Here is an 81,094-nt window from a genome sequence, read left to right on the forward strand (position 1 = left end):
CTATACCAGTGTGAGAAAATCTGTTGATAGTTCAGGGGAGTCCATATAAGGGGCGAACTTTATGGTCGCCCGCATAAATGAACCCCGATCTAGCGATCTGTAGAACATTCAAATTTTTCGAACACAAACGACAAAACAATCCGCTATTGCTTCGATAAAAGAGCTGTTTTAATAGCTTTATCAACAGACTCTTCAACAGGTGAAGTGAAAATGACAGCACGTACTTTAAAACAATTGATCCCCGCTATGCAGGCCTCTGACGGTGCTGGCGTAAAAATTAAACGTAGCCTGGGCCAAAGTCAGGGCGTACGACTGGATCCTTTTTTAATGCTGGACGCTTTTGGCTCCGACAAAGCCGACGACTATATTGCCGGTTTCCCTGCCCACCCGCATCGTGGTTTTGAAACCGTCACTTATATGCTGGACGGCCATATGTTGCACGAAGATCACCTTGGTAATAAAGGCCATTTAACCAGTGGTGGAGTGCAGTGGATGACAGCGGGCCGAGGCATTATTCACTCTGAAATGCCGCAACAGGAATCTGGCCTGATGCGTGGTTTTCAACTGTGGATTAATTTACCAGCCGCAGAGAAAATGAAAGAAGCAGCCTATGTGGATATTCCGGCCGCAGATATTCCGCTTGTGCATTTAACAGCACAAAGTTTTGTCAAAGTGATAGCTGGCGAAACAGTGGTGAATGGCGATAGAGTAAGAGGCCCTATTTTCGGCCTATCCACTGAACCTCTGTATCTGGACGTGCAGTTAGAAGCAGGCCAAAGTCTGACCTTACCTGTCACCGCCGGTCATAACGCTTATGTGTATCCTTTTGAAGGAGAGGTGTTTGTTGAAGGTTTAAAAGTAGCGAATCATCACGGCGCAGTACTGAGCGATGGCGACAGTGTTACAGTTTCAGCCAAAGAAAAAGCCCGTTTTATTCTGCTCTCAGCTAAACCTATTAAAGAACCCGTGGTGCAATACGGTCCTTTTGTGATGAATAAGCCAGAAGAAATTGAGCAGGCGATCCGCGACTATCAGGCCGGAAAACTGACCAATAACCAGCAAGCCAAAACCATAGCTATTCATAAGTCGCTTTGAGCTTTCTGAGATCTCTTACCCTAAGTAATTGATGTTGCAGCGAGGCGACAAGCAAGTCAGACCCCAGGAGCATAGCAGCGCTATGTGACTGGGGCTGTGAAGCGCAGGCAACAAAGCTGCGGCTTCAAGTACGACGGGTATTCTTTATAAAGGGCAGATGTTATTATCTGCCCTTTATAATTTTGAGGATCGGCAGATGCAACTTGTGGGTATTATCGGCGCTATGGAGCCGGAAATTGCAATTTTAAAAGCTCAATTAAGCGATATGACCACGGTCAAACTGGCGGATTATGAGTTCTATCAAGGCCGTCTGGCCGATACCGACGTCGTGTTAGTACAATCTGGCATAGGTAAAGTCGCTTCAGCTGTAGCAACCACCTTATTAATTAGCCAGTTCAAACCAGACTGTGTCATCAACACAGGTTCAGCCGGTGGTTTTGACCCGGAATTAAATGTAGGCGATGTAGTGATTTCGTCCGAAGTAAGGCATCACGATGTGGATGTGACTGCTTTTGGTTATGAAATTGGCCAGGTACCACGTATGCCAGCAGGCTTTACCGCTCATCCGGCTTTAATCAGTGCAGCAGAACAAAGTATCGCTACCTTAGGCTTTTGCAAAACCAAAAAAGGTTTAATTACCACAGGTGATGTATTTATGTGCCAGCCCGAGCGTATTGCTCAAACCCGCGCACAATTCCCCACTATGCTGGCGGTAGAAATGGAAGGCGCGGCTATAGCTCAGGCATGTTATCAACTCAAGACTCCTTTTGTGGTGATCCGCAGTTTAAGTGATATAGCCGGTAAAGAATCGCCAACCTCTTTTGAAGCTTATTTAGAAATCGCCTCAAAAAACAGTTCGGCTATGGTGCTGGAACTTCTGAAAAACCTGAAAACGGTGCAGCTGAACTAAATGCCCTATTGGCTGGAAGATATCTCAGTCTATCCACTGGTGCTGCTAAGTATTTGGTTGCTTGGCAGCCTGGTGTTATTGCCGCAGGATTACCAGCCTTTAACCTTTTTCCGCATTTTTGCTAAACAGTTAGCGGTCAAAGTTCATCCGGATCCGCACAGAGCCACTAGCCAGCAGTTGATCTCCGGCAGTTTAGCTTTAGCTCTGGTGATGTTACCCACTCTTGCTTTGCTGGCACCTTTATACTGGCTGTCCGACTGGCCTTTGGTATTGGATGGCTTATTGCTGTATTTTTGTCTGGATTTTGTCTATTACCGCCAACAAAGCCATAAAACGGCGCTGGCTATCAGCCAAAAACAACACAGCAGAGCCAAAGACTTATTACAACCTTTGGTTCTGCGTCAGACTCAAAGTTTAAGCGGCACTGGCTTATGCAAAGCCACTATTGAGATGCTCTGGCTTCGCACCGCCAAACAATGGGTTGGGGTGAGTTTCTGGTTTTTAGCAGGAGGAGGATTAGCTGCCGTGGCTTATCGCTTATTGCTGCTGTGCAACCAAGAGTGGAACGACAAACAAAATAACTTTCGGTATTTCGGTAAACCTGCCTCGTTATTAACTCAATGGGCCAGCTTTCCTGCCAGCCTGCTCACCGCTTTGCTACTGGCTTTTTTAACGGATATCACAGCAGCTTTCCGGCAATGGCGTCAGGCCTTGTCATTACGACTTTGCCTGCCTCATTTGCTGATCCTTGGAGCTTTAGCCGCGGCCTTGCGGATTAATCTGGCCGGCCCTGTGATCTACCAGCAACAAAAAAACCAGCGCCAGCGTTTGGGTCCAACTCAATTACCTGAAGTCAGAGATGTGCTTAACGCACTCAGACTCAACAGACAATTTCAGTTGTACTCAGCCTTTATTGTATTTATTTTCAGTCTGTTACAAATACTTTGGCTACTTTATTAACAGCCTGCCAGTTTTTGTAAAATTCTTTGGAACTCTGCTGGACTTTGTGACGCCATTCACTGTATTTTCTAGACCTTCTACCAGCAGATAACAATAATAATCCGACCTACTGAGGAATAGTTTTGCCTGTTTTAGCCACACTGCGCTATCTTTGCGGCTTGTTGCTGCTTGTTTGCTGCTGCCAATCTGTTTTGGCTGAAACGCTATTGCAGCCACTGACTCCGGATCAAAACTTATCGCAAGGCTCTGTCAACGACTTATTACTCGATCGTCAGGGCTTTTTATGGATAGCAACAGACGCTGGTTTAAACCGCTTTGATGGCTACAAAAACTTGCTGATAGGCGCTGACTCGGCGCAATTACAAAGCCTGGCTTTTACCCAACTGTTACTGGATAAAAAACAACGTTTATGGGCTTTGGCACCACGCTCAGGTTTGTATGCTTTTGACCCAGCCAAAGCGCAGTTATATTTGCATGGCTCTTTACCAGGCGCTATGACACTGGAAAACCGTTTTATCAATTTAACTCACTCAGACAACGACGACCTGTTGCTCAGCAGCAGAACGGATCTTTACAACTATCAAACCGACACCAGCCAGGTAACGCTTTTAGCCAAATTAGCAGATATCAATTTGTCGGATGCTGTTATCCGTACTCTGCTCAATACCAAAGACTGGATTTTATTGGGTACCAGCCATGGTTTAGTGCTGTACGACAAAAGCACCAAGACACTGAGTCTGGTTCCGCATCTGCCACAGCAACAAAGCTCCGACTATCAACGCTATGTCAAAACCTTACAACTGAATAAAAACCAACTGCTGATTGGTACAGTAGAAGGATTGTATCAACTGGAGTTAGAGCAGATCACACAGTTCCTGCAAACAGGACAACCCCCTGTCAGTAAAGAACTGATTGCAGGCCCTAATGTCTGGCAAATTGAAATCCAGTCCGATCATCTGTTCATCGGAACAGAACGTGGCTTATTGCGTTACTCGCCTGAGTCAGGCGACACAGAACAGGTGCTGAAATTCAGCCAAAGCAACTTTAACTTATCCGACGATAATGTGGTGGCTTTGCAAGAAGATGATCAAGGCGGTTACTGGCTCGGCAGTCGTTATGATGGCGCTTATTACTGGCATCCACGGAGCAAGGCCATTCGTAATTTCAGTCAAATGGGTCCTGATGCCTTAAGTAATGACAAAATAATTTCTATTGTTGAAAAAAATCCAGATGAACTATGGCTTGGCACCCGCAATGGCTTAAATTTATTAAATCTGGACACTCGGCAGGTACAAAACTTTCTGGTCAACCCTGATCCAAAAGCGGTCTGGCACACCAGTACTATTATGAATCTGTCGATGAATACCAAGGGAGATTTATGGTTTATTTCCTCTAATGGTTTAAGTTTTTTCTCTGTTCAGAACAAAGAATTACAAGCTCCAGCTCTGCTTGACCCAAACCAGCAAGCCGTGTTGAAAGCTGCCAGACCAGGCAGTTGGCTCAATCAACAACAGCCCTTTTATTTACTGACCAACCAGAGTATTTATCGTTATCATCCTAACTCAGGTCAGGTGGATGAGATTGCGGAGTTAAAACAAAAACTCCCCGCTATTAATGTACGGGTTATTTTAGGAAAATGGCCTGATCAGCCCGACTGGCTGGTGCTATCGGCTTACGAAAAACTCTGGTTGTTTAATGAAAAAACAGCAGAGTTAAAGCTACTGTATCAGGCGGAGGTAAGCCCTGCTTTTAGTATGCGTTTTGCTGACAAGATGGCATTGGATAGAAATAACACACTCTGGTTTAGCGCCTCAGATATAGGTTTACTGGCGTTTGATGCCAAGACTATGCAACTGAAACATCATTTTCATAGCCAGAATAAACTCAATACCAATGTAGTTTATGCCGTCAGCAGCGATCAGTTGGGGCATATCTGGTTTTCCAGCCTGCATGGAGTCTCTTCGTTAAATGTCGATACGCTGCATATCGAACAGTTCAGCAAAAAAGATGGTTTAACCAGTAATGAGTTTATTAGTCAAAGCAGCAAAAGTTTAAGCAACGGCGAAATGGCCTTTGGCTCTATCCGGGGTGTGAATTTACTGTCACCTGTCGCTCTGACAGAGTCCAGACGTAAACCCCGCATTGTCATTACTCAGCTGGATTTGCTGTCATCTCCGATTAAAAGCCCGCTGACTGACTTATCAGGTCAGCATTTTACTTTACCTTATGACAGTCAGGGTTTAACGATCAGTTATTCCAGCCTGAATTTCCGCGACAGCGCAAAAATGCGTTACCGTTATTGGCTGGACGGCCCACAGCGCCTGGTGTTTCCGGAACAAAGCTCCAGTTCGGTGATGTTTCCACAGCTCACTCCGGGAGATTACCAGTTTAATGTAGTGGCCGTCTCTCCAGTCACTGGTCTTGAAAGTGAAGTGGCCACCTTACAACTTCAGGTCCAAGCTGCACCATGGCTCAGTCATTGGGCTTATATGCTTTATGCTTCTGTCAGCCTCGTCATCATGCTGTTTTACCTTAGAACCCGCCAAAAACAGCAACGCATGCTCAAAGTTGCTCATACCAAAGTAACCACCAGTGAACAGCGCTTAAAACAAGCGTTGGACTCGATAGACAGTGGAGCCTGGGAGTGGCATGCCCGTAAAAATATTATGTTTGCCTCCCGTATTTACAGCATGCTGGGGTATCAGGAAGCTTTAAATCCGCTGGCGATGACGCAACATTTGTCGTTAGTGCATCCGGAAGATAAAGACGCTTACCAGCAAGCCTGGCAAAAACTGATGCAAACGCCGGACAAAACCTTTGATCACACCTACCGGATGCAGCATAAAAACGGCAAATGGTTGTGGTTCCGCGATATAGGTAAAGTGGCAGAAGTTGATGACAAAAGCCAACCTGAACGGGTGATAGGCACCTTTAGCAACATCACTGAAACCAGAGCCAACCAGGAAAAAGCCCGGTTATTTGGCGAAGCTTTCCAGCAAACCCGGGATTGGGTAGTGATTTTAGATGCAAACCAGCGTGTGATTGCAGCGAACCAGTCTTTTGCGGATGTGTTTGGCTCAGTCGACGAGTATCTGGTCAGCCCTAAAACTCATCATTTAGGCATCAGTTTGCAACGCCGTCGTTTTTATACCTCATTATTACGAGGTTTAACTGTGAATCAACACTGGCAAGGCGAAGAGCTGGTGCATACACCGGATGGCAAAGAACGCCCTACCCTGATTAATATCAGCGCTATTGGTGATGCAGATAAAGTTGAGTTTTTTGTGCTGGTGTTTACCGACATCACAGCACAAAAAGTGGCGGAAGAAGAATTACGTTATTTAGCCAGCTATGACTCACTGACAGGCTTACCTAACCGCACTTTGCTGATGGACAGAATTCAACATGGTATTGAACAAGCCAAACGCGCGAAAAAAACTCTGGCCCTGTGTTTTATCGATTTAGATAAATTTAAACAAGTGAACGATTCATTAGGCCATGATGTCGGTGATCAATTACTGCAGGAAGTCGCCCGACGTTTGCGCGCCACCTTAAGAGAAACCGATACCATAGCGCGGCTGGGTGGTGATGAATTTGTGGTACTGCTGGAAAGCTATAAAAACGATGACAACATCAGCCATGTGGCGCGCAAAATGCTGCAATCCATTGGTGAACCTATGCAGCTGGGCACTCATACGGTCAGCGTCTCGCCTAGTATTGGCATAGCAGTTTACCCGGACGATGCACTCGATGCCAACGCACTACTGAAGCATGCGGACGTGGCCATGTACCACGCCAAAGATTTAGGCCGCAACAACTTCCAGTTTTTTATTGCCGAAATGAACGAAAAAGCCCATATGCAACTGGCGAAAGAAACTCAGTTGCGTCAGGCCTTTAAAGACGGCGAATTTATTAACTACTATCAGCCCATCGTCGATTGTCGCAGCCAGTCGGTGATAGGGGTTGAAGTGCTGATGCGCTGGAGCCATAAAAACACGCTGATCCCGCCCACAGAATTTATCCCTATGGCAGAAGATCTGCGTCTGATCATTCCCATGACCTTATCTTTGCTGGAACGGGCTCTGGTGGATTTACAGCAATGGCGCCAGGCTGGCTTAGATTTGTATTTGTCGGTAAATTTATCCACCAGTCATTTAGAGCAACTGTCGTTGGCAGAGCATACCGAAAAGCTGCTGAACAAATATCAGTTGCCGCCCTCCTGCCTGCGGTTTGAAGTGACAGAAAGCGCGCTGATGCGGGATCACGAAAAAGCCATTACCACTATGCTGGCGCTGAACCAGCTCGGCATACAATTGGCTCTGGACGACTTTGGTACCGGCTATTCGTCGCTGAAATACTTAAAAGAACTGCCGATAGACGCGATTAAAATTGACCGCAGTTTTGTCAAAGATATTGGCATAGACCCGGACGATGAGACCATAATCGAAGCAATTTTATCTATGGCAGGCAGCTTAGGCATGAGTTGTGTTGCCGAAGGGGTAGAAACCGAACAGCAACTGGCCTTTTTCAGCAGTCGCCAGTGTTATCTGATTCAGGGTTATTTATTCGCCAAGCCGATGCCTGCTGTTGAGCTGATTAATTGGCTGCATAGCGAACACCTGAATTAGGCGCTGCGCACTGAGCAATTAAAACCACAGCTTTGTTGGCTGCGCGCTTTCGCCCCAGTCGATGAAACGGATAGACGGGCGGCCATAAAGGTCGCGCCTGCAATTTTTACTCTGTTATACTGCGCGCCTTTTCTACCTGCAGTGATTGTTGATGCAACCCAATCTGCTTAAAGGCGCCTTATTGCTGTTACTGGCTGAAGCTTGTTTTGCCGGTATAGGGGCTTTGGTTAAACTAACCAGCGACAGCGCCAGTCATGCCCAGGTGGTATTTTTCCGAAACTTTTTTGCTTTGCTGGTGATGCTGCCCTGGCTGTGGCTGCAAGGCAAACAACTGCTGTATACCAAACGCTGGTATCTGCATTTAAGCCGCTCTGTGACCGGTATTATTTCGATGTACTGCTTCTTTTATGTGATCAGCCAGTTACCTTTGGCGCAGGCTATGGTGGTGCTTTTAATGTCGCCTTTTATAGTGCCGCTGATCGCCAAATTCTGGCTAAAAGAAACCGCCAGCCGCCTGACCTTATTTAGCATAGCGCTGGGTTTTGGTGGTGTATTGTTGGCCTTACCTATCGCTAGCGGCGGCGGTGCTTTTTATTTGTTTTTAATAGCCCTGTTGTCGGCCGTATTAGTAGCGGTGACGAAAACCACCATACGTTATATGTCGGACACTGAGCCTGCAGCCCGTATCGTGTTCTACTTTTCGTTGCTGACCGCCATTATTTCTTTTGTACCTGTGCCTTTTTACTGGCAGGAACTACCTGCTGTCGCCTGGTGGGCTTTTGGCTTTATGGGGGTATTAGCCGCCATAGGCCAAATGGCGATGACCAAAGCTTATGCTTTAGCACCAGCCTCTGATATTGGCATCTGGACTTATAGTTCGGTGATTTTTGCCGGCCTTTTTGGTTATTTATTCTGGTCTGAACCTGTGACTATGAGCTGGTTTGCCGGTGTGGCTATCATTTTTTATGCAGGTTATATCAGTACCAGACAACGTTTATGGTAATCGCCCTTTGTCCTTGAAGCTGCAGCTTTGTTGACTGCATTCTCTCGCCCCGGTCACATAGGTGAACTATGTTCCCGGGGACTCCATCATTTGTCGCCTCGCTGCAACTCCAATGACTTTGGGCGGCCCTTCGTACTTGATGCTGCAGCTTTGTTGACTTCATCCCTTCGCCCCTGCATTTTAACTTGCCCACATAGACGGGCGACCATAAAGGTCGTCCCTACGCCTTAACAATCAACAGTCCGGTTTTTAATCCGAAAAATTTATTTTTATTCCATTCAAACCTTTTTTCTGCTTGTTCCGACTCATTGGTAATCACAGCATTTTTTAATGCATCACCAAACACAGAGTGCAGGAAACACCATGAAAATAGCCGATACCAGCAACCAGGATGAAAAGCTGACACCAAAAAAAACTACTAAAAAAATCTGGGTCGCAGGCTCAACCAGCATGCTTCTGGTATTGCTGCTATGGCAAATTATTCCGGCTGCTCGTAGCTGGTCACAATCGGATATGTCGGTGTCTTTATCGCGCGTACGGCTGGATACAGTCAGAACAGCAGATTTTACCCGCGATATCTCAGCTCAGGGCCAGGTGGTGGCGGCGGTCAGCCCAAAACTTTATGCCACAGCCGAAGGCACCATCAGCTTATTGCTCGATGCTGGTACTGAAGTCAAACAAGGGGATGTGCTGGCCATTATCGACAGCCCTGAGCTAAACAACAGACTGCAACAAGAGCAAGCCACTTTTTACAGCTTACAAACCAGTCATGACCGGCAAAAAATCTTAGCGAAAAAGCAGCAATTAACCGACAAAAAAGCCGTGGATATAGCGCTGATGACACTGACCACAGCGGATAGAGAAAAACGCCGCGCCGATCAGGGTTTTGAAAAAGGTGTGATCAGCAAATTAGAACTGGAAAAAGCTCAGGACGATTTAGAAACTGCCAAAGTGCAGCATCAACACGCCGTTGAAGATGCCCGCCTGAATAAAGAAAACCTCGATTTTGAAGTGCAAAGCTTAGCCCAGCAGCTCGATCGTCAGCGTTTACTGGTGGAAGACTTCCAGCGTCAAGTCAATGGCCTGCAGGTACGCTCTCCGGTCAATGGCTTACTGGGTAATCTGGCGGTAGAAAACAAAAGCTATATCACCAAAAACCAGCTTATTTTATCTGTAGTGGATTTAAGCCAGTTTGAAGTGGAAATTGCAGTCCCAGAAAGTTATGCCAACGATTTAATCATTGGTTTGCCGGTAGAAATTACCGCTGAGCAGAAGCTGTATATGGGCAAACTGGTGACTATCTCTCCTGAAGTGTTTGAAAACCAGGTCAAAGGCCGGGTGCGTTTTACGAAAGAAGCACCGCCAGCCCTGCGTCAAAACCAACGCTTAAGCAGTCGTATTTTGCTGGAACACCGCGAAGGCGTAATGCAGGTAGCCCGAGGTCAATTCCTTGATAGCAGTAATGGCAAATTTGCTTACAAAGTCAGCAATGGCATGGCCATTAAAACCCCGATTGAACTGGGTGCCCGCAGTCTGAACTCAGTCGAAATTCTGGCCGGTTTACAACCGGGCGATCAAATCATCACCTCCGGCACCGATATTTTTAACGGCGCCAGCACAGTGCAACTGAACCAATAATGGCCATTCGGCTAGGGAACTACTTATGCTAACTATGAATAAAATCAGTAAATCATTTATCACGGACGATGTGGCCACTCATGCGCTACGGGATATTCAGCTGCATGTTAACGAAGGCGACTTTGTCAGTGTGACAGGCCCTTCAGGCTCAGGCAAAACCACCTTTTTAAATATTGCCGGTTTGCTGGAAACCAGCAGCAGCGGCGAATACCTGCTGGATGGTGAAGACATCACCAAGCTCAACGACAGCGGTCGCTCCCGCATGCGCAATCAGAAAATAGGTTTTATTTTCCAAAGCTTTAACCTTATTCCGGATTTAAACCTGTTCGACAATGTCGATGTGCCGTTACGTTACCGTGGTTTAAACGCCAGTGAGCGCAAAAAACGTATTGAATACCATCTGGATCAGGTCGGTTTAGCCTCACGGATGAAACACCTGCCAAGTCAGCTGTCCGGTGGTCAGCAGCAGCGTGTCGCTATAGCCCGGGCTTTAGCCACCTCACCACGCTTTCTATTAGCGGATGAGCCTACAGGTAACCTCGACAGCCAGATGGCACAAAGTGTGATGAGCCTTTTGGAAGACATCAATAAAGCAGGCACCACTATTTTAATGGTGACACACGATCCAAGCCTGGCCGCCCGCGCTAAACGTCAGATCTATATCAAAGACGGTCATGTCAGCGAGCTGACCAACCAAAACTCGAACCTGCATCTGGTTGGCGAAGCTTAAGGAGCTGCTATGTTTTCCTATTATCTGAAGCTGGCGTATTTAAGCTGCAAACGTACCTGGGGCATGACGCTGTTGATGGTCTGCGCCATAGGTTTAGGTATTGGTGCCTCTATGACCACCATTACCGTCAATTACCTGATGTCGGCCAACCCTATTCCACAAAAAAGTGAGCAGCTGTTTTTTGTGCAAATGGACAGCTGGCAGCCGAACGATCCCTACAGCGACGATGGCGATGCCCCCCCCCAATTAACCTATCGTGACGCCACCTACTTATGGCAGGCACAAAAGGCCAAACGCCAGACTATTCAAAGTGGTATGGCGGCGGTGATTGAACCGGCTGATAAAGAAGTTTTACCTTTTATGGTGCAGGGCCGCGCCAACAGCGCCGACTTTTTCCCTATGTTTGACGTGCCGTTTTTATATGGCAGTGGCTGGGACCATCAGGCTGATTTAAAAAAAGAACGGGTGATAGTGATTAACGCCGAACTGAATGAACGTTTGTTTGGCGGCAAAGACTCCACAGGCCAGACGGTACGGATGGCCGGTGAAGACTACAAAATTACCGGTGTGATGGACAGATGGAACCCCAAACCACGATTCTACGATATCAGTACAGGCTCTTTTAACGACGTGGAAGAAGTGTTTGTGCCTTTTAGCTTAATCACCGAACAAAAATTTGGCCGCTCAGGCAATACCAACTGCTGGAAACCTACTGAATCAGGCTTTCAGGCCTTTTTAGACTCGGAGTGTATCTGGGTGCAATTGTGGGTGGAATTACCCACAGCCCAGGATAAAGAAGCCTACTTCAGCTTTATGAATGCCTACGCCAAAGAACAAAATCAATACGGCCGCTTTGCCCGCACTGACAATAACAAACTGCGGGATGTGATGCAGTGGCTGGAATACGCCGAAGTGGTGTCAGACGATGCCAGCATGATGATGGCGATGTCGCTGATGTTTTTACTGGTGTGTTTACTCAATACAGTCGGTTTGTTGCTGGCGAAGTTTTTAGGTAAAGCCAGTGAGATTGGCGTACGCCAGGCCTTAGGTGCCAGCCGTAACGATTTGTTTATTCAGCATTTAATTGAATCAGGTTGTATAGGCTTGGCCGGTGGTTTATTGGGTTTAGTGCTGGCTATTTTGGGGCTTGAAGCCATCAAAGTGATGTATGGCGACTGGATCCGCGATTTAGCTCAGCTGGATTTCACTCTGGTGGCTATGGCGATAGGTCTGGCTATTGTCAGTGCTTTATTAGCCGGTTTGTATCCCACCTGGCGCGCCTGTCAGGTGCAGCCGTCCGTTCAGCTGAAAAGCCAATAAGGAGTTTGCCATGTCCACTTTTTTAACCCAATTAGAACTTGGCCCTATGTTCCGCGCTTTAATGCGCAATAAAATTGGAGCTTTGCTGATAGCTCTGCAAATCGCGCTGACCCTGACCATTATGGTCAATGCCATTTTTATGATGCAGGAACGCAGTCAGCAAATGGCCAGAGCCAGCGGTTTGGATGAAGCCAATACCTTTTATCTGAGCAACACTGTGTTTGCGCAAAACTACAATCTGAAAACCGCGCTGCAACAGGATTTGCAGCGTATCCGCCAGACTCCCGGTGTGGTGGATGCCACTCAAATTAATGCGATTCCTTTAAGTGGCGGCGGCTGGTCGATGAGCCTGCAAACCAAAGCCGGTGACGATATTGAAGGCACAGGCACAGCGGTTTATATGGTGGACGAACATGGCATTAATGCCATGGGGCTGGAGCTGATTGCCGGCGAGAATTTCCAAAACTCAGATATAGGCTGGCGCGAAGAAGGCAGCACCAAATGGCCACCTAAAGCCATTATCAGCAAAGCGCTGGCAGAAACCATGTTTGAAGGCGACTGGAAAAATGCTTTAGGTAAAACTGTTTATATCGACAACCATCAGCCAGTACAGGTGATAGGTATTATCAAAGCCCTGCAGGCGCCATGGAACGGCTGGAATGGTGTAGAACGCAGCATGCTGGTGCCGCAACAACTGGACAGCAAAGGCAGCCGCTTTTTTATCCGCACCGAACCGGGCCGTCGTGACGAGTTAATGCCAGTGATTGAAAAAATGCTGGCTGAAAGTGACAGAGGCCGCATTATCCGTAATGTCACCAGCATGGAACAAACCCGTGACGAAAGTTATCAGGAACATCAGGCCACCAATACCATTCTGCTGACGGTGATTATTGTGCTGACGCTGATCACAGGCTTTGGCATTGTCGGTCTGGCGATGTTCAGTATCAACAGACGTACCCGCCAAATCGGCACCCGCCGCGCTTTAGGCGCCAGCCAATGGCAAGTGATGCGCTACTTTATGCTGGAAAACCTGCTGATAAGCTTTGCTGGTGTGATCTTAGGTGCAGCAGGAGCAATAGGCTTAAATATCTGGCTGGTGGCGACTTTTGAGATGAGCCCGTTAAGCCCGGTGTTGCTGGTGATTGGTGTTGTGGCCTTACTGATAGTTGGCCAGTTAGCGGTCAGTTATCCAGCCTTAGTCGCCTCAAAAATTTCGCCTGCGGCTGCGACCAGAGGACGGGCTTAAACCTATTGTAACGACTCCCTGGTAAGTGAAAAGTTACCAACCTTTCCCTCAGCTTTTTTGTCCTTCGGCTGAGGGATTTTTGTTTTTAGCTCTGAAAGAAGCTACAGCAACAGAACTCTGAATATCCCCCGCTCGGATGCACCTTAGGTTGTTGTAAAGATTTTTTAGTCACAAGAGGAATTGTCAAAAGCCTTTAAGCCAAAGCCAATCTCACCGCACAGCCGGTAAATAACAGACCTAATAACAGATTGCCTGCCTGCCCTGCTTTGGGCTGGCCTTTGAAGAAACTGGCTATGGCGGCTCCAGCGTAAACTAAAGTGGTCAGGTAGAGCAGGCTGATGATTTCCAGCACCACCGCCAGCACCAGATAAGGCACCCAGCTGGGGGTGAAACCGGAGTCGATAAACTGGATAAAAAATGACAGGAAAAACAAAATAGCTTTTGGGTTAGTCAGGCTTAATAACAAGGACTTACGGAATACTGAAGCACAGGTCGCAGCAGCAACAACAGCTGGTGCTTGTGTGTCTGTGCTGGCTCTAGATTGGCGCAAACTTAATAAAATTTGTACCCCTATATACAGCAAATAGGCGGCGCCTAAATAACGTATCCAGCGGAATAACTCGGGTGAGGCTAATAACACAGAAGCCAGGCCAAGATAGGATAATAAAATCAGAGTCGCATCCCCAAGCAGCACTGCACAAAGCGCACACCAGGCGTGTTTTGGCCCTTGCACTATGCTGGTTTTCAGCACAAACAGACTATTTGGCCCCGGCATCAATATGATCACTACCACGCCAGCCAAAAAGGTCCAGAACTGAATTACACCCAAGCTTTCCATCATTATCCTCTGAGCTGTTGTTTATCTGTCGATATTATCAGAGCTGCGGCTGGTAAAAGTCACTGCAAATTATCTGATTTCTTTGGCCTGTATCCACTGCTGGCACTTCAGGCCCTACTAGGATAAAATGCGCGTCCTTTTTCTTGGCGTTAACTTTTTACGGGCTAGAACACAAATGGGCAAAAAGCTGCACATTAAGACCTGGGGCTGCCAGATGAACGAATACGATTCATCCAAAATGGCGGACCTGCTGGATGCAACTCATGGCTACACACTGACTGAAGAAGCAGAAGAAGCAGACGTGATCCTGCTAAATACCTGCTCTATTCGTGAGAAGGCTCAGGAGAAGGTATTCCATCAGTTAGGTCGCTGGCGTCCGCTGAAAAAGAAAAACCCGGATTTGATTATTGCCGTCGGTGGTTGTGTCGCTTCGCAGGAAGGCAAAGCCATCCGCGATCGCGCCCCTTATGTCGATATAGTCTTTGGGCCACAAACGCTGCACCGTCTGCCGGAAATGATTAATGCTGTGCGCGGCGATAAATCGCCTGTGGTGGATGTGTCCTTCCCGGAAATCGAGAAGTTCGACCGCCTGCCAGAACCTAAAGCCGATGGCCCAACAGCTTTTGTCTCTATTATGGAAGGCTGTTCTAAGTACTGTACTTTCTGTGTGGTGCCTTACACCCGGGGTGAGGAAGTCAGCCGTCCGCTGGATGATGTCTTACTGGAAATTGCCCAGCTGGCAGAACAAGGTGTACGTGAAGTCAACCTGTTAGGTCAGAACGTCAACGCCTATCGTGGTGCAACTTTTGATGGTGGTATTTGCCATTTCTCCGAGTTACTGCGTTTAGTAGCAGCCATAGACGGTATTGACCGTATTCGTTACACCACATCGCACCCTGTTGAATTTACTGACGATATTATCGAAGTGTACCGCGACGTGCCTGAGCTGGTCGATCACCTGCATTTGCCGGTGCAATCGGGTTCAGACCGTATTCTGGCGCTGATGAAACGTAACCACACCGCCATTGAGTACAAATCAAAAATTCGTGCCCTGAAAAAAGTACGGCCAAATTTATGTATGTCGTCTGACTTTATTATCGGCTTCCCCGGCGAAACCGCAGAAGACTTCGAAGCCACTATGGATTTAATCAAAGCGATGAACTTTGATATGAGTTTCAGCTTTGTCTACAGCGCGCGCCCTGGTACTCCAGCGGCAGACTTACCGGACGATGTGTCGGAAGAAGAGAAAAAACAACGTCTGTATATACTGCAGGACCGTATAAACCAGCAGTCATTACAAATTGCCCGTGCTATGCTCGGCACTGAACAACGTATTCTGGTCGAAGGCCCGTCGAAAAAAGACATTATGGAGCTGACTGGCCGCACCGAAAATAACCGCGTGGTGAACTTTGAAGGCTCGCCGGATATGATTGGTCAGTTTGTTGATGTGTTAGTCACAGATGTCTTTACCAACTCATTAAAAGGTAAAGTGATCCGTACTGAAAAAGACATGGATTTACGTCGTGACGTATCGCCTCAACAAATTATGGCAGCGAAAGCGGCAAAAACAGACGAATTGGGAGTGGCGACTTTTACTCCTTAGTTTCAGATCCTAAATATGCCAGCCAAAGTAATTGGCGTTGCAGCGCGACGACAAAGACGGCAGTCCCAGGGAGCATAGTTCACTATGTGACCTGGGCTGGCGTTCGAAGTCAACAAAGCTGCGGCGTCTAGTACGAAGGCTAAACAAAGAGATTGAGCATTGGATAACCCCATCACCAGTTTAGAATTTTCTCTCTCCCCTTTTGAACCTCAGCGTCTGGCTTTTTTATGGGGCCCTTTTGACGATAACTTACGTCAGATTGAACGCCGTTACCGTGTGCAGGTGTCCTACCGCGATAACCAGTTGCGTTTGGTGGGTCTCACTGACCAGCTAGAGCAAGTCAAACACATTATCGAAACTCTGTATGGCGAAACCGTCAATGCCCAGGGCAAAGCTGTGCCTTTAAGTCCGGAGCAAGTGCATCTGGTGATCCAGCAACAGCAGCAGGAATCAACAGAGCAGCAGTTTGACGAAGAACTGGTCAGCATCAAAACCAAAAAAGGTGCGGTCAAAGGCCGTAACGCCAATCAAAACGCTTATGTGCGCAATATTCAGCGTCACGACGTGACCTTTGGTATTGGTCCTGCCGGTACAGGCAAAACCTATTTAGCTGTGGCTTGTGCTGTGGATGCGCTGGAAAAGGGTGAAGTGCGCCGTATAGTTCTGACCCGCCCAGCGGTGGAAGCCGGTGAAAAGCTGGGCTTTTTACCCGGTGATCTGGCGCAGAAAGTTGATCCTTATTTACGGCCTTTGTACGACGCTTTATTTGAAATGTTAGGTTTTGAAAAAGTCGAAAAGTACTTAGAGCGTGGTGTGATTGAAATTGCCCCTCTGGCTTATATGCGTGGCCGTACGTTAAGCGGTGCGTTTATTATTCTGGATGAAAGCCAGAACACCACTGTAGAACAAATGAAGATGTTCCTGACCCGTATTGGTTTTAACGCCAAAGCCGTGATCACAGGCGATATCACCCAGGTCGATTTACCGCGAGGCCAGTACTCCGGCTTAAAACATGCGATGGATGTGTTATCTGCTGTACCGGAGCTTAGTTTTAACTTCTTTAAAGCCAAAGATGTGGTTCGCCATCCAGTGGTGCAAAAAATTGTTATGGCGTACGAAGCTTTTGAAGAGAAAAAACAACAAGAGCTGCAGGCGGCAAAACAAGCTGCGCTGGACTCAGCCAACACGAGTAAAGACTAAATTATGAGCATTACCCTGGATTTACAGCTGGCCAGCGAAGCGCCAAACCTGCCGACAGAAGCCCAATTTCAGCACTGGCTGGAAGCCGCTATTCTGCCATTTCAGGATGTCGCTGAAGTCACAGTGCGGATTGTCGATGAAGCAGAAAGTCAGCAATTAAATTTTGATTACCGTGAAAAAGATAAACCAACCAACGTACTGAGTTTCCCTTTTGAGCTGCCGCCTGGTGTGGAAGAATTGCCCTTGTTAGGTGACTTAGTCATTTGCGCTCAGGTGGTCGCCGCAGAAGCTGCCGAGCAAGGTAAAGAACTAACTCATCACTGGGCTCATATGGTGGTGCACGGTAGCTTGCATTTATTGGGCTTTGACCATATAAATGACGCAGATGCTGAAGAAATGGAAGCAGAAGAAATTCTGATTTTGCAGCAATTGGGCATAAAGAACCCTTATATTTTAGAAGATTAACTGGTATTTTAATTCTTTGCGTACCTGAAGCAGCAGTACTGACATTGATGTCTGGCTGCAACTCACATGACTTTAGGTATTTTCTTTTGTTTTATTTGGAGCTTAAGTTCACTCATGGGTGACGACCATTCCCACTCTAGTCGGGGTTCTGCCGCAAAATCGTGGCTGGATAGGATAGCAGCGATTTTTACTGCAGAACCACAGGATTTATCTGATCTGGTTGAAGTGATCAATGAAGCGGCGATGCGCAAGCTGATTGATAACGACACTCAAAGTATGTTGCAGGGGGTTTTGGATGTATCCAAAATGCGCGCCCGTGACATCATGGTGCCCCGCTCTCAGATGGCAACCATCAATGTTGACCAAAGTCTCGAACAAATGATGCCGCTGCTGTTGGAAAATAACCACAGCCGTTATCCTGTGGTCAATGAAGACAAAGACCATATCGAAGGCATTTTGCTGGTCAAAGATTTACTGCAACATGCGTTGCAAGGTAGCACCGAATGGAGCTTGCGCGACTTATTACGCCCTGCTGTCATTATTCCTGAAAGTAAAAGAGTGGATGCCTTACTCAAAGAGTTCCGCCAGAAACGTTACCATATGGCCATAGTGGTGGATGAATACGGTGGCGTGTCAGGTCTTGTGACTATTGAAGATATCCTCGAGCAAATTGTCGGTGAAATCGAAGACGAACACGATAGTGAAGAAGATGTCGATATCAAAAAAATGGCCAGCCATGTCTATCAGGTCAGCGCTTTAACTCCTGTCGATGAGTTCAACGAAAGTTTTGGTACAACCTTCGATGAAGAAGAAGCCGGCACTATAGGTGGCATTGTGCTACATGCTTTTGGTCATATGCCGGAAAAAGGCGAAACCATAGAACTGCAAAATCTGACCTTTAAAGTCAGCAAAGCCAATAACAGAAGGCTGGTGCAGTTGCAGGTGATCCGCGCCAAAACCGCTGCTGACACTTCAACGCTACAGAAGGACTAACTTTTGCTGTTGTCGAAAACCTCCTGGTTTCCAGCCCTGCTTTTAGCAGGGCTGGGTGCATTAAATACCTTAGCTTTTGCTCCTTTTGCTTACCATATGCTGCCGCTGCTGACCTTGTCTGTGCTGGCCTGGTTTCTGCTGCAAGCGCAAACCCCAAAACAGGCGGCCCTGTTTGGTTATGCCTATGGCCTCGGCTGGTTTGGTGTGGGTATTAGCTGGGTGCATGTCAGTATTGCGACTTTTGGTGGTATGCCACTGATTGCCAGCCTGGCTATTATGGCGCTGCTGGTGGGTTATCTGGCACTATTCCCTGCCCTTGCCATCTGGTTTAGCTGGCGTTTTCGGGGTAACTTTTGGTTTCCGCTGGTCTTAGCCTCCAGCTGGTTTATCACTGAAAATATCCGTTCCTGGTTCTTAACCGGTTTCCCCTGGTTGTCTGTAGGATACAGTCAGACCGATGGCTGGATGGCGCCCTGGGCACCAGTGCTTGGCGAAACCGGTATCAGCTTTTTAATCTTGTTCATAGCTGGCTCTGTTGCTGTTGCCGTGCGATCTAAACTTTGGGTTTGGCCTGCAATAGCCGCTATTGTCTTGATCGTCAGCCCAGCGCTCGACACCATCAAAGGCTGGCAAGAGACAGGCGAGCAGGTGAAAGTAGCTTTAGTACAAGGCAATATAGCGCAGGATTTACGCTGGGATCCGGATCAAGAAGCCATTACGATGCGCAAGTATATGGAGCTGAGCCGCCCACACTTGAATGCCGACATTATGATTTGGCCTGAAGCTGCAATTCCACAATTAGAGCCCTTAGCTTTGGCTTATTTGTTTAATCTAGATATGCTGGCGGCAGAAAACAATACGGCTGTAGTGACTGGTATTCTGGATTACAAAGAAAACGGTGACGCCTATAACGGCATGATAGTGCTGGGTAAATCAGGCAAAGAAGCCACGGGCGGCGATTACAGATACAGCACCCAAAATCGCTATCAAAAGCATCATTTGTTACCGATTGGCGAGTTTGTCCCCTTCCAGTCGATACTAAAACATGTGGCACCATTTTTTAATTTGCCGATGAGTTCATTTAGTCGTGGCGACTGGCTACAGCCTAATTTACAAGCCAATGGCTATGCGCTGCTAGCGGCTTTATGTTTTGAAATTGCGTTTCCGCGTCAGATGATTGCCAACTTTGATGACAACACTGACTTTCTGTTGACCGTTAGCAACGACGCCTGGTTTGGAGATTCAATTGGCCCGCATCAGCATTTGGAAATAGCCCGGATGCGTGCTTTGGAATTAGGCCGCCCTTTGCTGCGTGCCACCAATAACGGCATTACCGCCACAGTCACAGCAGATGGCAAAGAACAGGCGCGTTTACCTCAGTTTGAAGAAGGCGTATTAACGGCTGAAGTGCCACTGGTACAAGGCCGCACTTTATACAGCTTGTGGGGCGACTGGCCTTTGCTTGTCATCAGCTTATTATGTGTTGGACTGTTGAGTTTCAGACGTTATAGCTTCGTACTTGAAGCTGCAGCTTCGTTGACTGCATGATGTTAAAGCAAGAGTCTAGCCCCAGTCACATAGGTAACTATGCTCCTGGGGCCTAGCTGACTTGTCGCCTCCCTGCAACTCCAATTACTTTGGCTATCATTTTTAGTTTTGACGGCTAGAGTTTGTAGCTCTGCTGGTACCCCATTTTGGTCTGATACTGCGCTTTGGTGATGTCATCGACAAAAAACCACTGCGCATCGATTTGCTCTTTGCTAAAAGCCACCTGCAAATAACCACGCTGGTGTAAATTACAATACTCCAGCTCGTCAATCAGCGTTGGCAGCACGCTGGCTAACTGCTCCACTTGTGTGGTGTTCAGCTTCAGATAGGTTTCAATACCAGGCGAGCTGACCGAAGGTGTGGCGAGTTCTATCCCTACTTTATTGCCTTGCTGATCATGTAAAGTCGAAGCCCAGGCGTTATGGGTATCACCCGCCAGTACCACTAGTTGTTTATTCTGTTGCTGCGCTGTTTTATAAACCAGCTCACGCTCGTACGGATAACCATCCCAGGCGTCCAGATTGTAAGCAACAACAGACTCGATACGTTTTTTGTCTTCTGCACTCAGGCTGCTATCCCCTTTGGCGACTCGCTGCTTTAAGGCGGTTAACTGAGCTATTTTTTCTACTAACTCCGGGCCTGGTTTAGAAAAAGCTGACAACAGCTCAGACGGAAACATCATCTTCGCCATCAACACCTGCTGCCCCAGCACCTGATATTGAGCTTTAGAGCGTATCAACTGAGTTTGCAACCATTGCTGTTGCTTTTGGCCAAGCAAAGTACGGTTTGGATTGGTTAAATCAGTGATAAAACGCTGGGTATCAAAAGCACCAGTTTTTTCATCAGTGTAGTGCTTGTAGTCCAGTTGCAGGTTACGGCCTTCAATACGGGTGTCGAGCATGTGCAAATCGACGAGATCACCAAAGGCAAAACTGCGGCTTAAGCTTTGCTGCTGACCAGACACAACAGGCCGTATTGGCATCCACTCGTAATACGCCTGCAGCGCGTTCAGTTTACGCACCAGATAATCACCTTCATTCGGCTGATGGTTTTCAGCACCATCAGTCCAGGCATCATTGGTAATTTCATGGTCATCCCAGACACAAATAAAGCTATGGCTGGCATGAGCCTGCTGTAAATCTTTATCGCTACGGTACAAGGCGTAACGTTTGCGGTAGTCCTGCAAGCTTACCATTTCCGCCTGATTGTCTGCAGCTAAAGCGCGGCCTAATTCAACAGAGCGCTCTGTGGCATAACCCCCTTGCTCATATTCGTAAATGTAATCCCCTAAATGCAGCACAGCGTCCAGCTGTTGCTGCGCCACCTGTTGATAGACATGGAAATAACCGGCTGGATAATTGGAGCAAGACAAGACAGCAAAACGAACCTCTGACACGGAGCCAGTGGGTAGAGTTTTGCCATGACCCGCAGCAGATACCGTATTGCTGTCACTAAAACGGTAATAATAACTGCGTCCAGGCTTTAGACCTGTTAAATCCACTTTGCAGCAGTAATCTGCCTCCTTACGGGCCAAACAAAGCTGCTGGTGTTTTATCACGGAAAAATCTGCTGTCTCGCTCACTTCCAGCAATAATTGCACCAAGTCCAGTTGCTGCGCCGGAGTCACTTTAGTCCATAAAATCAGACTATCTGTTAAAGGGTCACCACAAGCCACGCCATGTAAAAACTCAATAGAGCTACTGTTTTTCGCTTGAGGAGCGCTACTACTGCAACCCAATACTGCGTGACTTAACCAGGCTGCTCCAGTTAAAAAGGCTGTGTTTTTAAGAAAATCTCGTCTGTTCAAGTTGGCCATAGTTCCTCCAAAAAGAAGCTATTCTGTCTGGCCTAGATGATTTTTTGATGACGAACGACTAAGACGGACTACACTTTGTCTGAATAAGGACTAGATTCAACTCAGATATTGATCCAGTACAGTAAATCGCCGTATACAAACAGCTAAATTAATACAAGTGTTGTGTCGTATCATTATCAACAGGTCGTTGCAGGATACAGTAGTAGTAAACGGCTATTGAAGTTGCCGGACTAAATGAGGTTTTTATGCATATCTATCCGTTCCGTCAACAAGCCTTTCGAATCATGAACAGCATCAATTTAGTGCTGATGTTGCTGGCTTTAGCTTTAGCCAGTTGGCACCAGACCTGGGGCGCAGCTTTACTGATTGGCCTGCCCGCTTTGATCGTACCTTTTGTCTTATACAAAACCTTAAGAGATCACCGTCTGTCGCGTGTTGCTTTTGGTGTATCTTTTATGCTGTTTTGCGCTTTGCATATTCATCAGTCCAACGGTGTAACTGAACTGCACTTTGGTATCTTTGTATTGCTCGCCGTGCTAAGCGCTTTTCGTGACTGGTTGGTTGTTGCAGTGGCAGCTGGCGCTATTGCTGTGCACCATTTGCTTTTCGCTTATCTGCAAACTCAGTATGGCAGCGTTTATTTAGTGCCAACAGAAGATGCAACGCTCAACATAGTGGTGGTCCATGCAGCTTATGTAGTTGTTGAATCAGCTGTACTGATTATCATCAGTTTGAATTCGTATAAAGAAGCCATGGTCGGTCTGGCTTTTTCTGAAACGACAAAAGAATTGGTTGCAGACCCTGCCCGTATTAATTTGACGGTACGTTGCCCTGATATTCGCTCTCGTGTGGTTCAACAATTTAACCAGGCATTGGGTGGCATTCAGCGCACAGTACACACTATCAACCAATCTGTTTCATTACTGCACAACGAAAGCGCACATTTGTCTGACGATGGCCAGCAACTAGTGTCAGGTATGCATCAGCAAAATACTCAGGTTAACCGCATAGCCGCAGCCTCTGAAGAAATGGCGCAAAGTATTCAGGCGCTTGGTGAACTGGCAGCCGCAGTGTTGAGCGCAGCAAAACAGGCTGAACTTAGTTCGGTGTCTGGTAAAGAGTCTGTCGATCAAACCATAGCGGCTATCTCGACTTTGGCGGTGACCTTGCAGGACGCCGGACAAAAAGTGGATAGCATGGCGTTATCCAGCAAAGCGATCACCTCTGTACTGGAAGTCATTAAAAGTATTGCCGAACAGACCAATCTGCTGGCATTAAATGCCGCTATTGAAGCAGCCCGTGCTGGAGAACAAGGCAGGGGTTTTGCTGTAGTAGCGGATGAGGTTCGTACTTTGGCTGGCAGAACCCAGCAATCTACAGAGCAAATTCAGCGTATGATCCAAACCTTAACTGAAGCCAGCCAAAGTTCAGTGAAATCAGTACAGCATTGTTTAAGTCAGGTTGACCATACCGTCAGTCTGGCAAAACGCAGCGATGAACTGCTCAATACCATTACAGGTGAAGCGCAGTCTGTAGCTCGCTCTGCGGATATTATGGCGGGCTCTTTAGAGCAACAACGTCATTCCAGTGCTGAGATGGCTCAGGGTGCACAGTATCTGAATGATAGCGCCGCCGCACAAATGCAGCGCTGCGAAAAAGTAAAACAAAGTACAGCTCAAATTGAACAGGTTGCCAACCAACTGGCGCTTGAAGCGAACAGATTCAGCTGTTGAAACCATCAGGTTCAACCAAGAAAGTAAAAGCTGCAGTTGTGTTGCTGGCAGTTTGGATTGCAGGCAGCGCTGCAGCTTTTTATTGGTTTTTTTAGGCCATTATGGTGTGTTTGATGAACAGGGTCTGTGGCAACAGCAACCACTTTTGCCAGCGCAAGTGCAAAACATATTGGATCAGCAGTTGCAGCCCGACCGTGTATGGCAAGCTGTGTTGATCACAGACTCTCGTTGCAGCTGCAGTTCTTTCGCGAAAGATCATCTGCGACGCACGCAGCAACGTCAGCCACATTTAGCTGTCAAGATGTTGGAATTGACAGAAGCAAAAGCGCTTGGCTTCGAGGTGATAGCCGCGCCACTCTTGCTACTGTTTCAAAATAAACAACTGATGTACGCAGGGCCTGTAGCCACTGATTTATTATGCAGCGACAATGCCAGTCTGCTCGACGGTATTGTCAGCGGCACCACCCTATTGCCCGGCTTTTGGCTCAATGGTGAAAGTACAGCCTGCCGATGCCAGGCTGAATAACAGTCTAGCGCCTTGACGGCCAATGATGTACGGCCACAGAGAGCAACACCAAAATCAGCAAAGCGCTGAATTCTGCACCGTTGCGGCCAGGCCCCACCACAAACCAGCCAACTTTGGCATGCAAAATAGCTATGCCTGTGGCGTAAATACCGACATAACCCAGACAGACCAAAGTGACATAACGGTTTAATGCCAGAAATAAAGGACCGATGATTTCAAAAGCAGTAATAGCCACAGCGATCAAAATACCCATAGGCCAGCCATTGTTATCCAACCACTGACCAAAAGGCTGCACGCCTCCGGTTAAAGCTCTGTGCCAGCCATGCGCACCTATCAATCCGGCTAATGCCAGCCGTAGGGTGCCCCAGCCAAAAATTTGTTGTAATGACATTCGCTATCCTTTTCTAGGTTTTGTTTTGCTTACTTTGTTGTAATTGCTTTAAGACCTGCATAGCCGCTTCAGCCTGATGCACAGGCACCAGCAGATGATCATGATAAGCCCCGGCAAATACATTACAACTTAAGCCTGCAGCAGCTAAAGCTGTGGCAAAAGCAGCAGTCAAACCTACAGCTTCTAAAGCTGAATGCACGCTCAGACAGATCCAGCGCGCCCTGAACAAAATATCCAGTTGATACTCTTGCGCCTGCTGCGCGGTCAATACTAAGGTCAATCCTTCTTTTTCTTTAAAAGTGGCCAATGGCAGAGGTCCATGCCAACACTTATCCAAAGGCCAGATACAATATACGTAAATGTCCGGCTGCAACTCGGGCTGCATAGTACTGATTAACTGATCCAGTGCTTTGATAGCCACTGTCATTTTTATCTCCTTTCAATCGACTTATCTTCTGTAGTCAGAGACACAGGCAGCTGACCCTGCGCCTGAACATTTCCGAGTAAAAATCCAATCACCGCATCATAAGCAGGACCAGAAAATGGCCGCTCTGCAGTCTGAGGCTTTTGGTTATAACTATAAGTTGCCAGTCGCACATCCGCACTATCGGCAAAGTCTGCCAGCTCATAAGGGGTGCGTAACGATACCATGACTGTCTTTTTGCCCAGCTTTTTCGCCTGTTGTACGAGCTGAACCAGTAGCTGTTTTTGTTCAGATACGGTCAGCTTCATCGCTGGTAAAGCCTGTAAGTCGGCCAAGACACCCAACTCAGCTGCACTTTGAGCTGGTGATATCAAAGATCCCAGTACCAAATCAGCCTGCTTGATCTGAGCCAATGCTTGATTTTGCTCTGAAGAGGTTAAATCACTGCAGGTCACAGCTAAGGGTTGAACACCCCAATGCTTCAACGCCTGCAACCAGCTTTGGCATTTCGTTTGATCGGGGGCGATCAGGTGCAGTTTTAAAGCGGCTAAATTAAGCGGTAACTTTAATTTATTTATGCCCACTACTGTCAGGCTGGCTTGAGCGAGTTGTTGCTCCAGTTGCAGATCCTGGGCTAAACGTTGCTGGTCTGGCAATACCAATGGTGGTGTTTGGGTTGATAGTTGCTGCCGTAAGCGGGTTATCCGCTGAGCCGACTCTGCGATCTCAGCGCTATTGAGCTTACCTTGTTGCACTGCGATTACCACCTGATCAATCAGGACCTGAAGCGCTGCTATATCAGAGGGCGTTTTGATTTCATAAGGCATTAAAGCTATATCAGCACCAGCTGCAAAGGTTTCAATCACCGCCTGTGCCGGGTCAAAAAACTGGCTGATCCCGGCCATATTTAATGCATCAGTAATAATGATGCCATCAAAACCCATATCTTCGCGCAATAAGTCGGTCAGGATAGCGCGGGATAACGTGGCAGGTTTGATTACTGCTTCACCGGATTTAGTGGTTAAACTACTGTTATCCAGTGCCGGATACTGAATATGTGCCGTCATCACCATAGCGGGTTGATGCTGTTTAATAAGCTGCCGGAACGGGTATAAATCAACCGCCTCTACCGTGGCTCTGTCGTGTTCGACCAAAGGTAAACCTGTGTGGCTATCGACATGAGTATCACCATGGCCAGGGAAATGCTTCACTGTGCCGAGTACACCGGCATTCTGCATAGCACTGAGCATAGCGCCGCCCGCCCAAGCCACTGCTGCAGCCTCATCGCCAAAAGAACGGGCGTTAATCACTGGATTCGCTGGGTTGTTGTTGACATCCACACTGGGCGCAAAGTTTAAGTTAATACCCAGCGACTTTAATTGCTGCGCTATAGCCTGACCAACTTCTGTGGCATAACGAGTGCCTGAAGATGCCAAAGTTGCACCTATGGCCATGTTGCCGGCAAAAGCCGGAAACTCTGATGTCGGCAAACGGGCCACACGACCGCCCTCCTGATCGATACCAATCAGCAAGGGCAACCCATCACTGCTGGCTTGCTGTAAATCAGCAGTCAGACGGCGGATTTGGTTGGTATCTTTTAAGTTATTGGCAAATAGAATGACACCACCTAAATGCAGTTGAGTGATAGCGCCGGAAAATTCTTTGGGTAACTCAGTCAGATCAGTTTTGCATTGCGCTGAGCTGCCTTGAGCGCAAAAGTGGCGTAAATCGATCATCAGTTTTTGCCCTATCTGACGGCGTAAATCCTGTTGATCCACTGATTTTTGTCCCATACATCCTCCTGCACTTAATGTCATCACAGCCAGCAGCAGTGCATATTGTTTCATCTGGTCACCACATTCTGAGTTTATGGCGCCACTATATCAGGGCGGAGGATCAGGGCAAAGGCTCAACTTTTTGTAGCTACCAGATAAAATCCGGCCCTCTAGCGGAGAAATCTGGCGTTCTGCCACAGAAAAACTGAGAAAAGTTTGCATTGATGCTGGTATGGACAGTTATAATCCCTGCAGTCTTTTGTTGTTATGCCGTATCAGGACAGGTTGTTATGTATAAGCCCACACCGTTGTTAAGCTATTTCTGGGGTTTGTTTAGTGGTTTGATTGTTTCCGCTTTTTTATTTAATTCTCTGACTCAAACAGAAGCGGAAACCGAAAAAACGCCAGTGAAAACAGAACAAACAACGACAAGCCCTGTCCGTGCTGCAGATGCTCCTGTTTTGACTTTAGCGGCCAGAGCCGAGTTATTACTGAAGTACTACACCATCAGAGATGGTGCTGAGGAAACCAACCTGGCGCCTTTATTGCAAAAGAATGGCCATTTGGAAATCTTTAAGCAGATGTTGCAGCAAAGCACTGCTGATGTCAGCGATCTGATCCAATCGACCCAGTCTTTTACTGCAGCACAGTTTTACGCTTCGTTAGTGCGTATTAAACAAAAAGACGAAGAGCAGCAAGCCAAAGCCCAATTGGAACTGTTAAAACCTGCTGGGACAGCGACCACTCTAAAACCACAACAAGCGCCGATCAACTAATCGGCGTTGTTTATCCGCGCAGTTATTCAGCCTGCATCTGAGCAATAAACTTGTTCGAATCAGCAATGGCCTTGTTCATTTCGCTAATCAGGCTGCTGACATCCTGCTGTAATCCAGCAAAATCAGTCTGAATAGAACCTATGGCTTTGGCATTTAAGTTATGTTTTAAAAACAAGACATTGTCATGCATGATTTTAAGCACTGGCTGCATTTTCTTTTCAGCAGAGCGCATTTTTTTTAGCAGCACATCAAACTGTTTTTCTGTCGTCACCAGCTTTTGTTTGCTTTGAGATTTTAAACTGGCACTTTGATACTGCTCCAGCTCATCCCGCCATTCGTTAAACAAAGCATCAGCCACTGATTCCACTTTGTTAATACGGTTGCTGACCAATTCGGCCGCTTTGACACTTTGCTGATACTCCGCATCCAGCTCTTCGTAGTTCCGCTGTAAATCGCCGCCGTGAAACTTCAACAGCTGACTGAGTTCATCCAATGCATCTTTAAACTGTTGTTGACCTTCGACCTGAGCATCCCGGGCATCTTTGACCCTATCAACCAGAATTTCGCGTTTTTCCACGCCAAATTTTTCCATAGTGGCATAGTAAGCTTGCTGGCAACCGCCCAGACAAAGACTAAGCAGCAGTAACACAGGGATTTGACGCATCCATCACTCCTTTATTTCACACCAACATCGGTGTTTAACTTTGGCCTTACATTCTCTGATAAAACACCGATAGTACAGAGCTTAACTGCAGAATGCACCCAAACTTGCAGACAGTGGTGCCGGCCAATAACGGGAAGGCAACACTTTGCCACTGCATTAAAGCTGGCCAAATAACCGTCGCGTCCAATAGCTGTTTTATCCATTTTGTTGAACAAAGATCTGTATTTACATACGTTAGCCAACCTTTCCTAACCCAACTTTACTCAGAACACACAGATCTAAACCAGTTTTGGTCGGCACTTTGCAGTTTATCCGGGCGATCAATTCCGGTCGCGTTTGATGGAGAGCCTGAATGAGCATTCAATTCTCTGGCCAAAGTGCGTACAACACCGGGTACGCTATAAGGCCACAACTTAGCAAGGAACAACTGACTGAAGCTGCGGGTAATTTATTCGGCAAATTAGACAGTCAAAATAAAGGCTATTTAGAGCAAAGCGATTTCTCAAGCCCGCTCAGTAGCTTGCAAAACGACAAAGCCAGTACAAAAAGTGAAGAGCTGTTTAGTGCGCTGGATTGTGATGGAGATGGCCAGCTGACCAGCTCTGAGTTCAGCGATAACTTCAGTAACCTTTTGTATAGCGCTCAGGGCACTATGGGGAACAGACCTGCTCCACCAGAAGACAGCGGCAAGTCAAAAGACGAGCTGACCGCTTTACTGGAAGAGCTGGAACAGGAGGATGACAAGTCCACCGAAGCTCTGCAATCTTTGCTGGCTAACTTTGACAGTGCAGATACAGACGGAGATGGCAAAGTGACGATGCAGGAAGCAAGAAGTTTCAGGGAAAGCCAGCACACTGAGTCTTCGTCTTTAGCCAACAAGGTAAGCCGCAGCTCTGATCAGAGTGAAAATATCAGCCAGCTGCTTCGCCATACTATGCAACAGCTCATGGATACTTATGGTGGTCAAACCAAAACACATGCTCAATCAGGCTCCGCTGTAAATATCACAGCCTGAACTAAAGCATCGAATAAAAGAGTGTAAAACTCAGGAGTATCGGGGTGTCTGGCACGGATGCTGCCCCCCATTTATCGGATCAACAAGGCTTCAAGCTGTGACAACGAATTGACCTCACAATCCGGTACTATGCCTGCGGGCAAGGTGGCATCAAAGCGATTTAACCAGCAGGTGTAAAAGCCTGCATCTTTGCCACCTTTGATGTCAGCGACAGGATTATCTCCCACCATCAGTACTTGCGACGGATCGGGGTTTCCCATCAGCTCTTTGGCGTGCGTAAAGATCTGCGGATGAGGTTTGGCCGCCCCCACCTGTTCAGAAATCACCAGAATGTCAAAGTGATTATGCAAACCAGTGCGCTCTAAACGAATTTGCTGCAAGTCGGTAAAACCATTAGTGATAATGCCAAGTTTGGCTTTACCTTGCAGCGCATTGAGTAAACTGACAGCACCAGGCAAAGGAGTACAAACTTCTGCCATGGCTTGTAAAAAGCCAGCATTAAGCACTGAAGGCGCAATATTTAACTGCTGCCCCCAATAGCTAAAACGCTGTTCCTGTAACTGTTTCGCAGTAATTTCACCGCTTTGATACTGCAGCCAGAGTGGCTGATTTAGTGCCTGATAGTCTTCATAATGCTGGGTGGTGAAATCCACGCCATAGCCTTTAAACAGCAACTGCAAACCAGCATAAGCGTCAAAATGAAATAAGGTTTCGTCGGCGTCGAATAAAATCCAATTAAAAGCTTTCACGTTTTTTCTCTTCACATCGTAGTCGAGGGACTATCTGAGTTGTGGATCAGAGCTGGTAGCTCTGATCTTCTGATCTAAGGCGTTAATCATCGGAGCCGTTGACTATAGCTGCAATGTCTTCCAGACGACGCAGTGCCAGGTAGTTGATAGTGCGTTTTGGATACTGGCCTTTGCTATTGCGTTCACCTGCCGGCATATCCATCAGCAGTTCCAGCGCTTCATCGACTCCTTTGACGACATAAATATGGAACTGGCCCTGTTCAACCGCTTTGATCACTTCTTCATTCAGCACCAGATTCAACTGATTGCTGGCCGGAATAATACAGCCTTGTTTGCCGGTTAAACCACGGGACTGACACAAACGGAAGAAACCTTCGATTTTTTCGTTCACGCCACCTATAGCCTGCACCTGACCATGCTGGTTAATAGAACCCGTCACCGCCAGACTTTGGGTAATAGGAATATCGGCAATAGCAGAAATCAGCGCACAAACCTCAGCCAAAGAGGCGCTATCGCCATCTATTAAGCCGTAAGATTGCTCCATCGCTATATTGGCCGATAAGGTCAGTGGAAAATGCTGAGCGTATTTAGCACCTAAATAACCTGTTAACAGCATGACCCCTTTGGAGTGAATGGATTTACCCAGCTCAACTTCACGTTCTATATCCACCACACCAGTGGAACCGGCAAAAACTGTGGTACTGATGCGAGCTGGCGTACCAAAAGCAGTATCGCCAATTTCCAGTACAGTTAAGCCGTTAATCTTGCCGACCGCCCAATCGTCTGTGTCTATTAAAATCTGGCCTTCCTGAATATCTTCCAAAAAGGATTCACTGATGCGGCCTGTACGGTATTGTTTGCCTTCCAGCGCCATTTGCACATGCTCAGCACGCAGCTCAGACGAGTCATGCTGAATGGCGTAAAAACAAGCTTCGCGCACCAGCTCCAGCACTTCAGCAAAACGGGCAGAAAGTTTGCGTTGATGTTCAGCCTGACGGAAACTGAAATTCAGCAACTGCTTTAAGCCGCAGGCTGACAAGGTTTCCATCTCCATTTGCTGAATTTGATCCTGAATTTGCAACGACATAAAACGCACTGTCTGTTCGTTAAACGGCAAATAATGCTCAAAGTCAGCTAAGACGCGGAACAGTTCATTAAACTCATCGTCCACGTCCTGCACCAGATAATACAAATCCCGTGACCCCAAAAGCACCACTTTGACACTCAGCGGTACAGCTTTGGGCGTGATAATAGTCGAGTTGGTGACCGCATGCTCGCTTAAGGTGTCTATTACTATTTCACCACTTTTTAGCGCCAGTTTCAGCGCATCCCAAACCGCAGGTTGAGATAACAAACGATCCGCATCCAGGATCAGATAACCGCCATTGGCTTTGTGCAAAGCACCGGGACGGATCATGCGGTAGTTGGTGTACAAAGAGCCTTGCATCGAGCTGTATTCCACCCGGCCAAATAAGTTGCCGTAGCTTGGATTCGGCTCAAAAATGATCGGAGCGCCGTCCATTAATTCATGATGCATCAACACATTAGGCACAAAGTCGCCAACAAAAATGCTGCGAATGTCCAGCTCCTCCAGCTTATCGCTTTCGGCCTCTTCCGGCAGTAGTTCCAGCATAGCTTTGACTAAAGCAGGCTTCATTTCACGTAGATAACGTAATACGCCCAGTTCGCCTGAATAGTCGTGTTCTAACTGTTTTAGCAACGGCTTAATGGCTTGTTCTATAGTGTCACGGCGCAATGCTCGCAGGTTTTCTGACAACTCACGTTTCCACTGCGGTAATTCCAGCAACTGCTCGTTTAATATAGTTTCAAGATCGGAGACTAAATCATAGAAAAACTGGCGTTTTTCTTCAGATAAGTTAGCAAACTCGCTGTCATCCAAGGCTTTTCCATCGACCACAGGCGAAAAGCTGACTGCACCATTTTCTTCATAGAGTACCACTTGCTGCTCTAAGGCCTTGCGTTCCACCAAAGCAATAGCGGCTTCGTATTTATCGTCAAAGGCTGATGTATGGCTTTTTTCTTGCGCTGATATCCTGGGTTATCAAAAGCTGCAGGGAAAGTATCGAGCAGCTCGTCTATTAAGGCTTCGACCTTTTTGACCAGCACCTTACCTTCACCCGGCACTAAACGTAAGGTACCCGGAATACGCTCATCGTCGAAATTATTGATGTAACACCAGTCATCCGGCGTGGCTTTTTCGCTGGCAGCTTGCTGCAGAATATCCTGCACTAAGGTGTAACGGCCTAAAGCAGGCTCACCCATGACATAAAGGTTGTAACCTGGCATATCCATGCCAATGGCAAAATTTAATGCCGCCTTTGCTCTGTCCTGACCAATAAAAGTGCTGGATAAACCCGTCACATCCAGCGCTTGCTGGATCAGTTTTTTATGCAATTGTGGGCCTAAATGTTCGGCGGTTAAAGCATACTTGTGGCTGTTGTGCGTCATGCAACCTGCTCAGTGTTGAAAGATGAAAACTACAATTTCCGTCATCTTAACAAATCATTGAATAAAATGAATGATGTAAACCTAAGTAACTTGGAGTTGCAGGGAGGCGACAAGCCTCTGAGACCCCAGGAGCATAGTTAACCTATGTGACTGGGGCGAGTGGCGCAGTCAACAAAGCTGCAGCTTCAAGGACGACGGTCTTAAAAAGGCAGGCCCTGTCGGCTGAACTGCGTCCCCCCACAATAGACACAAGCACCTAATTCGGCCGGATGATAAAAAGCCAGCTGTTGCTGACATTGCTGACATTGATACAGCCCCATGCCTACTTCTTCACCTTGGGTATAAGTGCCCTGATGTTCTAAATCCTGCATCAGTTCCTGCCATTCAATCTGGGTTTTGTCGGTGATCAGCGAAAGCTCATACCACAATGTTTCAGGCCAGAGTGAGGGCGCTGGCTCTGATTCTGTGGCCTGACGCTTCAATGTTTCGATAAAAAGCTGAGTTTCATAAGCCGTTAGCTCTTTACCCGCTTTGGCATAAGCTTTGATTGTGTCGGCAAAGCTCACCAGATTATCCAGTTGCTGCTGCCGCCCTTCTTTGAACATAATGGCTAACTCATTGAGCCAATTCTGATATTTATCTTTAAATTCGGACATAAATCCTCCTTACTACTTTTCTTTAGTATAGTCGGCTAAAAACGCACAACTGAGTTTTAAACCTGTAGCCCAGTTTTTTAGTCGCAAGACTATTGCGGCTTTTAACGCTGAAGCTCAGTCTGCAAACAGAACTATAAAAGGGGTTGTTGATGAAACTTTATTTTGCTTTTACCACCGTGGCTTTGCTCTTTAGCTCTGCCAGCAACAGCGCTGCGTACTTTCCACCCGCAGGGCAATGGCAACAAAAACCAGCCGCCGAACTAAAAGTAAATACCGCGCTACTGCAACAGGCAGTGGATTACGCCATCAAAGCCGAAAACAAAGCAGCCCCGGATCAAGCCATAGTTCAGGCCACCACTTTTGGTGCTAAAGAGCCTTATGATCAGATTATTGGTCCGATGAAAACTCGTGCACCGGCCAACGGTATTATTATTTACAAAGGTGCAGTGATAGCGCAGTGGGGCGATACAGAGGCGGTGGATATGACCCATAGCATCACCAAAACCTTTTTAACCACTGTCACAGGCCTTGCCTGGCAACAAGGCTTAATTCATAACCTGCAGGACAACGTAAGCAGCTACATGCCCCATGGCGTTGATTTATATCAAGGCGCGCATAACAGCAAAATTCGCTGGGATCATCTGCTGCGTCAAACCAGCGACTGGCAAGGTACCTTGTGGGGCAAACCCGACTGGGCTGACCGACCTGAAGGCAAAACACCGGCTGACTGGCCACATCGGCCGTTACGCACGCCGGGCAGTTATTACAAATACAACGATGTACGGGTCAACCTGCTGGCATTATCGACCTTGTATGTCTGGCGTAAACCTCTGCCGCAAGTATTGAACGAACACATCATGACGCCTATAGGCGCTTCATCGACCTGGCGCTGGTATGGCTATGACAACAGCTGGATTGAGCTGGATGGTCAGAAGATGCAGTCGGTGTCAGGTGGCGGCCATTGGGGCGGTGGCATGTTTATTAATGCCTGGGATTTAGCTCGTTTTGGTTATCTGTTCTTACGGGATGGCAAGTGGCAGGACAAGCAACTGATCAGCAAAGAATGGATCCGGCTTGCCAGCACTGGTGGCCCAGCGAACCCTGAATATGGTTTTGCCAACTGGTTCTTAAATCCAGGCCGGAAGGCTTTACCAAGTGCTCCCGAAACCGCAGTGACTTTTCAGGGCGCAGGCCGCAATATTATTTACATCGACAAAGACCACGATCTGCTGATGGTCGCACGCTGGATAGGCAATGGCGACGAGTTGGATCAACTGGTGGGTAAAGTGCTGAACGCTTTGCCCTCTTCCGCAACAGACTAAGCGCAACCGGGCCTGTCTGCTGTGGGGCTTTTTGTGCTGCGCGATATTTTATGCTGCGCATGAGTGATATTCCTCAGAGTGCCTGTTGTTGCGCCCCCCCCGCTTGCGGTATGCTAGCGGCAATTTTTTCCGCCGGTTTCATCGGTCTGGTTTTGACTTCACGTTGGAAGGTTTTTAATGCACGAACAATATAATCCGCAGTTGATTGAACAGCAGCTGCAACAGGAATGGGAACAAACAAACGCCTTTAAAGTAGTAGAAGATGCTTCGAAAGAAAAATACTACTGCCTCTCCATGTTCCCGTACCCAAGTGGCCGTTTACATATGGGCCACGTGCGTAACTACACCATAGGTGATGTGATCAGCCGTTTCCAGCGTATGCAAGGCAAAAATGTGATGCAGCCTATGGGTTGGGATGCCTTTGGATTGCCGGCTGAAAACGCTGCCATTGCCAATAAAACGGCACCAGCCAAATGGACCTACGCCAATATCGACTATATGAAAGGCCAGCTAAAACGCTTAGGTTTTGGTTATGACTGGGACCGTGAAGTAGCCACCTGTAAACCAGAATACTACAAGTGGGAACAATGGTTTTTCACCAAGCTGTTTGAAAAAGGTTTGGTCTACAAAAAAATGGCCACGGTGAACTGGGATCCTGTCGATCAGTGTGTTCTGGCGAATGAACAGGTCATAGATGGTCGTGGTTGGCGTTCAGGTGCTTTAGTTGAGCAGCGCGAACTGGCGCAGTGGTTTATTAAAATCACTGATTACGCTGAAGAATTACTACAAGACTTAGACCAGTTAGACGATTGGCCTGAGCAAGTTAAAACCATGCAGAAAAACTGGATCGGCCGCTCTGAAGGCGTAGAGATCGAGTTTAAAGTCGCAGGTTCAGATCAGACCATGACGGTTTACACCACCCGCCCTGATACTTTATACGGCGTGACTTATGTTGCCGTTGCAGCTCAGCACCCATTAGCCCAGCAAGCTGCGGTCAATAATCCAGAATTGCAGGCTTTTATTGACGACTGCAAAGGCGGCAAAATGGCCGAAGCCGATATGGCGACCATGGAGAAAAAAGGCGCGCCAACAGGTTTGTTTGCTATTCACCCTTTAACAGGCGAGCAAGTACCGGTCTGGGTTGCTAACTTTGTGTTGATGCATTACGGCTCAGGCGCAGTGATGGCGGTGCCGGGTCACGATCAGCGCGACTTTGAATTTGCCACTAAATACGGTCTGGCGATTAAACAAGTGGTTCAGCCAGAAGCTGGCAGTACTGCTGTCTGTGATTTAACCACTGCTGCCTTTACTGAAAAAGGTGTGCTGGTGAATTCTGCCGAATTTAACGGTTTAAATTTTGCCGCTGCTTTTAAAGCCATAGCCGACAAGTTAACGGCTATGGGTATTGGTCAGGTGAAAGTGAATTACCGTTTACGTGACTGGGGTGTATCCCGTCAACGTTACTGGGGTTCACCTATTCCTATGCTGACACTGGAAGATGGCACTCAAGTGCCGGTACCAGAAGAGATGCTGCCGGTACGTTTACCTGAAGATGTAGTCATGAACGGTGTCACCTCACCTATCAAAGCCGATCCAGAGTGGGCAAAAACGACCTATCAAGGTCAGGCTGCGTTGCATGAAACCGACACCTTCGACACCTTTATGGAGTCGAGCTGGTACTATGCCCGTTACTGCAGCCCGGATCATGACAAAGCCATGCTGGACCCGGCTAAAGCCAACTACTGGCTGCCGGTTGATCAATATATTGGTGGTATCGAACACGCGATTTTACATTTATTGTATTCACGCTTTTTCCATAAACTGTTGCGCGACGTAGGTTTAGTCCAATGTGATGAGCCATTTAAACGTTTGTTGTGTCAGGGTATGGTATTGGCTGAAACCTTCTACCGTGAAACTGAAAACGGTGGTAAAGAGTGGTTCTCGCCTGCCGATGTAGCAACAGAGCGTGACGAAAAAGGCCGTATTACAGCATCTGTTTTAAAAGCAGATGGCAAGCCGGTGTTATCCGCAGGCATGAGCAAAATGTCCAAGTCGAAAAACAATGGTATTGACCCGCAGTTGGTCATCGACCAATACGGTGCCGATACTGTGCGCTTGTTTATGATGTTTACTGCACCACCAGAGCAAACTCTGGAATGGCAGGATTCAGCCGTAGAAGGTGCAAACCGTTTCTTACGCCGGATCTGGACTTTAGCGGCTGAACACAAAGAGCTGTTCAACACAGCAGTGACATCACTGGAATTAAACTCAGACCAAAAAGCCTTGCGCCGTGATATTCATAAAACGATCGCTAAAGTGTCTGACGATATCGGTCGTCGTAATGTATTTAACACCGCTGTCGCAGCCATTATGGAACTGGCAAATAAAGTACAAAAAGCGCCGGTTGAGACGGACGCCGATAAACAAGTGAAACGTGAAGGTATTCAGACCTTAATTCAGTTGCTAAACCCTATCACGCCTCACTTGTCGCAGTACCTGTGGAAAGAGTTAGGTTTTGCAACAGCACTGGAGCAAAGCCCATGGCCAGTGGCTGATGCGGCTGCTATGGTGGAAGATGAAAAACTGGTGGTGGTGCAAATAAATGGTAAAGTCCGGGCTAAAGTGACTGTCTCCGCTGATGCGACAGAAGCACAAGTACTGGAACTTGCTCATGCTGAAGAAAATGTTCAGCGTTTCCTGGAAGGCGTCACTATTCGTAAAGTGATTTATGTGCCGGGTAAACTGCTGAGTCTGGCCGTAGGATAAAATGAAAAAAACCTGATGTGGACAGGGCTGTTGCTTGCTGGCAGCCTGCTTCTGACCAGCTGTGGCTTCCACTTACGTGGTAGCCTGCCGCTTGAGCGTTATCCAGCTATTTTCGTTGACGCGAAAAAACATTCGGAACTGGCCAGTCTGTTGTCTGAACAGCTGGAAAGTAATGCTGTGAAATTGCTGACAAAACTCGACCCTAAAGCACCAGCCCTGATGCTACAGCAGGATAGTTTGGAGCGTCGCACCTTATCGTTATTTCCTAATGGTCAGGTCGCAGAATACGAACTGATTTATCGGGTGAAATATCAAGTGCTATTACCAGGACAGGATATTCAGGAGTTTCAGTTTGAACTGACGCGTGACTATCAGGACGACCCAAACCTGGCGCTTGCCAAAGCCAAAGAGCTGGATTTGTTACTGCAAGAACTGAGAAGTCAGGCAGCCAGCCGCATCATCCGTCAGTTAAACAGGATTAACTAATGCTGAAACTGTATAGCAATCAGCTTGCTGCACAGTTACAAAAAAGCCTGACATCTGTTTACCTGGTGTTTGGTGAAGAGCCATTGCAAAAGCAGGAAAGCATAGATTTAATCCGTGCTGCAGCGAAAAAACACGGCTTTGAAGAACGGCAAAGTTACAGCTGGGACACTAGTTTCAGCTGGAACGACTTTCTGATGGAACTGAATAACTTATCGTTATTTTCACCCCGTCGTGTCTTTGAGCTGGAACTGCCGGCCAAGTTACCGACAGGTGCCAGTGACCTATTAAAACAGTTGCCTTCGTTATTACACCCGGATTTAATTCTGGTGTTACACGCCGCTAAAAACGCCAATGATTACGCGAAATCTGCCTGGTTTAAAACCTTAGCAGAACAAGCCGTTCAAGTGCAGTTTTATCCGCTGGATGATCAACAGTTTCAGCGCTGGTTACAACAACGCGCCTCTGCATTAAAACTACACTTAACCCCAGATGCAATTACCCTAATGCAGCATCATTGTGCCGGTAATTTATTAGCAGCGGCACAGGAGCTGGAGAAACTGGGGTTAAGTCTGGTCAGCGGCACTATAGATGCAGAACTATTAGAACAACATTTAGCGGATCAGTCGCATTTTTCGGTGTTTCAGTTAGTCGATGCTTTACTCGCAGGTCAGGGAAATGAAGCTTTGCACCGTCTTGACCGCCTGTTACAGCAGGACACTGAGCCTGTAATTATTGCCTGGCAATTGCAAAAAGAAGTCACTACCTTGATGCAAATGCATCTGGCCCAGCAGCAAGGTAAACCGCTGGCTGATTTTTTCAAAAAAAATGCAATTTGGCCTAAACGCCAACCTATGTACCAAACAGCAGTATCACGTTTACCCGCTAAATGGTTGGGGTACGTGCAACAGGAACTAGCGGCCTTCGACCGGGCTTTTAAATCCGGCGCGCTACATAACCCTGAACTGGCTTTGGCACATTTGAGCAGTTTATTGGTCAGCCCTGTCTCCAAAGTATTTTCATTGCAGCAGCGTTATGCCGACTTCACGCCCTGATCGCGCTTTTGCCGTTTTTGGTGGCACTTTTGATCCCATACATATGGCGCATTTAGCCTGCGCACAGTACGTGTTAAAACACTGTGCAGTGCGGGAAGTGCAACTGATGCCCTGTCATCTGCCAGCGCATCGAGCAAGCCCAGGTGTGAGCGCAGAACACAGAGCGGCCATGGTACAAATCGCCATTGAGCATATTCCGGGAGTGCATCTTCAATCACTCGAGTTGAATAAACAGAGCCCTTCGTACACTGTCGATAGTTTGCGTTTATTACGTGAACAGTATCCGCGGGGTGGCTTGTTATTTGTGATGGGCATGGACTCATTGGCGTACTTTAAACAGTGGCATCAGTGGCAAAATATTTTGCAGTTAGCACATCTGGTGGTCTGCCAAAGACCAGGCAGTTCAGCCGAAGATGGTGATTGCCCGTCGCTGCTGCAGCACTACGGCACAAACTCTCTGCAAGACCTGCATTTGTTGGACGCAGGCAAAATTATGCTGTTGGATAATCCTCCGCAGGATCTAAGCGCAACCCGTATCAGAGCATTGCTGGAAAAAAACCAGCAAAGCGACGAACTTACTCAGTTAATACCAGCCGAAGTGCTGCAATATATAAAAACAGAAAGGCTGTACAGCGGCATATAAGATCACAACAAAAAGTGTTAACATGTCGCGTTTTTAGACCCCGGAGTTAAAAGTGCAAGCACAAGATTTATTAGCCTTCGTCCTCGACAAGCTGGACGACATGAAAGCCAAGGATATCGTCAGCCTGGATGTCAGAGAAAAATCCAATGTGACGGATGCCATGGTGATCTGTTCAGGCACCTCAAACCGTCATACCCGCTCTATCGCCGATCATCTGGTCAAAGAAGCGAAAAAAGCCGGAGTCAGTGTGTTAGGCATTGAAGGCGAAGGTTCAGGGGAATGGGTACTGATTGATTTGGGTGAAGTGATTGCCCATGTGATGCAGGAAGAGAGCCGCAGTTTTTACCAGTTAGAGAAACTCTGGAGCGTTTAACAGCATGAAGTTAATGCTGATTGCAGTCGGCACCAAAATGCCCGATTGGGTCTCTACGGCTTATCAGGAATATGCCCGTCGTTTTCCGCGTGATTTACCACTGGAGCTCATTGAAATTCCGGCTGGTAAACGCGGAAAAAATGCGGATATTAAACGTATTCTTGAAACCGAAGGCGAAAAAATGCTGGCAGCGATTCCCAAAGGTGCCCGCATTATCACGCTGGAGGTGGAAGGTGCCAACTGGAGTAGTCCACAACTGGCACAAAAACTGACGCAATGGCAAATGGACGGCCGTGATGTGTGTTTATTGGTGGGCGGCCCTGAAGGCTTAGCACCTGAGTGTATCGCAGCCAGTGAAGGTAAATGGTCTTTGTCTGCGCTGACGATGCCCCATCCCATGGTTCGGGTTGTCCTGGCAGAAAGCTTGTACCGGGCCTGGAGTATCAGTACTAATCACCCTTACCATCGCGAATAATTATTATGAATCATTTCCCGCCTACACAGGTTCTGGCATCACAAAATCAACTATTTAGTCAAAAGTCTTTGTTTGATTTTGTTGTACCCCTGATTTGTGGGAGTATCGGCCATCCTCTTTTTGTCTATCACCGCGACTAACCATGATTAAAAAACGCCCGTCAATTCAGGATCCAGCAGCCGAGAGCCAGATGTTTAATCAAAGGGCGTTGTTTGGCTTTGCTGTAGTACTGATTTGTTTTTGTGTGGTGATTTTTAATCAATACAAATTACAAGTGGTGATGCACGAGCACTATATGACTCGTGCCGATGGTAACCGTATTAAACTTATTCCTCAGCCGCCGAACCGGGGCCTGATTTACGATCGTAACGGCATTTTGTTAGCGGAAAACCGTCCTATCCACTCGGTGGAACTCGTTCCGGAGCAAGTGAAAAATATTCCTGAAACTTTGGCTGAAATTGCCCGCCTGATTGAAATTACGCCAGAGCGCCAGCAAGAGTTTTTAAAAGAAGTAAAGTACCACAGACGTTTTGTCAGTATCGCAATCAAAGAGCATCTGACAGAGCAGGAAGTCGCCATTATTGCGGTCAACCAACATAGACTGCCGGGTGTGACTTTAGAAGCTCGCTTAACCCGACATTATCCTTTTGGTGAACTCTTTACCCATGCCTTAGGTTACATCGGCAAAATTAATGCTAAAGAGCTGGCGAAGCTCGAGGAAGAAGGCGTTAGTGCTAACTATGCGGCTAGTCGTGACATCGGCAAAATAGGGCTGGAGCGTTTTTACGAAAGCCAGTTACATGGTCAGGTCGGTTTTGAGCAAGTGGAGGTGAATAACAGAGGCCGGGTGATCCGTATTCTGGACTCTAAACCAGCCACCTCTGGTGATGATTTAATTTTATCCATCGACATGAGCCTGCAGCTAAAAGCCCAGGAACTGATTGGCGACAACCGCGGAGCTATCGTAGCTATGGACCCACGGGATGGTGCAGTTTTAGCCTTTTACAGTAACCCAAGTTATGACCCGAACTTATTTGTACATGGCATTAGCGGTAAAAATTACCGTGAGCTGCTGAATTCCCCTAACCGTCCACTGGTCAATAGAGTGACTCAGGGTGTATACCCACCCGCTTCGACTATTAAGCCGCATATGGCGGTTTTGGGATTAGAAAATGGTACAGTGACAGAACAAACCCGCATTCCCGACCCTGGTTTTTATAAACTACCAAACTACAGCCGTCCTTACCGTGACCATGTCAAATGGGGACACGGCTGGGTTGATGTCTACACCGCTATTACCAAAAGCTGTGACACTTATTTTTATGATTTGGCCGTGAAGCTTGGTATAGACAAAATTTCTGATTACATGAAAAAGTTTGGCTTTGGTTCCCGCACCGGCATCGATGTAATGGAAGAAAGCGCAGGTCTGATGCCCTCTAAAGAGTGGAAAAGAGCCAGACACAAACAAAGCTGGTACCCAGGTGATACGGTGTCTTTGGGTATAGGCCAAAGTTACTGGAGCGTAACTCCTATGCAATTGGCGTTATCCACCGCTATTCTGGTTAATGATGGCCAAAGACCCACTCCTCATATGGGACGCTACTTCCGCAGCCAGGGAAAGGACACCAGTCTGATTGCACCGTTACAAACTGCGATGGAAGTTAAAGATCACAATAACTGGCGTATTGCCAAAGAGGCTATGCGTCAGACAGTGATGGTACAAGGAGGCACAGGGTTTAATGCCTTTAAAGGCATCAGCTACAGCGCGGCTGGTAAATCAGGTACAGCTCAGGTTATTAATATGGCGGTAAATCAGAAGTACGATGCCAATGCAATTAAGGAAATCCACCGGGATAATGCGATGTTTATAGCGTACGCTCCGGCTGAAAATCCAAGCATTCTGGTCACTGTCGCCTTAGAAAACGCCGGTGGTGGTGGTGCCAACGCTGGTCCTATAGCCCGTAAAATGATGGATCATTACTTTACCCGTCAAAGCGCAGCCGGAGCTCAACCATGACTCTGTTAAAAGATCCGACCCACAAAGGAATTCTGGCGAAGTTGCATCTGGACGGCCCTTTATTTGCCGGACTCTTGGTGTTGTGCTGCACCGGTTTGTTTGTCCTATACAGCGCCAGCGGTCAGCACTGGGATATGATGGCCGCGCACAGTACACGACTTCTGATTGCCTTTGGCGCTATGTTATTGCTGGCGCAGGTGAAACCTCAGACCTTTAGTTTTTGGGCCGTTCCGCTGTTTTTAGCTGGTACAGCTATGCTGGTGATGGTGCTGGCCTTTGGTCACATAGGCAAAGGCGCGCAGCGTTGGCTGGATTTAGGTTTTATGAAGTTTCAGCCCTCCGAAGTAATGAAACTGGCCGTACCTATGGCTGTTGCCTGGTATGTGTCCTCTCATCCATTGCCGCTGAAATTTAAACACCTGATTATTGGTTTTGTCATGTGTGCTATCCCGACAGTACTGATCCAGCAACAACCGGACTTAGGCACCTCTATTCTTATTTTTGTCGCTGGTGTTTTTGTGCTGTTTTTAGGCGGCATGAGTTGGCGCATTATTACCGCCATCGCCATGATCATCCCGGTTGCGTCTTACACCATGTGGTTATTTTTTATGCACGACTATCAAAAACGCCGGGTCCTGACCTTTTTAAATCCAGAGAGTGATCCGCTAGGTTCTGGTTATCACATTATTCAGTCGAAAATTGCTATAGGTTCGGGTGGTTTTGAAGGCAAAGGCTGGATGCATGGTACTCAATCGCAACTGGAGTTTTTACCTGAGCGCCATACTGATTTTATCTTTTCAGTGTTCAGCGAAGAGCTGGGCATGATAGGTGTACTATTCCTGCTCGCCCTGTATGCCTTTATCATTGCCCGTGGTTTGATTATCGCCAGCCGTGCTCAGGACAATTTTAGCAAGTTGCTGGCAGGTAGTATTACTCTGACCTTCTTTGTTTACGTGTTTGTTAACATTGGCATGGTATCAGGCTTGTTACCCGTAGTAGGTGTACCTCTGCCCTTGATTAGCTACGGCGGGACTTCCATGGTTACACTGATGGCTGGTTTTGGTATTCTAATGTCAATCAGCACCCATAAACGACTTTTAGCTCAGCAGTAGAACGAACCTATGATAAAAAAAATAAGCGCTTTATGCTGTACCCTGATGCTGGCTTCCTGTTCACAAACACCAGAATCAAGCTCAGGTTCTACACAAACCAATCAAGGTTGGGAAGAACCAAACAAAGGCCGCTATTCGCAAGCCACTGACAGTCATCCGGATCGGCTTCCCACCTTATTAGAAATGACTGACCCGGAACCCCGTGCAGAAGCCTTAAGTCGCGGTGGCAATAAACCTTATAATATTTATGGCGTGGATTATTCACCTCGAACTGACTTGATGGAATATAAAGAGACAGGTATTGCCTCCTGGTATGGCCATAAGTTTCATGGCCATCTGACCTCCAATGGCGAAACGTACAATGTCTTTGCCATGTCTGCTGCGCATAAAACTTTACCTTTACCCTCTTACGTCAGAGTGACCAATCTGGATAACGGGAAATCAGCCATAGTGCGGGTCAATGACCGCGGTCCTTTCCATCAGGACAGAGTGATCGACTTATCCTATTCTGCTGCTTATAAAATTGGCATGATGGGCAAAGGTACAGCCCGTGTTCAGGTGGAGCTGTTAGCCTCACCTGCCATGACCAGTCAGGAAAGTTATGCCATGGGCCTTGGCAGCAGAAGCAATCAGTTTGAAGAAACCACTATAGCCTCTAATCCAGCAAGCCCAAGGCCTGGCAGTGTTGCAGCTCCTGCCGCTATGCCAGCTGTTGTCGCTCCAACCTCTGTAGCAGCACATGCAGGGCCTAAAGTGTCCGGTTGTTTTATTCAGCTGGTTGCCAGTGGTAACAGAGAAAAACTACAGCAATTAGGGGCTGATCTGCAGCAACAGTGGTCGGTTTCGACACAAATTAATGATGGCAATGGAATTTTCCGGTTACTCGCGGGTCCAATGCCATCAGCGGCCGAAGCGAACAGCTGGCTGGAACGTTTTAGAAGTGCCGAGTATCCGTCGGCTTACATCACAGATAAAAAAAGCTGTGGCTAACACCACGGCTAATTTAGTTTAAGAATGAACACAGCTCAACAACATAAGAAAGGTCTCATGAATACGTACTCCAGAATTTTTATTGCTTGCTCCTTTGGTGTTGCCAGTTTTTTAGCAGCCGGACAAACAGCCCCTCTGACCGCAGCGCAAATGACGCCGCAACCTCCTGAAGTGAACGCCAAAGGTTACATCCTGATTGATTATCATACGGGAGCTGTGTTGGCGGAGGGTAATGCGGATGGCTTACTAGCGCCTGCCAGCCTGACGAAAATGATGACCAGCTACATCATCGGTACAGAAATCAAAAACGGCACTATAAAACCATCAGATCCAGTTACTATCACTGAAAACGCCTGGGCTAAGCAGTATTCAGACTCTTCAAAAATGTTTATCGAAGTGGGTGAAACCATCAGCGTTGAAGAGTTAAACCGTGGCATTATTATTCAGTCAGGTAACGACGCTTGTGTGGCTATGGCTGAACATATAGCCGGCACTGAAGGTGCTTTCGTGGAACTGATGAACGCACATGCTACGCGTTTGGGTATGGATAACACTAATTTCGCCAACAGCCATGGTTTACCAGATGAGACTCAACGTACCACAGCCCGTGATATGGCAAAGCTGTCAGTTGCCCTCATTCGTGATACACCGGAAGAATACAAAATTTACTCAGAAAAAGAATATGTATTTAACGGCATCAAACAATACAACCGTAACGGCTTGTTGTGGGACAAAAGCCTGAATGTGGACGGTATCAAAACGGGTCATACCTCAGAGGCGGGCTACAGCCTGATCACTTCAGCCACCAAAGACGATATGCGTTTAATTTCAGTGGTGATGGGGACTGAAAGCGCCAAAATCCGTGAGGCCGAAAACAAAAAGTTACTGACCTATGGCTTCCGCTTCTTTGAAACTTTCTCCCCTTACAAAGCAGGTGAAAAGTTTGCTGAACAGCGTGTATGGCAAGGCACAAAAGAAATCATTACTTTAGGTGTACTGGCAGAAACGCCTATCACTTTGCAACGTAACCAGCGTAAAGATTTAAAAGCTGACTTTAAATTGAATCAGGAACTGATTGCCCCCATATCTAAGGGGCAGGTATTAGGCACTGTGTATCTGAAATTAGGTGACAAAGATATCGCCGAGTTCCCGCTGGTGGCGCTGGAAGATATTGAACAAGCAGGCATCATCAGTCGTTTAGTCGATATGGTGAAAATGCGTTTTCAGTAATACCTTTCGTACTTGAAGCTGCAGCTGTGTTGACTGCAACTCCAATTACTTCGGATATGGAAATACAGTCCATCTCCAAATTAGTCCCGGCAAGTCCGGGACTTTTTGTTAGAATAGACAAAGATTATTTTTGTGAGCAGAACATCATGACAATTGAAGTAAAAGACACCCGCTTTGATGAATTTTTAGAGTTTCCATGCTCTGTGAACTTTAAAGTACTGGGCGTCGCTGTACCAGAACTGGTGGATCATATCGTAATTGTGCTGCAAGAACATGCCAAAGCCGACGACTACAATCCACAGGTCCGCCCAAGCAGTAAAGGCAATTATCACTCTGTCAGCGTCGCAGTCACAGTCACCAGTAAAGAACATATGGAACTGCTGTACACTGAACTTGGCCGTTTAGAACTGGTTCGTTATGTGATCTGACGAGTGGCACTGCCCTTTTTGCTGGCAGAGCAGGTATAATATCAGCACTTTCAACTGAACCGGAGTTCGTTGTGGTTGACTCTCAAGGCTTAGTGATACGGGATTTAGGGCGCCAGCCTTATGTTCAGGTATGGCAAGCCATGCAAAAATATACAGATGAGCGGACCGAACAAAGTCCGGACCAGCTGTGGTTTGTTGAACATGACCCGGTCTTTACTCAGGGTCAGGCTGGTAAAGCAGAACATCTGCTGATGCCGGGTGATATCCCCGTAGTGCAAGTCGACAGAGGCGGCCAGGTGACGTATCACGGTCCTGGCCAGTTGGTCGCTTATGTGTTGTTGGATATCAAAAGACGTAAGCTGGGTGTGCGTGAATTGGTGACTTTGATTGAACAAGTCATCATCAGAGCTTTGGCTTCTTACGGTATTTCAGCTTATGCCAAAGCCGATGCACCCGGTGTCTACGTACAGGAACAAAAAGTCGCTTCGCTTGGATTGCGGGTGCGAAAAGGCTGTACCTTTCATGGTCTGGCTTTAAATGTGAATATGGATTTGTCACCTTTTTCCAGGATCAATCCATGTGGTTATGCCGGCATGCAGATGATCCAAACCAAAGATATTGCAGGTCCACAAAGCGTGGACGAAGCAAAACAAGCTTTGCAGTCACAATTTGTGGCTCAACTGGCGGTGAGCCAGATTGAGCACAAAACAGGGTTAAGTGAGTAATATGACCATCAAAACAGCTCGTATGGAACCAGGCGTTAAGTTACGTGATGCCGACAAAATGGCCCTGATCCCAGTCAAAGTATTACCAACTGAACGTGACGAAATGTTACGTAAGCCAGACTGGTTAAAAATCAAATTACCACGCAGCACAGACCGTATTGAACAAATCAAAGGCGCTATGCGCAAACATGGTTTGCATTCGGTCTGTGAAGAAGCGTCCTGTCCTAACCTGTCCGAGTGTTTTAACCACGGTACAGCCACTTTTATGATTTTAGGTGCCATCTGCACCAGACGTTGTCCGTTTTGCGATGTCGCTCATGGTCGTCCTCTGCCACCAAGCGCAGAAGAGCCGGAAAAACTGGCACTGACCATCAAAGATATGGCGCTGAAATATGTGGTGATCACTTCGGTAGACCGTGATGACTTACGTGATGGTGGTGCACAGCATTTTGCCGACTGCATCAGCTCAATCCGTCGCGAAAGTCCGGCTATTAAAATTGAAGTCCTGGTGCCGGACTTCCGTGGCCGTATGGATGCAGCTTTGGATATTCTGACGCAAACCCCACCAGACGTGTTTAACCACAACCTGGAAACTGCGCCACGTTTATACAAACTGGCTCGCCCTGGTGCTGACTACAAGTGGTCACTGGAATTACTGCGTCGCTACAAAGAAGCTCATCCTGAAGTATCAACCAAATCAGGCCTGATGGTCGGTTAGGTGAAACCACAGAAGAGATCATCGAAGTGATGCGCGATTTACGTGCTCATAACGTCGATATGCTGACCGTAGGCCAGTACCTGCAGCCAAGCAAGCATCATTTACCGGTAAAACGGTACGTTTCTCCGGATGAATTTGACGAAATTAAACGTATTGGTTACGAGTTAGGCTTTAAACACGTTGCCTCAGGCCCGTTCGTGCGATCGAGTTATCATGCAGATCGCCAGGCAGCTGGTGAAGAAGTCAGTTAAGATAACTCATTGTACGGGCAGTTAAATTTAACTGCCCGTTCTGTCTTTTCATTCCGAAAACAACTATGCTCAAAGCAACGAACTGAAGGATTTGGTATGGACAACAGACGTTTTAGCCGGGTGTTATTTTCCGGTCCGGTACAACTTAAAAATAATGAAGCTCTCTACACTGGCCAATTGCAGGACTTATCTCTCAAAGGTGCCCTGTTGCAACTGGACGCCTCTTCAGAGTTACAGTCAGGTCAGCACTTTCAGTTACAGTTTCAACTGAACGAATCTGGTCTGGATTTATCGATGGATGTCACGGTAGCGCATTTACATGGTTCTTCTGTGGGTGTGCGTTGTGACAAAATAGATATAGACTCAGCCAGTCATTTACGCCGTTTACTTGAGCTGAATTTGGGTGACGCTGATTTGTTAAGCCGTGAGCTTACGGAGCTGTCGGAGTAACTGTCGCCTTGTGCATAGACTCTTGTGCATCAGGATACCCCTGCTTCGCAGCCTGTTCCATCAGTAACTTCCAGCTATGCCAATCTTGCTGTTGTCTGGCCAAATAAGCGTAAAAATACTGCACTGGCATAATTAGTTCGGGCCTGGTTAAGACCTTCTGCATCAACTCAACATACAGATCTGGTACTTCGGCCTCGTGGGAGCGCATAAAACTTAAGGTCTTTACTGGTGCGTAAGCTTGTTTTCCTGCCTGGTTACAGCTATCTACCGGGTATAACTGCACCTGATGCGGCTCCAGTTGCCAATGTTTCAGATAGAACTGAAGCTGCTTTTCATCTGTCAGCAGATTAGGCCTGATTTTGTCGTTGCTGCATTCAGCTTGCGCGACTTCCGTACTTAAACTGTATTCATCGATAAACCCCAGAATATGGGCAAACTCATGCCGGAACACTTCAAAGGAACTGCTCTCAGATAGTTGAACTATGCCATTGTTATAATTGGCGTTCCCCTCTCCTGCAACCACAAGTAATTGAGTAAAGCCCCCCTGAGCTACCTTTTGCATTAATACCTGATACTGACACTGAATGCGTTGCCCTGACTGGTGACTGCACTGCAAGTCTGTGCTATTGACTCTGAGCTCAGGTAAAAAACACACAGACAACGCAGATAACTGTGGATCCTGTTGCCACTGTTGCAATAACGACATCAGGCGATTACTACCCGCTTCGGACTGAACTACAGGCTGTAACGTCAGGCTGCAGGAAGAATGTGAGTTTGATATGGCATGAGTGGGACTTTGAACATACTGCCAAAGGCCATAATTAGCGGCTAAATCAGTCTCTGCGCCGCTTAATCCCTGCTGTTGCTGCAGGTAGTACTCAAGATAACCAGCAGCCGCTAAAAAGCCATCCTGTTGCTTTTTCAGCGTAATAAGGGCTGTAAGCTCATTTCTAAACCCGGCATCTATGGCTTTTTGGTACCAGTTTAGTGCTGCTGGAAAATCAGCTTGCTGTTCCCGCTTTTTCGCAAGCAGTACTGCGGCAGCACCATTACCTTGTTGAGCTTTATCCATTAATTGCTGCTCAGGCAAATGCTCAAGCGCTGGCTCACAACCAGATAAGTAAGCGATCATCAGGATAAACAGAATGGGCTTAAAAATAAAAAAGCCAGAAAACCGGCTTTTTTTATTGAGTTGCATCAGTCTGTTAATTAACTGGAGCAGCGCTTGCATCTAAACCACGCAACCTGTTCATTTCGATTCGGGCGTAACGATGTTCAACAAACTCATACACATTAGTCGCCAGTACTTTTTTATAGTAATCCAGTGCTTTGGTCGGGTTTTGTTGCTCATGCCATTTGGCCAGATAAAAATAAACTTCGCATAAACGTTCAGCCAGCTGCTGTGGATCTGAATTTACATTGGCAGCAATTTCTAATAACTCCTGTTCTGAGATTTTCCCCAGATAAAAAGCCACTATGGAGCTTGCCCAATGTTTTTGATCCAACTTTGACTGATTCAAAGCTAATCGCGCCTGAGCTTCAGGTGCTGATAACTTGGCATCCGCAAAATACAACCACAATGAGCGGTATGGATCTTCTGGCTTAGCCAGATAAAATGACTCAAAGTCTCCGACGGCCAGATCGACTTTACTGTCATACAGCAGAGCTATACCCCGGTTTAAATAGGCATAATCATAATCTGGTGCCAACTCTAAAGCAGCATCAAAAGACTCATAAGCTTCGGTGTAATTGCCTACCAAGGTATGGTGAATGCCAATAAAGTTATAGGCATCTGCCATATCTGGCTGTAAACGCAAAGCGCGCAGGAAATCAAAACGTGCCAAAGAACGCAAACCTACGCTGTCGTACATAACACCACGGTCGTAAAATAACCGGGCGCGCTGTTCATCTGTAGCTTCGGCTTTGGTCAGCAGTTCTGAAATACGGGCTATCGCTATTTCAGTGCGATAAGAAACAGGAACTGATTCTGGTGCCAGTGGATTTTCTACCAGTACAGCAACTTCAGTCGAAGGTTTCTGGGCGCAAGCGCCCAGAGCCAGCAGTGCTGTAAGCAGCACCGCTTTTTTGGTCAGGTTTGAGACCTTACTGAGCTTCAACAGCATCGGCAGACTCAATAGCTGCAGGTTTGTCCTGAGCTTCTTTAATGCTTAAACGCACACGACCTTGCTTGTCCACTTCCATCACTTTCACAGCCACTTTCTGGCCTATAGCCAGGTGGTCAGCTACATTACTCACGCGCTCATCAGAGATTTGTGAAATGTGAACTAAACCATCTTTACCTGGCAGAACGTTAACGAAAGCACCGAAGTCAACAATACGTACTACTTCACCCTGATACACTGCACCTACTTCGATTTCAGCTGTGATAGCTTCAATTTTGTTGATGGCAATGTTGGCAGCTTGTGAGTTAGTTGCAGCGATTTTCACTGTACCGTCATCTTCGATTTCGATCGTAGTACCAGACTCTTCAGTGATTTGACGAATGACCGCACCACCTTTACCAATCACATCACGGATTTTTTCCGGGTTGATTTTTAAAGTGTAAATACGTGGAGCATGTTCAGACAGCTCTTCACGGTGGGTGCTGATCGCCTGGTCCATCACGTTCAGAATATGAATACGGGCTGCTTTGGCTTGTTTCAGAGCGATCTGCATGATCTCTTTAGTGATACCTTCAATTTTGATATCCATCTGCAGCGCAGTAATACCTTCAGTAGTACCAGCGACTTTAAAGTCCATATCACCTAAGTGATCTTCATCACCTAAAATGTCAGACAGAACAACAAATTCGTCGCCTTCTTTCACAAGACCCATAGCGATACCAGCGACAGAAGCTTTGATAGGTACACCAGCATCCATCAGAGCTAATGAAGAACCACAGACTGAAGCCATAGAGCTTGAACCGTTTGATTCAGTGATTTCAGATACCATACGTACTGTGTACGGGAAGTCATTGAAATCTGGCATGACTGCAGCTACACCACGTTTAGCTAAACGGCCATGACCGATTTCGCGACGTTTTGGTGAACCGACCATACCTGTCTCGCCCACAGAGAACGGAGGGAAGTTGTAGTGGAACAGGAAATGATCCGTTTTTTCGCTCAGCAAGTCATCTACGGTTTGTGCATCACGAGCAGTACCTAAAGTACAAGTCACTAAAGCCTGAGTTTCACCACGAGTGAACAAGGCTGAACCGTGTGTACGAGGTAATAAACCAGTCATCACGCTTAACGCACGAACCATTTCGTTATCACGACCGTCGATACGTGGCTCACCTTTGATGATGCGGCTACGTACAATCTGGCTTTCCAGACTGTGGAACAGCTCATTGGCTTCAGTTTCATCGAAGGCTTCGCCTTCAGCTAATTCAGCTTTGATCTGGGCAAAAACTTCAGCTTTGATTGCACCAATAGTTTCGTAACGTTTAGCTTTTTCAGTGATGCGGTACGCTTCGCCTACCGGAGCTGTAGCCAGAGCAGCAATTTTGCTGCTCAGCGTTTCGTTTTTAGCTGGAGCGACCCAGTTCCAGGCCGGTTTTGCTGCTTCAGCTGCGAATTCGTTGATGGCGTTGATCACAGTTTGCATTTGGTCATGACCAAACACTACAGCACCTAACATCACTTCTTCTGACAATACGCCAGCTTCAGATTCAACCATCAATACAGCGTTTGCAGTACCAGCTACAACCAAATCTAATTTGCTGTCTTTTAATTCAACTTCAGATGGGTTTAGTACGTACTGGTTGTTTACGTAACCAACACGAGCCGCACCTAACGGACCACTGAACGGGATACCAGAAATAGCCAGAGCAGCAGAAGTACCAATGATAGAGATGATGTCCGGTTGAATTTCAGGTTGTACAGAAACGACAGTGGCTATCACCTGAACTTCGTTGGTGAAGCCTTCAGGGAATAATGGACGGATTGGACGGTCGATTAAACGTGAAATTAACGTCTCGCCTTCTGACGGACGGCCTTCACGCTTGAAGAAACCACCAGGGATACGGCCTGCCGCATAAGTTTTTTCCTGGTAGTTTACGGTCAGAGGGAAAAAATCCTGACCAGGTTTAGGTTGTTTTTTACCTACCACTGTGACTAACACAGAGGTATCACCCATGCTTGCAAGTACAGCCGCGTCAGCTTGACGGGCGATAACGCCGGTTTCCAGAGTAATAGTGTGTTGGCCAAACTGGAATGATTTTACGATGGGGTTCACTGATTATTTCCTTTCTATTTTTCGCGTTTTTTCGCGGAGTCTTTTGGTCTGTTTTTCGCGGCACAGTATAGCCTGTTACACCGCTTAAAAGATAGCTGGGACCAGAGTCGTTGGGTATAAAATTTAAGCATGTCCGGGCGGTAAGAACATCATGCAGGCATTAAGTTGCATTGGTATGAATTTTTTCTGTGCCGTGTTGGCCCGACAGGGCATTTTGCAGGACATCAAAAATGTAAAAAATCGCCTGGAGCTATTTTTAACAGCTTCAGCTGACCCGAAGGGCATTTGCAGGAGAGCAAAATGTAAAAAATCGCCTGGAACTATTTTTAACAGCTTCAGCTGGCCCGAAGGGCATTTGCAGGAGAGCAAAATGTAAAAAAGCCAGTCGAGGACTGGCTTTTTCAGGCATAAGCTGCGAATTAACGACGCAGACCTAAACGCTCGATCAGAGTAGCGTAACGCTGACCGTCTTTGCCTTTTAAGTAATCTAATAACTTACGACGTTGGCTAACCATACGTAACAGGCCACGACGTGAGTGGTGGTCGTGCTTGTGGTCAGCAAAGTGCGGTTGTAACTTAGCAATAGTTGCAGTTAATAAAGCAACTTGTACTTCTGGTGAACCGGTATCGCCTTGTTTAACAGCGAAATCTGCTAAGATTTGCGCTTTTTCAGCTGTAGTTAGTGACATAGAGCCTCCAATAGAGAGATATGTTGTGCCGGCCACTAATCCAGCAACAACGAAAATGAGCGCGCATTCTATGCGTTTTGTATTGAACTGACAAGTACTATTATAAAGCTGGTGTTTGCCACATGCTGGTATTCAGTAATCGTCGTACCGACAACACGCCAGCTTCTAACGAAGCCACACCAATAAACTGCTGTTCTGGCCCATACAACTTAATAGCATCAGCAGCTTCAGTGCCTAAATCGGCCAGCTCAGCATCACTCAACACCACAGTTTGACCATGGACCAGACGTTTTTGCTGCGCTTCATTCAGTTGCAGTTGCGGTAAGCCAGTTAAAGCCAAATCCATAGGCAATAATAAAGCGTCTAAGCCTGCCCAATCCTGCTTGTCATTTAAAGGCACCAACTGTTCTTGCGTCAGCATTTGCTCCGCATGAAATGGCCCAACATGAATACGGCGCAAGGCGCTGACATAAGCCCCAGAACCTAAAGCCTCACCTAAATCATCGATTAAGGTTCGGATATAAGTGCCTTTGCTGCAATGCACCAGAAAGCTGGCGTATTCGCCATCAAACTGCTGCAATTCAAAACGGAAGATAGTGATAGGCCGAGCTTCACGTGGTACTTCAATGCCCTGACGGGCATACTTGTACAACGGCTGCCCCTGATACTTTAAAGCCGAAAACATAGTCGGGACTTGCATCTGCGGACCACGGAACTGCTGCATCATCTGCTCAAGCATGGCTTGATCAAAGCTCACAGGCTTACGACTGATGATTTCACCTGCCGCATCACTGGTGTCAGTGCGCACACCAAAATGTGCAGTCACCAGATAGGTTTTGTCAGTGTCTAATAAAAACTGACAAAACTTAGTGGCCTCACCAAAACAAATCGGTAATAAGCCACTGGCTAATGGATCTAAAGCGCCGGTGTGGCCAGCCTTTTCCGCCTGATACAACCAACGCACGCGCTGTAAAATACCATTGCTGGAAATTTCTAACGGCTTATCAAGTAACAAAATGCCGTGGACTGCACGACGCGCCATTACTCTTCCTCGTCCTTACCAACCTTAGCTTTACGCTCTGGTTCCTGACCTGCTTCAATACGACGCTTCTCATCGTCACGGCGTACCTGTTCAACCAGATTCGCCATACGAATACCTTGGTCCAACGACTCATCAAAGTAAAAACGTATAGTAGGTACGATACGGGCCTGAATACGCTTAGCGATCAGACTGCGGATATAACCACAAGCGTCATTTAAAATATCCAGGTTTGCTTTTACCTTTTCAGCTTCTAAGCCTAAAAAAGTGACAAAAATTTTGGCGTGCGATAAATCACGCGACACATCCACATCTGACACTGTAATCATGTTGTGTAAACGTGGGTCTTTGATTTCACGTTGTAAAATCACTGCGATTTCCTGCTGCATTTGCTGCGACAGACGGTCTACCCGGGTAAATTCTTTAGCCATAACTCTTTCCAACACATGTGAGCAGAAAGAAACAGGGGCCTATGCCCCTGCCGATTTCTTCAACTTTATATTTACCAACTTAAAGCTGTTATAAAGTACGTTCCACCTGAACCACTTCAAACACTTCAATCTGGTCGCCTTCACGCACGTCGTTGTAGTTTTTCACGCCGATACCACACTCGAAGCCGTTGCGTACTTCGGATACGTCGTCTTTGACACGACGTAAGGACTCCAGTTCACCTTCGAAAATAACTACGTTGTCACGCAGTACACGAATTGGTGCGTTACGTTTAATCACACCTTCGGTCACCATACAACCTGCGATAGCACCAAACTTCGGTGAGCGGAACACGGCACGAACCTGAGCCAGACCAATGATCTGTTGTTTAAACTCAGGCGCTAACATACCTGTCATCGCTGCACGAACTTCGTCTAACAGTTCATAAATGATGCTGTAGTAACGTAAGTCCAGGTTCTCGTCTTCGATGATCTTACGGGCAGTACCTTCTGCACGTACGTTGAAGCCGATCACGATAGCCGATGATGCAGCTGCAAGCGTCGCGTCAGTTTCAGTAATACCGCCCACACCACTACCGATGATTTTGATTTTCACTTCATCAGTCGACAGACGGCTTAAGGATTCGCTGATCGCTTCGACAGAACCTTGTACGTCAGCTTTCAGAACTATATTCAGTTCTGCCACATCACCTTCAGACATGTTGGCAAACATGTTTTCCAGCTTAGATTTTTGCTGACGAGCCAGTTTAACATCACGGAATTTACCTTGACGGTACAAAGCAACTTCACGGGCTTTACGCTCATCTTTTACTACAGTCACTTCATCACCTGCCTGAGGTACACCGGACAGACCTAAGATCTCTACCGGAATAGACGGGCCAGCTACTTTGATTTCTTTGCCGTTTTCATCGCGCATTGCACGAACACGGCCGTATTCAAAGCCACAAAGTACGATCTCGCCTTGTTGCAGCGTACCTTCCTGCACCAGAATAGACGCCACAGGACCACGGCCTTTATCCAGACGGGATTCAATCACCACACCACGGGCCAGACCTTTTTTCACTGCTTTTAATTCAAGCAGTTCAGCCTGGTTCAGGATAGCTTCCAGCAGGTCGTCGATACCCATACCGGTTTTTGCAGAGATAGGCACGAATTGAGTATCACCGCCCCAATCTTCAGAAATAACGCCGTACTGAGATAATTCGTTACGAACACGATCCGGATCTGCATCCGGTTTATCCATCTTGTTGACAGCAACAACCAGAGGCACGCCAGCAGCTTTAGCATGCTGAATAGCTTCTTTAGTTTGTGGCATCACGCCATCATCTGCTGCAACCACCAGAATAACGATATCTGTGGCTTTCGCACCACGGGCACGCATTGAAGTAAAAGCCGCGTGACCAGGAGTATCCAGGAAAGTGACCATACCGCGTTCTGTTTCTACATGGTAAGCACCGATATGCTGAGTAATACCACCGGCTTCGCCAGCTGCTACTTTGGCTTTACGGATGTAATCCAGCGTAGAGGTTTTACCATGGTCAACGTGACCCATAACGGTCACAACCGGAGCACGTGGTTCTAACTCGCCTTGACCTTCACGGTCAGACATCACCGCTTCTTCCAGCTCGTTTTCTTTGGTCAGAGTGAACTTGTGGCCCATTTCTTCACAAACAATAGCTGCAGTTTCCTGGTCAATCACCTGGTTAATGGTTGCCATAGCACCCATTTTCATCATGACCTTGATCACTTCAGACGCTTTAACAGCCATCTTGGAAGCTAATTCAGCGACAGTGATGGTTTCGCCAATCTTCACTTCACGTTCTACTGGCTGAGCTGGTTTGTTAAAGCCATGCTGCATGCTGACAGGCGTTTTCTTTTTCTTGTGACGATTAGCGCGGTTAAAGGCGTCTTTATCATCTACATCATCTTTTTTCTTGGCTTTGCCGGCAGGTGCTTTTTTCGTCGTACGACGCCACCACGTTCTTCACGGGCGTCCACTTCGTCTTCAGCAGCTTTGGCGTAGACATTGCTGGTTAAGTGATAATCAGCTTCTTCTGCTGGTTTAGTCTCTTCTTTAGCCCAGCGTTCCGCATTTTCTTCGGCTAAACGACGTGCGGCTTCAGCTTGTTGTTTTGCTTCAGCTTCCAGCTTACGTAACTGCTCAGCTTCCTGTTGTGCTTTGATGCGTTCAGCTTCAGCCTTAGCTTCTTCTTTCGCCGCACGACGAGCCGCTTCTTCCGGATCGTCTTTCATTAACTGAGCATGTTTTGCTTCGTCACGTTTCTTCTGTTCAGCAGCTTTGCGTTCTGCTTCTTCTTTTGCTTTACGATTAGCTTCTTCTTTCGCTTTTTGCTCAGCGGCTAAACGCTCTTGTTCGCGCTGAGCAGCCTCTGCGGCTTGTTCAGCAGCAATACGTTCTTCTTCAGCCAGTTTTGCAGCTTCTTCGCCAGAAGGACGTTTAACAAAAGTTTTTTGCTTGCGCACTTCCACCTGAATTTCACGGTTGCGACCAGCGCCACCAGCCACACTCAGAGTGGTTTTTTCTTTACGAACTAACGTCAGTTTAGACGGTTCAGCGGACTGACCGCCATGGGCACGGCTTAAGTGATCCAGAAGCGTTTTTTTCTCTTCTTCATTGACCATTTGGCCGACTTGTTTTGTTATGCCTGCGTCCGCAAACTGTTGGATTATGCGATCAACAGTCGTATTGACGTCACTGGCCAGTTTTTCTATGGTTACATCTGCCATGTCAGTTTTTACCTCCGTTGACCCACTTATTTGTCTTCACTGAACCAAACAATATTACGGGCAGCCATAATCAGCTCTGCCGCTTTTTCTTCAGTCATTTTTTCGATTTCAATCAAATCATCTACCCCAAGCTCTGCCAGGTCATCAAGAGTGATGACGCCTTTGCTGGCCAACACATAAGCTGTGTGGGTACCAACACCTGGCAGATTAACTAATGCTTCACTAGGCGTTGAGCTTCCAGTGATTCTTCGCTGGCCAGAGCGCGTGTAGTTAACACGGCTTTAGCACGTTTACGTAACTCTTCTACAGTATCTTCGTCCAGGCCATCGATAGACAACAGTTCGCTGACCGGTACATAAGCGATTTCTTCTAAAGTCGAGAAACCTTCGTCTACTAATACACCGGCAAAATCTTCGTCGATTTCCAGTGCAGTCATAAACAGTTCCAACACCTTGGCATTTTCTTCCTGGTGTTTGGTTTTCATGGCAGAAACCGTCATCACGTTGAGTTCCCAGCCAGTTAACTGACTAGCTAAACGTACGTTCTGACCAGCGCGGCCAATGGCCATCGCCAGATTGCTGTCTTCTACTGCGATGTCCATAGAGTGCTTGTCTTCATCAACGATGATGGAAGCCACTTCTGCCGGAGACATAGCGTTAATCACAAATTGTGCCGGGTTGTCATCATATAAAACGATATCAACACGTTCGCCTGTTAATTCGCTGGATACAGCTTGTACACGTGAACCACGCATACCAACACAAGCACCTACAGGGTCGATACGACGGTCGTTGGTTTTCACAGCGATTTTAGCGCGTGAACCTGGATCGCGCGCGGCGCCGCGGATTTCGATCATCTCTTCGCCGATTTCCGGCACTTCAATGCGGAACAATTCGATCAGCATTTCAGGACGGGTGCGGCTTAAAAACAGCTGAGCACCACGTGCTTCTGGCTTTACTTCATACAATAAAGTGCGGATACGATCGCCTGGACGGAAAGTCTCTCGTGGCAACATTTCTTCTTTAGCCAACATAGCTTCTGCATTGTTACCTAAGTCAACAATGATGCTGTCACGGTTTACTTTTTTTACCACGCCAGTGACTAATTCACCGACCTGATCGACATAAGCTTCAACTACTTGTGAACGCTCAGCTTCTCGTACTTTTTGTACTATGACCTGTTTCGCCATTTGGGTGGTGATACGGTCAAAAGTAATAGAGTCGATTTGCTCTTCAACATAATCGCCTACTTGTAAATGAGGTTCGTCATATTGAGCCGCAGACAAAGTGATTTCGCGGTACGGGTGTTCCTGTACCTGCTCGTCGGGGATCACCAACCAGCGACGGAAAGTTTCATAAGCGCCAGTTTTACGATCGATTGCTACGCGGACTTCGATGTCGCCTTCGTTTTTCTTTTTAGTGGCGGCCGCTAACGCGTACTCTAACGCCTGGAAAATTTTCTCACGCGGAACTGACTTTTCGTTCGAGACCGCGTCTACTACTAATAAAATTTCTTTAGCCATATTATTTTGCCTCGCTTTGACCTGTGTATCAGAACACAGGTACTACGTTCGCTTTATCTACGTTATCCATCAGCAAACGGTAGAGTTTGCCATCCACTTCCACTACTAACATATCGTCTTCGATTTGTGTCAGCAGGCCTTTAAATTTGCGACGTCCATCCTGAGGAATAGCCAATTTTACTTCAATGATCTGGCCAACAACTTTGGCAAAATGAGCAGGAGTAAAAAGTGGGCGGTCTAAACCAGGAGAGGACACTTCAAGGTAATATTCATTCGGTATAGGGTCTTCAACATCAAGTAACGCACTCACTTCGCGGCTTACAGTGGCGCAGTGGTCCACGGTAATACCATCCTGATGGTCAATATAAACCCGCAGAATAGAGTGACGTCCAGCACGAACGAACTCTATGCCGACCAGCTCAAAGCCTGCGGCTTCTACTGTTGGCGTTAACAGCTCAGTTAACTGCTGTTCTTGTTTAGTCAAAGAGACCTCCAGAAATAAAAAAAGGGCATAGAGCCCAGAATAGTAATAAAACCTTGTCGCCAGATATAAAAACGCCCCGAAATCTCGGGGCGACTTTAGAGCTGACTGGACTTTGATATCGCCAATCAAAATCCTGAATTCTGTAGGTTTCACAGCGAACTGTATAACCTGGGCCACACATTTGCTTCCAAAAGAAGCAACTTACTATGAACTTACTCATTTCGATATAAAGAATTTAAAAACTTTATTCAGTGAGAAAGTTGGTTGCGGGAGCCGGATTTAAACCGACACCCTTCGCCCGGGGTTATAAAGAGGAGCCCGTAGGCTTTTTCTTCATATTTACTTCACCGTGCGAATTTGGTTGCGGGAGCCGGATTTGAACCGACGACCTTCGGGTTATGAGCCCGACGAGCTACCAGGCTGCTCCATCCCGCGTCCGTAAACGACGCACATTATATAGTCCTGGTCTGACTATCGCAAGCATTGCTTGTTGTGCTTTGAATATTGGTGCCGAGAGCGGGACTTGAACCCGCACGCCCGAAGGCACTACCACCTCAAGGTAGCGTGTATACCAATTTCACCATCTCGGCTGAAAATCAGAAGTGCAATCAGTTTCCTACAGGAATATCTGATGCTGGCTTTTTCTCTTCTGTTGCATCAGCTGCTTTAGTTTCAACTGGCACTGATAAATCCTGCCATTCGTCTACAGCTTTCACACGGTCTGTACTCAGGTTACCCAACAACAGACTCAAAGCGAAAAACAAAGTCGCCAGTACTGTGGTAGTACGAGTTAAAAAGTTACCTGAACCTGAAGAACCGAAAATAGTAGCTGAACCACCAGCACCAAAAGAAGCGCCCATATCCGCACCTTTACCATGCTGGATTAACACCAGAACGATCAGCGCTAAAGCGACCAACAGATACAATACAATAAACAATTCGTACATTATGAATCCTTTGCCATTGTGCAAATCGCAGAAAAATCTGCCACTTTTAAACTGGCGCCACCAATAAGAGCGCCGTCTATATCCGCCTCTGCAAACAGGGCTTCACAATTAGCAGCAGTGACACTGCCACCATAAATAATTCTTAACTCATTTGCAGCTTCCGCATCATATTGCGCCAGATGCTGACGTATAAACTGATGCACTTGCTGGGCTTGTTCTGGGGTTGCTGTGCGACCTGTGCCTATGGCCCAAACCGGTTCGTAACTTACTACAGAATGCGCCAGTAAATGAGGCTGCGCAGCATACACCGCATCCAATTGCCGTGCAAGAACCTGCAAAGTTTTTTCTTCTTCTCTTTGTGCTAATGTCTCGCCCACACAAAGTATTGGTGTAAGACCTGCTTCGATGGCTACTTTTACTTTCTGACTGATCACAGAGTCTTGTTCGCCGTAAAGAGCACGACGTTCTGAATGGCCAACGATTACAGAAGAAGCTCCAGACGTACACAGCATATCCGCAGAGATTTCACCGGTAAAGGCCCCCACCAACTGTTCGCTCAGATTCTGAGCACCCAACTTATAATTAGGATGTTTTGGAAAGTCGGCAAGAAAAATTACCGGAGGGCAGATCAAAATATCAGGTAGAGGCTGTTTTAACACAGACAAGGCTTCTGACATCTGTTGAACCAGCTCAGAATTGCCATTCATTTTCCAGTTAGCGACCACTAACGGCTTGCGTTGTCTCATGTTATTGCCTCTGAATTAAAACGGGCGAGATAGTAACTAACCTCGCCCGCACAGACAAGACTTGATGACTAAATTAACAGTTTTTAGCTAGCGACCTTGACTGCATCGGCTATTTTTTGCGCTAAATTCTGTACTTCGTCTTGTATTCTTCCTTCTACCATTACACGGATCAATGGCTCTGTACCGGATTTTCGGATCAAAACGCGTCCCTGACCGTTCAACTGCTGCTCAACTTGCTGTATGACTTTCTTGACGTGTAAGTTTTCTAAAGGGGCTGTGCCTTTTTCAAACTTCACGTTCACCAGCACCTGTGGCAATTTAGTCATGCCTTGGGCCAATTCAGCTAAAGATAATTTTGCTTCCAACATAGCGGTTAATACCTGAATAGAAGCAATAATACCGTCGCCTGTTCCTGCGTGGTCCAGATTCAGTACGTGACCGGAATTTTCGCCACCAATACGCCAGTTTTTCTGCGCCAGCATTTCAACCACATAACGATCGCCAACATTAGAGCGAGCAAAAGGAATACCCAACTCAGCCAGAGCCAGTTCCAGACCCATATTACTCATTAAAGTACCCACGACTCCGCCCTGTAGCTTATTCAGCTTTTGTGCATTGCGGGCAATGATATAAACGATTTCATCACCATCAATCACGCGGCCGGTGTGGTCTACCATCATGACCCGATCGCCATCACCATCATAAGCAATACCTAAGTCAGCGCCTGTCTCTATTACAGTCTGTTGCAACAGATCGGTATGGGTAGCACCACAATGGTCGTTGATGTTTAAACCATTAGGACTGACGCCTATGGCCTGAACCTCGGCACCTAATTCACGGAATACATTTGGAGCTATGTGGTAAGTGGCGCCATGCGCACAGTCGAGCACCACTTTTAAACCACTTAATGACAAGTGGTTTGGCATATGGCTTTTGCAGAATTCAATATAACGACCAGCCGCGTCATCAATACGCATGGCTTTGCCCAAACGTTCGGATGATTCACAGACCATAGGCTGTTCCATGGCTTCTTCGATAGCGAGTTCGACGTCATCTGGTAACTTAGTACCATCGGCCGAGAAAAACTTAATGCCGTTATCATAATAAGGATTATGTGATGCACTAATCACAATACCAGCCTCAGCACGGAAAGTGCGGGTCAGGTAAGAAACGGCTGGAGTTGGCATAGGGCCTAATAAACGTACATCGACACCAGCAGCCACTAAACCAGCTTCTAGCGCAGTTTCCAGTAAATACCCGGAAATCCGTGTATCTTTTCCTATCAGTACTTTTTTGGTACCACGCTGCGATAACACACGACCAGCCGCCCAACCTAACTTCATTGCAAATTCAGGGGTGATTGGAAACTCACCCACTTTGCCACGCACCCCATCAGTGCCAAAATACTTCCTAGACATGCTCTACTCCAAATAAAGTGGCACAAGCAACGGCCACGGCCTGCACAGTTTCTTTCACATCATGCACGCGGATAATGCGGGCACCTTTCATGACAGCTATTGTGGCACAGGCCAAACTACCTGCCAAACGTTCATCAGCCTGAAGGTTTAATAATTGACCAATCATTGATTTTCGCGACATGCCAACTAAAACAGGATAATGATGCGACATGAAGACTGAAAGCTGACTTAACAATTGATAATTATGTTGCAGACTTTTACCAAAACCAAAACCTGGGTCGAGAATGATCTGACCTTTAGGAATACCTGCGGCGAGACAAACCTCTGCTCTTTGTATCAGAAAATCACACACTTCTTTCGCTACATCCTGATACAAAGGAGCATGCTGCATAGTTCTGGGTTGCCCTTGCATATGCATCAGGCAGACAGGGACCTGCGCCGAGGCGGCAAAGTTGACAGCTCCAGTGTCCAATAAAGCTCTAATATCATTGATGATATCAGCACCAGCAGCCACAGCCTCTTTCATCACTTGTGTTTTACAGGTATCAATAGAAATCACGCAATCTAACTCAGAGCGAATAGCCTCAATCACCGGCAGGACTCTGTCCAGTTCCTGCTGCACTGAAACCTCTTCAGCTCCAGGGCGGGTAGACTCTCCGCCTATATCCAAAATAGCAGCGCCAGCGTCCAGCATAGCCCTGGCTTGTCTGATGGCAGCTTCTTTTCCAATAAAACGACCACCATCGGAGAATGAATCCGGCGTGATATTTAAAATACCCATCACTTTAGGGCGAGATAAATCCAACTGCCGCTGACGGGGTAACTGCAATAACATAATAAAGCTCCTTCATCGTCTGGACAGTCGCAACAAGCAGCCTGCTTTCGCCTGAGCCGGAGGCGTTATACAGGCTGTTGCGACACCCCCTGGTCTTGCACATAGCAAAACCCCGGGAACTCCCGGGGTTTGATTCATAAAAACTTATAATTTACAGAGGATTTTCTGTAGATGGCTCTGACGGGCTGACCGTATCAACAGGCTTAGAATCGTCACTGTTGGAGCCTTTGTTTTTATCTTTAGGCTCCCAGTTCTCTGGCTGACGCACAGTACGACGGTTCATTAGATCTTCAATCTGTCTGGAATCAATAGTTTCATACAACATCAACGCGTCTTTCATTGCGTGCAAAATATCCATGTTTTCTTCAATCATGGTTTTGGCTCTGTTGTAGTTACGATCGATGATGGCTTTGATCTCAGAATCGATAATACTCGCCGTTTCATCAGACATATTCTTGGCTTTTCCCATACTGCGGCCCAGGAATACTTCACCTTCTTCTTCGGCATACAGCAGCGGACCTAATTTGTCTGAGAAGCCCCATTGAGTCACCATATTACGCGCAATAGAAGTCGCATATTTGATGTCCTGCGAGGCACCAGTTGATACAGCGTCACCACCGTAGATCAGTTCTTCCGCCAAACGACCGCCGTAAGCTACTGAAATTTTACTTTCCAATTTACGACGACTGATACTGATGGCATCAGCTTCAGGTAAAAAGAACGTCACACCTAAAGCACGGCCACGAGGAATAATAGTGACTTTGTGTACAGGATCATGCTCTGGCACCAGACAACCCACAATAGCGTGTCCTGCTTCGTGGTATGCAGTCATTTCTTTTTCAGCTTCAGACATCACCATAGAGCGGCGCTCTGCACCCATCATGATTTTATCTTTGGCTTTTTCAAACTCTTCCATGCCAACCACACGGCTGTTACCACGGGCGGCAAACAATGCGGCTTCGTTCACCAGGTTGGCTAAATCTGCACCAGAAAAACCAGGAGTACCACGAGCAATCACACTGGCCTTAACATCGTCACCTAACGGCACTTTGCGCATGTGTACTTTCAGAATTTGTTCACGGCCACGTACATCAGGTAAACCTACGACCACCTGACGGTCAAAACGGCCTGGTCTTAATAATGCGGCGTCCAGCACGTCTGGTCTGTTGGTCGCGGCGATAATAATGATACCTTCGTTACCGTCAAAACCATCCATTTCTACCAGCATCTGGTTTAAAGTTTGTTCACGTTCATCATGACCACCACCTAAACCTGCACCACGCTGACGGCCTACGGCGTCAATTTCGTCAATAAAGATGATACATGGAGCGGCCTTTTTTGCTTGTTCAAACATGTCACGCACACGGCTGGCGCCGACACCAACAAACATTTCAACGAAGTCAGAACCTGAGATGGCAAAAAACGGTACTTTCGCCTCACCGGCAATGGCCTTGGCTAGCAAAGTTTTACCTGTACCTGGCGGCCCTACCATTAAAATACCTTTTGGTATTTTACCGCCCAACTTCTGGAAGCGGGATGGGTCTTTTAAATAATCTACCAGCTCGGTGACTTCTTCTTTGGCTTCGTCACAACCAGCCACGTCAGCAAAAGTCGTTTTGATTTGATCTTCGCCCATTAAGCGGGCACGGCTCTTTCCAAAAGACATAGCGCCTTTGCCACCACCGCCCTGCATCTGACGCATAAAGAAAATCCAGACGCCGATCAGCAACAGCATTGGGAACCAGGAGATGAAAATCTGCCCCAGCATGCTTGGACTCTCAGGTGCTGTGCCAGAGAAGGTGATGTCATTTTTGTACATGTCATCAATTAGCTTTGGATCGTAGCCAGTTGGGATCACAGTTTCAAAACGGTCACCAGAACGTTTTATACCCGTGATGACACCATTCTGTTCCTTCACCTCGCGGATCTGGCCCTGATTGGCTTCTTTCAGAAACTGGGTATAACTCATTTGCTTGTCTGCTTTATCAGCAGGACCAAAACTATTAAATACCGACATCAATACAACGGCGATGACCAGCCATACGATGAGATTTTTTGCCATGTCACTCAAGGTGAGAACCTCTCAGTTACGAAAATAGTTACAAAAACGGTTACGATACAATGAACCTACCGTTACTTTACTAGACTTTAAAGCCTGTCGCTACGATATATGTCTCACTGGATCGTGCCCGGGACGAATCCGGTTTACGAATTCGTACCGTGGTAAATACACTGCGAACCTGCTGTACAAAGGTTTCGAAGCCTTCACCATGAAATACTTTGACCACAAAACTGCCATTTTTCTTCAATACGTTGTTACACATTTCCAACGCCAGTTCCACAAGATACATACTTCTGGACTGATCCACTGTGCTGTTGCCACTCATATTAGGTGCCATGTCAGACAGAACCACGTCCACGTTGCGGCCACCTATGCGCTCTAACAAGGCGTTTAATACAGCTTCTTCACGAAAGTCGCCCTGTAAAAAAGCCACACCAGCTAAAGGGTCCATCGGCAGAATATCACAAGCCACCACACAACCTGACTGACCAACTAATTCAACAGCCCGTGCAGACCAACTGCCAGGTGCTGACCCCAGATCTACGACTGTCATGCCGGTTTTGATCAGTTTATCTTTGTCCTGAATTTCATCCAGCTTAAAAGCGGCTCGGGATCTTAAACCCAATTTCTGCGCTTTTTGCACAAAAGGGTCGCTTACATGCTCCTGTAACCAGCGAGAGGAGCTGCCGGAACGTTTTTTCTTTGTCATCTGAGTACTCTTAAATAGTCTTCATAGCGAGATGGCGGTACAATAGTGTAATTTCAAGCTTTCCAACACGGAAAATCTACATATATGAACCTTAGTAATAAACAAAAACAGTTTTTAAAAGCCAAAGCACACGAGTTAAAGCCCATCATTCTGCTGGGTGGCAACGGACTCACTGAAGGCGTAATGGCCGAAATTGATTTGGCGTTAGAGCACCATGAACTGATCAAAGTTAAAGTTCCAAGCATCGACCGCGAAGAGAAAGTAGCCATTATGGACGCTATAGTGCGTGAAGCCAAAGCACAAAAGGTTCAGGTGATTGGCCATATATTAGTGCTTTACCGCGCAGCCAAAGAGAAAAAGTTACATATTCCAAAGGGCTAATCTGCACCTTTTAAGTAACCTGCGGCCTGCAAATTCAAGCGGGCCGACTCTTCACTTTCTGCGATATGCCGAGTCAAATACTCAGGCTTCTCTACTTCAGTGGCTTTTAGATACTGCCATGTCAGCATTTCATCCGCCGGTAACAACAATTCGACATGATGTAAATTATTGGCAATAGCCCATTCAGAATTCTGTTTTAACAACTGCAGTGATTGCGCAGGACTGGCTTGCCATAATCGGATATCCAGAACAACGGCCCAGGGTTTCGTTATAACCGGAGTAATCAAAGCGCGGAAATCCCTGACATATTCTTCTGTCCCCAGCAAGCTCGACACGCCAAAAACCTGAACCCAAAGCACATGGTCCATCTGTTGGATCTGATAAGCCTTTGTCTGGCGTTTTTGCATGGCAATCCACTCTGAGTTATTAAGACTAAAAAGGCGGCCTAAGCCGCCTTTTTGTTGCAGATACAGCTTATAAGTACTGCACTTGAGTGATCTCAAACTCCACCATACCAGCTGGCGTATTGATAGTGACCACATCTTCTTCTGATTTACCAATCAAACCGCGGGCTATAGGTGAATTCACCGAAATCCTGAAGTTTTTAATATCCGCTTCATCGTCCCCTACGATACGGTAAGTCACTTCTTCTTCCGTATCCAGGTTCAAAATAGTCACAGTAGCACCAAAAATCACTTTGCCGTTATTTGGCAACTTAGTGATATCGATGATCTGTGCGTTGGATAACTTGGCTTCGATATCCTGAATGCGGCCTTCACAAAAGCCCTGCTGTTCACGGGCAGCGTGATACTCCGCGTTCTCTTTTAAATCACCATGCTCACGCGCGTCGGCTATCGCCTGAATGATAGCCGGGCGTTTTACTGTCTTCAGCTCATGCAATTCATCACGCAAGCGTTGAGCGCCTTCAACAGTCATAGGGATTTGACTCATCCGTTTACTCTCTTATGTAGTTCCTGTACTGATGCAACTGTAGCAAAGGCATTGGCCGCATTGGCTTTACAGGTTGCAAAAGCTGCATTTAACGTTGTGGTGTAGTTGGCTTTGTGTTGCAACGCGCCACGGCGTAACACTTTCGAATCTTCAATGGCTTGACGCCCTTCAGTAGTGTTCACGATATAGCTGTATTCACCGTTTTTGATTCTATCCAGAATATGTGGTCGGCCTTCGAATACTTTGCTGACAGTACGGCATTCTATGCCTGCTGCTTCTAAAGCTTTAGCTGTACCACCTGTAGCATCAAGTTCAAAACCCAGCTCAATCATAGTTCTGGCTAATTCAACAACGCGCACTTTATCGCTGTCACGCACTGAAAGTAAAGCACGACCACCTGTTGGGATCACTGTGCCTGCACCTAACTCTGCTTTGGCAAAAGCTTCTGCAAAGCTATCACCCACGCCCATAACTTCGCCCGTAGAGCGCATTTCAGGGCCTAGGATTGGATCGACACCAGGGAATTTATTGAACGGGATCACCACTTCTTTCACGGAGAAATAAGGCGGGATAATCTCTTTGGTAATACCCTGAGCAGCTAAAGACTGGCCAGCCATACAGCGGGCGCCTACTTTAGCCACCGCCATACCTGTAGCCTTAGAGACAAAAGGCACAGTACGGGCAGCACGCGGATTCACTTCAATCAAATAAATTTCGTTATCTTTGACCGCAAACTGAGTATTCATTAAGCCGACCACACCCAGCTCAAGTGCCAGCTTTTTCACCTGTTCACGCATTCTGTCCTGCACATCGGCAGATAAGCTGTGTGGTGGTAAAGTACAGGCTGAGTCGCCTGAGTGCACACCGGCTTGCTCAATGTGTTCCATGATACCGCCGATGATGACTTCTTTGCCGTCACAAATGGCGTCGATATCCACTTCAATCGCGTCATCAAGGAAACGGTCCAGTAATACCGGAGAGTCGTTCGACACACTGACCGCTTCGGTCATATAACGACGCAGGTCCTGGTCGTCATAAACGATTTCCATAGCACGGCCACCTAATACATAAGATGGGCGCACCACCATCGGGTAACCAATAGTAGGGGCTTTAGCAATAGCTTCTTCAAGGCTAGTGACCGTAGCATTTTGAGGTTGTTTTAACCCCAAACGCTCCACTGCCTGCTGGAAACGCTCACGGTCTTCAGCGCGGTCAATGGCGTCTGGCGATGTGCCAATGATTGGCACACCATTCGCTTCCAAAGCACGGGCTAATTTTAATGGCGTCTGGCCACCGTATTGAACAATCACGCCTTTTGGCTGTTCTTTACGGACGATTTCCAGCACGTCTTCCAGAGTAATAGATTCGAAGTACAAACGGTCTGAAGTGTCATAGTCAGTCGATACGGTTTCAGGATTACAGTTGACCATAATGGTCTCGTAACCGTCTTCACGTAAGGCCAGCGCTGCATGTACACAGCAATAGTCAAACTCAATACCCTGACCTATGCGGTTTGGACCGCCACCGATAATCATAATCTTGTCACGATTGCTTGGTGCAGCTTCACATTCCTCGTCATAGGTGCTGTACATATAAGCCGTGTTGGATGAAAACTCAGCCGCACAGGTATCCACCCGTTTGTAGACAGGGTGCAGGCCGAAGCTGTGACGTTTTTTACGCACTTCGCTTTCAGCAACGCCCAATAAGTCTGCCAGACGTTGGTCGGCAAAACCTTTACGTTTTAATACTTTTAAGCGGCTTTCATCTAAACCAGCAAAACCTGCAGCTTGCACCGCGGCTTCTTCTTTCAATAAATCTTCAATCTGGACCAGGAACCAATGGTCGATTTTGGTCAGTGCATAGATTTCATCCATGCTCATGCCCATGCGGAACGCATCAGCTATGTACCAAATACGGTGCGAGCCAGGTTCACGCAATTCACGAATGATTTTTTCTTTGGCCTCTGGTGCGCGAATATCAATGATTGGGTCTAAACCACAAACGCCAATTTCCAGACCACGTAAGGCTTTTTGCAGCGATTCCTGCTGGTTACGGCCAATGGCCATCACTTCACCGACAGACTTCATCTGAGTAGTTAACCGGTCATTAGCTCCAGCAAACTTTTCAAAGTTAAAACGTGGCACTTTAGTCACCACATAGTCGATACTTGGCTCAAACGAAGCAGGTGTTTTACCACCAGTAATATCGTTGGCCAGTTCGTCCAGTGTGTAACCACAGGCCAGCTTGGCGGCGACTTTAGCAATAGGGAAACCTGTGGCTTTGGACGCTAAAGCGGAAGAACGCGATACACGTGGGTTCATCTCGATGATCACCATACGGCCATCTTCAGGATTAATACCAAACTGTACGTTTGAACCACCAGTTTCGACACCAATTTCACGCAGAACAGCCAAAGAAGCGTTACGCATGATTTGGTATTCTTTATCCGTTAAGGTCTGAGCAGGCGCTACGGTAATAGAGTCACCTGTATGCACACCCATAGGGTCAAAGTTTTCGATAGAACAGACGATGATGCAGTTGTCGTTTTTATCACGCACTACTTCCATCTCGTATTCTTTCCAACCGATCAGCGATTCGTCAATCAGCAGCTCTTTGGTTGGCGACAGATCCAGACCACGAGTACAGATTTCTTCGAATTCTTCGCGGTTGTAAGCAATACCACCACCTGAACCGCCCATAGTAAAAGACGGACGAATGATGCATGGAAAACCAATTTTCTCCAGTACTTCGTAGGCTTCTTCCATCGAATGCGCTAGGCCTGCACGTGGACAAGCTAAACCTATAGAACGCATGGCTTTATCAAAACGGCTGCGATCTTCTGCTTTGTCTATGGCATCGGCAGTAGCGCCAATCATTTCAACATTATATTTTGCCAGCACACCATGACGCTCTAAGTCCAGCGCACAGTTTAATGCGGTTTGACCGCCCATAGTAGGTAACACCGCACATGGACGTTCTTTTTCAATGATTTTTTCTACCACTTGCCAGTGGATAGGTTCGATGTAGGTTGCATCGGCCATTTCCGGGTCTGTCATGATAGTGGCAGGGTTAGAGTTCACCAGAATGACGCGGTAACCCTCTTCTTTTAATGCTTTACAGGCTTGAGCACCTGAATAATCGAACTCACAAGCCTGGCCGATTACAATAGGACCGGCGCCGAGGATAAGAATACTTTTAAGATCGGTACGTTTTGGCATAGCTATTCTCTGTCTCTCTGATTCTTACCAATTAAGCCTGACGCTGTTGCATCAATTCGATAAAGTGGTCAAACAATTCACTGGCTTCATGTGGACCAGGACTGGCTTCAGGGTGGCCCTGAAGCTAAACGCTGGTTTGTCGGTGCGGTGAATCCCCTGCAAAGTACCATCAAACAACGACTTGTGAGTCGCACGTAAATTGGCAGGCAATGTGGCTTCTTCCACAGCAAAACCGTGGTTCTGTGCTGTGATTAACACCTTGTTTGTATCCAGATTTTTCACCGGATGGTTACCACCATGGTGACCCACTGTCATTTTGACTGTTTTAGCACCGCTGGCTAACGCCAGTAATTGGTGACCTAAACAAATACCAAACACAGGAATATCAGTGGTCAGGAAAGTTTCGATGGCTTGAATAGCGTAATCGCAAGGCGCTGGGTCGCCAGGGCCATTGGATAAGAAAATACCGTCAGGATTCAGTGCTAATACCTCTTCAGCAGAAGTTTGAGCCGGAACCACAGTTAAACGACAACCACGGTCAGCCAACATACGCAAAATATTACGTTTCACACCAAAATCGTAGGCAACGACATGAAAGGCTGAATTATCTGGTTTAGCAAAGCCCTGACCTAAAGCCCAGCTTCCTTCAGTCCATTGATAGGACTCTTTGACTGAGACTTCTTTGGCCAAATCCATACCAGATAAACCAGGGAAAGCACGCGCCAACTCTAAAGCTTTGTTTTCGTCTAAGTTATCACCCGCCATTAAGCAGCCATTTTGTGCGCCTTTGTCACGCAGAATACGGGTCAGTTTACGGGTGTCGATATCGGCGATGCCTAAAATATTACGGGAGCTAAGGTAGTGACTAAGAGAGGCTTGATTACGGAAATTACTGGCTAACAAAGGAAGGTCACGGATAATAAGGCCTTTGGCCCAGATTTTATCAGACTCCTCATCTTCATCGTTTGTGCCGGTATTTCCAATATGAGGATATGTCAGAGTGACGATTTGTTCAGCATAGGAGGGATCCGTGAGGATTTCCTGATACCCGGTCATCGAGGTATTAAATACCACCTCTCCAACAGAAATACCTTCAGCGCCAATGGCTGTACCGCGAAATACGGTGCCGTCTTCCAGTACGAGCAGGGCGGACTTAGTCAAAATAACCTCCAAACAGCAGAAAACGGGGGAAAAACATTACAGTTCACCACCCGTTTTGACCCAGAATTTTTGTATCCACATTTGCTTAGGCAAACCTGACTATTCTAGGCGATTTGAGCTATTTGGTCTAACTCTTTTTTGAAATTTTATAAAAATGACGCTTTGATCGCATTTTTATAACATATTGCTCAAAAAGTTAAGCTAAGTCAGCTAAACCCAGTACTTGTTGCATAGAATAAAGTCCTGGCTGTTTATTTTGCAACCAGAGCGCTGCGCGCCATGCGCCTTGAGCAAAAGTACTACGACTGGAAGCTTTATGGGTAATTTCCAGCCGTTCTCCAAGGTCCGCAAAGAGTGCGGTATGATCACCAATAATGTCACCACCTCTGACTGTCGCAAAACCAATGGTTTTTTGTTCACGCTCACCGGTTATGCCTTCACGGCCATAGACTGCCACATCGGAGAGATTACGATCCAAAGCTTTGGCAATTTGATGGCCTATCGCCATAGCAGTGCCTGAAGGGGCGTCTTTTTTAAATCTGTGGTGCGCTTCAATAATTTCAATATCAGCCGTCTGGCCCATCACTTTAGCTGCAGTTTGCACCAGATGCAGTAATAAGTTCACACCTACACTCATATTGGGCGCCCACACAATAGGAATATGTTTAGCGGCCTGTTGCACTGCTGAGTATTGACTATCTGTTAGGCCAGTCACACCAATCACCAGCGCTTTTTTGGCCTGCACCGCAAATTCCAGATGCTGTAGCATGGCGTCTGGCATAGTGAAATCAATCCAGATGTCAGCTGAATCTAAAGCCGCAACAGAAGTCTCTATAAAAGGCAGATTCAATTTGCCACAACCGGCCAGCTCACCTGCATCCATACCTGTTAAAGCAGAACCGGCACGCACAGTAGCAGCGCTCATCGGCAATTGATGCTCTTTAGCCACACTGACTAAAGCTCTGCCCATACGGCCGTTGGCACCTAAAATACCTACTGTACTCATCTGTTGTTCCTGTGTTTGGCTACTGTAATACGGGCGCTATTAAACGGCAATCCGGATGGATATGCAACCCCAAACTGCCAGCACTGTTACACTGCTGCGGTAAAAATGGCGCGGCTGGCACTATAGTCGATATCGCCATGCTCACCCAGTTTATCCATGCCTTGGCTCATCACTTTGGCCATCAGCTCATCCACAGAAGATGCAGGCAAGCCATAAGCCGTTAAGCGGGTTGGGACGCCCATTTGCTCAAAGAAAGCACGGGTGTGATTGATGGCCTCATCAATCTGACGCTCAGGGTCTTGCTGCTGTAAACCCCAGACTCTGCTGGCGTACTGCAATAACTTGTCGCGTTTGGTCGCACGTTGTTGTTGCATTAAGGCTGGCAGTACGACAGCTAAAGTTTGAGCATGATCTAAGCCATACAAGGCTGTGAGCTGATGACCTAAGCCGTGCGTGGCCCAATCCTGAGGCACGCCTACACCAATCAAACCGTTCAGCGCCATAGTGGCGGCCCACATTACATTGGCTCTGACATCGTAGTTTTCGGGTTCATTTAAGGCTTTTGGCCCTTCTTCAATCAGTACCTGTAATAAGGATTCAGCAAATCTGTCTTGTACTGCAGCGTTGACCGGATAGGTCAGGTATTGCTCCATCACATGAACAAAAGCATCCACTACGCCATTGGCGATCTGTTTAGCTGGCAAACTGTAAGTTACTTTGGGATCCAAAATGGCAAACTGCGGATAAACAGATGGATGCGAAAACGCCAGCTTTTGCTGCGTGCTCTGGCGGGTAATGACCGCATTCGCATTACTTTCAGTGCCGGTCGCAGGTAAAGTCAGCACACAACCTAAAGGTAATGCAGCTTTAATACGGGCTTTTTTCTCTAAAATGTCCCAGCCGTCCTGGTCCAGCAACGCAGCTGCAGCTATGTATTTACTGCCATCTACTACTGAACCGCCACCAACAGCCAGAATGAAATCGATGTTTTCTGCTTTTACCAAGGCAACAGCTTTACTTAAAGTTTCATAGCTGGGGTTGGGTTCGATACCAGAAAACTCCAGCACCTGATGGTCTTTTAATGCATCAGTCACTTGCTGATACACACCATTTTGTTTAATAGAACCACCGCCATAAGTCAGTAATACCTTGCTGTCCTTAGGGACCAACTTGCTCAACTGACTGATTTGGCCATCACCAAACACAATACGGGTTGGATTATGGTAAGAAAAATTAAACATAGTAACTCCGGTGTGTAATACAAAAATTAAGTGGTTTATATGGGCCTGAACCGCGTTAAGTTCAAGCTGCTTTTGGTTTTTTCTTCTGTCATAGGCAAAATGCCGGAATTCAGTTAGGCTGATTTTAAGCGAATGAGACGCCTTGTTTGTTATGAAACTTGTGAGCTGAAGCAATCATTTTTATTAGTTTGGCTATAGCTTAGTCAGCTTTACTATTTGACAGGACTTCTGGACGTCTCTATATTCCGGAAAATTTTAAAACCTTATAGGTTTAGAGGAAAACTCATGACGTTATCGCAAAAACAGCAAGCCCGTTTATCCTTGCTGCCGTTATTGCTCTTTGTCGCGCTGTTTTTAGGCACAGGCTTGTATCTGCAATCTCAAGGCGTCGATTATGCCTTTTATCAGTTGCCAGGGCCTGTCGCTATTATTCCTGCTTTGGTGTTGGCGATTTGGTTGTATAAAGCGCCACTGGCAGAATCAATTGAAGTCCTGGTGAAGGGGGCGGGTAATAGCAATATTATTACCATGTGTATCATTTACTTGCTGGCAGGAGCTTTTGCCACTGTCGCTCAGGCCACTGGTGGTGTTGATGCGGTAGTCAACGCCGGTTTATCGCTTGTACCAGCGCAATTTTTATTGCCCGGCTTATTCGTAATTTCCGCCATAGTAGCGACAGCAATGGGCACCTCTATGGGCACCATAGGTGCTCTGGCACCTATTGCTGTAGGCTTAAGTTCACAAGCGCAATTAGAGCCAACTTTAGTGGCAGGTGTGCTGTTAAGCGGCGCCATTTTTGGCGATAACCTGTCGATTATCTCTGATACCACTATCGCCTCCACCCGCACTCAGGGTGCACAGATGAAAGATAAATTCAAAGAGAACCTGAAAATTGCGCTGCCTGCAGCACTGGTCACTTTAGCCTTGTTCGCTTTTTTAGCCCAAAGCCACGCCGAAGTAAGGGTACAAGACTTTAGCTGGACTGGAGTTTTACCTTATGCAGCTATCCTGTTCCTAGCTGTAGCTGGCATGAATGTCTTCGCTGTATTGTTGCTGGGGATAGTGTTAGCGGCGTTACAAGGAGCTGTACTGGCCGATTATCAGTTGGCGAACCTGGGTAAAGATATTTACAAAGGTTTTGGTTCTATGCAGGAGATTTTCCTGTTATCGATGCTGGTGGGCGCTTTAGGTGAATTTGTTAAACAACAAGGTGGCCTGCAGTATTTATCCAGTCATGTCATTGCTTGGGCTTTAAAGCTCAAACTGGCAGGTAACAAAGCACAGCAACTAGCAATTGCGGCCCTGGCTTTTGTCAGCAATCTTTGTATTGCCAATAACACTGTAGCCATAGTTGTCACAGGGGATGTGAGTAAAGATATAGCGCAGCACCATCAAATCCCTCCCAAGCGCAGTGCCAGTTTATTGGATGTATTTGCCTGTATAGCGCAAGGCTTAGTACCTTATGGTGCTCAGGCTCTGTTATTGGGTGCTAGTTTTGGCATATCGCCATGGGACGTGGTAACACATAGCTACTACTGTTTAATTCTCGCAGTTTTTGCCACAGCACGTATTTTGGTTGAAAAAATCGACCGGAGCGATTTTTAACATCGAAGCGCAGCGACGATGGCCTGAACAGGCATTGGGCAATAGCCATCTCTAAGAGCAGGGCCAACATTAAGCTGGCCCTGTTATTTAAACTCTAAGCTTTATTACAATTCGGTAAAGCGCCCTGACTGCGGCGCTGCTGATAATAACTTTCTGCCACCGCCATATGTTTATTCAACTCTTTAATTCTATTGTCCGGCACAGGGTGGCTGGATAACAGCTGTGGCGTTGAACCGCTGCCCTTAGCCGCCATGTTCTGCCATAACTTCACAGATTCAGTAGGTACAAAACCAGATTTGGCCATCAGTTCCAGGCCCATAATATCGGCTTCTGTTTCATGAGCTCTGCTAAAAGGCAGAGCAATGCCGACCTGAGCGCCTAAGCCAAAAGCTGTTTTCATTTGTTGCTGATAAGGCGAGCCTGCGACAGTCAGGGCACTGTCGGCGACTGTGAGGGCAGTAGATATAAACTGGTCGCTGGATAAACGTTCGTTACTGTGTCCTGCCATGACGTGTGCAATCTCATGACCTATCACAGCCGCAAGTTGTGACTGGTTATCGGCCACTAACAAAAGTCCGGTGTACACACCCATTTTGCCACCTGGCAAGGCAAAAGCATTCACCTGATCATCTTCAAACACCACGATTTCCCATGGGGTTTGTTGCCATTTTGCATCGGTATGTTTGAGCAGGTTATTTGCCACACACTGTACATACTGATTCACTTTTTTGTTTTTACTGATCGGAGTTTCTGCCTTCATCCCTTCAAAAGTCTGAATACCCATAGCGCTGAGTTTTTTATCATCAAATAACATCAACTGGCGACGACCTGTCGGCGACTGAGTACAGCTTGCAAGCAGCACACTAGCGATTAACAAGGGAAGTACTAACTTAGTACGCATTAAATGATCCTTCTTTTCGTACTGGAAATTGCAGCTTATAGAACTATAAAAACTGAAATAAGTTCAGTTATTGTGCGGCATCTGAAAAAAGAAAACCACCCGCAGGTGGTTTTCATTCAGATAGTTTCGAAAACTGGCTTAGCCGGTTAAATCATCGAAAAACTTCTTCACACCATCAAAGAAGCCTTTGGACTTAGGTCTGTGTTTCGCTTCACTGTCACCACCCCAGCTTTCATCAAGCTGACGCAATAAGTCTTTTTGCTTGTCGCTTAAGTTGACAGGCGTTTCCACCACCACTTTACAAACCAAATCCCCTACACCGCCACCACGGACAGACTGCACGCCTTTACCACGCAGACGGAACATTTTTTCGGTCTGGGTTTCTGCCGGGATCTTCAGCTTGACGCGACCATCTAAAGTCGGCACATCAATTTCACCGCCTAAAGCAGCAGTACTGAAGCTGATAGGAACATCACAATACAGGTTGTTGCCATCACGCACAAAGATAGGGTGATCTTTCACATGCACCTGCACATACAAGTCACCAGCCGGCGCACCAAACTGCCCTGCTTCACCCTCACCTGCTAAACGAATACGATCGCCCGTATCCACACCAGCAGGAATTTTCACTGACAGTGTTTTAGTTTTTTCTACGCGGCCATCGCCATGACACTTAGTACAGGGGTCCGGAATAATTTTGCCGCGACCACTACAGGTAGGACAGGTTTGCTGAACAGCAAAAAAGCCCTGACGCATGGTCACCTGACCCGCACCATGACAGGTTGGACAAGACTTAGCCTGCGTGCCTTTTTTCGCGCCTGAGCCATCACAGACATCACAGGACACCCAGGTTGGTACTTTAATTTCAACTGACTTACCACGTACAGCATCCTCGAGATTTAACTCCAGGTTGTAGCGTAAGTCTGAACCACGTTGCGCGCGGGATTGACCACCACGGCGGCCACCACCAAAGATGTCACCAAACACATCACCGAAGATGTCATTAAAGTCGGCACCACCACCACCGCCGCCACGATTTGGATCCACACCAGCGTGACCATAGTTATCATACGCAGCGCGCTTCTGGTCATCCGACAGGATCTCATAGGCTTCTTGCACTTCTTTAAACTTCTCTTCCATAGCCTTATCGCCCTGAGTTCGATCAGGGTGATATTTCATGGCGAGCCGCTTATAGGCCTTTTTGATTTCTTTATCGTCAGCGCCTTTCTGGACGCCAAGCACTTCGTAATAATCACGCTTCGACATAACAACTCATATTGATAGAGGAGCGACCGCACAGGGCGGTCGCTCAAATTAACTCTGGTATGGGGTGCATCTTAAAGATGCGCCCCCACAGACACAATGATTACTTGTTGTCTTTTACTTCTTCGAACTCAGCATCTACTACGTCATCACCAGCGGCATTGCGGGCTTGTGGTTCAGCACCACCTTGCTGCGCTTTTGCCTGAGCAACTTCAGACAGTTTCTGAGAAGCCTGGATCAGAGCCTGAGTTTTGGCTTCGATATCAGCTTTGTCGTTCGTCTTGATAGCAGCTTCTAACGCGGCAACAGCAGCTTCAATCTCTTGTTTGTCGTTGGTCGCTAAGTCGTTACCAGCTTCTTCAATTTGCTTGCGGGTTGCATGCACTAAAGCATCAGCCTGGTTACGGGTTTGCACTAACTCTTCAAACTTTTTGTCTTCTTCAGCATTCAGTTCAGCATCACGTACCATACGTTCCACTTCTTCATCTGTTAAGCCTGAAGAAGCTTTGATAGTGATCTTCTGCTCTTTACCTGTATCTTTGTCTTTCGCAGACACATGCAGAATACCGTCTGCGTCTAAGTCGAAGGTGACTTCGATTTGTGGCTCACCACGACGACCCGGGCGAATACCCTCTAAGTTAAACTGACCCAGTGACTTGTTGGCAGAAGCTTGCTTACGCTCCCCCTGCAGCACATGGATAGTTACAGCTGACTGGTTGTCATCTGCTGTAGAGAACGTTTGTGACTTCTTGGTTGGAATAGTGGTGTTCTTCTCAATCAAGGCTGTCATCACGCTACCCATAGTCTCGATACCTAAAGACAGTGGAGTTACGTCTAACAACAAGACGTCAGTCACGTCACCAGACAATACAGCGCCCTGAATCGCAGCACCTACAGCCACAGCTTCGTCAGGGTTCACGTCTTTACGTGGCTCTTTGCCGAAGAAAGCTGTTACCGCTTCCTGAACTTTAGGCATACGAGTCTGACCACCCACCAGGATGATGTCGTTAATTTCACTCACAGACAGGTCGGCGTCTTTTAAAGCCTGTTTCAATGGCTCAATAGTGCGCTGAATTAAATCATCTACCAAAGATTCCAGCTTAGCGCGGGTTACTTTGATATTTAAGTGCTTAGGACCAGTGGCATCCGCAGTGATATACGGCAGATTCACTTCAGTCTGAGAAGCAGAAGACAATTCGATCTTAGCTTTTTCGCCCGCTTCTTTTAAACGCTGCATCGCCAGTGGATCGTTACGCAGGTCAATGCCCTGCTCTTTTTTGAACTCGTCGACTAAGTAGTTAATAACACGAGAGTCAAAGTCTTCACCACCTAAGTGAGTATCACCATTGGTAGCTAACACTTCGAAGGTCTGTTCGCCATCTACATCGTCGATTTCAATGATAGAGATATCGAAAGTACCACCACCTAAGTCATAAACCGCAACTTTGGTGTCGCCTTTTTTCTTATCCATACCATAAGCCAGAGCAGCTGCTGTTGGCTCGTTGATAATACGTTTAACTTCTAAACCAGCAATACGACCAGCATCTTTTGTAGCCTGACGCTGAGCATCGTTGAAATAAGCCGGAACAGTGATAACAGCTTCAGTCACTGGCTCGCCCAGATAATCTTCAGCAGTTTTCTTCATTTTTTTCAGCACTTCAGCAGAAATCTGTGGTGCAGCTAATTTTTTGCCTTTAACTTCAACCCAGGCGTCACCATTATCAGCTTTAACAATCTGGTAAGGCATGATTTTTATGTCACGCTGAACTTCAGCATCTTCAAAACGACGACCAATCAAACGCTTAATTGCGAACAAAGTATTTTTAGGGTTAGTCACAGCCTGACGTTTGGCTGGCTGACCTACTAATACTTCGCCGTCTTCGGCATAAGCGATGATGGAAGGAGTGGTTCTGGTACCTTCAGCATTTTCCAGAACGCGTGGCTGGTCACCATCTAAAATAGCCACACAGCTGTTTGTTGTACCTAAGTCAATACCAATAATTCTACCCATAACTACTCTCCGCTTATTAATCTTTACAATTAAAATTGTGTTGACCAGTTAATGGGGTTTATCCCTATTCGATTCAAGGTTATTTTTTTAAAAAAATTTATCCTTTGTGCGATTTCGAGCAATAAGCAAACAAAAAGCGGGAGCTAAGGGTTTAATAGTGCTGAAACTAAGTCGATAGAACAGAAAAGCATTTAACTCAAAAAGCAATTGCAGCGTATAATTCAGCAAAATTGCTTGAATACCGAGCCTCAACAGAGAGAGAGATCATGCCTTTATTAGACAGCTTTACCGTTGACCACACCATTATGAAAGCGCCTGCGGTACGTGTGGCTAAAAAAATGAATACCCCAAAAGGTGATGACATCACCGTATTTGATTTACGTTTCTGCGTGCCTAACGAAGAAATCCTGTCGGAAAAGGGCATTCATACACTTGAGCATTTATTCGCCGGCTTTATGCGTGATCATTTAAATGGTGACGGCGTAGAAATCATCGATATTTCCCCTATGGGTTGCCGCACAGGTTTTTATATGAGCCTGATTGGTACGCCGGATGAGCAGCGTGTAGCAAACGCATGGAAAGCAGCTATGGCCGACGTACTGACAGTACAAAATCAGTCTGAAATCCCTGAGCTGAATATTTATCAATGTGGTACAGCGCAGATGCATTCTTTAGCTGAAGCCAAAGAGATTGCACAAAACATCATCAGCCGTGGTGTGGGTGTAAATTTGAACGACGAGTTGAAGCTTTCAGCTGAGTTTTTAAAGCAGTAATTTCTCCAGAAACAAGCACTAAGGCCACCATAAGAGTGGCCTTTCTTGTTTTTGGCATTCTTCTTCAAACACATGGCTAATGAGCCAGATAGATTCTGAATTTGTGGTTCTGGGTCAGGCGGAAGCGGGTCGTCTGGCGGTGAACTACAGTGCTCCCCCCATCCTGGGGTTCTGGTCAGGCGACAGCGGACCGTCTTGTCCGGCCGCTTGCAGAGTGCCTCGACCCTGGCGGTGAACTACAGTGCTCACCCCATCCTGGGGTTCTGGGTCAGGCGACAGCGGACCGTCTTGTCCGGCCTTTCGCAGAGCTCAAGGCGTGAAACAGGCGTGACGCAAAACTATTTGCGTCCCGTTTTCCCTGTTTCACCCTGGCGACCGCCTGTGCAACGCAAATAAGCAAAAAGGCCCAGTCGTTAGACTGGGCCTTCTGGCTTAATTGGGAGCCTGGCGGTGAACTACTCTCGCATGGCATCTGCCACACTACCATCGT

Annotated in this window: 67 protein-coding genes, 2 tRNA genes and 4 pseudogenes; 37 read left to right on the forward strand and 36 right to left on the reverse strand. The window is 47.0% G+C overall.

Annotation, left to right across the window (positions count from 1 at the left end):
* The first annotated feature begins 210 nt into the window (after positions 1-210).
* The 9 genes from WH43_RS00370 to WH43_RS00410 all read left to right on the forward strand — a co-directional run bounded on the left by WH43_RS00370 (position 211) and on the right by WH43_RS00410 (position 13,530).
* Positions 211-1,095 carry a pirin family protein gene (locus tag WH43_RS00370; RefSeq protein WP_053422691.1) on the forward strand — a complete coding sequence of 295 codons (885 nt, stop codon included), beginning with the start codon at positions 211-213 and terminating at the stop codon, positions 1,093-1,095.
* Between the two features lie 196 nt (positions 1,096-1,291).
* Positions 1,292-2,005, forward strand: a complete 714-nt coding sequence (gene mtnN / locus WH43_RS00375; protein WP_053422749.1) for a 5'-methylthioadenosine/S-adenosylhomocysteine nucleosidase — start codon at positions 1,292-1,294, stop codon at positions 2,003-2,005.
* On the forward strand, positions 2,006-2,965 hold the full coding sequence (locus WH43_RS00380) for a cobalamin biosynthesis protein CobD/CbiB (protein ID WP_053422692.1): 960 nt from the start codon (positions 2,006-2,008) through the stop codon (positions 2,963-2,965).
* Positions 2,966-3,156: 191 nt separating this feature from the next.
* Positions 3,157-7,593, forward strand: coding sequence for an EAL domain-containing protein (locus WH43_RS00385; protein WP_286049364.1), 4,437 nt, complete (start codon positions 3,157-3,159; stop codon positions 7,591-7,593).
* 151 nt (positions 7,594-7,744) lie between these two features.
* The gene (locus WH43_RS00390) at positions 7,745-8,596 is read left to right on the forward strand and encodes a DMT family transporter (RefSeq protein WP_053422694.1); all 852 of its coding nucleotides are present in this window, start codon (positions 7,745-7,747) and stop codon (positions 8,594-8,596) included.
* A 363-nt stretch (positions 8,597-8,959) separates the two neighbouring features.
* Positions 8,960-10,234, forward strand: a complete 1,275-nt coding sequence (locus WH43_RS00395) for an efflux RND transporter periplasmic adaptor subunit (protein WP_053422695.1) — start codon at positions 8,960-8,962, stop codon at positions 10,232-10,234.
* Between the two features lie 25 nt (positions 10,235-10,259).
* The gene (locus WH43_RS00400; RefSeq protein ID WP_053422696.1) at positions 10,260-10,964 is read left to right on the forward strand and encodes an ABC transporter ATP-binding protein; all 705 of its coding nucleotides are present in this window, start codon (positions 10,260-10,262) and stop codon (positions 10,962-10,964) included.
* A gap of 9 nt (positions 10,965-10,973) precedes the next feature.
* Entirely contained in the window at positions 10,974-12,284 is a 1,311-nt protein-coding gene (locus WH43_RS00405) for an ABC transporter permease (RefSeq protein WP_053422697.1), read from the forward strand.
* Between the two features lie 10 nt (positions 12,285-12,294).
* The gene (locus tag WH43_RS00410; protein WP_053422698.1) at positions 12,295-13,530 is read left to right on the forward strand and encodes an ABC transporter permease; all 1,236 of its coding nucleotides are present in this window, start codon (positions 12,295-12,297) and stop codon (positions 13,528-13,530) included.
* A gap of 193 nt (positions 13,531-13,723) precedes the next feature.
* On the opposite strand, the gene leuE is transcribed toward WH43_RS00410, so the two are convergent.
* Complete coding sequence (leuE, locus tag WH43_RS00415) at positions 13,724-14,371, reverse strand: leucine efflux protein LeuE (RefSeq protein ID WP_053422699.1); 648 nt, start codon at positions 14,369-14,371, stop codon at positions 13,724-13,726.
* A gap of 172 nt (positions 14,372-14,543) precedes the next feature.
* Here leuE and miaB point away from each other — a divergent pair, with 172 nt between their 5' ends.
* The 5 genes from miaB to lnt all read left to right on the forward strand — a co-directional run bounded on the left by miaB (position 14,544) and on the right by lnt (position 20,177).
* The gene (gene miaB / locus WH43_RS00420) at positions 14,544-15,971 is read left to right on the forward strand and encodes a tRNA (N6-isopentenyl adenosine(37)-C2)-methylthiotransferase MiaB (protein ID WP_053422700.1); all 1,428 of its coding nucleotides are present in this window, start codon (positions 14,544-14,546) and stop codon (positions 15,969-15,971) included.
* A gap of 159 nt (positions 15,972-16,130) precedes the next feature.
* The gene (locus WH43_RS00425; protein WP_053422701.1) at positions 16,131-17,171 is read left to right on the forward strand and encodes a PhoH family protein; all 1,041 of its coding nucleotides are present in this window, start codon (positions 16,131-16,133) and stop codon (positions 17,169-17,171) included.
* A 3-nt stretch (positions 17,172-17,174) separates the two neighbouring features.
* Entirely contained in the window at positions 17,175-17,636 is a 462-nt protein-coding gene (gene ybeY / locus WH43_RS00430; protein WP_053422702.1) for an rRNA maturation RNase YbeY, read from the forward strand.
* A gap of 114 nt (positions 17,637-17,750) precedes the next feature.
* A complete protein-coding gene (locus tag WH43_RS00435) occupies positions 17,751-18,629 on the forward strand; it encodes a CorC family transporter (protein WP_053422750.1) in 879 nt (292 codons plus the stop codon).
* A 3-nt stretch (positions 18,630-18,632) separates the two neighbouring features.
* Entirely contained in the window at positions 18,633-20,177 is a 1,545-nt protein-coding gene (gene lnt, locus WH43_RS00440) for an apolipoprotein N-acyltransferase (RefSeq protein ID WP_082335612.1), read from the forward strand.
* Between the two features lie 115 nt (positions 20,178-20,292).
* Here the strand turns inward: lnt and WH43_RS00445 are convergent, their stop codons facing one another.
* A complete protein-coding gene (locus WH43_RS00445) occupies positions 20,293-21,993 on the reverse strand; it encodes an alkaline phosphatase D family protein (RefSeq protein ID WP_053422703.1) in 1,701 nt (566 codons plus the stop codon).
* A gap of 245 nt (positions 21,994-22,238) precedes the next feature.
* Between WH43_RS00445 and WH43_RS00450 the strand changes: the two genes are divergently transcribed.
* Together WH43_RS00450 and WH43_RS00455 are read left to right on the forward strand one after the other, a co-directional pair.
* On the forward strand, positions 22,239-23,726 hold the full coding sequence (locus WH43_RS00450) for a methyl-accepting chemotaxis protein (protein ID WP_053422704.1): 1,488 nt from the start codon (positions 22,239-22,241) through the stop codon (positions 23,724-23,726).
* A gap of 106 nt (positions 23,727-23,832) precedes the next feature.
* Complete coding sequence (locus tag WH43_RS00455; protein WP_152342751.1) at positions 23,833-24,252, forward strand: DUF6436 domain-containing protein; 420 nt, start codon at positions 23,833-23,835, stop codon at positions 24,250-24,252.
* Between the two features lie 4 nt (positions 24,253-24,256).
* Here WH43_RS00455 and WH43_RS00460 read toward each other — a convergent pair whose 3' ends face one another.
* From WH43_RS00460 to WH43_RS00470, 3 genes are read right to left on the reverse strand one after another with little or no spacing between them, the layout of a single operon-like run.
* Positions 24,257-24,643, reverse strand: a complete 387-nt coding sequence (locus WH43_RS00460) for a DoxX family protein (protein WP_053422706.1) — start codon at positions 24,641-24,643, stop codon at positions 24,257-24,259.
* A 13-nt stretch (positions 24,644-24,656) separates the two neighbouring features.
* A complete protein-coding gene (locus tag WH43_RS00465; RefSeq protein ID WP_053422707.1) occupies positions 24,657-25,070 on the reverse strand; it encodes an ACT domain-containing protein in 414 nt (137 codons plus the stop codon).
* Between the two features lie 2 nt (positions 25,071-25,072).
* Entirely contained in the window at positions 25,073-26,914 is a 1,842-nt protein-coding gene (locus WH43_RS00470; RefSeq protein WP_082335613.1) for a glycoside hydrolase family 3 protein, read from the reverse strand.
* Positions 26,915-27,132: 218 nt separating this feature from the next.
* Between WH43_RS00470 and WH43_RS00475 the strand changes: the two genes are divergently transcribed.
* Positions 27,133-27,618: a hypothetical protein gene (locus WH43_RS00475; protein ID WP_053422709.1), complete on the forward strand. Its 486-nt coding sequence runs from the start codon at positions 27,133-27,135 to the stop codon at positions 27,616-27,618.
* Positions 27,619-27,640: 22 nt separating this feature from the next.
* On the opposite strand, the gene WH43_RS00480 is transcribed toward WH43_RS00475, so the two are convergent.
* Complete coding sequence (locus tag WH43_RS00480) at positions 27,641-28,282, reverse strand: DUF2959 domain-containing protein (RefSeq protein ID WP_053422710.1); 642 nt, start codon at positions 28,280-28,282, stop codon at positions 27,641-27,643.
* 352 nt (positions 28,283-28,634) lie between these two features.
* On the opposite strand from WH43_RS00480, the gene WH43_RS00485 reads away from it, so the two are divergent.
* Positions 28,635-29,297: an EF-hand domain-containing protein gene (locus WH43_RS00485; protein WP_053422711.1), complete on the forward strand. Its 663-nt coding sequence runs from the start codon at positions 28,635-28,637 to the stop codon at positions 29,295-29,297.
* 71 nt (positions 29,298-29,368) lie between these two features.
* Here WH43_RS00485 and yjjG read toward each other — a convergent pair whose 3' ends face one another.
* The 4 genes from yjjG to WH43_RS00500 all read right to left on the reverse strand — a co-directional run bounded on the left by yjjG (position 29,369) and on the right by WH43_RS00500 (position 33,171).
* Positions 29,369-30,046, reverse strand: a complete 678-nt coding sequence (gene yjjG / locus WH43_RS00490; protein ID WP_053422712.1) for a pyrimidine 5'-nucleotidase — start codon at positions 30,044-30,046, stop codon at positions 29,369-29,371.
* Between the two features lie 82 nt (positions 30,047-30,128).
* Positions 30,129-32,033 carry a Lon protease family protein gene (locus WH43_RS00495; RefSeq protein ID WP_286049369.1) on the reverse strand — a complete coding sequence of 635 codons (1,905 nt, stop codon included), beginning with the start codon at positions 32,031-32,033 and terminating at the stop codon, positions 30,129-30,131.
* Entirely contained in the window at positions 32,015-32,515 is a 501-nt protein-coding gene (locus WH43_RS20145; protein WP_286049365.1) for a Lon-like protease helical domain-containing protein, read from the reverse strand. Before WH43_RS20145 ends, WH43_RS00495 begins: the two co-directional genes overlap by 19 nt.
* A gap of 200 nt (positions 32,516-32,715) precedes the next feature.
* Positions 32,716-33,171, reverse strand: a complete 456-nt coding sequence (locus tag WH43_RS00500) for a zinc ribbon-containing protein (protein ID WP_053422713.1) — start codon at positions 33,169-33,171, stop codon at positions 32,716-32,718.
* Positions 33,172-33,320: 149 nt separating this feature from the next.
* On the opposite strand from WH43_RS00500, the gene WH43_RS00505 reads away from it, so the two are divergent.
* From WH43_RS00505 to WH43_RS00575, 15 genes and pseudogenes are all read left to right on the forward strand, one after another.
* Positions 33,321-34,493: a serine hydrolase domain-containing protein gene (locus tag WH43_RS00505; RefSeq protein ID WP_053422714.1), complete on the forward strand. Its 1,173-nt coding sequence runs from the start codon at positions 33,321-33,323 to the stop codon at positions 34,491-34,493.
* Positions 34,494-34,670: 177 nt separating this feature from the next.
* A complete protein-coding gene (gene leuS / locus WH43_RS00510) occupies positions 34,671-37,259 on the forward strand; it encodes a leucine--tRNA ligase (protein WP_053422715.1) in 2,589 nt (862 codons plus the stop codon).
* Positions 37,260-37,274: 15 nt separating this feature from the next.
* Entirely contained in the window at positions 37,275-37,745 is a 471-nt protein-coding gene (locus WH43_RS00515) for an LPS-assembly lipoprotein LptE (protein ID WP_053422716.1), read from the forward strand.
* Positions 37,745-38,797: a DNA polymerase III subunit delta gene (gene holA, locus WH43_RS00520; RefSeq protein WP_053422717.1), complete on the forward strand. Its 1,053-nt coding sequence runs from the start codon at positions 37,745-37,747 to the stop codon at positions 38,795-38,797. Before WH43_RS00515 ends, holA begins: the two co-directional genes overlap by 1 nt.
* A complete protein-coding gene (gene nadD, locus WH43_RS00525; protein WP_053422718.1) occupies positions 38,778-39,440 on the forward strand; it encodes a nicotinate-nucleotide adenylyltransferase in 663 nt (220 codons plus the stop codon). The genes holA and nadD overlap by 20 nt, the downstream gene beginning before the upstream one ends.
* A 52-nt stretch (positions 39,441-39,492) precedes the next feature.
* Complete coding sequence (gene rsfS / locus WH43_RS00530) at positions 39,493-39,813, forward strand: ribosome silencing factor (RefSeq protein ID WP_053422719.1); 321 nt, start codon at positions 39,493-39,495, stop codon at positions 39,811-39,813.
* 4 nt (positions 39,814-39,817) lie between these two features.
* Positions 39,818-40,288 (forward strand): 23S rRNA (pseudouridine(1915)-N(3))-methyltransferase RlmH, encoded by a 471-nt coding sequence (rlmH, locus tag WH43_RS00535; RefSeq protein WP_053422720.1) that lies wholly within the window; start codon positions 39,818-39,820, stop codon positions 40,286-40,288.
* 190 nt (positions 40,289-40,478) lie between these two features.
* The gene (gene mrdA, locus WH43_RS00540) at positions 40,479-42,305 is read left to right on the forward strand and encodes a penicillin-binding protein 2 (RefSeq protein ID WP_286049366.1); all 1,827 of its coding nucleotides are present in this window, start codon (positions 40,479-40,481) and stop codon (positions 42,303-42,305) included.
* On the forward strand, positions 42,302-43,417 hold the full coding sequence (rodA, locus tag WH43_RS00545) for a rod shape-determining protein RodA (RefSeq protein ID WP_053422722.1): 1,116 nt from the start codon (positions 42,302-42,304) through the stop codon (positions 43,415-43,417). Before mrdA ends, rodA begins: the two co-directional genes overlap by 4 nt.
* A gap of 9 nt (positions 43,418-43,426) precedes the next feature.
* The gene (locus tag WH43_RS00550) at positions 43,427-44,407 is read left to right on the forward strand and encodes a septal ring lytic transglycosylase RlpA family protein (RefSeq protein WP_053422723.1); all 981 of its coding nucleotides are present in this window, start codon (positions 43,427-43,429) and stop codon (positions 44,405-44,407) included.
* 57 nt (positions 44,408-44,464) lie between these two features.
* On the forward strand, positions 44,465-45,637 hold the full coding sequence (locus WH43_RS00555; protein WP_053422752.1) for a D-alanyl-D-alanine carboxypeptidase family protein: 1,173 nt from the start codon (positions 44,465-44,467) through the stop codon (positions 45,635-45,637).
* Positions 45,638-45,783: 146 nt separating this feature from the next.
* Positions 45,784-46,065 (forward strand): DUF493 family protein YbeD, encoded by a 282-nt coding sequence (gene ybeD / locus WH43_RS00560; RefSeq protein ID WP_053422724.1) that lies wholly within the window; start codon positions 45,784-45,786, stop codon positions 46,063-46,065.
* Positions 46,066-46,136: 71 nt separating this feature from the next.
* Positions 46,137-46,790, forward strand: coding sequence for a lipoyl(octanoyl) transferase LipB (gene lipB / locus WH43_RS00565; protein ID WP_053422725.1), 654 nt, complete (start codon positions 46,137-46,139; stop codon positions 46,788-46,790).
* 1 nt (position 46,791) lies between these two features.
* Positions 46,792-47,759, forward strand: a pseudogene (lipA, locus tag WH43_RS00570) (lipoyl synthase).
* Positions 47,760-47,855: 96 nt separating this feature from the next.
* A complete protein-coding gene (locus tag WH43_RS00575) occupies positions 47,856-48,209 on the forward strand; it encodes a PilZ domain-containing protein (protein WP_053422726.1) in 354 nt (117 codons plus the stop codon).
* On the opposite strand, the gene WH43_RS00580 is transcribed toward WH43_RS00575, so the two are convergent.
* Genes WH43_RS00580 through pnp form a run of 3 tightly spaced genes read right to left on the reverse strand, consistent with a single transcriptional unit; the run spans position 48,190 to position 52,445 of the window.
* A complete protein-coding gene (locus tag WH43_RS00580; RefSeq protein ID WP_053422727.1) occupies positions 48,190-49,440 on the reverse strand; it encodes a hypothetical protein in 1,251 nt (416 codons plus the stop codon). The genes WH43_RS00575 and WH43_RS00580 overlap by 20 nt on opposite strands.
* A complete protein-coding gene (gene nlpI, locus WH43_RS00585; RefSeq protein ID WP_082335614.1) occupies positions 49,415-50,332 on the reverse strand; it encodes a lipoprotein NlpI in 918 nt (305 codons plus the stop codon). The genes WH43_RS00580 and nlpI overlap by 26 nt, the downstream gene beginning before the upstream one ends.
* On the reverse strand, positions 50,313-52,445 hold the full coding sequence (gene pnp / locus WH43_RS00590; RefSeq protein ID WP_053422728.1) for a polyribonucleotide nucleotidyltransferase: 2,133 nt from the start codon (positions 52,443-52,445) through the stop codon (positions 50,313-50,315). The genes nlpI and pnp overlap by 20 nt, the downstream gene beginning before the upstream one ends.
* A 151-nt stretch (positions 52,446-52,596) precedes the next feature.
* Between pnp and WH43_RS00595 the strand changes: the two genes are divergently transcribed.
* On the forward strand, positions 52,597-52,821 hold the full coding sequence (locus WH43_RS00595; RefSeq protein WP_053422729.1) for a hypothetical protein: 225 nt from the start codon (positions 52,597-52,599) through the stop codon (positions 52,819-52,821).
* Between the two features lie 43 nt (positions 52,822-52,864).
* Here WH43_RS00595 and rpsO read toward each other — a convergent pair whose 3' ends face one another.
* From rpsO to rlmE, 14 genes and pseudogenes are all read right to left on the reverse strand, one after another.
* Positions 52,865-53,134 carry a 30S ribosomal protein S15 gene (gene rpsO, locus WH43_RS00600; protein WP_008900377.1) on the reverse strand — a complete coding sequence of 90 codons (270 nt, stop codon included), beginning with the start codon at positions 53,132-53,134 and terminating at the stop codon, positions 52,865-52,867.
* Between the two features lie 100 nt (positions 53,135-53,234).
* Positions 53,235-54,176, reverse strand: a complete 942-nt coding sequence (gene truB, locus WH43_RS00605; protein ID WP_053422730.1) for a tRNA pseudouridine(55) synthase TruB — start codon at positions 54,174-54,176, stop codon at positions 53,235-53,237.
* A complete protein-coding gene (gene rbfA, locus WH43_RS00610) occupies positions 54,176-54,604 on the reverse strand; it encodes a 30S ribosome-binding factor RbfA (protein ID WP_053422731.1) in 429 nt (142 codons plus the stop codon). Before rbfA ends, truB begins: the two co-directional genes overlap by 1 nt.
* An 88-nt stretch (positions 54,605-54,692) precedes the next feature.
* A pseudogene (gene infB, locus WH43_RS00615) lies at positions 54,693-57,370 on the reverse strand (translation initiation factor IF-2).
* A 26-nt stretch (positions 57,371-57,396) separates the two neighbouring features.
* Positions 57,397-58,892: pseudogene (gene nusA, locus WH43_RS00620) on the reverse strand (transcription termination factor NusA).
* A gap of 28 nt (positions 58,893-58,920) precedes the next feature.
* A complete protein-coding gene (rimP, locus tag WH43_RS00625; RefSeq protein WP_053422754.1) occupies positions 58,921-59,376 on the reverse strand; it encodes a ribosome maturation factor RimP in 456 nt (151 codons plus the stop codon).
* 358 nt (positions 59,377-59,734) lie between these two features.
* A tRNA-Met gene (locus WH43_RS00630) sits at positions 59,735-59,811 on the reverse strand.
* Between the two features lie 70 nt (positions 59,812-59,881).
* Positions 59,882-59,966, reverse strand: a tRNA-Leu gene (locus WH43_RS00635).
* An 18-nt stretch (positions 59,967-59,984) separates the two neighbouring features.
* Entirely contained in the window at positions 59,985-60,323 is a 339-nt protein-coding gene (secG, locus tag WH43_RS00640; RefSeq protein ID WP_053422732.1) for a preprotein translocase subunit SecG, read from the reverse strand.
* On the reverse strand, positions 60,323-61,069 hold the full coding sequence (gene tpiA / locus WH43_RS00645) for a triose-phosphate isomerase (protein WP_053422733.1): 747 nt from the start codon (positions 61,067-61,069) through the stop codon (positions 60,323-60,325). The genes secG and tpiA overlap by 1 nt, the downstream gene beginning before the upstream one ends.
* 83 nt (positions 61,070-61,152) lie before the next feature.
* Entirely contained in the window at positions 61,153-62,487 is a 1,335-nt protein-coding gene (gene glmM / locus WH43_RS00650) for a phosphoglucosamine mutase (RefSeq protein WP_053422734.1), read from the reverse strand.
* A complete protein-coding gene (gene folP, locus WH43_RS00655) occupies positions 62,480-63,322 on the reverse strand; it encodes a dihydropteroate synthase (protein WP_053422735.1) in 843 nt (280 codons plus the stop codon). Before folP ends, glmM begins: the two co-directional genes overlap by 8 nt.
* A gap of 151 nt (positions 63,323-63,473) precedes the next feature.
* Positions 63,474-65,384: an ATP-dependent zinc metalloprotease FtsH gene (gene ftsH / locus WH43_RS00660; protein ID WP_188713516.1), complete on the reverse strand. Its 1,911-nt coding sequence runs from the start codon at positions 65,382-65,384 to the stop codon at positions 63,474-63,476.
* Positions 65,385-65,463: 79 nt separating this feature from the next.
* Complete coding sequence (gene rlmE, locus WH43_RS00665) at positions 65,464-66,093, reverse strand: 23S rRNA (uridine(2552)-2'-O)-methyltransferase RlmE (RefSeq protein ID WP_053422737.1); 630 nt, start codon at positions 66,091-66,093, stop codon at positions 65,464-65,466.
* 84 nt (positions 66,094-66,177) lie between these two features.
* On the opposite strand from rlmE, the gene yhbY reads away from it, so the two are divergent.
* Entirely contained in the window at positions 66,178-66,474 is a 297-nt protein-coding gene (gene yhbY, locus WH43_RS00670; protein WP_053422738.1) for a ribosome assembly RNA-binding protein YhbY, read from the forward strand.
* On the opposite strand, the gene WH43_RS00675 is transcribed toward yhbY, so the two are convergent.
* From WH43_RS00675 to WH43_RS00700, 6 genes and pseudogenes are all read right to left on the reverse strand, one after another.
* Positions 66,471-66,977, reverse strand: a complete 507-nt coding sequence (locus WH43_RS00675) for a hypothetical protein (protein WP_053422739.1) — start codon at positions 66,975-66,977, stop codon at positions 66,471-66,473. The genes yhbY and WH43_RS00675 overlap by 4 nt on opposite strands.
* Positions 66,949-67,425 (reverse strand): transcription elongation factor GreA, encoded by a 477-nt coding sequence (greA, locus tag WH43_RS00680; RefSeq protein ID WP_053422740.1) that lies wholly within the window; start codon positions 67,423-67,425, stop codon positions 66,949-66,951. The genes WH43_RS00675 and greA overlap by 29 nt, the downstream gene beginning before the upstream one ends.
* Complete coding sequence (gene carB, locus WH43_RS00685) at positions 67,422-70,643, reverse strand: carbamoyl-phosphate synthase large subunit (RefSeq protein ID WP_053422741.1); 3,222 nt, start codon at positions 70,641-70,643, stop codon at positions 67,422-67,424. The genes greA and carB overlap by 4 nt, the downstream gene beginning before the upstream one ends.
* A gap of 31 nt (positions 70,644-70,674) precedes the next feature.
* Positions 70,675-71,804 (reverse strand): annotated as a pseudogene (gene carA / locus WH43_RS00690) (glutamine-hydrolyzing carbamoyl-phosphate synthase small subunit).
* 196 nt (positions 71,805-72,000) lie between these two features.
* On the reverse strand, positions 72,001-72,810 hold the full coding sequence (gene dapB / locus WH43_RS00695; protein WP_053422742.1) for a 4-hydroxy-tetrahydrodipicolinate reductase: 810 nt from the start codon (positions 72,808-72,810) through the stop codon (positions 72,001-72,003).
* A gap of 86 nt (positions 72,811-72,896) precedes the next feature.
* Positions 72,897-74,051 carry an iron-containing alcohol dehydrogenase gene (locus tag WH43_RS00700; protein WP_053422743.1) on the reverse strand — a complete coding sequence of 385 codons (1,155 nt, stop codon included), beginning with the start codon at positions 74,049-74,051 and terminating at the stop codon, positions 72,897-72,899.
* A 285-nt stretch (positions 74,052-74,336) separates the two neighbouring features.
* On the opposite strand from WH43_RS00700, the gene WH43_RS00705 reads away from it, so the two are divergent.
* Positions 74,337-75,656: a Na+/H+ antiporter NhaC family protein gene (locus WH43_RS00705; RefSeq protein ID WP_053422744.1), complete on the forward strand. Its 1,320-nt coding sequence runs from the start codon at positions 74,337-74,339 to the stop codon at positions 75,654-75,656.
* Between the two features lie 94 nt (positions 75,657-75,750).
* On the opposite strand, the gene WH43_RS00710 is transcribed toward WH43_RS00705, so the two are convergent.
* The 3 genes from WH43_RS00710 to dnaK form a co-directional block, all read right to left on the reverse strand.
* Complete coding sequence (locus tag WH43_RS00710; protein WP_053422745.1) at positions 75,751-76,557, reverse strand: M48 family metallopeptidase; 807 nt, start codon at positions 76,555-76,557, stop codon at positions 75,751-75,753.
* Between the two features lie 138 nt (positions 76,558-76,695).
* Complete coding sequence (gene dnaJ, locus WH43_RS00715) at positions 76,696-77,823, reverse strand: molecular chaperone DnaJ (RefSeq protein WP_053422746.1); 1,128 nt, start codon at positions 77,821-77,823, stop codon at positions 76,696-76,698.
* 100 nt (positions 77,824-77,923) lie between these two features.
* Positions 77,924-79,831 carry a molecular chaperone DnaK gene (gene dnaK, locus WH43_RS00720; protein WP_053422747.1) on the reverse strand — a complete coding sequence of 636 codons (1,908 nt, stop codon included), beginning with the start codon at positions 79,829-79,831 and terminating at the stop codon, positions 77,924-77,926.
* A 266-nt stretch (positions 79,832-80,097) separates the two neighbouring features.
* Between dnaK and luxS the strand changes: the two genes are divergently transcribed.
* The gene (gene luxS, locus WH43_RS00725) at positions 80,098-80,604 is read left to right on the forward strand and encodes an S-ribosylhomocysteine lyase (RefSeq protein ID WP_053422748.1); all 507 of its coding nucleotides are present in this window, start codon (positions 80,098-80,100) and stop codon (positions 80,602-80,604) included.
* Positions 80,605-81,094: the final 490 nt, after the last annotated feature.

Origin of the sequence: Rheinheimera sp. KL1 (assembly GCF_001275035.1) — a bacterium.
GTDB classification, from domain to species: domain Bacteria; phylum Pseudomonadota; class Gammaproteobacteria; order Enterobacterales; family Alteromonadaceae; genus Pararheinheimera; species Pararheinheimera tangshanensis.

Bases quoted from the DNA above. Each gene is read 5' to 3' on its own strand.
- WH43_RS00370 (WP_053422691.1), top strand. From the start codon at position 211: ATGACAGCACGTACTTTAAAACAATTGATCCCCGCTATGCAGGCCTCT.
- mtnN (WP_053422749.1), top strand. From the start codon at position 1,292: ATGCAACTTGTGGGTATTATCGGCGCTATGGAGCCGGAAATTGCAATT.
- WH43_RS00380 (WP_053422692.1), top strand. From the start codon at position 2,006: ATGCCCTATTGGCTGGAAGATATCTCAGTCTATCCACTGGTGCTGCTA.
- WH43_RS00390 (WP_053422694.1), top strand. From the start codon at position 7,745: ATGCAACCCAATCTGCTTAAAGGCGCCTTATTGCTGTTACTGGCTGAA.
- WH43_RS00395 (WP_053422695.1), top strand. From the start codon at position 8,960: ATGAAAATAGCCGATACCAGCAACCAGGATGAAAAGCTGACACCAAAA.
- WH43_RS00400 (WP_053422696.1), top strand. From the start codon at position 10,260: ATGCTAACTATGAATAAAATCAGTAAATCATTTATCACGGACGATGTG.
- WH43_RS00405 (WP_053422697.1), top strand. From the start codon at position 10,974: ATGTTTTCCTATTATCTGAAGCTGGCGTATTTAAGCTGCAAACGTACC.
- WH43_RS00410 (WP_053422698.1), top strand. From the start codon at position 12,295: ATGTCCACTTTTTTAACCCAATTAGAACTTGGCCCTATGTTCCGCGCT.
- leuE (WP_053422699.1), bottom strand. From the start codon at position 14,371: ATGATGGAAAGCTTGGGTGTAATTCAGTTCTGGACCTTTTTGGCTGGC.
- miaB (WP_053422700.1), top strand. From the start codon at position 14,544: ATGGGCAAAAAGCTGCACATTAAGACCTGGGGCTGCCAGATGAACGAA.
- ybeY (WP_053422702.1), top strand. From the start codon at position 17,175: ATGAGCATTACCCTGGATTTACAGCTGGCCAGCGAAGCGCCAAACCTG.
- WH43_RS00435 (WP_053422750.1), top strand. From the start codon at position 17,751: ATGGGTGACGACCATTCCCACTCTAGTCGGGGTTCTGCCGCAAAATCG.
- WH43_RS00445 (WP_053422703.1), bottom strand. From the start codon at position 21,993: ATGGCCAACTTGAACAGACGAGATTTTCTTAAAAACACAGCCTTTTTA.
- WH43_RS00450 (WP_053422704.1), top strand. From the start codon at position 22,239: ATGCATATCTATCCGTTCCGTCAACAAGCCTTTCGAATCATGAACAGC.
- WH43_RS00460 (WP_053422706.1), bottom strand. From the start codon at position 24,643: ATGTCATTACAACAAATTTTTGGCTGGGGCACCCTACGGCTGGCATTA.
- WH43_RS00465 (WP_053422707.1), bottom strand. From the start codon at position 25,070: ATGACAGTGGCTATCAAAGCACTGGATCAGTTAATCAGTACTATGCAG.
- WH43_RS00470 (WP_082335613.1), bottom strand. From the start codon at position 26,914: ATGAAACAATATGCACTGCTGCTGGCTGTGATGACATTAAGTGCAGGA.
- WH43_RS00475 (WP_053422709.1), top strand. From the start codon at position 27,133: ATGTATAAGCCCACACCGTTGTTAAGCTATTTCTGGGGTTTGTTTAGT.
- WH43_RS00480 (WP_053422710.1), bottom strand. From the start codon at position 28,282: ATGCGTCAAATCCCTGTGTTACTGCTGCTTAGTCTTTGTCTGGGCGGT.
- WH43_RS00485 (WP_053422711.1), top strand. From the start codon at position 28,635: ATGAGCATTCAATTCTCTGGCCAAAGTGCGTACAACACCGGGTACGCT.
- WH43_RS20145 (WP_286049365.1), bottom strand. From the start codon at position 32,515: ATGACGCACAACAGCCACAAGTATGCTTTAACCGCCGAACATTTAGGC.
- WH43_RS00500 (WP_053422713.1), bottom strand. From the start codon at position 33,171: ATGTCCGAATTTAAAGATAAATATCAGAATTGGCTCAATGAGTTAGCC.
- WH43_RS00505 (WP_053422714.1), top strand. From the start codon at position 33,321: ATGAAACTTTATTTTGCTTTTACCACCGTGGCTTTGCTCTTTAGCTCT.
- leuS (WP_053422715.1), top strand. From the start codon at position 34,671: ATGCACGAACAATATAATCCGCAGTTGATTGAACAGCAGCTGCAACAG.
- WH43_RS00515 (WP_053422716.1), top strand. From the start codon at position 37,275: ATGTGGACAGGGCTGTTGCTTGCTGGCAGCCTGCTTCTGACCAGCTGT.
- holA (WP_053422717.1), top strand. From the start codon at position 37,745: ATGCTGAAACTGTATAGCAATCAGCTTGCTGCACAGTTACAAAAAAGC.
- nadD (WP_053422718.1), top strand. From the start codon at position 38,778: ATGCCGACTTCACGCCCTGATCGCGCTTTTGCCGTTTTTGGTGGCACT.
- rlmH (WP_053422720.1), top strand. From the start codon at position 39,818: ATGAAGTTAATGCTGATTGCAGTCGGCACCAAAATGCCCGATTGGGTC.
- mrdA (WP_286049366.1), top strand. From the start codon at position 40,479: ATGTTTAATCAAAGGGCGTTGTTTGGCTTTGCTGTAGTACTGATTTGT.
- rodA (WP_053422722.1), top strand. From the start codon at position 42,302: ATGACTCTGTTAAAAGATCCGACCCACAAAGGAATTCTGGCGAAGTTG.
- WH43_RS00550 (WP_053422723.1), top strand. From the start codon at position 43,427: ATGATAAAAAAAATAAGCGCTTTATGCTGTACCCTGATGCTGGCTTCC.
- WH43_RS00555 (WP_053422752.1), top strand. From the start codon at position 44,465: ATGAATACGTACTCCAGAATTTTTATTGCTTGCTCCTTTGGTGTTGCC.
- ybeD (WP_053422724.1), top strand. From the start codon at position 45,784: ATGACAATTGAAGTAAAAGACACCCGCTTTGATGAATTTTTAGAGTTT.
- WH43_RS00575 (WP_053422726.1), top strand. From the start codon at position 47,856: ATGGACAACAGACGTTTTAGCCGGGTGTTATTTTCCGGTCCGGTACAA.
- WH43_RS00580 (WP_053422727.1), bottom strand. From the start codon at position 49,440: ATGCAAGCGCTGCTCCAGTTAATTAACAGACTGATGCAACTCAATAAA.
- nlpI (WP_082335614.1), bottom strand. From the start codon at position 50,332: ATGCTGTTGAAGCTCAGTAAGGTCTCAAACCTGACCAAAAAAGCGGTG.
- WH43_RS00595 (WP_053422729.1), top strand. From the start codon at position 52,597: ATGCAGGCATTAAGTTGCATTGGTATGAATTTTTTCTGTGCCGTGTTG.
- rpsO (WP_008900377.1), bottom strand. From the start codon at position 53,134: ATGTCACTAACTACAGCTGAAAAAGCGCAAATCTTAGCAGATTTCGCT.
- truB (WP_053422730.1), bottom strand. From the start codon at position 54,176: ATGGCGCGTCGTGCAGTCCACGGCATTTTGTTACTTGATAAGCCGTTA.
- rbfA (WP_053422731.1), bottom strand. From the start codon at position 54,604: ATGGCTAAAGAATTTACCCGGGTAGACCGTCTGTCGCAGCAAATGCAG.
- secG (WP_053422732.1), bottom strand. From the start codon at position 60,323: ATGTACGAATTGTTTATTGTATTGTATCTGTTGGTCGCTTTAGCGCTG.
- tpiA (WP_053422733.1), bottom strand. From the start codon at position 61,069: ATGAGACAACGCAAGCCGTTAGTGGTCGCTAACTGGAAAATGAATGGC.
- glmM (WP_053422734.1), bottom strand. From the start codon at position 62,487: ATGTCTAGGAAGTATTTTGGCACTGATGGGGTGCGTGGCAAAGTGGGT.
- folP (WP_053422735.1), bottom strand. From the start codon at position 63,322: ATGTTATTGCAGTTACCCCGTCAGCGGCAGTTGGATTTATCTCGCCCT.
- ftsH (WP_188713516.1), bottom strand. From the start codon at position 65,384: ATGGCAAAAAATCTCATCGTATGGCTGGTCATCGCCGTTGTATTGATG.
- rlmE (WP_053422737.1), bottom strand. From the start codon at position 66,093: ATGACAAAGAAAAAACGTTCCGGCAGCTCCTCTCGCTGGTTACAGGAG.
- yhbY (WP_053422738.1), top strand. From the start codon at position 66,178: ATGAACCTTAGTAATAAACAAAAACAGTTTTTAAAAGCCAAAGCACAC.
- greA (WP_053422740.1), bottom strand. From the start codon at position 67,425: ATGAGTCAAATCCCTATGACTGTTGAAGGCGCTCAACGCTTGCGTGAT.
- carB (WP_053422741.1), bottom strand. From the start codon at position 70,643: ATGCCAAAACGTACCGATCTTAAAAGTATTCTTATCCTCGGCGCCGGT.
- dapB (WP_053422742.1), bottom strand. From the start codon at position 72,810: ATGAGTACAGTAGGTATTTTAGGTGCCAACGGCCGTATGGGCAGAGCT.
- WH43_RS00700 (WP_053422743.1), bottom strand. From the start codon at position 74,051: ATGTTTAATTTTTCTTACCATAATCCAACCCGTATTGTGTTTGGTGAT.
- WH43_RS00705 (WP_053422744.1), top strand. From the start codon at position 74,337: ATGACGTTATCGCAAAAACAGCAAGCCCGTTTATCCTTGCTGCCGTTA.
- WH43_RS00710 (WP_053422745.1), bottom strand. From the start codon at position 76,557: ATGCGTACTAAGTTAGTACTTCCCTTGTTAATCGCTAGTGTGCTGCTT.
- dnaJ (WP_053422746.1), bottom strand. From the start codon at position 77,823: ATGTCGAAGCGTGATTATTACGAAGTGCTTGGCGTCCAGAAAGGCGCT.
- dnaK (WP_053422747.1), bottom strand. From the start codon at position 79,831: ATGGGTAGAATTATTGGTATTGACTTAGGTACAACAAACAGCTGTGTG.
- luxS (WP_053422748.1), top strand. From the start codon at position 80,098: ATGCCTTTATTAGACAGCTTTACCGTTGACCACACCATTATGAAAGCG.